Origin of the sequence: Cupriavidus sp. IK-TO18 (assembly GCF_015549295.1) — a bacterium.
GTDB lineage: Bacteria > Pseudomonadota > Gammaproteobacteria > Burkholderiales > Burkholderiaceae > Cupriavidus > Cupriavidus oxalaticus_A.
Map to the genome: position 1 here is coordinate 1 of NZ_JADGMP010000036.1, position 112,905 is coordinate 112,905.

The 112,905-nt window shown below is 67.0% G+C and carries 103 protein-coding genes and 3 pseudogenes (1 of these 106 only partly in view); 61 read left to right on the top strand and 45 right to left on the bottom strand.

Annotation, left to right across the window (positions count from 1 at the left end; translation table 11 throughout):
• Positions 1–99 precede the first annotated feature (99 nt).
• From glnK to IPF36_RS28510, 3 genes are all read right to left on the bottom strand, one after another.
• Positions 100–438 carry a P-II family nitrogen regulator gene (glnK, locus tag IPF36_RS28500; RefSeq protein ID WP_006162803.1) on the bottom strand — a complete coding sequence of 113 codons (339 nt, stop codon included), beginning with the start codon at positions 436–438 and terminating at the stop codon, positions 100–102.
• A gap of 241 nt (positions 439–679) precedes the next feature.
• Positions 680–1,378, bottom strand: coding sequence for a hypothetical protein (locus IPF36_RS28505; protein ID WP_195431648.1), 699 nt, complete (start codon positions 1,376–1,378; stop codon positions 680–682).
• Positions 1,379–1,536: 158 nt separating this feature from the next.
• Complete coding sequence (locus IPF36_RS28510) at positions 1,537–3,585, bottom strand: NAD(+) synthase (protein WP_195431649.1); 2,049 nt, start codon at positions 3,583–3,585, stop codon at positions 1,537–1,539.
• A 205-nt stretch (positions 3,586–3,790) separates the two neighbouring features.
• On the opposite strand from IPF36_RS28510, the gene IPF36_RS28515 reads away from it, so the two are divergent.
• Entirely contained in the window at positions 3,791–5,032 is a 1,242-nt protein-coding gene (locus IPF36_RS28515; RefSeq protein ID WP_135704739.1) for a GNAT family N-acetyltransferase, read from the top strand.
• 13 nt (positions 5,033–5,045) lie between these two features.
• Here the strand turns inward: IPF36_RS28515 and IPF36_RS28520 are convergent, their stop codons facing one another.
• Entirely contained in the window at positions 5,046–5,600 is a 555-nt protein-coding gene (locus IPF36_RS28520) for a cytochrome b (protein WP_195431768.1), read from the bottom strand.
• A gap of 159 nt (positions 5,601–5,759) precedes the next feature.
• On the bottom strand, positions 5,760–6,287 hold the full coding sequence (ppa, locus tag IPF36_RS28525) for an inorganic diphosphatase (RefSeq protein ID WP_029045751.1): 528 nt from the start codon (positions 6,285–6,287) through the stop codon (positions 5,760–5,762).
• A gap of 202 nt (positions 6,288–6,489) precedes the next feature.
• Here ppa and IPF36_RS28530 point away from each other — a divergent pair, with 202 nt between their 5' ends.
• The 5 genes from IPF36_RS28530 to IPF36_RS28550 all read left to right on the top strand — a co-directional run bounded on the left by IPF36_RS28530 (position 6,490) and on the right by IPF36_RS28550 (position 11,437).
• The gene (locus IPF36_RS28530) at positions 6,490–7,926 is read left to right on the top strand and encodes an aldehyde dehydrogenase family protein (protein ID WP_135704737.1); all 1,437 of its coding nucleotides are present in this window, start codon (positions 6,490–6,492) and stop codon (positions 7,924–7,926) included.
• Positions 7,919–8,161 (top strand): hypothetical protein, encoded by a 243-nt coding sequence (locus IPF36_RS28535; RefSeq protein WP_133093973.1) that lies wholly within the window; start codon positions 7,919–7,921, stop codon positions 8,159–8,161. The genes IPF36_RS28530 and IPF36_RS28535 overlap by 8 nt, the downstream gene beginning before the upstream one ends.
• A 63-nt stretch (positions 8,162–8,224) precedes the next feature.
• The gene (locus IPF36_RS28540; RefSeq protein WP_133093972.1) at positions 8,225–8,983 is read left to right on the top strand and encodes an SDR family oxidoreductase; all 759 of its coding nucleotides are present in this window, start codon (positions 8,225–8,227) and stop codon (positions 8,981–8,983) included.
• Between the two features lie 78 nt (positions 8,984–9,061).
• Positions 9,062–10,369, top strand: coding sequence for an MFS transporter (locus tag IPF36_RS28545; RefSeq protein ID WP_133093971.1), 1,308 nt, complete (start codon positions 9,062–9,064; stop codon positions 10,367–10,369).
• Positions 10,370–10,618: 249 nt separating this feature from the next.
• Entirely contained in the window at positions 10,619–11,437 is an 819-nt protein-coding gene (locus tag IPF36_RS28550; RefSeq protein ID WP_135704735.1) for a hypothetical protein, read from the top strand.
• Positions 11,438–11,601: 164 nt separating this feature from the next.
• Here IPF36_RS28550 and IPF36_RS28555 read toward each other — a convergent pair whose 3' ends face one another.
• The 6 genes from IPF36_RS28555 to IPF36_RS28580 all read right to left on the bottom strand — a co-directional run bounded on the left by IPF36_RS28555 (position 11,602) and on the right by IPF36_RS28580 (position 22,114).
• A complete protein-coding gene (locus tag IPF36_RS28555) occupies positions 11,602–17,574 on the bottom strand; it encodes an Hpt domain-containing protein (protein WP_195431650.1) in 5,973 nt (1,990 codons plus the stop codon).
• A gap of 139 nt (positions 17,575–17,713) precedes the next feature.
• Positions 17,714–19,954 (bottom strand): methyl-accepting chemotaxis protein, encoded by a 2,241-nt coding sequence (locus IPF36_RS28560; protein ID WP_195431652.1) that lies wholly within the window; start codon positions 19,952–19,954, stop codon positions 17,714–17,716.
• A gap of 104 nt (positions 19,955–20,058) precedes the next feature.
• Entirely contained in the window at positions 20,059–20,619 is a 561-nt protein-coding gene (locus tag IPF36_RS28565) for a chemotaxis protein CheW (RefSeq protein ID WP_135704730.1), read from the bottom strand.
• Positions 20,620–20,671: 52 nt separating this feature from the next.
• Positions 20,672–21,043 (bottom strand): PleD family two-component system response regulator, encoded by a 372-nt coding sequence (locus IPF36_RS28570; RefSeq protein ID WP_029045760.1) that lies wholly within the window; start codon positions 21,041–21,043, stop codon positions 20,672–20,674.
• Positions 21,044–21,070: 27 nt separating this feature from the next.
• The gene (locus tag IPF36_RS28575) at positions 21,071–21,571 is read right to left on the bottom strand and encodes a response regulator (protein WP_133093966.1); all 501 of its coding nucleotides are present in this window, start codon (positions 21,569–21,571) and stop codon (positions 21,071–21,073) included.
• Positions 21,572–21,943: 372 nt separating this feature from the next.
• Positions 21,944–22,114, bottom strand: a complete 171-nt coding sequence (locus tag IPF36_RS28580; RefSeq protein ID WP_010813017.1) for a rubredoxin — start codon at positions 22,112–22,114, stop codon at positions 21,944–21,946.
• Positions 22,115–22,340: 226 nt separating this feature from the next.
• Between IPF36_RS28580 and hemL the strand changes: the two genes are divergently transcribed.
• The 5 genes from hemL (at position 22,341) to IPF36_RS28605 (ending at position 26,591) form a co-directional block, all read left to right on the top strand.
• A complete protein-coding gene (gene hemL / locus IPF36_RS28585) occupies positions 22,341–23,633 on the top strand; it encodes a glutamate-1-semialdehyde 2,1-aminomutase (protein WP_195431656.1) in 1,293 nt (430 codons plus the stop codon).
• Positions 23,634–23,754: 121 nt separating this feature from the next.
• On the top strand, positions 23,755–24,381 hold the full coding sequence (locus IPF36_RS28590; RefSeq protein ID WP_195431658.1) for a LemA family protein: 627 nt from the start codon (positions 23,755–23,757) through the stop codon (positions 24,379–24,381).
• Positions 24,382–24,391: 10 nt separating this feature from the next.
• Positions 24,392–25,264: a YgcG family protein gene (locus tag IPF36_RS28595; RefSeq protein ID WP_195431660.1), complete on the top strand. Its 873-nt coding sequence runs from the start codon at positions 24,392–24,394 to the stop codon at positions 25,262–25,264.
• Positions 25,265–25,284: 20 nt separating this feature from the next.
• Positions 25,285–25,788 carry a TPM domain-containing protein gene (locus IPF36_RS28600; protein WP_195431661.1) on the top strand — a complete coding sequence of 168 codons (504 nt, stop codon included), beginning with the start codon at positions 25,285–25,287 and terminating at the stop codon, positions 25,786–25,788.
• A gap of 137 nt (positions 25,789–25,925) precedes the next feature.
• Entirely contained in the window at positions 25,926–26,591 is a 666-nt protein-coding gene (locus IPF36_RS28605; protein WP_195431662.1) for an isoprenylcysteine carboxylmethyltransferase family protein, read from the top strand.
• Between the two features lie 24 nt (positions 26,592–26,615).
• Here IPF36_RS28605 and IPF36_RS28610 read toward each other — a convergent pair whose 3' ends face one another.
• Positions 26,616–27,890, bottom strand: a complete 1,275-nt coding sequence (locus IPF36_RS28610; RefSeq protein WP_195431663.1) for a nitrate/nitrite transporter — start codon at positions 27,888–27,890, stop codon at positions 26,616–26,618.
• Between the two features lie 78 nt (positions 27,891–27,968).
• Between IPF36_RS28610 and IPF36_RS28615 the strand changes: the two genes are divergently transcribed.
• The 4 genes from IPF36_RS28615 to IPF36_RS28630 all read left to right on the top strand — a co-directional run bounded on the left by IPF36_RS28615 (position 27,969) and on the right by IPF36_RS28630 (position 31,590).
• Entirely contained in the window at positions 27,969–28,937 is a 969-nt protein-coding gene (locus tag IPF36_RS28615) for a LysR substrate-binding domain-containing protein (protein WP_133093959.1), read from the top strand.
• Positions 28,934–29,254 (top strand): hypothetical protein, encoded by a 321-nt coding sequence (locus IPF36_RS28620; RefSeq protein ID WP_195431664.1) that lies wholly within the window; start codon positions 28,934–28,936, stop codon positions 29,252–29,254. Before IPF36_RS28615 ends, IPF36_RS28620 begins: the two co-directional genes overlap by 4 nt.
• A 758-nt stretch (positions 29,255–30,012) precedes the next feature.
• Positions 30,013–30,189 carry a hypothetical protein gene (locus tag IPF36_RS28625; RefSeq protein WP_165971451.1) on the top strand — a complete coding sequence of 59 codons (177 nt, stop codon included), beginning with the start codon at positions 30,013–30,015 and terminating at the stop codon, positions 30,187–30,189.
• A gap of 24 nt (positions 30,190–30,213) precedes the next feature.
• Positions 30,214–31,590, top strand: coding sequence for a sigma-54 dependent transcriptional regulator (locus IPF36_RS28630; protein WP_195431665.1), 1,377 nt, complete (start codon positions 30,214–30,216; stop codon positions 31,588–31,590).
• A 69-nt stretch (positions 31,591–31,659) separates the two neighbouring features.
• Here the strand turns inward: IPF36_RS28630 and IPF36_RS28635 are convergent.
• Positions 31,660–31,863, bottom strand: a pseudogene (locus IPF36_RS28635) (transposase); the annotation flags it as partial.
• On the opposite strand from IPF36_RS28635, the pseudogene IPF36_RS28640 reads away from it, so the two are divergent.
• Positions 31,861–32,244 (top strand): annotated as a pseudogene (locus IPF36_RS28640) (transposase); the annotation flags it as partial. The pseudogenes IPF36_RS28635 and IPF36_RS28640 sit on opposite strands and share 3 nt — an antisense overlap.
• A gap of 161 nt (positions 32,245–32,405) precedes the next feature.
• On the opposite strand, the gene IPF36_RS28645 reads toward IPF36_RS28640, so the two are convergent.
• On the bottom strand, positions 32,406–33,362 hold the full coding sequence (locus IPF36_RS28645; RefSeq protein WP_368671208.1) for an IS110 family transposase: 957 nt from the start codon (positions 33,360–33,362) through the stop codon (positions 32,406–32,408).
• A gap of 376 nt (positions 33,363–33,738) precedes the next feature.
• Here IPF36_RS28645 and IPF36_RS28650 point away from each other — a divergent pair.
• Positions 33,739–33,948: pseudogene (locus tag IPF36_RS28650) on the top strand (transposase); the annotation flags it as partial.
• A 178-nt stretch (positions 33,949–34,126) separates the two neighbouring features.
• On the opposite strand, the gene IPF36_RS28655 reads toward IPF36_RS28650, so the two are convergent.
• Positions 34,127–35,137 carry a glycosyltransferase family 2 protein gene (locus IPF36_RS28655; protein ID WP_195431666.1) on the bottom strand — a complete coding sequence of 337 codons (1,011 nt, stop codon included), beginning with the start codon at positions 35,135–35,137 and terminating at the stop codon, positions 34,127–34,129.
• 1,161 nt (positions 35,138–36,298) lie between these two features.
• Here IPF36_RS28655 and IPF36_RS28660 point away from each other — a divergent pair.
• The 15 genes from IPF36_RS28660 (at position 36,299) to IPF36_RS28730 (ending at position 49,960) form a co-directional block, all read left to right on the top strand.
• Positions 36,299–36,481, top strand: a complete 183-nt coding sequence (locus IPF36_RS28660; protein WP_195431667.1) for a Flp family type IVb pilin — start codon at positions 36,299–36,301, stop codon at positions 36,479–36,481.
• Between the two features lie 87 nt (positions 36,482–36,568).
• Complete coding sequence (locus IPF36_RS28665; protein ID WP_195431669.1) at positions 36,569–36,751, top strand: Flp family type IVb pilin; 183 nt, start codon at positions 36,569–36,571, stop codon at positions 36,749–36,751.
• A gap of 43 nt (positions 36,752–36,794) precedes the next feature.
• A complete protein-coding gene (locus IPF36_RS28670) occupies positions 36,795–37,325 on the top strand; it encodes a prepilin peptidase (protein WP_195431671.1) in 531 nt (176 codons plus the stop codon).
• 76 nt (positions 37,326–37,401) lie between these two features.
• On the top strand, positions 37,402–38,820 hold the full coding sequence (locus IPF36_RS28675; protein ID WP_195431673.1) for an ATP-binding protein: 1,419 nt from the start codon (positions 37,402–37,404) through the stop codon (positions 38,818–38,820).
• Between the two features lie 48 nt (positions 38,821–38,868).
• Positions 38,869–39,711 (top strand): Flp pilus assembly protein CpaB, encoded by an 843-nt coding sequence (gene cpaB, locus IPF36_RS28680; protein ID WP_195431674.1) that lies wholly within the window; start codon positions 38,869–38,871, stop codon positions 39,709–39,711.
• Positions 39,712–39,777: 66 nt separating this feature from the next.
• A complete protein-coding gene (locus tag IPF36_RS28685; RefSeq protein ID WP_195431676.1) occupies positions 39,778–41,667 on the top strand; it encodes a type II and III secretion system protein family protein in 1,890 nt (629 codons plus the stop codon).
• A gap of 26 nt (positions 41,668–41,693) precedes the next feature.
• Complete coding sequence (locus IPF36_RS28690; RefSeq protein WP_195431677.1) at positions 41,694–42,032, top strand: hypothetical protein; 339 nt, start codon at positions 41,694–41,696, stop codon at positions 42,030–42,032.
• Positions 42,033–42,057: 25 nt separating this feature from the next.
• Positions 42,058–43,320, top strand: a complete 1,263-nt coding sequence (locus tag IPF36_RS28695) for a pilus assembly protein TadG-related protein (protein ID WP_195431678.1) — start codon at positions 42,058–42,060, stop codon at positions 43,318–43,320.
• A gap of 9 nt (positions 43,321–43,329) precedes the next feature.
• Positions 43,330–43,857, top strand: coding sequence for a TadE/TadG family type IV pilus assembly protein (locus tag IPF36_RS28700; RefSeq protein ID WP_195431679.1), 528 nt, complete (start codon positions 43,330–43,332; stop codon positions 43,855–43,857).
• Positions 43,854–44,312: a TadE/TadG family type IV pilus assembly protein gene (locus IPF36_RS28705; protein ID WP_195431680.1), complete on the top strand. Its 459-nt coding sequence runs from the start codon at positions 43,854–43,856 to the stop codon at positions 44,310–44,312. Before IPF36_RS28700 ends, IPF36_RS28705 begins: the two co-directional genes overlap by 4 nt.
• A gap of 22 nt (positions 44,313–44,334) precedes the next feature.
• Positions 44,335–45,531, top strand: coding sequence for an AAA family ATPase (locus IPF36_RS28710; protein WP_195431681.1), 1,197 nt, complete (start codon positions 44,335–44,337; stop codon positions 45,529–45,531).
• A 73-nt stretch (positions 45,532–45,604) separates the two neighbouring features.
• Positions 45,605–46,921 (top strand): CpaF family protein, encoded by a 1,317-nt coding sequence (locus IPF36_RS28715; RefSeq protein WP_255519937.1) that lies wholly within the window; start codon positions 45,605–45,607, stop codon positions 46,919–46,921.
• Between the two features lie 42 nt (positions 46,922–46,963).
• Entirely contained in the window at positions 46,964–47,941 is a 978-nt protein-coding gene (locus IPF36_RS28720; protein WP_195431683.1) for a type II secretion system F family protein, read from the top strand.
• Between the two features lie 47 nt (positions 47,942–47,988).
• A complete protein-coding gene (locus IPF36_RS28725; protein ID WP_195431685.1) occupies positions 47,989–48,960 on the top strand; it encodes a type II secretion system F family protein in 972 nt (323 codons plus the stop codon).
• Between the two features lie 214 nt (positions 48,961–49,174).
• Entirely contained in the window at positions 49,175–49,960 is a 786-nt protein-coding gene (locus IPF36_RS28730; RefSeq protein ID WP_195431686.1) for a metallophosphoesterase, read from the top strand.
• Positions 49,961–50,120: 160 nt separating this feature from the next.
• Here IPF36_RS28730 and IPF36_RS28735 read toward each other — a convergent pair whose 3' ends face one another.
• The gene (locus tag IPF36_RS28735) at positions 50,121–51,350 is read right to left on the bottom strand and encodes a glycosyltransferase family 87 protein (RefSeq protein WP_195431688.1); all 1,230 of its coding nucleotides are present in this window, start codon (positions 51,348–51,350) and stop codon (positions 50,121–50,123) included.
• 255 nt (positions 51,351–51,605) lie between these two features.
• On the opposite strand from IPF36_RS28735, the gene IPF36_RS28740 reads away from it, so the two are divergent.
• On the top strand, positions 51,606–52,838 hold the full coding sequence (locus IPF36_RS28740) for a glycosyltransferase family 87 protein (RefSeq protein WP_195431690.1): 1,233 nt from the start codon (positions 51,606–51,608) through the stop codon (positions 52,836–52,838).
• On the opposite strand, the gene IPF36_RS28745 is transcribed toward IPF36_RS28740, so the two are convergent.
• The 4 genes from IPF36_RS28745 to IPF36_RS28760 form a co-directional block, all read right to left on the bottom strand.
• On the bottom strand, positions 52,824–53,426 hold the full coding sequence (locus IPF36_RS28745; RefSeq protein WP_195431692.1) for a hypothetical protein: 603 nt from the start codon (positions 53,424–53,426) through the stop codon (positions 52,824–52,826). The two genes, IPF36_RS28740 and IPF36_RS28745, sit on opposite strands and share 15 nt — an antisense overlap.
• Positions 53,427–53,575: 149 nt before the next feature.
• Positions 53,576–54,313 (bottom strand): SDR family oxidoreductase, encoded by a 738-nt coding sequence (locus tag IPF36_RS28750; protein ID WP_195431700.1) that lies wholly within the window; start codon positions 54,311–54,313, stop codon positions 53,576–53,578.
• Positions 54,310–55,560, bottom strand: a complete 1,251-nt coding sequence (locus IPF36_RS28755; RefSeq protein ID WP_255519932.1) for an FAD-binding oxidoreductase — start codon at positions 55,558–55,560, stop codon at positions 54,310–54,312. Before IPF36_RS28755 ends, IPF36_RS28750 begins: the two co-directional genes overlap by 4 nt.
• A gap of 76 nt (positions 55,561–55,636) precedes the next feature.
• Entirely contained in the window at positions 55,637–57,061 is a 1,425-nt protein-coding gene (locus IPF36_RS28760) for a UbiA family prenyltransferase (RefSeq protein WP_195431703.1), read from the bottom strand.
• A gap of 389 nt (positions 57,062–57,450) precedes the next feature.
• Between IPF36_RS28760 and IPF36_RS28765 the strand changes: the two genes are divergently transcribed.
• Positions 57,451–57,846 (top strand): GtrA family protein, encoded by a 396-nt coding sequence (locus tag IPF36_RS28765; protein WP_195431704.1) that lies wholly within the window; start codon positions 57,451–57,453, stop codon positions 57,844–57,846.
• A gap of 144 nt (positions 57,847–57,990) precedes the next feature.
• Here the strand turns inward: IPF36_RS28765 and groL are convergent, their stop codons facing one another.
• The 8 genes from groL to IPF36_RS28805 form a co-directional block, all read right to left on the bottom strand.
• Positions 57,991–59,634, bottom strand: coding sequence for a chaperonin GroEL (groL, locus tag IPF36_RS28770; RefSeq protein ID WP_135704684.1), 1,644 nt, complete (start codon positions 59,632–59,634; stop codon positions 57,991–57,993).
• Positions 59,635–59,679: 45 nt separating this feature from the next.
• The gene (gene groES / locus IPF36_RS28775) at positions 59,680–59,970 is read right to left on the bottom strand and encodes a co-chaperone GroES (protein WP_063237002.1); all 291 of its coding nucleotides are present in this window, start codon (positions 59,968–59,970) and stop codon (positions 59,680–59,682) included.
• Positions 59,971–60,397: 427 nt separating this feature from the next.
• A complete protein-coding gene (locus IPF36_RS28780) occupies positions 60,398–61,177 on the bottom strand; it encodes a TorF family putative porin (protein WP_195431705.1) in 780 nt (259 codons plus the stop codon).
• Positions 61,178–61,410: 233 nt separating this feature from the next.
• Positions 61,411–62,034, bottom strand: a complete 624-nt coding sequence (gene kdpC, locus IPF36_RS28785) for a potassium-transporting ATPase subunit KdpC (RefSeq protein WP_195431706.1) — start codon at positions 62,032–62,034, stop codon at positions 61,411–61,413.
• A 27-nt stretch (positions 62,035–62,061) separates the two neighbouring features.
• The gene (gene kdpB / locus IPF36_RS28790; protein WP_195431707.1) at positions 62,062–64,281 is read right to left on the bottom strand and encodes a potassium-transporting ATPase subunit KdpB; all 2,220 of its coding nucleotides are present in this window, start codon (positions 64,279–64,281) and stop codon (positions 62,062–62,064) included.
• A gap of 102 nt (positions 64,282–64,383) precedes the next feature.
• A complete protein-coding gene (gene kdpA, locus IPF36_RS28795; RefSeq protein ID WP_195431708.1) occupies positions 64,384–66,204 on the bottom strand; it encodes a potassium-transporting ATPase subunit KdpA in 1,821 nt (606 codons plus the stop codon).
• Complete coding sequence (kdpF, locus tag IPF36_RS35185) at positions 66,204–66,293, bottom strand: K(+)-transporting ATPase subunit F (protein ID WP_012352274.1); 90 nt, start codon at positions 66,291–66,293, stop codon at positions 66,204–66,206. Before kdpF ends, kdpA begins: the two co-directional genes overlap by 1 nt.
• Complete coding sequence (locus IPF36_RS28805; RefSeq protein WP_195431709.1) at positions 66,293–66,457, bottom strand: hypothetical protein; 165 nt, start codon at positions 66,455–66,457, stop codon at positions 66,293–66,295. Before IPF36_RS28805 ends, kdpF begins: the two co-directional genes overlap by 1 nt.
• A 563-nt stretch (positions 66,458–67,020) precedes the next feature.
• On the opposite strand from IPF36_RS28805, the gene IPF36_RS28810 reads away from it, so the two are divergent.
• Positions 67,021–67,371: a hypothetical protein gene (locus tag IPF36_RS28810; RefSeq protein WP_133093932.1), complete on the top strand. Its 351-nt coding sequence runs from the start codon at positions 67,021–67,023 to the stop codon at positions 67,369–67,371.
• 233 nt (positions 67,372–67,604) lie between these two features.
• Positions 67,605–69,152: a transporter substrate-binding domain-containing protein gene (locus tag IPF36_RS28815; RefSeq protein WP_133093931.1), complete on the top strand. Its 1,548-nt coding sequence runs from the start codon at positions 67,605–67,607 to the stop codon at positions 69,150–69,152.
• Between the two features lie 61 nt (positions 69,153–69,213).
• On the opposite strand, the gene IPF36_RS28820 is transcribed toward IPF36_RS28815, so the two are convergent.
• The 3 genes from IPF36_RS28820 to IPF36_RS28830 form a co-directional block, all read right to left on the bottom strand.
• Positions 69,214–69,501, bottom strand: coding sequence for an ArsR family transcriptional regulator (locus IPF36_RS28820; RefSeq protein ID WP_133093930.1), 288 nt, complete (start codon positions 69,499–69,501; stop codon positions 69,214–69,216).
• 260 nt (positions 69,502–69,761) lie between these two features.
• Positions 69,762–72,026: a xanthine dehydrogenase family protein molybdopterin-binding subunit gene (locus IPF36_RS28825; RefSeq protein WP_135704675.1), complete on the bottom strand. Its 2,265-nt coding sequence runs from the start codon at positions 72,024–72,026 to the stop codon at positions 69,762–69,764.
• A gap of 16 nt (positions 72,027–72,042) precedes the next feature.
• Positions 72,043–72,516, bottom strand: coding sequence for a (2Fe-2S)-binding protein (locus tag IPF36_RS28830; RefSeq protein WP_133093928.1), 474 nt, complete (start codon positions 72,514–72,516; stop codon positions 72,043–72,045).
• Between the two features lie 445 nt (positions 72,517–72,961).
• On the opposite strand from IPF36_RS28830, the gene IPF36_RS28835 reads away from it, so the two are divergent.
• Positions 72,962–74,038, top strand: a complete 1,077-nt coding sequence (locus IPF36_RS28835) for an acyltransferase (protein ID WP_135706215.1) — start codon at positions 72,962–72,964, stop codon at positions 74,036–74,038.
• 18 nt (positions 74,039–74,056) lie between these two features.
• Here IPF36_RS28835 and IPF36_RS28840 read toward each other — a convergent pair whose 3' ends face one another.
• Both IPF36_RS28840 and IPF36_RS28845 read right to left on the bottom strand, forming a co-directional pair.
• Entirely contained in the window at positions 74,057–74,944 is an 888-nt protein-coding gene (locus IPF36_RS28840) for a cytochrome c (protein WP_135704674.1), read from the bottom strand.
• 98 nt (positions 74,945–75,042) lie between these two features.
• Complete coding sequence (locus IPF36_RS28845; RefSeq protein WP_133094225.1) at positions 75,043–75,417, bottom strand: nuclear transport factor 2 family protein; 375 nt, start codon at positions 75,415–75,417, stop codon at positions 75,043–75,045.
• A gap of 365 nt (positions 75,418–75,782) precedes the next feature.
• Between IPF36_RS28845 and IPF36_RS28850 the strand changes: the two genes are divergently transcribed.
• Positions 75,783–79,172, top strand: coding sequence for a diguanylate cyclase (locus IPF36_RS28850; RefSeq protein WP_135704672.1), 3,390 nt, complete (start codon positions 75,783–75,785; stop codon positions 79,170–79,172).
• A gap of 35 nt (positions 79,173–79,207) precedes the next feature.
• On the top strand, positions 79,208–79,924 hold the full coding sequence (hutC, locus tag IPF36_RS28855) for a histidine utilization repressor (RefSeq protein WP_135704670.1): 717 nt from the start codon (positions 79,208–79,210) through the stop codon (positions 79,922–79,924).
• 50 nt (positions 79,925–79,974) lie between these two features.
• Here hutC and IPF36_RS28860 read toward each other — a convergent pair whose 3' ends face one another.
• Both IPF36_RS28860 and IPF36_RS28865 read right to left on the bottom strand, forming a co-directional pair.
• Positions 79,975–80,346, bottom strand: coding sequence for a type II toxin-antitoxin system VapC family toxin (locus IPF36_RS28860; protein WP_135704668.1), 372 nt, complete (start codon positions 80,344–80,346; stop codon positions 79,975–79,977).
• Complete coding sequence (locus tag IPF36_RS28865; protein WP_133093923.1) at positions 80,343–80,540, bottom strand: type II toxin-antitoxin system VapB family antitoxin; 198 nt, start codon at positions 80,538–80,540, stop codon at positions 80,343–80,345. The genes IPF36_RS28860 and IPF36_RS28865 overlap by 4 nt, the downstream gene beginning before the upstream one ends.
• A gap of 260 nt (positions 80,541–80,800) precedes the next feature.
• Here IPF36_RS28865 and hutU point away from each other — a divergent pair, with 260 nt between their 5' ends.
• The 7 genes from hutU (at position 80,801) to IPF36_RS28900 (ending at position 91,405) form a co-directional block, all read left to right on the top strand.
• Positions 80,801–82,483: a urocanate hydratase gene (gene hutU, locus IPF36_RS28870; RefSeq protein WP_135704666.1), complete on the top strand. Its 1,683-nt coding sequence runs from the start codon at positions 80,801–80,803 to the stop codon at positions 82,481–82,483.
• Positions 82,484–82,591: 108 nt separating this feature from the next.
• Positions 82,592–83,890 carry an MFS transporter gene (locus IPF36_RS28875; RefSeq protein ID WP_133093921.1) on the top strand — a complete coding sequence of 433 codons (1,299 nt, stop codon included), beginning with the start codon at positions 82,592–82,594 and terminating at the stop codon, positions 83,888–83,890.
• Complete coding sequence (gene hutG, locus IPF36_RS28880; RefSeq protein WP_135704664.1) at positions 83,887–84,846, top strand: formimidoylglutamase; 960 nt, start codon at positions 83,887–83,889, stop codon at positions 84,844–84,846. The genes IPF36_RS28875 and hutG overlap by 4 nt, the downstream gene beginning before the upstream one ends.
• A 725-nt stretch (positions 84,847–85,571) precedes the next feature.
• Entirely contained in the window at positions 85,572–86,885 is a 1,314-nt protein-coding gene (locus IPF36_RS28885; protein WP_133093919.1) for a dicarboxylate/amino acid:cation symporter, read from the top strand.
• A 191-nt stretch (positions 86,886–87,076) separates the two neighbouring features.
• A complete protein-coding gene (locus tag IPF36_RS28890) occupies positions 87,077–89,020 on the top strand; it encodes an ATP-binding protein (RefSeq protein ID WP_133093918.1) in 1,944 nt (647 codons plus the stop codon).
• The gene (locus tag IPF36_RS28895) at positions 89,010–90,338 is read left to right on the top strand and encodes a sigma-54 dependent transcriptional regulator (RefSeq protein ID WP_135704660.1); all 1,329 of its coding nucleotides are present in this window, start codon (positions 89,010–89,012) and stop codon (positions 90,336–90,338) included. Before IPF36_RS28890 ends, IPF36_RS28895 begins: the two co-directional genes overlap by 11 nt.
• 470 nt (positions 90,339–90,808) lie before the next feature.
• Complete coding sequence (locus tag IPF36_RS28900; RefSeq protein WP_135704658.1) at positions 90,809–91,405, top strand: helix-turn-helix domain-containing protein; 597 nt, start codon at positions 90,809–90,811, stop codon at positions 91,403–91,405.
• A 46-nt stretch (positions 91,406–91,451) separates the two neighbouring features.
• Here the strand turns inward: IPF36_RS28900 and IPF36_RS28905 are convergent, their stop codons facing one another.
• Both IPF36_RS28905 and IPF36_RS28910 read right to left on the bottom strand, forming a co-directional pair.
• Positions 91,452–92,537 (bottom strand): ornithine cyclodeaminase, encoded by a 1,086-nt coding sequence (locus IPF36_RS28905; protein ID WP_135704656.1) that lies wholly within the window; start codon positions 92,535–92,537, stop codon positions 91,452–91,454.
• Between the two features lie 11 nt (positions 92,538–92,548).
• Positions 92,549–93,427, bottom strand: coding sequence for a dimethylarginine dimethylaminohydrolase family protein (locus tag IPF36_RS28910; RefSeq protein WP_135704655.1), 879 nt, complete (start codon positions 93,425–93,427; stop codon positions 92,549–92,551).
• 156 nt (positions 93,428–93,583) lie between these two features.
• Between IPF36_RS28910 and IPF36_RS28915 the strand changes: the two genes are divergently transcribed.
• The 7 genes from IPF36_RS28915 to IPF36_RS28945 all read left to right on the top strand — a co-directional run bounded on the left by IPF36_RS28915 (position 93,584) and on the right by IPF36_RS28945 (position 100,530).
• The gene (locus tag IPF36_RS28915; protein WP_116317273.1) at positions 93,584–94,003 is read left to right on the top strand and encodes an Lrp/AsnC family transcriptional regulator; all 420 of its coding nucleotides are present in this window, start codon (positions 93,584–93,586) and stop codon (positions 94,001–94,003) included.
• Between the two features lie 185 nt (positions 94,004–94,188).
• Positions 94,189–95,328, top strand: a complete 1,140-nt coding sequence (locus IPF36_RS28920; protein ID WP_135704653.1) for an HPP family protein — start codon at positions 94,189–94,191, stop codon at positions 95,326–95,328.
• Between the two features lie 261 nt (positions 95,329–95,589).
• Positions 95,590–96,795 (top strand): AI-2E family transporter, encoded by a 1,206-nt coding sequence (locus tag IPF36_RS28925; protein ID WP_195431710.1) that lies wholly within the window; start codon positions 95,590–95,592, stop codon positions 96,793–96,795.
• 7 nt (positions 96,796–96,802) lie between these two features.
• Positions 96,803–97,498 (top strand): paraquat-inducible protein A, encoded by a 696-nt coding sequence (locus IPF36_RS28930; RefSeq protein ID WP_133093895.1) that lies wholly within the window; start codon positions 96,803–96,805, stop codon positions 97,496–97,498.
• Positions 97,495–98,244 (top strand): paraquat-inducible protein A, encoded by a 750-nt coding sequence (locus IPF36_RS28935; protein WP_133093894.1) that lies wholly within the window; start codon positions 97,495–97,497, stop codon positions 98,242–98,244. Before IPF36_RS28930 ends, IPF36_RS28935 begins: the two co-directional genes overlap by 4 nt.
• Positions 98,231–99,880: an intermembrane transport protein PqiB gene (locus tag IPF36_RS28940; protein ID WP_135704649.1), complete on the top strand. Its 1,650-nt coding sequence runs from the start codon at positions 98,231–98,233 to the stop codon at positions 99,878–99,880. The genes IPF36_RS28935 and IPF36_RS28940 overlap by 14 nt, the downstream gene beginning before the upstream one ends.
• Positions 99,880–100,530, top strand: coding sequence for a membrane integrity-associated transporter subunit PqiC (locus tag IPF36_RS28945; protein ID WP_240745928.1), 651 nt, complete (start codon positions 99,880–99,882; stop codon positions 100,528–100,530). The genes IPF36_RS28940 and IPF36_RS28945 overlap by 1 nt, the downstream gene beginning before the upstream one ends.
• Positions 100,531–100,669: 139 nt before the next feature.
• Here IPF36_RS28945 and IPF36_RS28950 read toward each other — a convergent pair whose 3' ends face one another.
• A complete protein-coding gene (locus IPF36_RS28950) occupies positions 100,670–101,230 on the bottom strand; it encodes a nucleoside 2-deoxyribosyltransferase (protein WP_195431711.1) in 561 nt (186 codons plus the stop codon).
• 170 nt (positions 101,231–101,400) lie between these two features.
• Between IPF36_RS28950 and IPF36_RS28955 the strand changes: the two genes are divergently transcribed.
• The 5 genes from IPF36_RS28955 to IPF36_RS28975 all read left to right on the top strand — a co-directional run bounded on the left by IPF36_RS28955 (position 101,401) and on the right by IPF36_RS28975 (position 105,068).
• Positions 101,401–102,342: a 2-hydroxyacid dehydrogenase gene (locus IPF36_RS28955; RefSeq protein WP_135704645.1), complete on the top strand. Its 942-nt coding sequence runs from the start codon at positions 101,401–101,403 to the stop codon at positions 102,340–102,342.
• Positions 102,343–102,402: 60 nt separating this feature from the next.
• Complete coding sequence (locus tag IPF36_RS28960; protein ID WP_133093890.1) at positions 102,403–102,597, top strand: DUF1059 domain-containing protein; 195 nt, start codon at positions 102,403–102,405, stop codon at positions 102,595–102,597.
• Between the two features lie 215 nt (positions 102,598–102,812).
• Positions 102,813–103,610: a molybdate ABC transporter substrate-binding protein gene (modA, locus tag IPF36_RS28965; RefSeq protein WP_195431712.1), complete on the top strand. Its 798-nt coding sequence runs from the start codon at positions 102,813–102,815 to the stop codon at positions 103,608–103,610.
• A gap of 13 nt (positions 103,611–103,623) precedes the next feature.
• Positions 103,624–104,337: a molybdate ABC transporter permease subunit gene (gene modB / locus IPF36_RS28970; protein WP_135704641.1), complete on the top strand. Its 714-nt coding sequence runs from the start codon at positions 103,624–103,626 to the stop codon at positions 104,335–104,337.
• An 8-nt stretch (positions 104,338–104,345) separates the two neighbouring features.
• Positions 104,346–105,068, top strand: a complete 723-nt coding sequence (locus IPF36_RS28975; RefSeq protein ID WP_133093887.1) for an ATP-binding cassette domain-containing protein — start codon at positions 104,346–104,348, stop codon at positions 105,066–105,068.
• A gap of 22 nt (positions 105,069–105,090) precedes the next feature.
• On the opposite strand, the gene IPF36_RS28980 is transcribed toward IPF36_RS28975, so the two are convergent.
• The 5 genes from IPF36_RS28980 to IPF36_RS29000 form a co-directional block, all read right to left on the bottom strand.
• Entirely contained in the window at positions 105,091–105,885 is a 795-nt protein-coding gene (locus IPF36_RS28980; protein WP_135704639.1) for a TOBE domain-containing protein, read from the bottom strand.
• A gap of 100 nt (positions 105,886–105,985) precedes the next feature.
• Positions 105,986–106,765: an enoyl-ACP reductase FabI gene (gene fabI, locus IPF36_RS28985; protein WP_133093885.1), complete on the bottom strand. Its 780-nt coding sequence runs from the start codon at positions 106,763–106,765 to the stop codon at positions 105,986–105,988.
• A 59-nt stretch (positions 106,766–106,824) separates the two neighbouring features.
• Positions 106,825–107,130, bottom strand: a complete 306-nt coding sequence (locus tag IPF36_RS28990; protein WP_195431713.1) for a hypothetical protein — start codon at positions 107,128–107,130, stop codon at positions 106,825–106,827.
• 266 nt (positions 107,131–107,396) lie between these two features.
• Positions 107,397–108,218 (bottom strand): tyrosine-protein phosphatase, encoded by an 822-nt coding sequence (locus tag IPF36_RS28995; RefSeq protein ID WP_195431715.1) that lies wholly within the window; start codon positions 108,216–108,218, stop codon positions 107,397–107,399.
• Between the two features lie 70 nt (positions 108,219–108,288).
• Positions 108,289–108,534, bottom strand: coding sequence for an RNA-binding protein (locus tag IPF36_RS29000; protein WP_133094218.1), 246 nt, complete (start codon positions 108,532–108,534; stop codon positions 108,289–108,291).
• 534 nt (positions 108,535–109,068) lie between these two features.
• Between IPF36_RS29000 and IPF36_RS29005 the strand changes: the two genes are divergently transcribed.
• The 3 genes from IPF36_RS29005 to IPF36_RS29015 all read left to right on the top strand — a co-directional run bounded on the left by IPF36_RS29005 (position 109,069) and on the right by IPF36_RS29015 (position 112,375).
• A complete protein-coding gene (locus IPF36_RS29005) occupies positions 109,069–110,517 on the top strand; it encodes a DASS family sodium-coupled anion symporter (protein ID WP_240745979.1) in 1,449 nt (482 codons plus the stop codon).
• Between the two features lie 21 nt (positions 110,518–110,538).
• Positions 110,539–111,588: an Ldh family oxidoreductase gene (locus IPF36_RS29010; RefSeq protein WP_195431716.1), complete on the top strand. Its 1,050-nt coding sequence runs from the start codon at positions 110,539–110,541 to the stop codon at positions 111,586–111,588.
• Positions 111,589–111,679: 91 nt separating this feature from the next.
• On the top strand, positions 111,680–112,375 hold the full coding sequence (locus tag IPF36_RS29015) for a transglycosylase domain-containing protein (protein ID WP_133093880.1): 696 nt from the start codon (positions 111,680–111,682) through the stop codon (positions 112,373–112,375).
• Between the two features lie 90 nt (positions 112,376–112,465).
• On the opposite strand, the gene IPF36_RS29020 is transcribed toward IPF36_RS29015, so the two are convergent.
• Positions 112,466–112,690 (bottom strand): formate dehydrogenase subunit delta, encoded by a 225-nt coding sequence (locus IPF36_RS29020; RefSeq protein ID WP_063236919.1) that lies wholly within the window; start codon positions 112,688–112,690, stop codon positions 112,466–112,468.
• Positions 112,687–112,905, bottom strand: the final stretch of a protein-coding gene (gene fdhD / locus IPF36_RS29025; protein WP_135704630.1) for a formate dehydrogenase accessory sulfurtransferase FdhD. 654 nt of this gene lie beyond the right edge of the window; 219 of the gene's 873 nt are visible here — the last part of the coding sequence; the start codon falls outside the window, past its right edge; it ends in the stop codon at positions 112,687–112,689. The genes IPF36_RS29020 and fdhD overlap by 4 nt, the downstream gene beginning before the upstream one ends.

Genomic DNA, 112,905 nt, shown 5'->3' on the forward strand with positions numbered 1-112,905 from the left:
CCCTGCCTAAGCGCTACACCGTCCGGTTCCTCAGAAAGGACCTTAACTGAACGGCATTAGCCCGGTTGGGCGGCTTTCTCGCATTTGCAGCCGGCGCTATCAGACCGCGGCTTCGTCCTGCTCGCCGGTACGAATGCGGATCACGCGTTCGATCTCGGTCACGAAGATCTTGCCGTCGCCGATCTTGCCGGTATGCGCGGCCTTGACGATGGCGTCAAGTACGGTGTCCAGCTGGTTCTCGGCCACCACCACCTCGATCTTGATCTTGGGGAGGAAGTCGACGACGTATTCGGCGCCTCGGTAGAGCTCGGTATGCCCTTTCTGGCGGCCAAATCCCTTCACCTCGGTCACCGTCAGCCCGGTCACGCCGACGTCAGCCAGTGCCTCACGCACCTCGTCGAGCTTGAACGGTTTGATGATGGCGGTAATCTGCTTCATGACTGGCCCCTGGTTATGTTTGTTCACGCGCCTGGCGGCGCACCACCGCGGACGCGGCGCTCTCCGGCTGGCATTTTAACAGCCATTGGCGCCATGCATTCCCCGCAATCCCGCGCCGGGCGCGGCCGGAACGTTCGACAGCGCGCATCGCAGGGCCGCGCGATGCCGCTTGTGCCTGTGGACAACCCTGTGGACAGCCCCCGGGAAATCCTGTGCAGAGCCTGTGCAAACCCTGTGCAAATCACCCGGTCACGCCGTGCTGAGGAAGCGGCGCCGATAGTCCGAAGGCGCCACTCCGACACGACGCAAAAAGGCGCGCCGCAGGTTGTTGGGATCGCCAAGCCGGCCAGGGCAGCCACGCGCTTGAGGGGATGGCGCGAACCTTCATCCGGCGCCTGCTTCCATAGCGTGGGGCCGCCCGCCACCAGCAGCGTGTCGATGTCGTCACTGGCGGTCTCCAGCGTCGCGTCCGGTTCGATGCGCATGCCGCTGGAGGCAGTGAGCATCCCAGGCGCCGGCGCGATGATCTCGAACTGGTACGCATCCGGTTGCCCGGCCTGGCGTGCAAATCCGCCAGCTCGGTATGCCTGCCCGCGCGCTGCAACGCCACCAGCCGGCTGCGCTGGTCACCTATCAGCGCAGCGTCGCCGCCGGCTTCGCGCACCCGGGAGGCAACCCGCTTCAGCAGGAAGCGCTCGCCGATCCACCCCTCCGCGGTTTCCACGGTGGTGTAGGCCAGCACCTCGTATGGTCGCGGCGGCTCGCCCCGCATCCAGATGTCGACGCCGCCGACGTGTTCCCGTGCGCCGCCCTGGCGGTGCCGCAGCAGCGGCTCGCCTTCGTGGCGCCGGATCGGCGCCTGGATGCAGGCCGCGAGACCCACGCAGCACAACAGCAGCAGGGCGGGAACCCTGGCCCGCTTCGTCAAAGTTGGCTTCATCTGATTTCCTCTGCTTCGAATGCAAACGGCGCGCAGTCTAGGCAGGAAATCCGGCGCTGCGTGGCCAGTGGCGGCGAGCGCTTGCCGCCTGACGGCGCTCCCGCAGGAAAATGGCCCGCACAGTGCTGGCCATTTCACTGCTCAGCGACACTGGGGCATCAGTCCGGCACCTTCTCCAGGTCCGCCAGCCACACCGCCGACTCCGAATCGCTCGGCGCGCGCCAGTCGCCGCGCGGCGACAGCGAACCGCCCGACCCCACCTTGGGCGCGTTCGGGATGCAGGACCGCTTGAACTGGCTGGTGCGGAAGAAGCGGTCGAGAAAGATCGCGAGGTTGCGCTTGATCTCTGCTAGCCCGTACTGGTTGCGCGCCACCTCGGGCCCGTACGGCCACACGCCGCGCTCGCGGTCGCCCCAGGCGTGCTGGGCCAGGAAGGCGATCTTGGACGGCGTGAAGCCGAAGCGCAGCGTGTAGTAGAGGTTGAAGTCCTGCAGCTCGTACGGCCCGATGGTGCTTTCGGTCTTCTGCTCCGGGCCATGGTTGCTGTCGCCGGGCACCAGCTCGGGGCTGATGTCGGTATCGAGCACTGCCAGCAGCACGTCCGCCCCACCCTCGCCGATCTGGCCGGTTTCGGCGACCCAGCGCACCAGGTGCGAGATCAGCGTCTTGGGCACGCTGGCGTTGACGTTGTAGTGGGACATGTGGTCGCCCACGCCATAGGTGCACCAGCCCAGCGCCAGCTCGCTCAGGTCGCCGGTGCCGATCACGATCGCGCCCTGGAAATTGGCCAGCCGGAACAGGTGGTTGGTGCGCTCGCCGGCCTGCACGTTCTCGAAGGTCACGTCATAGACCTTCTCGCCGGCGGCGTACGGATGGCCCAGGTCCTTCAGCATGGCCAGGCAGCTGGGACGGATATCGATCTCGGTGGCGCTGCAGCCCACCACCTGCATCAGCTTGCGCGCCTGGTCCAGCGTGCGGTCGCTGGTGGCGAAGCCGGGCATGGTGTAGGCGAGTATATTGGCGCGCGGCAGTCCCAGCCGGTCCATTGCCTTGGCGCAGACCAGCAGCGCGTGCGTCGAATCCAGCCCGCCCGAGACGCCGATCACCACCTTGCTGATCTTGCTGGCCGACAGCCGCTGCACCAGCGCCTGCACCTGGATGTTGTAGACCTCCATGCAGCGCTCGTCGCGCTGGCGCGGATCGGCCGGCACATACGGGAAGCGCGCCACGTTGCGTGCCAGCGGCAGCGACTTCTCGCGCGGCAGGTCGAGCGCGAAGGTGACCACGCGGAACGCTTCCACCTCGGCCTTGTGCCGGCGCACCGAATGGCCGAAGGTGACCTGGTGCATGCGTTCGCGCGACAGGCGCTCGACATCGACGTCGGCGAACAGCAGGTGCGAGTCGTCGGAGAAACGCTCGGATTCGGCCAGCATTTCGCCGTTCTCGTAGATCAATGCCTGCCCGTCCCAGGCCAGGTCGGTGGACGACTCGCCCTTGCCGGCCGAGGTGTACAGGTACGCCGCCAGGCAGCGCGCCGACTGCTGCGACACCAGCTGGTGCCGGTAGCCCGATTTGCCGATCACGATATTCGATGCCGACAGGTTCACCAGCACGGTTGCGCCCGCCATCGCGGCGAACGACGACGGCGGCACCGGCACCCACACGTCTTCGCAGATCTCGGCATGGAAGCGGAAGAACGGCAGCCCTTCGATATCGAACAGCAGCCCGGCGCCGAACGGCACGTCCTGGCCCAGCAGCCGCACGCTGTCGACCGTGGCGCAGTCGGCCGCGCTGAACTGGCGCCCTTCATAGAATTCCCAGTAGTTGGGCAGGAACGACTTTGGCACCACGCCCTGCACACGGCCCGCGGCCACCACCACGGCGCAGTTGAACAGCTGGTGCTGCACGCGCAGCGGCATGCCCACCACCATCGCCAGCGGCAGCTTGCGCGAAGCTTCGACGATGGTGCCGAGCGCCGCCTCGCACGCATCGAGCAGCGTGCGCTGGTGGAACAGGTCGTCGCAGGTGTAGGCCGACAGGCCCAGCTCGGGGAACGCGGCCAGCACCGCGCCGCGCTGCGCAGCCTGCGTGGCCAGCGCCAGCGTCTCGCGCGCATTGAAAGCCGGATCGGCCACGCGGCAGACCGGCACGCCGACCGCCACGCGGGCAAAGCCGTGGGAATAGAGGTTGAAAAACGGAGTCTTCATTTCGGGCCCTGGGGTATGGCAGGCATGGGGCGGGTCATCCGCGCCTGAACCTGGGGGTGACGCATATCCGCCATTCTACGTCGCTACCCGGGGGCGCGCCGCCCGTGCCTTGCCGCAGCGCCTGCACGCCGTTTCCGGTAGACTCGAGCCGCGCCATGCGCCGTCGCGCGCGGCAATCCCGTCTCCACCCCTTCAGCTACAGCCCATGCAGTCGGATTCCGGCGACACGGCGGCCACAGGCAGCCGCGCAGACGACCAGAAGGTCCACCAAGCGGACATTTCGGACTACCAGACGCGCATCGTCTCCGACCTGGCCGAGATCGACCCGGCCGCCTGGGACGCGCTGCTGGCGCGCCAGCCCGAACCCACGCCGTTCCTGCGCCACGCTTTCCTGCATGCGTTGCATGCCAGCGGCAGCGCATGCGCCGAGACCGGCTGGCATCCGCGCTTCCTGACGTTGTGGGCGGGCGACCGGCTGGCCGCGGCAATGCCGCTCTATGCCAAGGCGCATTCGTACGGCGAGTACGTGTTCGACTGGGCCTGGGCCGATGCGTATGCCCGCCACAACATCGAGTACTACCCCAAGTGGCTGTCGGCGATACCGTTCACGCCGGTGCGCGGCGCGCGGCTGCTCGCTGAAGATGCGCAGGCCCGCCGGCTGCTGCTGGAGGTGGCGCTCGCGCTGGCGGCGGAAAGCGGCATGTCGTCGCTGCATGTTCTTTTTCCCGACGAGGCCGAAGCCGGGCTGATGCAGCAGGCCGGCATGCTGATGCGGCACGGCGTGCAGTTCCACTGGACCAATGGCGGCGAAGGTGGCAGCAAGCCCTACGCCAGTTTCGACGACTTCCTCGCCACGCTGTCACAGAAGAAGCGCAAGAACATCCGCGCCGAACGGCGCCAGGTGGCGCAGGCCGGCATCACCTTCCGCCACCTGCGCGGCCACGAGATCGATGAAGAGGCCTGGCGCTTCTTCAACCGCTGCTACCGCCAGACCTATCGCGAGCACCATTCCACGCCCTACCTGAACCTGGACTTCTTCCGGCGCATCGGCGCGGCGATGCCGCAGCACCTGCTGCTGGTGGTGGCCGAGCGCGCGGGCCAGCCGATCGCCTCGTCGCTGCTGGTGTACGACGATGCGCCGCAGGTCAGCACGCTGTACGGCCGCTACTGGGGCGCGCTCGAATACCACCCCTGCCTGCACTTCGAGACCGCGTACTACCAGCCGCTGGAGTTCTGCATCGCCCACGGCATCCGCACCTTCGAAGGCGGCGCGCAGGGCGAGCACAAGATGGCGCGCGGCTTCCTGCCGGTGGCGACGCGCTCGGCGCACTGGCTGGCGCATCCCGACTTTGCCGATGCCGTGGAGCGCTTCCTCGCGCGCGAGCGCCACGGCATCGACGCTTACCTGGACGAACTGGGCGAACGCAATCCCTTTGCCCGTTCCTGAGCCGCCGTGGCGCTCAGCGCCACATGCGCCGCAGCGTGTTGTCGCCCAGCATGTAGTGGTGGAACAGCGAAGCCATCGCATGCAGCCCGATGACGAGGTAGAACGCGGTCCCCAGCGTTTCGTGGACGGCCTTGACCGTGTCCTTCAGCGCGGGGTCCGCCGCCACCAGCGCGGGCACTTCGATCCCCAGCGAAGGCAGCGCCAGCAGGTGCCCGCCGGCATTCATCGCCAGCAGTCCCAGCAGCGGCTGCGCCAGGATGAACAGGTACAGCACCCAGTGCATGGCTTCTCCCGCCAGATGCATCCAGCGCGGGCCGGGTTCCGGCGCCGGTGCGCCGCGCACCAGCCGCCACAGCAGCCGCGGCACCGCCAGAACCAGCACCAGCGCCCCGGCCCATTCATGGATGTCCATGGCCAGCACGCGCGCCGGCGTGCCCTTGTCGAAGTTGCCCTTCAGTTCGATGGCCGCATACGCCAGCGCCACCAGCACGAACACCGCCCAATGGAAGCACACCGCGAGCCGGTCATAGCGGCGCGATGGCGACAACACTTCCGGCAGGCCCTGCATCGGCTTGATGCCCTGAGTAGCGCGGTTCATGGTGGGTTCTCCTTCCTGGTTGACACGGACCGAGCGTAGCGCAAGCGGCACGGACGAGTCCTAACCGCCATCAAGCGACGGGCAACAAAAAACCCCGCCGCGGCGGGGTTTCTTCAGCGACGGTTCAGCTTACTTCTTGTAGTTGGCCACGCCGTCGGTGATTTCCTTGTGGGCTTCCTCGATGCCGGCCCAGCCTTCGACCTTGACCCACTTGCCGGCTTCCAGTGCCTTGTAGTGCTCAAAGAAGTGCTTGATCTGGTCCAGCAGGTTTTGCGGCACGTCCGACAGGCCCTTCATGTAGGCGGTGGCGGGCGACAGCTTGTCCACCGGCACGGCGACCAGCTTGGCGTCCACGCCCGACTCGTCGGTCATCTTCAGCATGCCGAGTGCACGGCAGCGCACCACGGCGCCGGCCAGGATCGGGAACGGGGACAGCACCAGCACGTCCACCGGGTCGCCGTCGCCCGACAGGGTCTGCGGAATGTAGCCGTAGTTGGCCGGATAGCGCATGCCGGTGCCGATGAAGCGGTCCACGAACAGCAGGCCGGTTTCCTTGTCTGCCTCGTACTTCACCGGATCGCTCTGGGCCGAGATCTCGATGATGACGTTGAAATCGTTGGGGATGTCCTTGCCCGGGGTGACGAGGTTGAAGCTCATGCGGTTCTCCAGATGCCTGCGCTGTGTTGTCGGATGGCGGGCATTATAACGGCTCGCGCCTGACCGGTTGCTGACAAGCCAGGCCCGTTCTGACTTCCCTGCCCGCTGCAACGCGTTGCAGCGACGCCCGCGTGCGCGATAATGGCGCATTCTTCAGCCGACACTGAATAGCCGCAGCCTTCGTGCTGCCCCGGAGCCACCCATGCATGCCCAGCACTTTGTTGCCAACCGCCTGATCGCGCCGGACAACGGCCTGCGCATCAAGGTGTTCGACCCGTCCAACGGCGAGCCCTTCGCCGAGATCGCCCGCGGCAACGCCACCGACGTCAACGTTGCGGTCCACGCCGCGCGCCAGGCCGCCGAGGGCGCCTGGGGCCAGATGGCCCCGGCCGAGCGCGTGCGCCTGCTCAACCGCGTCGCCGTGGCGCTGATCGCGCATGAAGAGGAACTGGCCGCGCTGGAAGCGCGCGATACCGGCAAGCCGCTGCGCCAGGCCCGCGCGGACGCCCGCGCGGTGGCGCGCTACTTCGAGTTCTACGCCGGCGCGGTCGACAAGCTGCACGGCCAGACCATCCCCTACAACCCCGGCTACACCGTGCTGACGGTGCGCGAGCCGCACGGCGTGACCGGCCACATCATCCCGTGGAACTACCCGCTGCAGATCTTCGGCCGCAGCGTGGGCGCGGCGCTGGCTGCCGGCAATGCCTGCGTGGTCAAGCCGGCCGAGGACGCCTGCCTGTCGCTGCTGCGCGTGGCCGAGATCGCCGCCGAGGCCGGCCTGCCCGAAGGCGCACTCAATATCATCACCGGCTACGGCCACGAAGCCGGCGCCGCGCTGGCGCGCCATCCCGGCATCCACCACATCTCGTTCACCGGCTCGCCGCAGACCGGCAAGCTGGTGTCGCAGCTGGCCGCCGAGAACCACGTGCCGGTCACGCTGGAACTGGGCGGCAAGTCGCCGCAGATCGTGTTTGCCGATGCCGACATCGATGCGCTGGTGCCGGTGGTGGTCAACGGCATCGTGCAGAACGCCGGCCAGACCTGCTCGGCCGGCAGCCGCCTGCTGGTGGAGCGCCCGGTCTATAACGCGCTGCTCGACCGCATTGCCTCGGTGTTCGAGTCGCTGCGCGTGGGCCCGGCCGAACTCGACCTCGAATGCGGCCCGCTGATCAGCCGCAAGCAGCAGCAGCGCGTGTGGGACTTCGTCTCCGACGCGCAGCACGCCGGCGTGGCGGTGATGGCGCAGGGCCAGATCGTGGCCGAGGCGCCCGAGGCCGGCTACTACCAGGTGCCGATGCTGTTCCGCGATGTGCCGCCCGCGCATCGGCTGGCACAGGAAGAAGTGTTCGGCCCGCTGCTGGCGGCCATGCCCTTCGACACCGAGGCCGAAGCCATCGCGCTGGCCAACGGCACGCCCTACGGCCTGGTCGCCGGCGTCTGGACCCGCGACGGCGGACGCCAGCTGCGCCTGGCGCACAAGCTGCGCGCGGGCCAGGTCTTTATCAACAACTACGGTGCCGGCGGCGGCGTTGAGCTGCCCTTCGGCGGCAGCGGCCAGTCCGGCTACGGCCGCGAAAAGGGCTTCGAGGCGCTGTACGGATTCACCACACTGAAAACCATCGCCATCCAACATGGGTAACATCAACTTCCTTTCCGTCGCATTTGCCATCTTCTTTTTCTGGATGGCGTGGCACGTGCGGAACAAGCGCGCCACCAATCCCTCCGGCATGCCGCGGCTGCAGGTGTTCAAGCGCAAGTGGGGCGATGTGGTGGGCGACCGCGTGCACTGGTGCCTGTATGTGGCGCTGCCGTTTTTGCTGGCGGTGATGATGGTCGCGAATGCGTTGCGCGGGCGGGGGCCGTTTTCGCATTGATATCGCCGCACTGAACGATTCCCCGCACCGATCACCGAAAATCACAACACAAGGAGACAAGCGATGAGACTGGCCAACAAGGTAGCGATCGTCACCGGCGGCGGTTCCGGCTTCGGCGAAGGCATCGCCCATACCTTCGCCCGCGAGGGCGCCAGCGTGCTGGTGGCCGACCTGCGCGAAGACGGCGCCGAGCGCGTGGCCGCGGCGATCCGCGAGGCCGGCGGCCAGGCGCGCGCGGTGCGCGCCGACGTCTCGCGCGGCGACGATACCGAGGCCATGCGCGAGGCCGCGCTGGCCGCCTTCGGCGACGTGCATATCGTCGTCAACAACGCCGGCACCACCCATCGCAACAAGCCCATCCTCGACGTCACCGAGGATGAGTTCGACCGCGTCTATGCGGTCAACGTCAAAAGCATCTACTGGTCGGCGCGCGCCTTCATCCCGCACTTCCGCCAGCGCGGCGGCGGCGTGTTCGTCAATATCGCCTCCACCGCCGGCATCCGCCCGCGGCCTGGGCTGGTCTGGTACAACGGCAGCAAGGGCGCGGTCATCACCGCCAGCAAGGCCATGGCGGCCGAGCTGGGCAAGGACAATATCCGCGTCAACTGCGTCAACCCGGTGATCGGCGCCACCGCGCTGCTTGAAGAATTCATGGGCATGCCCGACACGCCCGAGAACCGCGCGAAGTTCCTCGCCACCATCCCGATGGGGCGCATGTCGACGCCGCAGGACGTGGCCAATGCCTGCCTCTACCTGGCTTCCGACGAAGCCGCCTTCATCACCGGCACCTGCATCGAAGTCGACGGCGGGCGCTGCGTCTGAGCCCTGCTTCACCGGCATTTCCTTGTCGTAACACCGCTGTACCGCGTCGCAAGAACGCAAACATCCTCAGGAGACGGCATGACAACGACCGCAGTAACCCCCGGCGTCGGCGACGCCGCCTTTGAAGATGCCACCTACCGCAAGGTGAGCTGGCGCCTGGTGCCTTTCCTGCTGCTGTGCTACGTGGTGGCCTACCTGGACCGGGTCAACGTCGGCTTCGCCAAGCTGCAGATGCTCAACGACCTGAAATTCAGCGAGACGATCTACGGGCTGGGCGCAGGCATCTTCTTTATCGGCTACTTCCTGTTCGAAGTGCCCAGCAACGTGATCCTGCACAAGGTGGGCGCGCGCATCTGGATCGCGCGCATCATGATCACCTGGGGCGCGATCTCGGCGGCGATGATGTTCGTCACCACGCCGACCATGTTCTACGTGCTGCGCTTCCTGCTTGGCATTGCCGAGGCCGGCTTCTTCCCCGGCATCATCCTGTACCTGACCTACTGGTACCCGGCCAACCGGCGCGGGCGCACCACCACCTTCTTCATGACCGCGATCGCGCTGTCGGGCGTGATCGGCGGCCCGCTGTCGGGGTGGATCATGCAGTCGTTCGACGGCCACAACGGCTGGTCGGGCTGGCAGTGGATGTTCCTGCTGGAAGGCGTGCCGTCGATCCTGGTGGGGCTGTGGGTGCTGGCCTACCTGGATGACCGCATCGCGCACGCCAAGTGGCTGACAGGCGAGGAAAAGGCGCTGCTCGAGCGCAACATCGCCGCTGAAGACGCGCACAAGGAAGACCCGCCGATCCGCACCGTGATGTTCAGCCCGCGCGTCTGGCTGATGAGCGCGATCTACTTCTGCTTCGTCATGGGCCTGTACGGCGTCAGCTTCTGGCTGCCGACCATCATCAAGCAGACCGGCGTGAAGAGCGCGCTCGACATCGGCCTGCTGACCGCGATCCCGTATGGCTGCGCGGTGATCGGCATGGTGCTGGTGGCGCACAGCGCCGACCGCAGCGGCGAACGGCGCTGGCATATCGCAATCCCGGCGCTGCTCGGCGCGTTCGGCCTGCTGCTGTCGGTGCATTGGGCCACCGATACCACGCTGGCCATGTTCGCGCTGACGCTGGCCACCATCGGCATCCTGACCACGTTGCCGCTGTTCTGGAGCCTGCCCACGTCGTTCCTGGCCGGCACCGGCGCGGCCGCGGGCATTGCGCTGATCAACTCGCTGGGCAACCTCGCCGGCTTTCTCAGCCCGTATGCGGTGGGCTGGCTCAAGGACCTGACCAGGAGCACGGACTCCGGCATGTACCTGCTGGCCGCGTGCCTGGTGGTAGGCGCGGCGCTGACGCTGTCGGTCCCGGCCCGGCTGGTGAGCCGCAGGTAAGCAAGCGCGTCGCGGGTAGCCTGCAACGGCGCTTTCCGGCAAGGAAAGCGCCGTTTTTTCATGGGATCTGCGCAAGTGCCTGGCGCGGCGCTCGTGCGGCGACAATGCGCCATCCGCTGACGCCGATGTAGGACCACACCCGGCAGTGTGGTCCCGGCTTGCGCCCTAGCATGGAAAGGAAGACACCCGGAGTGATCCACACGGGGTCCTCCGGGCATGTGAATCCTTAAGATTGCCAAGGAGGCCACGATGCCGCACCTGCCCCCGTTTGCCCCTACCCAGTCACTGAAGCGCGTCGAAGCGCGGCTCGCACGCCGCACTCGCGTCAAGCGCCTTGTGATCGCGCTAAGCGCCGGCGTGGTCGCGCTGCTGGCCCTTGTCCCGGCGGCCAGCCATGCCCAGGCACCCGTGGTCGAAGCCGCGCCCGCATCCGCCACGCCTGCGCCAGCTCCGGCAGCTACTGCTCCGGCACCGGCTGCTCCGGCAGCGACCGCCCCTGCCCCGGCTGGTGCCATCGCGCCAACGCCGGGCGTGAGCCCGCCCGCGACGCAGCAGCCCACCACCATGCCGCCGCCAGTGGCCCAGCCTGCGCCGCCGGCACCGGCACCGGGTACTGCAGCCCCGCCGCCAACGGCCTCGCCGGCACCGGCACCGGGCGGCGCCGCACCTGCCGTGCCCGCTCCGCCGCCGACCGCGGCCCAGCCACGCCCGCCGCTGACCACGCCGCCGCCTCCGCCGCCACGGGACGCCATGGTGCAGCGTACCGCGGGACCGGTGACCTATATCTGCGGCGGCGTCGCCGAGGACGAGCAGGTCGCGCTGCAACGGCTGGCACGCAACTTCAACATGAGCCTGCTGTTTACCCAGGGCGATCGCGGCGAGTACCTGTCCGATGTCGACGTGAAGCTGATGCGCGGCAACAAGGAAGTGGCGAGCTTTGTCGCCGACGGGCCGCGCTGCCTGCTGAGGGCGCCGAGCGGCACGTACAGCGTGCGGGCGACTTACCAGGGCCGTACCAAGACGGCCACGGTGAGCACCGGCGGGCGCAACAACCAGATGCGCTGGTAGGTTTCAGGGTGGCAGCGCCGCGACGCGGCGTTGTTGGAGGAGAGGAACAGCGCGGCGTCTTGCGATGCCGCGCTTTTTCTTTTGGCGGGATGCTTTTTGCCGAATGCCTTACGCAAACTGACGGTGGTCTCCCTCTCCCGCAAGCGGGAGAAGGGAGCAAACACTCAGGCGGGCGGCCCCTCGCCCAGCATCTGCGCCACCGATGCCGCCGTCCCCGCAGCGCGCGCGCCCAGCAGGCGCTGCAGCGTGGCCAGCAGGTGGTCTTCGTTATACGGCTTGCCGAGGTAGACGTTGACGCCGATCTCCTCCGCATAGCGGCGATGCTTGTCCGCCGTGCGCGAGGTGATCATCACCAGCGGCATGTGCGCGGTACGCGAGTCGGACCGCACGTTACGGGTCAGGTCAAAGCCGTCCATGTTCGGCATCTCGATGTCCACCAGCATCGCATCCGGCATCACGTCCTGCAGCTGCTTGAGCGCATCCACGCCGTCGCGCGCCAGCACCACCTGGTAGCCGGCGCGGCCGAGCAGACGCTGGGTCGCCTTGCGCACGGTCAGCGAATCGTCAACCACCATCACCGTGGGCTGCAGCGCCAGGCCCCGCACCGGCGCGGCGCTGCCGTCGCCGGCCAGTTCGGCGACCGCGCCCAGCGGCCCGGCCACCGGTTGCGCCAACTGCGGCGCCAACTCCGGCGCGGACTCCGCGGGAACCACCTGCTGCGGCGCGGGCTGGCCGCGCTCGCGCAGCAGCCGCTGCGCCAGCACCACCGGGTTGTAGATCAGCACGATCTCGCCGTCGCCGAGCGTGGTCGCGCCGGCAATGCCTTCCAGCCGCGCCAGCTGCGGCCCGATGTGCTTGACCACCACTTCGCGGTTGCCGACCACCTCGTCCACGTGCACGGCGACACGTTCGGCGCCGCTGCGCACCAGCACCACCGGCGAGTACTTGCGGCCGGCTGCCACGCCGTTGCCCTCTTCCAGCAGCGCGCCGAAATAGAAGAACGGCACCTCGGCGCCGGCCACGGCGAAGCGTCCCTGGTTGTAGGCCTCCACCAGCGCCGGCGCGCGCAGCTGCTGCACCTGGTCGATCATGCCGCTGGGTACGGCATAGCGCCGCGCGCCCAGCGAGAACACCAGCACCTGCGTGATGGCCGTGGTCAGCGGCAGGTGCACGGTGAAGGTGGTGCCCTGCCCGGCCTTCGAGGCCAGCGTGATGCGGCCGCCCAGCGCCACGGTCTCGGCGCGCACCACGTCCATGCCGACGCCGCGCCCGGCCAGCTCGGAAACCGTGTCCGCCGTGGAAAAGCCGGGGGTGAAGATCATCTCGGTCAGGCGTGCCTCGCCGGCGTCGTCGTCCGGCGCGAGCAGGCGGCGCTCGACCGCGCGCGCACGGATGCGCGCCAGGTCCAGCCCGTTGCCGTCGTCGACGAAGTGCAGCACCACTTCGTTGCCTTCCTGCTGCACCTCGAGCGTCAGCGCGCCCGTGGCGGGCTTGGCGGCGGCGCGGCGTTGCGGCGCGGGCTCGATCCCGTGCACCACCGCGTTGCGGATCAGGTGTTCGATCGGGCCGGCCATGCGGTCCAGCACGGAGCGGTCGATCTCCACCGTGCCGCCCTTGATCAGCAGCCGCACTTCCTTGCCGGTCTCCGCGGCGGCCTGGCGCGCCACGCGGTACAGGCGCTCGGCCAGCGCGTCGAACTGCACCATGCGCGCCTGCATCAGGCTGCGCTGCAGCCCGCGCGTCAGCCGCGCCTGTGCGGCCAGGTCGCCGGCGGCGCGGTCGAAGCCGCGCTGCAGGTTCTGCTCGACGGTGGCCACGTCGTTGACCGATTCGGCCATCATCCGCGTCAGTTCCTGGAAGCGGGTGAAGCGGTCGAACTCGAGCGGGTCGAACTCCTGCTTGTGCTGCGCGTCGGCGATGCGCGACGCCATCTGCGATTCGGCCTGGATCTCGATCTCGCGCAACTGGCCGCGCAGGCGCGCCACGTTGTCGTTGAGTTCGCCCAGGTAGGTGCGCATCGCGTCGAGTTCGCTGTCGAGCCGCGCGCGCGTCGCGCCGACTTCACCCGCCTCGTTGATCAGCGTATCGAGCGCGCGCGCCTGCACGCGCACCAGCGCACGCTGCGGCTCGGCGGCCGGCGTGGGCCCGGTGGGCGGCATCGGCACCATCACGTCCGCGGGCCCGGGCATGACCGGCAGCATGGAGCCCGCACCGGCAACGTCGGCGGCAGGATCCAGGGCCGCTTCAGGGTGCGCTTCGGCAGCGGGTTCCGCCTCATCCTGCGGCGACACGCTGAGGCCGTTGATCACATCGGGGTCGTCGACGGGCAGCAGGCGTCCGGCCTGCAGCGCTTCGGCGTGCGCGAGGATGCGGTCGTACCAGGCGTAGAGGCGCGCGAACAGCTGCGGCCCGGCGCCCTGCCCGGCCTGCGCGCGCAGGCTGGCATCGAGCAGCGTCTCCATCTCGTGCGCGGCCTGGCCCAGCGCCATCGCGCCCGCCATGCGCGCACTGCCCTTGAGCGTATGCAACGCGCGCAGCACCAGTCCGCCGTGGCGCGTGTCCGCCGGCGCCGCTTCCCAGGTGCGCACCAGCTTGCCGAGTTCGGGCAGCGTGCCCTGGGCTTCCTCGAGGAATATCTGGACCAGCGCCGGGTCAGGCGCGGCGTCAGACGCGCGGGCCGCAGCGTCGCCGGCCGCCACCGCGACCGGCGGCCGGTGCGAAGTCGGCAGCGCGATCACCACGGCATCATGCTGCGCAGGCGGCGCGGGCTGGGCCGGCGCAGGCGCGGGCTCAGCCACCAGCGGCACTTCGTCGTCCCCGTGCGGCGGCTGGCCATAAAGCTGCGCCATGTCATCCACCGGCGCGGACGCTGCGGGCACGGCCACGCGCGGGCGCAGCAAGGCGCGTTCGCCGAATTCCACCAGGCTGCGGCGCAGGCCGGCGTCGGCTTGCGGCCACACGCCGGCGGCAAACTGGTGCAGCATGCCGCGCAGCCGTTCAACCGCCTGCTCCAGCAGGCGGAAGTCGCCCGGATGCATCGCCACCGGGTGCGAGCCCAGCTGCAGCAGCAGTCCTTCCAGCGCTTCGGCGATCTCGCGCACCGGCTCCAGCCCCACGGTCGAGGCACTGCCCTGCAGCGTGTGCGCCACGCGCAGCGCCAGTTCGCTCGGGCACGGATGGTCCTCGTGGCGCCATTCGGAGACATCGGTGGCGAACTGGCGCAGCAGGTCGTCGGCCTCTTGCAGGTAGACGTTGTAGAGCGCCAGGCCGATGCGCACCGGGCCGATGACCTTGTAGTTGTCCTCGTCGCTGGACAAGCCGCCGGCCAGGCGGAACGGAATGACGTTGTCGTCGTCGGCGGGCGTGTCCTGCGGTGCCGCCGCGCCCGGCTGGCTGTCGTCCGCGGACGCTGCGCGCGGAGCTCCTTCGGGGATGGAGGGCTCGGCTGGCACCGCCTCGTCGGCCGTCGCCAGGCCGCCGTCGCGCACCGCCTCGGCGGTCGCCACCAGCGGCGCGATGTCGTGCGCCGCAGCTGCATCGCGGTGCAGCTGTGCCACCCACACCGAGAGCTCGGCGTGCGCGCGGCGCAGCAGCGACAGCAGCGCCGGCGCCGGCGCGCGCGCCTCGGCGATCCACAGGTTCATCACCTGCTCCACCGCCCAGGCGGCTTCGCCGTAGCGATGCAGCCCGACCATGCGGCTCGAGCCCTTGAGCGTATGGAAGGCGCGCCGCACGCGGCTGAGCGTGTCGGCATCGCCCAAGGCATCGACACCTGCGTTGAGGTCGCCGGCAATACCGCCCAGTACCTCGTCGGCTTCGTTCAGGAAGATGTCGAGCAGCTCGGCATCGACCGCCGCGCTGTCGCCGGCGGCGGGCAGGGCCGGCTCTGCGGCAGCGGCAGGCAGGGGCGCGGGTTCGGGTTCGCCCGCGGCATCTGCCAGCGCCAGCATCAGGCGGCCGGCGGCATCGTCGCTGCCAGCCAGCCAGGCATTGCATTGGGTGGTGGCATCGGCGGCGCGGCGCCGCAGCGGCGCATTGTCGTCGATCGCGGCCTGGTCTGCCAGTGCCTGCAGCGCGGCACGCAGCCGCTGCACCTGCGGTGCGTCGGGCATGGGGCCGGCGTGCAGCGCTTCGGCCGCGGCGTCGCGCGCGGCAGCGAGCGGATGCTGGAAAGCGCGCCCGTCATCGGCGGCTGCGACTTCGGCGGGGATGTCTTGACGGCGGGCGCGGCCGAATTCAAGCGCATCGGCAAAGGCATGGACGGTGCCCAGCTCTGCCGCCACGGCGGCGAGCAGTTCGGTGCGCAAGGCGGCATCGGAAGCGTGGGAGGCATCGCCAACCGCGGCCAGCCGCTCATTGACAGCCTGCACCGCAGCCATGGCCCTGCCCGCGTCGCCGGTCAGCGCGGCCGGTAGCGCCGGCGACGCCTGCAGCCGCTCCAGCGTGTTGCCCAGCGCCGCGAACGCCTGGCGCGCATCGCGCAGGTGGCCGGCGCCGTCGGCACGCGCGGCGTTGCGGTCATAGCTGTCCAGCCACGATTCGCCGCTGTCGAGGTGCGCGCGCAGCTGCGCCACGGCCTCGCCGCGCAGCGCCTGCGCGCGCGCATCGTCGACCATGCTGGCCAGCCACGCCGGCGCGCCCACGGCGGGATCCGACAGCGACTGGTGCAGGCAGTCGGCCAGTGCCTCGCACTGCGCGGCAAAGCGCGCCGCGGCGGGATGGGCGGATTGTCCGTGCACGCGCCACGGCAAGGCGAGCGCACGCGCCAGGAACAACGCGATGCCGGTGGCGCCCAGCGCTGCGGCACGGCTACGCTCCCAGTCGGGCCCCGCGGCCGACACCGCCGCCTGCGACAGGCAGCGCTGCAGCGGCGGCTGTCCCAGCGGCTGCGCGGCTTCGGCGAGCGCCGCCAGCGCGGTTTCCCAGCCGGCCTGGTCGCCGGCAGCGGCCTGCTCCAGCCCCGCGGCGGCCTGCTGCAGGTTGCGCGTATCGATCGGGTCGAGCCAGCCGTAGTAGCGCAGCCGGAAGTCGGCATCGGCCACCGCGTGCGCGGCGTCGAGCCGGAAGGCCGCCAGCGTACGGGCGATGACGCTGCGCGCGGCAGCCGCGCCATCGGCCTGGACCGCGTCTGCGGCAGCCGTTTTCGCCAGCCCCGTGCACACCAGCAGGAACACGGCATCGTTCAGCAGCGCCTGCGGCACGCGCACATGCCCTTGCTGGTACTGGCGCAGCAGCAGGTTGGCACGCCCGGCAAAGCGCTTGGCCAGCAGGTCGGACGGCAGCAGTCCATATGCAAGCGCGCGGAACACCAGCCCCAGCACATGCCACACGTCGCGGTCCGGGTGGTCGGCGGCGCGGCGCGGCTCCTGCTCGTTGGCGCGCACTTCATCCAGCGCCGCATGCAGTGGCAGCCAGGCCTCGCGCAGCAGGGCCGGGTCCTGGCACGCGGCGGGCAGGCGCATGGCCTTCAGCAGCGTGGCCTCGAACTGCTGGCGCGCGCGCGTGATGGCGGCGGGGCTGCGCGCCGGCAGCAGCATGCCGGGCAGCATCTGCAGCTCGTCGAGCCACAGGTCGGCCGGATGCACGCGCTCCTCGCGCAGTTGCGCCAGCACGCCGGCGTAGGGCTGGAACAGCCGCAGCGGGGCCTCGTCGTCGCCGGCCATCAGGTCGTCGACATATTCGGCCAGTGCCTGCACGCCGGCGCGGAACACCGCCAGCGCCTGCGCATCGGCGGCAAGCTGGCCGGCATCGATGGCCTCGAGCAGGCGCCGCAGCGCCTGGCAGTACGGATCGGTGCCGCGCAGTCCGACGATATGCACCGCCCCGGCCGCCTGGTGCAGGTGCTGGCCGGCGAGCCGCAGCGAGGTGGTATCGCGCGCGCCCAGCGCCTCGGGCGCCTGGCGGATTTCATCGACGTAGTGGCCCAGCTCCGCGGCCGCGTCTTCGAGCGCGCCGCGCAGGCTCGGCGCGAGCCACGCCAACCCGGACAGGTCGCGCGCCGCGCCGCCGGCGTCGGCCGGCGCGGCAGTGGTGGCCGATGCGGGCAGCGGCGCCGCTTCCGGTTCGGGCATGGCGGGCGCCGGCAGCGATGCGTTGGCATCGGCCGCTTCGCTCGGGAGGGGAAAATTCATGGACATGACGGCTTCCAGTGCGGCGCCGCCAGGGCGGCCGCGGGCGGCCCGCCGCGGCGGCAGGCAGGCGCTGGGTTGGCTTGTTGGCAGGCGTGGCGGCAGTTGCCGCGCTGCGCGGAAGCAGTCGCAGGCGTCATCCGGCCACTCAGGCGATCTTGAAGCGCGACACCGAGTTGCGCAGTTCCTCGGACAGCAGCGTCAGCTGGCGCACGGATTGCGCGGTCTGGCGCGTGCCGCTGGTGGTCTGCTCGGTAACCTGCAGGATGCGTTCGATATGGCGCGCCACCGTGGTGGCAAGGTCGGCCTCGTGCGAGGTGGACTGCGAGATCTGCTCGATCAGCTCCGCCAGCTGGCGCGACACGCGGCCGATCTCGACCAGCGCCGCGCCGGCGTTGTCCGACAGGCGCGCGCCTTCGACCACGCCCTGCGTGCTGCGCTCCATGGCGTGCACGGCGTCCTGGGTATCGGTCTGAATGGTGCGGATCAGCGCGCCGATCTGCTTGGTGGCCTCGCCGGAGCGTTCGGCCAGCCGCTGCACTTCCTCGGCCACCACCGAGAAGCCGCGCCCGGCTTCGCCGGCCGAGGCGGCCTGGATGGCGGCGTTCAGTGCCAGCACGTTGGTCTGCTCGGTAATGTCGGAAATCAGCTCGACGATTTCACCGATCTCCTGCGACGATTCGCCCAGGCGCTTGATCCGCTTGGAGGTTTCCTGAATCTGCTCGCGGATGTCGTTCATGCCGGAGATGGCGTTCTGCACCGCCTGCTGGCCCTGCTCGGCCGCGGTCAGCGAGGCGCGCGCCACATTGGCCGACTCGGCCGCGCCGCGCGACACCTGCGTGATGCGGTCGGCCATCTCCACCACCGATTCGCCGGTCTGGCGGATCTGGCGCGACTGCTCCTCGGTGGTCGACAGCAGCTGGGTCGAGGTGGCCTGCACCTGCCCCGACGCCTGCGTCACCTCGCCCGCGGTCTGCTGCACCCGGCCGACCAGCTCGCGCAGTTCTTCCACGGTGTAGTTGACCGAGTCGGCGATGGCACCGGTGATGTCCTCGGTCACCGTGGCCTGCCGCGTCAGGTCGCCGTCGGCGATATCCTGCAGCTCGTTCATCAGTTGCAGAATGGCCTTCTGGGTGTTGTCGTTGTTGCGCTTTTCATCGAGGCGGCGCGCTTCGGCCTCGCGTTCGCGCGCCTCGGCTTCGAGGGCGCGCATGCGCGAATCGCGCAGGTACAGCGCGGCCAGGCCGACCAGGCACAGCAGCGTCAGCAACGCCGACACCACGGTCGCGCCCAGCGTCACCGGGCGCATGCGCGCCGACTCCGCATAGGCGCGCTGCAAGGCCGACAGCTCGCCGCGCAGCGCCTCGTTGTCGTTGAAGATCTGCTGCTGCGCGCGCTTGGCGGCGATCAGGCCGGGCAGGTTCTGCAGAATGGTCTGGGTGGTCTTCTGCACCGCGTCGAAACGCTGCGACAGCTGCTTCAGGTAGCCGCGCGTCTCTTCGTCGGTGGCGGCATTCAGGCGCAGCGCTTCGCTGCCGTTCATCAGGCCGTCGAGCGTCTCGCGGAAGGTGTTGGTGTCCTTGCCGAGCAGGAACGCGGTCTCGGGGTTGACGCCTTCGCCGGCCAGGAACTCGTTCAGGTTCTTGCCCAGGCGCTGCGTCAGCATCACCAGCTGCGCGGACGCCGCCACCTCGCGCGCATTGGCGCCGGACTGCAGCTTGATCGCGGCCACCTGCTCGGCGGCTTCCAGCAGTTCGGGGTTCGACGCGTTGAAGACCTGCAGGGTCTGGCCGATCGTTGTCAGCACAGGCCGCTGGGCCAGCACGTCGGCCGCGCTCTTCTCCGAGCGCTTCCACGACGTCATCGCGGTTTCCAGCAGCGGCGCGGCATCGCCCGTGGTGGCGCGCACGTGTTTCTCGTCGCTGCCGTCCTGCAGCGCCTTCAGGTCCTTCGCCAGCGTCTCCTTGGACTCGCGCAGCTGCGTAAAGGCCTGCGCATTGCCCAGCAGCGCCACCGGCACCGCCTTGCCCAGGCGCTGCGAGTGCATCAGCATGTCGCCGGCGATCTCGATCTGCGCCGCGGCATTGTTGGCGATGCGGTTATCCAGGTACACCGAGCCCAGCAGCGCCACCAGCGACACCACCACGCCCACGGTCAGCACCCGCTGCTGCGACGAGAACGGCATGCGGCCCATCCACGCCGACACGTGCTCCAGCGGCGTGGCGCCAAGCCCGGCGGGTGCGGCCGACGCGGCAGGTGTGGCAGATGCAGGTTCCGCGGGCGCGGCTTCCCGGCCGCCGGCATAGGCCATGTCCGGCCCGCCGCCAAGGGCGGCGGCGGCGTCGGCTGCCGGCGTACGCCGGCCCAGGCTGAATTTCTTGAAACCCATGGCACCCTCTTCCGTTCTATTCGTTGTTGTGCCCGGCGGCTCGTGCCGGGTGCGCCAGGCCGGGGCCAGCGCTTGTTTCTTGCCTGCTCGCGGCGCTGCGCGCCTCAGGCCGCGCTGCGGCCCACCTGCAGGAACGCCGGCGCGTCCAGCAGCGCGCGCACGTTGAGCACCTGCCAGTCGCGCCCGTCGCGGTCGGCAAAGCGCTGGCCCTCCCAGGCCGGCACCTCATCCAGTCCCTGCGCCGCCTCCTCGTGCGGCAGCCCCAGTTCCGTGGCATGGCGCAAGCCGGCCACGCGCGTGGCCAGGATCGCGCAGGCGCGCTCCACCTGGCGCGACAGCACCACCAGCTTGCTGCCGGGCTGCACCGGCGTGGGCGCGCCGCCGCAGAACAGGCTGAAATCGATCACGCCAAGCAGGCTGCCGCGCGCATTGACCAGGCCGCTGTACCACGGCTGCGTCAGCGGCACGCGGCTGGGCGGGCGCATGTCGAGCACCTCGCCGGTCTCCGCCAGCGGCAGCAGCCAGTGGCGCGCGCCGATCTGCAGCGCCAGGTAGCTGTCTGCGGCGGGCAGGGTGCGCGCCTCGCGCAGGCGCCGGGCCAGCATGGCCTGGTAGTCCTGCAGGCGGGTGTGGCGGGCGCGTAGGTCTTGGCGTGGCGCGTTCATGTGGCGGTCCCCGGTACTGGTGGTGGCATCCCGTACGGCCGGCGCTGGCGGCTCAGTGCGCCAGCGCGGCGATCTTGCCCAGCAGTTCCTCGCCGTCGACCGGCTTGACGATGTAGTCCGACGCGCCCTGGCGCATGCCCCAGATGCGGTCGGTGTCCAGGCCCTTGCTGGTGCACATGATCACGGGGATGTCCTTGAAGCGGTCGTCGCGCTTGATCGCGCGGGTCGCCTGGTAGCCGTTCTGGCCGGGCATCACCACGTCCATGAGGATCAGGTCGAAGCTTTCCGATTCCAGGCGCGCGAAGGCCTGGTCGCTGTTGCCGGCGACCGAGACCTTGAAGCCGCGCTTGCCGAGCAGGTCGGACATGAACAGCGCTTCGGTCGGAGAGTCGTCGACGATCAGGATCTTGTTGATGGCAGTCATGAGGTTTCCTTCGGTTCGTTCACGCCGTCAGCATGCCGGCAAGGCCTTTTCCGCCACGTCGGCGCGGACCGGCAGGCAGGCCTGCACGGCCTGCAGCAACGCCTCGCGGGTGAACGGCTTGGCTAGATGGTCATGCGCCCCCACCAGCCGGCCGCGCGAGCGGTCGAACACGCCGTCGCGCGACGACAGCATGATCACGGGGATGGCGTGGAAGCGCGGGCTTTTCTTGATCAGGGAGCAGGTCTGGTATCCGTCCAGCCGGGGCATCAGGATGTCGCAGAAAACCAGGTCCGGATGCAGCTCGCCGACCTTGGCCAGCGCCTCGAAGCCGTCCTCGGCCAGCATGACCTGGTATCCCGCCTGCGACAGGAAGATTTCCGCCGTGCGGCGGATGGTGCTGGAATCGTCGATGACCAGCACCTTGCGGCGCGCGTGCGCCTGGGTGTCCGGCATTGGTACGCCAGGCGCCGCAATGCTGGCGCCGGCGGCATTGACCCGCTGGTTTTCTTCTGTATGAGCGACCCGCATGTTGTTCCCGCGACCGGCCACGCCCTGCGGCGCGCCGGCAAGCACTAGAGAACACCCGTGCGGAGCAGCGCGACCCATGCGCGCCCCGACGGACCCCCGAAAAATGATTCTGCTTCCCTTCAAGGCCGGGCCAGACCCGGCAGTGGCGGTGCGTGGAACCCGCACCTGCCTGCCGTCTTCCCCACCAATGGCGGATGGACGGCCACATAATTTGCAACAGAGTGTGACAAGACGCCGGGGGGCCGTCAATCCGGAGCGGCGGGCCCTTGACGGCGTTCTGTCGTATCGGCGCGACGCGCGTGGCCAGTGTGGCGGCTTTCTATGAAGCTTCGATGGCGCACAAGCTGGCGTCGTGCCGGGCGGCTGCCAGCGTCAGATGGCCACCATCTCGAAATCTTCCTTGCGCGCACCGCATTCCGGGCAGGTCCAGTTGATGGGCACGTCTTCCCACCGGGTACCGGGGGCGATGCCGTCTTCCGGCGCGCCTGCGGCTTCGTCGTAGATCCAGCCGCAGATCAGGCACATCCAAGTCTTGTATTCCATAACAGGCTCTGGCCACTCTCCATTAAAATCCAGCGCAGATGGTACCGAAACCGTGCCGCCCGCGCCAGCCGGCGACCGCCAGAATCGTGCCAGTTCCGCCGTGTTCGCGCATGTTAGCGCCGGATTGGCAGTCAATTGCCGTGACATTCCACGGTATTGCCTGCATGTCGACGAGACGCCGGCCGCGCCGCCACGTTCCCAGCAGTCCTTGATCCCACTCAACGCCATGTCCCGTAACCAGCAGCTCTTCGACCGCGCCCAGCAGACCATTCCTGGCGGCGTCAACTCCCCCGTGCGTGCCTTCCGCTCGGTGGGCGGCACGCCGCGCTTCATCACGCGCGCCGAAGGAGCCTATATGTGGGATGCCGATGGCCAGCGCTATATCGACTACATCGGCTCCTGGGGTCCGATGATCGTCGGCCACGCCCACCCCGAGGTGGTGCGCGCGGTGCAGGAGACCGCGGCCCACAGCTTCTCGTTCGGCGCCCCGACCGAGGCCGAGATCGCCATGGCCGAGGAAATCTGCAAGCTGGTGCCGTCGATCGAGCAGGTGCGGCTGGTGTCTTCCGGCACCGAGGCGACCATGAGCGCGCTGCGGCTGGCGCGCGGGTTTACCGGCCGCGACCTGATCATCAAGTTCGAGGGCTGCTACCACGGCCATGCCGACAGCCTGCTGGTCAAGGCCGGCTCGGGCCTGCTGACCTTTGCCGACACCACGCAGAACGCCCCCTCCTCGGCTGGCGTGCCGGCCGACGTCACGCGCCACACCATGGTGCTGGAGTACAACAACGTCGAGCAGCTGGAGCAGGCCTTCGCCAAGCACGCCGGCGAGATCGCCGCGGTGATCGTCGAGCCGGTGGCCGGCAACATGAACCTGGTGCGCGCCAGCGACGCCTTCCTGAAGGCTATGCGCGAACTGTGCAGCCGCGACGGCGCGGTGCTGATCTTCGACGAAGTGATGACCGGCTTCCGCGTGGCGCTGGGCGGCGCCCAGGCCCACTACGGCATCCGCCCGGACATGACCTGCCTGGGCAAGGTGATCGGCGGCGGCATGCCGGCGGCAGCCTTCGGCGGGCGGCGCGACATCATGGCCAAGCTGGCGCCGCTGGGCGGCGTCTACCAGGCCGGCACGCTGTCGGGCAATCCGCTGGCGGTGGCCGCCGGCCTGACCACGCTGAAGCTGATCCAGGCGCCCGGCTTCTACGACCGGCTGGCCGCGCAGACCCGCAAGCTGGCCGACGGCCTGGCCGAAGCCGCGCAGGCAGCCGGCGTGCCGTTCGCCGCGGACGCCATCGGCGGCATGTTCGGCCTGTATTTCCGCGAAGACGTGCCGGGCAGCTTCGCCGAGGTGACCAAGAGCGACACCGCGCGCTTCAATCGCTTCTTCCATGCCATGCTGGACAACGGCGTCTACCTGGCGCCGTCGGCGTTCGAGGCCGGCTTTGTCTCGGCGCAGCACGACGACGCCATCCTGGGCGCCACCTTCGATGCCGCGCGCAAGGCGTTCGCGGCGGCCTGAGGCCATGCCGGCGGGCGACGTGCCGGGGCGTCGCCTGGGCCGTCGCCTGGCAGATGGGCGGTGCGCTACACTTGGGACTCGCCAGGCCATGCCTGCCATGCCTAACCTGCGGAGTCCCACGATGCGCGCCTCTTCCTCCCTGTCCTCGCAGCTGCGCTCGCCGCTGTCCGTGCTGCGCTGGCTGCTGCTGGCGGCCATGGCCAGCCTGCTGACCGCCTGCGGCTACAACGACTTCCAGGCCAAGGACGAGGCGGTCAAGGCGGCCTGGGGCGAGGTCATCAACCAGTACCAGCGCCGTGCCGACCTGATCCCCAACCTGGTCAACACCGTCAAGGGCTACGCCACGCACGAGCGCGAGACGCTCGAAGCGGTGACCAAGGCGCGCGCGGCCGCGACCAGCATCCAGGTCTCGCCCGAGACCCTGAACGACCCGGAAGCGTTCAAGCGCTTCCAGCAGGCGCAGGGCGAACTGTCCAGCGCGCTGTCGCGCCTGCTGGCGGTGTCCGAGAACTACCCTCAACTGAAGGCCGACGCCTCCTTCCGCGACCTGCAGTCGCAGCTGGAAGGCACCGAGAACCGCATCACCGTGGCGCGCCAGCGCTACATCGCCGCGGTCCAGGACTTCAACGTCCTGGCGCGCAGCTTCCCCACCAACCTGACCGCGATGATCTTCAAGTACCCGGTCAAGCCGTCGTTCACGGTGGACAACGAGAAGGCCATCTCGACGCCGCCGGCAGTCAAGTTCTGAGGCGGCGGCCATGGGCCTGACCACCGGCCGCTCGCAGCAGCCGTCCTCCTGGCGCACCGGCCTGGCCGCGCTGCTGCTGTGGCTGGCGGCATGGCTGTGCGCGCCGGCGCTGGCGGCCGACGGCTTCGTGCCGGTGCCGCCGCTGACCCAGCGCGTCACCGACCTGACCGGCACGCTCAGCTCGCAGCAGCGCACCGCGCTGGAAAACGTACTCGCCGAATACGAGCAGCAGCGCGGCAGCCAGATCTTCGTGCTGATGGTACCGACCACCGAGCCCGAGCCCATCGACGCCTACAGCATCCGCGTGGCCGACGCCTGGCGCGCCGGGCGCAAGGGCATCGACGACGGCGTGATCGTGCTGATCGCCAAGGACAACCCGCCCGGGCTGCGCAAGATGCGGCTGGAGGTCGGCCGCGGCGTGCAGGGGTCGCTGACCGATGCCATGTCCAAGCGCATCCTGCAGGACGTGATGGCGCCGCATTTCCGCCAGAACGATTTCTATGGCGGGCTGGCGGCCGGCATCTCCGCCATCCAGGCCACCATCGACAAGGAAGGCCTGGCCGGGCCGCAGCCGCGCAAGGCGCAGCAATCCTCGGCGCTGGCGGACTGGCTGCCGGTGCTGTTCCCGCTGGCGATTATCCTGTTTTTCTTTATCGGCGCCATGCGGCGCTCGCGCGGGCCGCAGATCGTCACCACCCGGCGTGGCCGTGACGTGATCGCCGGCGGGCTGGGCGGGCTGGGCGGCTACGGCATGGGGCAGGACTGGGGACGGCGCGGCGGCGGCTTCGGAGGAGGTTTCGGCGGCGGTGGCGGCGGCGGTGGAGGCTTCAGCGGCGGAGGCGGCGGCGGCTTCGATGGCGGCGGCGCGTCCGGCAACTGGTGACACAAGGAGGAGCGACGACCATGCCCCATCTCCGACGTGCCCTGCATCATTTCGCCACCACCGCCGGCACCGCCCGCAAGCACTTCCCGGCCGAGGCCCAGCAGCAGCTCCATGCGGCCGTGCATGCCGGCGAGTCACGCCATCGCGGCGAGATCCGCGTGGTCATCGAGGCCAGCCTGCCGCTGGGCCACGCCTGGGCCGGCGTGACCCCGCGCGAGCGCGCCCGCTTCCTGTTCGGCGCGCTTGAAGTCTGGAATACCGCCGACCATACCGGCGTGCTGCTCTATATCAACCTGGCCGACCACGCCGTCGAGCTGCTGGCCGACCGCGGCATCGACGCCAGCGTAGGGCCGGCGGTCTGGCGCGAACTGTGCGACGAACTGGCGCACGGGCTGAAGCAGGACCTGTCGGTGACGCCGGTGCTGGTGACGGTGGCGCGCATCCATGAGCTGCTGGCCAGCCATTTCCCGTCGGATGGGGGGCACAACCCCAATGAGCTGGACGACCGGCCGATCGTGATCTAGCGGATTCCCCTGCGCAAGCGTTCACGGGTGAAACATCCTTTTGCCCGATATGGCGACCCGGGGCCATGCCATTACGCTTGGTGGACAAGCAAGCATCACGGCGGGGCGAAGATTCCGCTGGATAGACGGGGGAAACCATGTCAGAAATCCTGGCGGCAAACGATCGGCCCAACGCGGCAGCCAAGTTGAACCTTCGGGAAGTACTGCTGGAGGTGATACTCAGATGTTCCACCGCCCTCATGCTGTGCCTATTCGCCTATTCGGCGATACGGCAGTGGCTGGCCGATCCATCACGCGTCACTCTGCTGTTGCTGGTGATTGCAAGCTGCCTGACGATCGGCCTGTCCCTCTTCGTCCGGGTGCCGAAAAAGCGGGACTGGAATCCGATCACCGTCCTGTGCTCGTTGGGGGCTTCTTACTATTTCCTTGGCATCAAGCTGGCACCTGGGCAACACCTGGCGCCGGAAATAGTGGGCGCGTGCCTGCAGCTTGTCGGGATTTCATGGCAGATCTACGCCAAGCTGACGCTGCGCTTCTCGTTCGGGATACTGCCTGCCAACCGCGGGATCGTATCGCACGGGGCTTACCGGTTCGTGCGGCACCCGATCTACCTTGGCTACCTCATCGCTGATGTGGGCTTCCTGCTCACAAACTTCGGCCTGCAGAATTTGTTAGTCTACACCGGCCTGTATGCGCTTCAGGCTGTGCGGATCAACCGGGAAGAGGCGCTACTGTCCAACGATCCCGAATATCGGCAGTATCGCGAGAAAGTCCGTTTTCGCGCCGTTCCAGGCATTTACTGATCAGTGTGTTCACCCGCGAAGGTTTCAGCGAAAACCAGCAGCCACCGGCGCGCGCCGCGCGCCCATCAGGTACCACACCGCCGCCAGCACCTGCAGGACCACCAGCCCCCCCCACGCCGTCATGTGCGCCGCCTTCGGGTAGTGACCGCCGCTGGACGGCCACAGGTCCAGAACAAATCCCACACCGACCTGGCACGCAAAGGTCGACAGGAACACCGTCAGCGTCAGCGCCGTGGTGGCCCGCCCGATCAGGGCGTCGGGGAAGCTGCGCGCCAGCACCGCGTAGGTCAGGATGCCGCTGGAGCCGAACACGCCGTAGGCGGCCCACAGCAGCACGGGCGGCAGCGGCACCTGCGCCATCAGCAACGCCTGCACCACGATAAAGCCGGTCATGCCGATGCCGGCAAACGCATAAAGGCTGACGCCGATGCGCTCCAGGTGGCGCGCCGCCCAGCCCGAACCGACGCAGCCCGCCATCATTGCAAAGCCGATCACCGAGACCAGCCGCGCACTGGTGGCCGGATCGAAGCCCGGCACATCGCGCAGGAAGGCACCGACCCACAGCGTCTGCACCGCCAGGAACACGCCCTGGTTCAGCAGCGTCAGCGGCACCACGCGCCAGAAGCGCTCGCTGACCACGATCTGGCGCGTGCCGCGCAGCTGCTCGCGCAGGCTTTCCTTGCCGGCGCGCGGCTTGTCGGGAACGACGAACCACAGCAGCGCCGCCATCGCCAGCGACACAACCGCCAGCCCGGCGCTGACCATGCGCCAGTCCGTCAGCGACAGCAGCCACGACAGCGGAGTGCCGACCAGCACCGCGCCGAACCCGCCGATCGCCATCACCACGCCGTTGAGCAACGGCATGCGCGACAGCGGGAACCACATCGACAGCGCCTGGATGGCGGCGCCAAGGCACACCGATACGCCCACGCCAATCAGCAGCCGGCCGGCGGCCAGCCCCGCCATGCCCGGCGCCAGCGCGAACACCAGCGAGCCGGCAACGGCCACCAGCAGCATCGTCGCCTCGGTGCGGCGCGGGCCGAAACGGTCCAGCAGGATGCCGGCGGGCAGCTGGGCACAGGCAAAGCCAAGGAAATAGAAGCTGGTGAGCAAACCCAGGTCGCCGGCATTGAGCCCCAGTTCGCGCGTCAGGTGCGGCGCGAAGCCCAGGTTGACCCCGCGGAACACATAGGACACCAGGAAGCCCAGCGAGAACACGGCCAGCACGCGCCAGCGCGCGTGGGCTTGTTCCGTTGGCGCCGGGACGGAAGACAAAGCGGATGAAGTGGTAGTCGTCATGGCCCGCATTGTCGTCCCCATTCCGGTGCAAGGCCAACGAAACATACCCGCGGCGATTGTGAGTAGAATTTGACGGCCATGTCCAGATCCCCCGGCAAACCCGCCCATCGCCCCGTCCACCTGCCCCCACTGCAAGCGCTGCGTGCGCTGGAGGCGGCCACGCGCCACCGCAGCTTCTCGCGCGCGGCCGAAGAGCTGGCGCTGACGCACAGCGCCATCAGCCACCATATCCGCGGGCTGGAAGCCAGCCTGGGCACCAAGCTGTTCCAGCGCAGCGGCAGCCAGATGACGCCGACCAGCGCTGGCGCGCGGCTGGCCGAACAGGTGCGCGCCGCGCTCGACAGCATCGAAAGCGCGCTGCGCGAGGCCGGCAACAGCGCCGCGCCGCCGGTGGTACGGCTGCAGGTCAGCGTGATGGAGGACCTGGCCAATGCCTGGCTGATCCGGCGGCTGCCCAGCCTGCATGCACAGGTGCCGTCGCTGGACCTGCATTTGCGGCTGCACGCCGAGATCAGCCCGCCCGACCCGTACAGCGTCGACGTCGGCATCTGGCACCAGCGCGTGGACCTGCCCGGCTTCGAGTGCCACAACCTGATCGAGGACCACGTCATCGCCGTAGCCAGCCCGGCGCTGCTGGCGCGCTACCCCGGCTTCACGCTGGCCGACGTGCCGCGCCTGCCGATGCTGCGCTTTGCGCTGCGCCCATGGCGCGACTGGCTGGAAGCTGCCGGCCTGCCGGGTGACGAGCCCGAGCGCGGCCCGATCTTCCAGGATGCGGGGCTGATGCTGCAGTCGGCCGTGGCCGGACTGGGCCTTGCCACCGCGCGCGCGCAGCTGGCGCATGACTACTTGTCCAGCGGCCAACTGGTGCAGATCGGCTCGACCCGGATCCCATCCAGCCTGCACTACTGGGTCACCTGGCGCGAAGGCAACCCGCGGGAAAAGGCGATCCATGCCTTCCACGCCTGGCTTCAGGAGCAGGTGCGCGGCGATGCCATGCAAACGCATGCCACCGTCGGCGGGCAACGCCAGCAGTTTCAATCATGAAATTGTTTCGTACGTCGAAGTTGACAATACGAATCATTTTCGATAACGCCAGGCAATTCAAAGGCTGGCCGGCGATCGCGGCGCCGGGGGCGGTGTTTCTGAACGCGACCTTCGACTCCCGCGAAAACCGCCTGAGTTTCATCAATGCAACCGATTTGTCAGCCGTGCCAGCGCGCAGGAATCTCCCGCGCCACCCATCCAAAAAGATGAGGCCGGGCCTTCGGCGTCATCCGCAAAACCATGCAAATGCTTGTCATCGGCCGTCCCAGGAGGCCTCCAGCACGGTTACGCCCGGCTGTAAAGCGCTAAAAGGTTGAGCCAGGCGAAGCCTGGCACACCGGTTCCGCTTAAAAAGGCTTCATCCCGTTGTAAAGGAAATGCAACTCCGGCGATCGGGCCGCCGCGTGCATCATCGGAGCCATGGCGCCCGAACCTCCAAAATGCCGCCTCCCCTCTTTCGGATGGCCGCGAATCCCTCCAGGTAGACCTTTCGGCACTCCATTTCGTAAAACTGTGACGTATACCTGACGTCGACAACCTCACTCATGCTGCATTGCACCATGAACCAGGCCGGGGATGTATCAGGATCGGAACGTTTTCTCACGCCACGGCGGCGGCCGGAACTCCCACTTTTTACGTTTCTCTTTTCGAATCAATGACTTGTGCCGCACTGGCACGTTCGTCGCACTTATGTCCCCGCGAACAGAAGCCCGACACAGGGGAAGTCTGAAACGGAAGCGGCAAACATACTGGCATGCGTTCGCCGAAGGTCAGTTTCAGAACGATCCTCGTATCCCAGGACGGGGCGTCGGGCTGGTGCTGTAAGCGTTGGGCCACGCCGCAGGGACTGGCTCGCACCGGCGGGTCGTTGCAGAGGCCGCCGACAAGATTAGAGGGAGGTCTTTCAGGACACGGGCCGCGCGCTTGCGCGTGGGCCGTGCAACCTGGAAGAACCCTGCCAGCCCGGACCACCGGGCGGCGAAAACGGGATCGCGGACGCACGGCTTGCCGGCGCGTCTGGAAAGAATGGGGTGCTGACCGGCCTGCCATGCAGGCGCTGCGAGACACCGCTGCCGTGACCGATGCCATCGACATCGGCGCGGCAGCGGCGGACTACGCGGCGCATCGGCGGGACGGCAAGAACAGAATTCGGGGAGGACGCCGGTTCGAGGCATCGATGATGCAGCGACGGCGCAGGCCTTATGGCCACCGAATCCGGTGCGTGGCAACCGCCGCCGCCGGTTTCGTCTGATAAGAAGAAATCCGGGGAAATCGTATGAGCGCGTATGCCAACCGCCCGCTGCTGTACCTGTCGCAGCATCACGACGCCATGCTCTGCAGGGTCCTGTCGCAACGGGGCTGGAAGCTCAGTTTCGCGTCAAACCTGCAGGAACTGCATGCGCTGGCCCACACCTCCCAGCCGGCCGCCGCGCTGCTCGACGTGCACAGCGGCTTCAGCGATGCCGAGCTGGAATCGTTCGAACCGTGGCTGGCCCAACCGCAATTCGGCTGGATCGGCATCGTCGCCAGCCGCGAGGCGCTGAGCGAAGCGGCACGCCGCCTGCTCGGGCTCTACTTCGTCGACTACTACACCTCCCCGTTCGAGTCCGCCGACCTGGCTCACTCGCTCGGCCATGCGCAGGGCATGGCGCAGATGCGGCCCGCCGTGCAGCGCGCGGCGGCCAGCTCGCGCCCGGACGGCATGATCGGGACCTGTTCCGCCATGCAAACGCTGTTCCGCGGCATCGAGAAGGTCTCGCGCTGGGACACCCCGGTACTGATCTCGGGCGAGTCCGGCACCGGCAAGGAACTCGCCGCGCAGGCCATCCACCATGCCAGCGAACGCGCGCAAAAGCCCTTCGTTGCCGTCAACTGTGCCGCCATCCCGCCCACGCTGCTGATGTCGGAACTGTTCGGCTACGAGCGCGGCGCCTTCACTGGCGCCACCAAGCGCAAGCCGGGGCGCATCGAGATGGCACAGGGCGGCACGCTGTTCCTCGATGAAATCGGCGACATGCCGCTGGAAAGCCAGACCAGCCTGCTGCGCTTCCTGGAGACCGGACGCATCGAGCGCCTCGGCGGCACCGAATCCATCGAAGTCGACGTGCGCATCATCTCCGCAACCCACGTCGACCTCGACGCCGCCATCGCCGCCGAACGCTTCCGCGGCGACCTCTACCACCGCCTGTGCGTGCTGCGGGTACGCCAGCCGCCGCTGCGCGAACGCGGCAGCGACATCATGCTGATCGCCGAGCACGTGCTCGACGGCGTGCGCAAGCAATCGCCGGCCCGCATCCGCGGCTTCTCGCCGACCGCGCTGCGCGCGATCCAGCAGCACAACTGGCCCGGCAACGTGCGCGAGCTGATCAACCGCATCCGGCATGCGGCGGCGATGTGCGAGGACGGCGTGATCCAGCCGGCGGACCTGGAACTGGCGACGCCTGTGGAAGAACGGCCGAAGACGCTGGCGGCGATCCGCGAGGAAGCGGAACAGCATGCGATCGTCGAGGCGCTGCAGCGTAATCATGAGCGGCTGATTGACGTGGCGGCGGAACTGGGGATTTCGCGGGTGACGTTGTTCCGGCTGATGCGGGATTACAAGCTGCAGGTGAGGAAGGGGGATATGGGGATGGTGTGTGTGCAGGGAAGTTGAGGCGGGAGGCCGCCCAGGCCAGCCGCACCATCACTCTCGACATTGCTGGCGGGGTCGATCGCGATTCCGCCAGAACTTGGCGCCTTCGGTGGTCTCGATCCACAGACCCAGGATGTCGCGGGTGCCGTCCGGCAGCACGCCCAAGGCCAGGTAGACGGCCTTGTTGCGCACCACGCCGTCCTCGCGCATCTTGACCCGCAGCGCGTCGAAGAACACCACCGGGTACATCACCTCCAGCGGACGGCCCTGCCAGGCGGTGACTTCGTCCAGAAGGTGTTCAATGATCTGAAGACCCGCGGCACCCAGGACATCCTGATCGCGGTCACCGATGGCCTCAAGGGCATGGAACAGGCTCTGAACGCGGTGTTCCCCCAAACGACGCTGCAGACCTGCATCGTGCATCTGATCCGGAACAGCCTGGAGTACGCCAGTTGGAAGGAGCGCCGGGCCGTGGCGGCGGCGCTCAAGCCTGTGTACACGGCCCCCAGCGTGGAGGCTGCGTTGGCCGAGCTGGAGGCCTTCGAGCAAGGGCAATGGGGTAAGGACTACCCTCCGATCGCCGCGTCCTGGCGTCGCGCCTGGGATCAGGTGATCCCATTCTTTGCGTTCCCGCCGGCGATTCGCAAGATCATCTACACGACGGATGAAATTGACAAGCGCCCGCGTTCTTCCACTCCTTTACGGCGTCCGTATTGGCGACCACGGAGCGCGTACCGCACTTGCCTGCGGCCGCGCTTGCTTCCAGCGCGAGAACAGGCGTTGGTAAGCCTGCTCGGCTTGCTCGCCGACTGCACGCTCCAAATCCCGGACGGACTTCAGATTGTAGGCCGCGGCAGAACCCTTGCGGCTACCGCAGCGCGCAGGAGGCATGCCTGCAATTCCAACTCACGGGTCTTTCGCGCTGTCAGCGCTGGGCGATCCCACGCGAAGGATTCGTTACGCGTGAGCACGTGCCAGACGATTATTGCCAGCTTGCGCGCGGTGGCAACAGCCGCGATCTGCTGACCACGATGATCCCGGATGCGCAAGAAGAAGGCACGAATGGGGCCGGCCGTTTGCGCTGCTGCCCAGGCAGCCTCGACTAGCATGGCACGCGCGTAGGAGCGTTCGCGCTTGCTGATGTGTCCGTGCTTTGCTGGTTGCAAGCCGGATTGGTAGACCGAAGGATTGAGGCCAAAGTAGCTGACCAGTTTCTCCGGCGATCGAAAGCGAGCAATATCGCCGATGGCTGAGAGCAAGCCGATCGCAATGGTGGTGTTGATGCCGGTGATGGTCAGGAGCTTGCACAGCCTGTCGTCCTGAATAGCGGATTGGGCCAGGATGCGCTCGACCTCCTGTAAATTCTCTGCCAGCCGGTCCAGCTCGTGCAACCGCTGGTCGATCCCGATGCGTTCATCCGTGGGTAGCTGCTGCAGGCTCAGCCAGGCTCGCCCTTTCTTGCCAAACAGGTCTGTCGCGGGACACCGCTCGATGAGATGTGCGGCAAGGACAGCGTGAATCTCATTCTTGAGCCGGGTCCGCTGCCGCACGATCTGGGCTCGGCGCGACACCTGCCGTCGCATTGCTTGCGTAGCCTCGTCTGGAATCCAAACCTCGGGCAGGAAGCCGCTCGCGTAGAGTTGCGCGAGGATCGCCGCATCGATCTTATCGGTCTTCACGCGCGCTTCCGCAATCAGACGGACTTGCAGCGGGTTGGCGACGATGACTCTGGCAACATGACCTCTCAATACATTCGCAATAGCGATCGTATTGCCGGTCGCCTCGAGTACCACGTGGTCGTCAGGCTTTAGCCTGGCAGCAAAGCGTGCAGCTCATCGCGTCGCAGTCCGACGCGCCCGCCGGCGCGTAGCAGGCCGTTGTCCAGATAGGCAATCTCAGCCACCGATCGCGATACATCCAGTCCTATCACTCGCATTGGCGTCTCCCATGGGAAACATCACAAATGGGAGCCGGTGGGACAGCACGACAACTACGGATTCGCGCTCGCAGCGCAACCGGGCGGGTCGCAGGCGCGGCCAACTACTAACACGAGCTCGCAGCTCAACGTATATGAACGGCCTGCCCACCCGAAGTGCTCCCCGGTGCCCCTGTCCCATACACCAAGTTACTCGGTGAGGACGAGGGGCACCGGTTCCTATCATGCCGGTTACCAACGCGATCGAGAGCCTCAACGCCCAACTGCGCAAGATCATCAAGACACGGGGCCACTTCCCCAGCGATGAGGCGGCGACCAAGCTCCTGTGGCTGGCCCTACGCAACATCACCGGGAAGTGGGGCAGTTCAACGCATGACTGGAAGGCCGCCATGAACCAGTTTGCGATCCTCTATGAGGAACGCTTCACCCATCCGCATCGTTGAGATAACGCTGGCTCACCGGCTAAGTTGACGGTGAGCCCAGCTGCCCTGAACACAAAAACGCTGACAGCCCCCGCCAGCAATGTGCCATTCATGCGTTACCAGCTTGGGGCCCGGCACGCTTCCCTGCCAATAAGAGGCGGCCGCAACGCTGGGCGGCCGCCCCCTGCACAGTCATCTGTCAGCTGCGCTTGCCGGCCACCAGTGAAATGATTTTGCCGTCCCCACCTGCGCGGCGCTGCGGACGGCGCGTATGGTATCGGCGCTTGACCAGGTAAATCGGCCTGCCTTTCGATTCCTCATAGATGCGCCCGATATATTGGCCAACAAGGCCAAGGCCAATCAGCTGCACTCCGCTGAAAAACAGCAGCAGCGCAATCACCGGCGCATGGCTGGGCACGTCCCCGTCTCCCATCGCACTACGTGCGACGATGGACAGGCCGTAGCAGATCGAAACCAGCGCGATGCACGAGCCAAGGTACATCCAGCCACGCAACGGAGCCGAACCAAAGCTCGCGATATCGGCCAGCGCAGCTCTCCACCGCCCGCCTCCCCGCTCGTTCGATGCGCCTTCACGGCCCCGATCGCGCTGATACGGCACGAGCACGGTACTGAAGCCCACCCAGGTGAACAGGCCCTTCATGAAACGGTGCGTTTCGGGAAGCTGCTTGAGGGCATTCACCACCGCACGATCCATCAGACGGAATTCACCGACATTGCGGGGAATCTTCACGCCCGACAGTGCGTTGTGCAAGCAGTCGCAAAAGGCTCCGGCCAATCGCTTCACGTACGAGCCATCACCGGGGCCCGTGCATTGGGCAAGCACTACCTCCGCGCCTTGTCGCCAGCACTGGACCAGCGTCGGGATCAGCTCGGGCGGATCACGCAGGTCCGCATCGAACGGAATCACGGCGTCCCCGAGTGCCTCGTCCATGCCCGCAGTCAGGGCTGCCTCCTTGCCAAAGCAGCGCGTCAGCTCGATCACGCGAATCCTGCCATCACGGCGCGCGGCTTCGACAAGTCTGGGCAGCGTATCGTCCGTACTACCATCGTTGATGCAGACGATCTCGAACTGCGTGGCGTGCAGGGATTCCAGGATCGGCAACACGCGCGCAAGGAAGGCATCGATCGCCGCGCCGTTGTTCTGGAACGGCACCACTAACGACAGGAGCTGGGTTTCATAGTTGGACATGACCTGGATCCTCCGATGCTCACAACAACTGCATCAGGGGGCGTGCGCGTGTGCAACCACACCGGCTGTCGATACGAACATCTTCCCCCGAACTTCTTTCTAGTCTTGTGCGGCGTCACCTTGATGTGCATAGCGGGCGCGCAACTGTTCTTCCTCGCCCAGTCTTGTCGCGCACAGAACGGAAAGCAAGGCGCGCGGGCGTCGGTAACGCATGGATAGGCGTCCCGGGCGGCGCCGGGGTTAGCAACGTTTCAGCCGTGAATCATGCGGCCTGCCTGCCCGGCAAGCCGCGCCAATACGGAGGTTGCAAGGAATCGGCCGGGTATTGCAAGGCATGCCAGGTGCGCCACGGAAGACGTCGACGTTTCTATCCGGAAACGCTGGCCCGCTGGTACGGCTTCCTCATCCATCAGGCGGCACAGTTCGCGCCGCAGTCGGCGAACCCCGTAATGCCCCAGCCAAGCGCTGTATGTATCGCTCTCATCCAAACCTGCCAAATCATGCTTTTGGTTGAAGCGCCTGCCTTGGTTTGAAAGTCGGCGCGCGCCAGCGCGCCCTGGGCCCTCATCCGTTAGTTGGCTCATCCGAAATGGCCTGTGCGGCTTGCGTTTCCCGCCGGCAACGAAGCGCGGTGAAATCACCGCATACGGTGCCGATGGCTTGCCACCGTTTCACCCCTGCTTCCCGGAAAGCCTTACGGCACAAGGGTTGCGCGTTAGCTGGCGCGCCGCTTGCCTATGTCCTGGCACCGGCACCGCCACAAAGGCGAATGCCGAGATGCCGGAGCAACTGGCCGGCATCAGAACCAAAAAGATACGGGGAACCTTGAGATGCCTGCCGCACGCCATTTCGCGCTGACGCACCGGAACGCTTATAACGCCGCATCCGCCCGCATGGGCGGCAGCGTGCCGTTCCGTTGCATGACACGCGCAGGCCATGCACACCACGTAGCGCGCTGCATGCACGCCTCGGCCGAACGCCGGCTGGAGGCGCGCAGCCCGCAGGGCATGTGCGGCGCTCCGGGCCGCTGGCCCTTCCATGCATGTGCCATCTGCGCTCCGCCGTGCTCCCATAATTCCCGGCACTGATAACCAGCGCCGGCATTGCGTTACCGCAGTTATGTAGTCCTGTAGTGCTTGATCCCAATCCAAGGAGTTAGCCATGCAAAAGTTGACCACTATGTTCAAGCAATTCATCCGTGATGAAGAAGGCGTTACCGCCATCGAGTACGGCCTTATTGCTGCGCTGATTGCCGTTGCAATCATTGTGACGGTTAAAGCCGTCGGCACGGACCTGAACGCTGTGTTCACGAAGGTCAGCACTGAGCTGAAAGCTGCTACCTAAGTAGCGTGCGCCCGCATGGCTACCATTCGCACCTGGCCATGCGGGCAATGCTGCCATCTCTTCCCATTGGATCAACAGGAAGCCCAGATGCCCAAGCTCCGAACCTCTTGGAAGGCCCTTCTTTATCAAGACGGCGGCGTCTCTTCCATCGAATACGCACTGCTCGGCTCCCTGATCGCAATGGCCATCATTGGTACTGTCGTTACGCTGGGCGACGCCGTGCAGTCGCTGTACCAGATGATTGCCGACAGTATGCACCGAAGCGTTTGACAAGGCTTGCTCTGGCCTAGCCAACCTCCAACCCCCGAACATCATGCAAGCTGCTGCCCTCGCCCCGTTTGTCGCACCGGTCACGATTGGTATCGTGCTAAGCGCCGCAGCCATCGACCTGGCACGGCGACGCATCCCCAACTGGCTGACTTTCGGCGCCTGGATCGCCGCGCTGCCAGTGCAGATGGTCATTCACGGTTTCGCGGGAGGCTCGCTGGCATGGCTGTATGGCTGGCTGGTGGGCCTGACCCTGTTTCTGCCCTTCTACCTGCTGCGCGGTATGGCCGCCGGCGACGTCAAGCTGCTGGCAGCCGTGGGCGCCTGGCTTGGCGCGGCCATGGTTGTAAACGTCGCGCTTGCGACCTGCGTGATAGGTGGCGTGTGGGCGCTGGTACAGCTTCTCGTCACCAGGCAGACGCTTGTGACCCTATCGCGAGTGAGCTACATGCTCAGCGTAGCGGTTCAACGTCGTGCGAGGCCGGTGCAGTCTGAAGCCGAAGCATCCGCTGGCTCGATACCCTACGGCGTCGCCATCGCCGTAGGCACGATTGTCATGCTTTTTGCCGGCACCTGAGAACCAACCGGACAGAGCAGCCATAACGACGCGCCTTGAAGAACTAGAGCACACAGATCAGAAACCGGGGATGGCAATGAACGAGTACCAAGACACGGGTCACGCCACGCAGCACCTCGAACCCGTCGCGACAGTCAGAAATACTCAGCCCGACCATGGCGCGGTGCCTCTGGCCCCCTGGCACGTCCTGCCGCGCACCATCGCCGACACCGGGCTGGAAGTGGCACTGTTGCTGAGCCTGCTGATGAAGGCCGCCTACCTGCACCGCACCGTCACACTGGCCGTGCTGACCGACACGCTGAAGCTGCCCGGCACCGTGGTCAACGAAGTCGCCTCGGTCGCCGTCCGTGAGCGCCTGCTGGAAATCGCCCACCGCGGCGCCAGCGACCTCGACGTTCGCTTCCGGCTGACGGACGCCGGATATGCCCGCGCGGCCGAAGCCTCGGCGCGCTGCAGCTACATCGGCGCCGCGCCGGTCACGCTGGACGCTTATGTCCAGGCGGTGAAGCGCCACTCGGTCGGCCAGGCATCGGTGACCAAGGCCGACGTCACCGCAGCCTTCCATGATCTGGTGATCCCGGTCCACCTGCTGGATGCCATCGGTATGTCGCTGAATACCTGCCGAGCCCTGATGATCTACGGGCCCGCCGGCAGCGGCAAGACCTACCTGGCGCAGCGCCTCGGGATGCTGCTGCCGGGCGCGGTGCCGGTGCCGCACGCCATAACCGTGGCCGGCGAGATCATCCAGGTATTCGACCCGCTGGTCCATGTGCCCTGCGATGACAGCGAAGGCTCGCTGGCACGCCGTTCGCTGGACCGCCGCTGGGTCCTCTGCCACCGCCCGGTGGTGCTGTCCGGCGGCGAACTGACGCTGTCCATGATGGACCTGCGCCACGACCCCGTCGCCGGCTTCTACCAGGCGCCGCCGCACATGAAGGCGAACAACGGCATCTACATCATCGACGACCTGGGCCGCCAGTTGGTTGGCGTCACCGACCTGCTGAACCGTTGGATCGTGCCGCTGGACCGCAACATTGACATGTTCACGCTGCAGACGGGCGTGCGCTTCTCGGTGCCATTCGACGTCTGGCCGGTGTTCTCGAGCAACCTTGAACCGTCCGCGCTCGGCGACGATGCCTTCCTGCGCCGGCTCGGCAGCAAGCTCTATGTCGGTGCGCTGTCCGTGGACGACTATCGCGAGGTGTACCAGCGCACTGCCGCCGAATACGGACTGGCCAGCAGTGAAGCCGTGTTCGACTTCCTTATCGACAGCCTGCACTACGCCAGCGATACGCCGCTGTTCGCCTGCATCCCGCGAGACCTGCTGCGCCTGGTGGCCTCCGGCGTGCACTACCACGGCGCCGCGCCGCAAGTCACAGAGGAAGGCCTGGTGGCGGCCTGGCAAGGCTACTACGGGCTGCGCACCTCGCCCGAAGGCATGCCACAGGCCGGCGGCGCCCGCCGCTGGTCAGACAACCACCGCGCCGCGAGCTGAACGGTAGCACCGACACGGAAACCATTGGGAATACTGGGGAGAGTCATCATGAAGAACATGCGCGCAATCCTGATGCTGCTGATTGCCCTGGTCGCCGGCGTGGCGGCAGTGGTGTCGGCGTCGCGATGGCTGGTGCAGCAGTCATCCAGCTCGGTCAGGCAAGTGGTGGTCGCCGCCAACGACCTGAACCTCGGGCAACCGCTCAACGGCAGCCAACTGCAGCTGGTCAGTTGGCCGGCGGGCAGCGTCCCGCCTGGCGCGTTCCAGGACGTGAAGGCTCTGGAGGGCCGTGTGGTCCGCACCAGCCTCCAGCGCGGCGAGCCGGTTCTCGACGGCAAACTGGCGCCGATCGGCACCAAGGGCGGACTGTCCGCGGTCATCAACGACGGCAAGCGCGCGATCACGGTTCGCGTCAATGACGTGGTGGGTGTTGCAGGCTTTGCGCTGCCAGGCAACTACGTCGACGTGATCGTCAACACCAATGAAGAAGCGCGCAACGCGCAGAACAGCAACATCTCCAAAATCGTGCTGGAGAAAATCCTGGTGCTGGCGGTAGCGCAACAGGTCAGCCGTGACGACACCCAGCCCAAGGTGGTGAATGCCGTCACGCTCGAAGTGACGCCCGAGCAAGCCGAGAAGCTCGACGTGGCCCGCAGTGTCGGCACGCTGTCGCTGGTGCTGCGCAACCAGATGGATGTCGCTGACATCAACACCGGCGGCGCCACCAAGGGCACGCTGCTGGGCAAGACGCCCGAAGCGCCGCCCGCCAAGGTCGTGACCCAGACCGCCACGCGCACCGTGGTGAAGACCCGAACGGTGGCAGCGCAGCCCGCACGTGGCAACTGCATCGGTGTGCTGGCAGGCATGCAGGGCGGCGTCGAGTGCTTCTGACCACGCCTCGTACGACGTTCAACGAATCCTGATCTGCATCACAGCTTCTCCGGGGGGAGATTCAAAATGAACCAGAAAAGATCCGACGCCGCAGGCGGCACCCGCATCCTGGTGTTTGCCGCCATCCTCTTCACTCCGCTGGCCGCCGCGGCGCAAGCCGCCATGGAGGCGGGCATCGTGACCAAGGCCACTGCACCAGCCGCGGCCAAGGCACCCGCGGCACCGATGCAGATGACCATCAGCATGACGCCAGGCGCCCCGACCACGGTGGCGCAGGGCTCGGCGCCTGCGCCCGCACCGGCTGCCGACGCGCGCGGCCCCAACTGCGTCGGCGCGATCCGCAGCGAATCCAGCGTGATGGTGCCGGTCGGCAAGTCGCAGCTGATCTCGCTGCAAGAGCCCGTGCGCAACCGCACGCTGGGCAATCCCAATGTCGTGCAGGCGACCATGGTCTCGCCCCAGACGCTCTACGTACTGGGCCGCAGCGTAGGCACCACCAACATGATCGTGCAAGGCCGCAGCGGCGCCTGCACCATCATCAACGTCGTGGTCAATGCCGATGCCGGCGGCCTGCAGACGTCGTTGGGGCAGCTCTTGCCCGGCGAGCCTGGCATCCGCGTGATGACCGCTGCCGATAACCTCGTGCTGACCGGCAGCGTCACCAATGCGCAGTCCGCCCAGCAGGCCATGGACATCGCCCAGGCGTATGCCAACGCGGCCCAAGGCACCGACGGCAAGAACGGGGACAAGAAGGGCGGCGTGCTTAACATGCTGTCCGTCGACAGCCCGCAGCAGGTGATGCTGGAAGTCAAGGTCGCCGAAGTGTCGAAGACGCTGCTGAACCAGCTAGGTTCCGCGGTCAACCTGCAGGGCGGCTTTGGCTCCTGGACGGGTGGTGTCGTGACGTCGCTGCTGACCGGCGCTTCGGGCGCAATATTCGGCAGCAAGGCCAACAACCTGCCGTTCGAATTCGCCGTCGACGCGCAGAAGAACGACAGCCTCGTCAAGATCCTGGCCGAGCCCAACCTGGTCACCATCAGCGGCCAGGAAGCGAGCTTCCTCGCCGGTGGCAAGATCTACATCCCGGTGGCGCAGGCCAACGTGCTGAACGGGGCCGGCACCGTCACGCTGCAGGAAGAAGAATTCGGCGTGGGGCTGAAGTTCACGCCGACCGTGCTGGCGAACGGCCGCATTCACCTGAAGGTCTCGCCGGAAGTGTCCGAACTGTCGCCCACGGGTGCCACCATCCGCGGCGGCACGCTAGCGGGTCAGACTATCCTGCCGGTCATCACCACCCGCCGCGCTTCCACCACTGTTCAGATGCGCGATGGCGAGAGCTTTGCCATCGGCGGACTGCTGACCGACAGCGCGCGCGGCTCGCTCAAGGCACTGCCGGGTGCGGGCGAGGTGCCGGTGCTGGGCACGCTGTTCCGCAGCACGCAGTACCAGCAGGACCTGACCGAACTGGTGTTCGTCATCACGCCGCGCCTGGTCAAGCCGATGCAGACGAACAACTACCCGCTGCCGACCGACAGTTTCTCCACGCCTAACCCGCTGTCGCTGTACTTCATGGGCAATATGGAAGGCCAGGGCAAGCCTGCGCCGCAGCCCGCACCGGTCCCGTCGCAGCCCGCCGCGCCGGCCCCCGCGCCTGTCACGCCGCCGTCGGCGCCACGCGGCGAAGGCACTGCCACATCGCTCTCGATGGTGCCGACCGGCCGTCCACTGGATCCGCCGGCAACTGCGGGGTCGCCAGAAGCGCAGGCAGCTGCGACCTCGATGCCCCGCACCGCAGACGCGCCACAACCGGCGGGTCCAGCTGCCCGCAATATCGCCGCCGCACCAACTGCCGAGGACACCGCCGCGCGCATCGCCCGCATCGAAGCCACCGCCGCGCGTCTGGCCCAGGCACGAGCCGCCGGCACCGCCACGCGCACCGCCGCGGGCGGCAACTGAACCGCTGCGCACACAGGAGAACGATCATGAGCAAGCAACTCAACCTTTCGCGCGGCGCCACCACGCTGGTACTCGGCAGCCTGGCCTGCATCACGCTGTCGGCCTGCATGACCTCCACGCCGGTGTGGGACGGCCAGCGCGGCGTGGCACTCGCCACGGTCACGCAGATGCAGATCATCAATCCCGATGCGCCTGCGGGGCTGCCCACCATCACGGGCACCGACGGCAAGACCGCGGTGGCGGCAATGAGGAACTTCGACCGTTCGCTGGCCAACGGCACGCAAGGCGGCACGCCCTCCATGACGATCGACTTCGGCGCCGGCGGCTACGGCGGCGTGGGCATGTCAGGTGGCGGGTCCCGCTGATCTGCGCAAACCACGGAGAGCCGATATGTCACGCCCTACCACCTACCGAGGCCGTCGGACGACCTGGCGCAAGCGGCAGCGTGGCGCGATCGCCATCATCGTCGGGCTGTCGCTGGCCGTCCTGATTGGCTTCGTCGGGCTGGCGCTCGACCTGGGCAAGCTCTATGTGACCAAGAGCGAGCTGCAGAACGGCGTCGATGCCTGCGCGCTGGCCGCCGCGCGCGATGTCACGGGGGCCACGCCGTTGCTCGTGTCGGAGGCGGCTGGCCTCGCCATCGGCACGAGCAACGCTGCCATGTTCCAGAACGAGGCAGTGAAAATGGTCAAGGATCTCAATGTCTCGTACAGCGACACGCCTGACGGTACCTACTACACCAAGGACAAGGTGCCCTACGCACTGGACAAGGTGAAGTACGTCAAATGCACCGCCGAGCGCACGGATATTGCCCACTGGTTCATCCAGATCCTTAACCTGCTGCCCGGCATCGACATCCAGCCCAGTACCGTTAACGCAATGGCCGTGGCCACCACCACCAGTTCGCAGACAGCCTGCGCAATCCCGGTCTATGTCTGCACGCCGCCAACGGCCAATCCGCCAAAGACCGCGTACAACAAGGGCGACTGGATCGCGTCCAAGGTCGATCCGAAGGATCCGTACGGCCCTGGCAGCTTTGGCTGGGCTGACCTGTCGCCTCCGGGGGGTGGTGCTTCCGAGCTGGCGGGCTTGCTTGCCGGAAGCGGACAGTGCGACCTGCCGGCAGTGGGTTCAAAAGTTGGTGAACCAGGCGAAATCTCGGCGCTGATTGCGGCGTGGAATACCCGCTTCGGCATTTATACCGGCTCTTACAAGGGGCCGGGTGATGGGGCGCCGGACTTTACCGGCTATGCCTACGACGTCACCACATGGAATCCGCCGAACGGCGGCAACGCCTACGCTGATTTCATTCAGAAGCGAAGTGCCAACGCGCCATACCAGACGGACGCAAATAGCGGCTTGACTACCAAGGGCACGGAATCGACACAGGCGGTGCACAAGGCCGGCGCTGACCGCAGGCTGGTACACGTGCCGATGGTGGATTGCACCGAATTCGCCTCTACCAAGCTGGCACAGGTGGTCTCCTGGAACTGCATGCTGATGGTGCAGCCAATGCAGGAGCCCAGCGTAAAGGATGTGGTTTACCTCGAATACCTGGGCAATTCGAAGGACTCCACCAGTCCCTGCGCGACTCAGGGTGTGCCCGGGTCCGATACGGGTTCAGGCCCGCGTGTGCCGGTGCTGGTTCAATAGGAGCAAATCATGGAGCGATGCAGGCAGCGCAGGGGCGACCGGCACGATCGGCACCATCGGCGCGGGGTGGTCGCGGTGGAATTCGCACTGGTCCTGGTACCGTTACTTCTGCTGGTGAGCGGGGTGGCGGAGTACGGCCGCGCCATCTACCAATACAACGCCCTGACCAAGGCCACGCGCGACGCCGCACGCTTCCTGTCGCAGTATGCGCCGAGCGAGCCCAACTATCCGCTGGCGCAGGCAAAGTGCATGGCCGTCTATGGCAAGACCGTCTGCGAAGGCGAGGTGCTGGTGAAAGGCCTCAGCACCTCGATGGTGGTCGTCTGTGACCGTGTCGACGCGAGCGGGTGTGGCGGCAAGCAATTCGCCAATGTCCCCATCTACGAGGGCGGCGACAGCTCAGGCGTTCAGGCCGGCACCATCAACCTGGTCGAAGTGAAGATATCGGGTTACTCATATTCGCCAATCCAGGCCTACATCCCGGTGGGAAACCTGGCGTTCTCCGATATCGCAACAGTGATGAGGCAAGTGCTATGACTCCGCATTGTGTCACCCGCCTGCGTCTGCACCAGGCCGGCGCCACCGCGATCGAGTTTGCCCTGGTTGCCAGCATCTTCTTCATGCTGCTGATAGGCATTGCCGAATTCTCGCGCGTGCTGTTTTACTGGAACACTGCAGGCGAGGCGACCCGGCTGGGCGCACGCATCGCCGCGGTGTGCGACGCCAAAGACGCGACCATCAAGGACAGGATGACCAATCTGATGCCCAAGCTGCAGGCCACCAATATCCAGATCGGGTACGAACCCAGCGGCTGCGACGCGGACGCCGATGTCGCCCGCAACACGTGCCGCTCGGTCACTGTCAGTGTCTCCAACGTCTCGGTCGAGACTTTCATTCCGGTCGTGCCGATCACGCTGGCGATGCCTTCATTCTCGACCACGCTGCCACGGGAAAGCCTGAATTCCTCAACCGGCGGCAAGATCTGCAATTAGCACGCATAACCAGGAGCACACCATGCTCAGAATTCTGATCGTTTCCGAGGATGCTGAAAGGTTGGGCGAGCTTTCGCGTATGGCGGACGCCTGTGGAACCTTCCAGATCATGCGGCTGCAGGATACTCCCGCGGCGCTGCGCACGCATGGCAGCCACCTGCGCAGCGCGGATGCGCTCATCCTCGACCAGGACTTCCGCGGCAGCACGCAGACGCTCGGCATCGAAGCCTTGCGCCAGCAGCATCCCGACCTGCCCTGCATCCTGGTGACAACGGCGCAACAGCCGGATGTCCTGATCCGGGCACTGCGTGCCGGGGTGCGCGATATCCTGCCGTGGCCGCTCGACAAGGGCCAGCTGAGCGAAGCGCTCGGGCGGCTGGAGGCAATCCACGTGCCCAGGGAGCGTAACGAAGCGCGCGTGATCTCCCTGGTTTCATGCAAGGGCGGCGCCGGCACCAGCTTCATCGCCGGCAATCTGGCCTACGCGCTGAGCGCCGGCGAGCGCAAGCGGGTACTCCTGATCGACCTGAACACCCAGTTCAGCGACACCGCATTCCTGGTCAGCGACAAGACTCCGCCAGCGACCTTGACGGACGTGTGCTCGCAACTGGAGCGCATGGACGATACCTTTCTCGATGCCTGCATGACCCGCGTCGACGAGGGCTTCGATATCCTGGCCGGCGCGATCGACCCGATCAAGGCCAACGAGGTCCGCAAGGACAGGATCGACCATGTCCTGTCCGTGGTCAGCCCGCGCTACGATTTCATCCTGATCGACGTCGGACAGCCGGTCACCCCACTGTCGCTTGCGGCCTTCGACCGCAGCCACAGCATCTGCGTGACTGTGCAGCCCAGCATCCCCTATGTCCGCACCGGCAAGCGCCTGCTGGATATCCTGCGCGCGCTGCACTACCCCGATGACAAGATCCGCATCCTGCTGAACCGTCAGGGCCGCCGCGACGAAGTGCCACGTGCCAAGCTGGAGGAAGTCTTCGGCATGAAGGTTTTCCACGTGTTGCCCGATGATCCTGCCGTGGTGGATGAATCGATCGGTCACGGCGTTCCCGTCCTCAAGGAACAGAAGCGCAGCGCCATCTCCAAGTCGCTGCTGTCTCTCGGCGCCACGCTGTCCGCGGGCACTGGTACCGAACGGCAGGCGCAGCCGGCCAGGCCGTCTCTGGCAAGGCTCTTCCTGCGCCCGAAGTCGAGCGCCGCCTGAACCGCAACACGAACCGGAGTCCATCATGTCGATCCGCGAACAGCTTTCCCTGCCAGAGAACCCACCGCTGCAAATGAACGGCCATGCTGCGCCCACCCGCGGCCATGGCACCACGCAGGCCTACCGGAATTTCAAGAAAATCGTTCACGACGCGGTGCTGGACCGGGTCGAACTCGAGCGGCTCGCGCGCTACCCACTGGAGCAGGTGAAGACGGAGATCGGCGTGCTGATCGACGCCATCATCGATGAAGAGCGCATCCTGATCAATGACACGGAACGCCGCCAGATGACGTCGGACATCTATGACGAGATGTTCGGCTTCGGCCCGCTCGAGCCGCTGCTGCAGGATCCGACTGTGTCCGACATCCTGGTCAACACGGCCAAGCAGACCTATGTCGAGCGGCGCGGCAAGCTGGAACTCACCGACATCGGCTTCTACGACGACGCCCACCTGATGAAGGTCATCGAGAAGATCGTGTCGCGCGTGGGGCGCCGCATCGACGAGACCAGCCCGATGGTCGATGCGCGCCTGCCCGATGGTTCGCGCGTCAACGCCATCATCCCGCCATCGGCGATCGACGGACCGCTGCTGTCGATCCGGCGCTTCGCAGTTAATCCTCTGCAGGTTTCCGACCTCGTGAACCTGAGGAGCCTGACCCCGCCGATGGCCCAGATGCTGCAGGCGCTGGCGCATGCCAAGGTCAACGTGCTGGTCTCTGGCGGCACCGGCAGCGGCAAGACCACGCTGCTGAACATCCTGTCCGGCTTCATCCCCGAGGACGAGCGCGTAGTCACCATCGAGGACGCGGCCGAACTGCAGTTGCGCCAGCCTCATGTGCTGCGCCTCGAAACCCGCCCACCGAACATCGAAGGCAAGGGCGAGATAACCCAGCGCTCGCTGGTGCGCAATGCACTGCGCATGCGCCCGGACCGCATCATCCTGGGCGAAGTACGCGGCGGCGAGGCGCTGGACATGCTCAACGCGATGAACACTGGCCATGAGGGCTCGCTGACCACCATCCATGCCAATACCCCGCGCGACGCGCTGACGCGCCTTGAGAACATGGTCAGCATGGCAGGCCTGACCATGCCGGCCAAGGCGATTCGCCAGCAGATCTCTTCAGCCATCACGGTGATCGTCCAGGCCGCACGCATGACCGACGGCCGACGCAAGATCATCAGCATCGCGGAGATCACCGGCATGGAAGGCGAAATCATCAACATGCAGGAGATCTTCACCTTCCAGCGCTCCGGCGTAGACAAGGACGGCACCGTGCGCGGCCATTTCCGCGCCACCGGGGTGTACCCCAAGTTTGCCGAGCGGCTGCGCGTGTTCGGCGTGGGCTTGCCCGACGAAACCTACGATCCGGCGCATCGCTATGAAGTGTGATCCGCGCCACGGACGCGGCACATTCTCTCGGGGGAGACACATATGAGCACGATCTTCTATGCCTTCGGCATCCTGCTGTTCGTGGCGGTGGTGCTCTGCATCGAAGGCATCTATCTCTGGTGGAGCAATTATCACGGTCCCGCCGCCAAGCGTATCGAGGCGCGGCTGCGTGCATTATCCGCAGGCGGGCATGTCAGTGCCGAACGCCTGTCGATCCTTAAGAAGCGCCTGCTCAGCGATTCACCGCGGATGCAGCAATGGCTGATGCGGATGCCGCGTATCGGCACGCTGGACCGCTGGCTGGAGCAATCCGGCAGTTCCTGGTCGGTATCGCAGCTGCTGGGCTACTGCGCGCTTGTGATGCTCTGCACGGTGGCACTGATCCCGCTGGTGCCGATGCCGGCACCGGTGGTGCTGGCCATTGCCGCGGTGGCCGGGTTGCTGCCCGTGCTGCACGTGATGCACCTCCGGGTCAAGCGGATCAAGCAAATGGAAAAGCAACTCCCGGACGCGGTCGACATGATCAGCCGCTCCCTGCGCGCCGGCCACTCGTTCAGCGGTGCGCTGGGCATAGTCGGCCAGGAAATCAAGGCGCCGATCGGCCCTGAGTTCCGCACCACGTTCGAGGAGATCAACTACGGCGTGGCGCTGGACGAAGCCATGACCAACCTAGCGATCCGGGTGCCGGTGGCCGACCTGCGCTACTTTGTCATCGCCGTGCTGATCCAGCGCGAAAGCGGCGGCAATCTTGCCGAGATTCTCGACACCATCGCCAACATGGTGCGCGAACGCCTGAAGCTGTTCGACAAGATTCGCGTGCTTTCGGCTGAAGGGCGCCTGTCCGCATGGATCCTGGGCCTGCTCCCGTTCGCGACCGCCGGCATGATCATGGTGGTCAACCCGGACTTCATGAAGGTGCTGTGGGAAGACCCGCTCGGCTTGCGCATGATCGGCGGCGCGCTGGTGTCGATGGTGTTCGGCGTGCTGTGGATGCGCAAGATCATCCACATCCACGTGTGAGACAACAACAAGCCGCGGCAGCGCAGCGGTCTTGAGGGGAGTCAATCATGCAGGGCATCATCGAGGGTATTCCCGCCGAGCAGTTGGTCGTGCTCGCGCTGGTCTTCGTGGCGGCATTCGGCACAGTACTTGCCGTGATGTACGCGTTCTCACCAAACCGCATGCACGGGCGCGTCGAGCAACTCACCGGCCAGGCAGGCACGCCCTCCGCTCCCGGCGCGCAGCAGGCCTGGATCGAGAGACTGGTGCGCTGGGCACAACCGGTGTCGCGGCTGTCCTTGCCCAAGGAAGGATGGGAAAATTCACAGTTGCGCGTGCGCTTCACCAACGCTGGCTGGCGCAGCGCTAGTGCAGCACCGCTGTACTTTGGCGCCAAGACCGTGCTGGCGGTGGTGCTGCCAATGACCGGGCTGCTGGCGCTGAATGGCAATCGGGCGGTCGACGACCAGTACACGATGTTCGCCCTGCTCGCGCTGCTGGGTGCGGTCGGCTACTACCTGCCCAACATCGTGCTGGCACGCAAGGTTGCCGAACGCCAGCGCACGGTATTCGAGGAATTCCCCGACGTCATCGACCTGCTGACCGTGTGCGTGGAAGCTGGACTCGGCCTGGACGCCGCGCTGATGCGGGTCGCCGACGAACTCGCGCTGCGCTGCCCGGTGATGGCCGACGAACTGCAGCTGATGCTGCTCGAGCTGCGCTCCGGGTTCTCCAAGGAGAAGGCGCTCTCCAACCTCTCGCTGCGCACCGGCGTGGAGGATGTGGACAAGTTTGCCTCGATGCTGATCCAGGCCGACCGCTTCGGCACCAGCCTCGGCGAGTCGCTGCGCGTACTGTCAGACATGCTGCGCACCAAACGCCGCATGCTGGCCGAGGAACAAGCAGCCAAGATCGCCCTCAAGCTGCTGTTCCCGCTGATTTTCACCATCTTCCCCTCGTTGCTGCTGGTCCTGCTGGGACCGGCATTCATCCAGATCTATCGCGTCCTGTTGCCGACCATGACGGGACAGGGAGGATAAGACTCTCGGGTAACCCTGAACGGTTCCCCCGGCTGTCTCCCGGTGCAACGCCGGCCAGACAGTCCCTTGCCCGGACCTGGTTCCGGGCTTTTTTGCTTTGGTGGCGGGTGTGCGGGCCGGGGACTTGACCGCGGCGCCAGGGTTCTGAAGAATGCCACCACTGCCTGCCGCCGCCGCGGCGGATGCAGCCAGACCCAATCGCCCCGGAGTCCCCATGAAACTGCGCATCCTGAGCGACCTGCATATCGAGCACAACATGCCGCAGCAAGTGCCCGGCTGCGATGCCGACATCGTGGTGTTGGCCGGCGACATCGCCAACGGCCGCGACGGCATCGACTGGGCCGCGCGCACGTTCGCGCAACCCGTGATCTATGTGCCCGGCAACCACGAGTATTACGAGAGCAATTTCGATGCGGTCGACTGGCAGATGGCCGAAGCCGCGGCGGAGCATCCCGGCATGCACTTGCTCAACAGCGCCGTTGCTGAATTCGATGGCACCAGTGGCCGCGTAAGGATCCTGGGCACGACCTGGTGGACGGATTACACGCTGTTCGGCGTTGACCGGCGCGAAGATTCGATGCAGGCCTGCGCGGGCGTGATGCTGGATCACCGCCTGATCGAACTCGACGGCACCGACGGCAAGGCCCGCCGTTTCACGCCGGAAGACGCGCTAACGCGCCACGAGGCCGCTTCGGCCTGGCTGGCTGCGCAGCTGGCGCTGCCGTTCGAGGGCAAGACCGTGGTCGTCACCCATCACGGCCCTGACCTGGGCAGTCTTGACCCGCGTTACTCGCATGACCTGGTATCCGGCGGGTTCCTGTCACGCCGGCCCGACCTGGTGGCGCAGGCGGACCTGTGGATCCATGGCCATACCCATACCAGTTTCGACTACTGCATCGACGATTCGCGCGTGGTGTGCAATCCGCGGGGTTATGTCAGCCGGCGCACGGGCGAGCTGGAAAACCAGTGCTTCGACTGGTGCTGCGTGGTAGAGGTCTGACGGGGGAGCCGGTCTCCTTCGCACTTCCGCCTTTAGCCGTGCTGACGGGATCGCCGTATCCGGCAATCACGGCGCAAACGGAACCTAGCGCCAGCGGCTTACCTGAACCCGGAACGAGTCGAGGGGGTACTGGCAAGCAGCATAGCGGCGGACGCGGCCACTACCTTGACACATGCCGGGTGGTTGGGCTGACCGAAGCGGCTACACCTTGTGCAAGGGTCGACAGCCGCGCCCGGCACAAGAGAAAAGCCAGCATTGTCAAGACTACTAGTGGGCCCATCTGAACCGACAGGATGCTGGCGCCAACTTCGCAAACCAGTGGTGAAAACCAAGCAACCACAAGCAGTTCCCGCTCGCCGCGAAGCCACCCCCGTCGCAGGCCATGAACGCCCATCCACGCAATAGGCAGGGCCAGCCAGGTGAGGTCATAGTCGAACATATGCGGGCTGACCAGCAGACTTGCCAAGATCAGCACCGACGCTCGCAAGCACAATGGCTGGGGCTTGCGCCACACAAGCACCACAGCCAACATGGCCAGAACGGCCACCGCAAAGTGAATACCATTGGCAAGCGATGCCCCTGCTCCCAGCAGGCGAGCGGCGCCAAATACGGTCGGCATCTTTACCAGGGGCAACGCACCCTCCGTGGCTAGCTGCCGGGCTATGCCAATGCTATGCACGAAGCCGGACGCCGTATCGACGCCGAGCACCAGCAGGCTGGCGATGAAAAGGCAGAGCGCGGTGGCGGCAGCTGCAAACATCGCCTTCCATGCGCGCGTGCAAAGCAGCGCTACAGGAAACAAGATGGCCAGGTGAGGCTTGATCGCCAGCAAACCGATACAGATGCCGGCCACAACTGGGCGCCGCTCCAGCAACATTAGCCCGCAGCCTGCCAGTGTTGCCGTCAGAAATGCGTTTTGCCCGTTGAAAGCAGTCAGAATCGTCGGGGGAAATGCAATGATCAGCAGACCAATTCGATGGGGCCTGGCAATACGCGCGAGCATCACGACATAGCCGACCAGCGTGCTCAGGGTGAAAACGGCATAGGAAAGCAGGTACGGGAGTACCGCTAGCGGCAGGACCGCCAGGAGGAAAGTCGGAGGATAAAACCAGTGGAACCATGCCCGCACCCGTACCAGCCCGGGATCAACACTCTGCAGAACAGGAAACAGTTGGTTGATATCATAGGCATCGGCAGCACGCCCCTCCAGCGCTAGGTGCGAAGCGCCCCAGAATACACGGAAGTCATTGGCAAAGGCCATGCTGGGCTCGTAGCCGGGCGCATCGCGATACAGATACAGCAAAATGCAGACCCCGACAAGCTGTGCTAGTAGCATCGCCGCCGGGTAGATATGCAGACGCTTAGAAGTCAACCAGTGTCCCGCCTTCATTTCAGCCCCCTATTTTGGCTTGCACGCTGAGGAGTGCTGCAGCTTCATCTCTGCGTTTCAGTGCACGCAAGCTATTGGCTCCGTCAAATACGGATCCTATACTTGAATGCGCATTAAAAAAATAGCGCCGCGGGCCTGCACCTTCTGTGAGTTGCCACGCCTTGCGTACCGCCTCGAATGGCGCACCAGCATTCCGGCAATCTCTAATGCCCGCTCACGGCAATCCGGAATACGAGGTCAAAAGGGGAACATCGCATGGGTCGTCCCGAACATTGGCTGAACCGCCAGCGGCTGGTCGCGTATTCGCGCATCGTACTGGCTCTCATCCTGCTAGCCATCGTGGTGCTGTGTTTCCGGGCGAAGGGTCTTGTGGATCCGAACGGGAAGCCGCTCGGCTATGACTTCATCACGTTCTGGGCAGCCTCGCGCATGGCACTGGACGGCGATCCCCAGCACGCCTACAACGTGGCGCGACTGTTCCAGGCCGAACAGGCGGCGGTACCCGGGGTTCGGGCCATGTACGCCTGGTTCTATCCGCCGTCGTTCTACCTGTTGATCCTCCCCCTTGCCCTGCTGCCATACCTGGTGGCCTATTTCGCGTTCCTGCTGACAACGCTCGCTGCCTACGTAGCCGTATTCCGGCGCATTGCGCAGGGCCGTGAAGCCTTATGGGGCCTGGCCGGTTTTTGCGGAGCATGGGTCAATATCCTCCATGGACAGAATGCCTTTCTGACTTCCGCGCTGGCAGCCGCAGCCCTGCTCTGCCTGGAGCGTCGGCCAGTGCTTTCCGGTATTTTCATCGGATTGCTTGCCATCAAGCCGCATCTGGCGGTGCTGTTCCCGGTGGCACTCTTGGCGACCGGTTCCTGGACCACCTTCTTTGTTGCAGGCGCGGTTGCCTTGCTCCTGATGGCGGCCGGGACTGCCGTCCTTGGTACCGCCACCCTGTCGGCATTTCTTGGCAGCCTGCCCGTCGCGCAAGCTGCGCTGGAAGCCGGCGCGCTACCGTGGATCAAGATGCCGACTGTCTTTGCCATGCTGAGGTTGTCGAACGTTCCAGTGCCTGCCGCCTGGGTTGCGCAGGCCGTCGCCGCAAGCGCCGCCGCCATTGCCGTCTGGATTGTGTGGCGCAATACCCGCATACTGGCGCTACGAGCTTCTATTCTGATGACAGCCACGTTCCTTGTCAGCCCGTACGCCTACGACTACGACCTTGCCGGCCTCGCCTTCCCTATTGCCTGGATTGTGGTCGACGGCATCCGCCGCGGCTGGCTCCGCGGCGAGCGCGAAGTCTTGCTGGCCGCGTGGCTCTTACCACTGCTGATGGCGCCACTGGTGGCCGCAACGTCGATTCAAGCAGGCCCGATCGTCCTGGTTGGCATGCTTTCTCTAATACTGCGGCGGTTGATGCTCTCACGTAAAACCACGGCTGGTGCCGAGGCCGACTGTACTTCGGGCAAGCCCGCACCAGCATTACCTATCAGGTAGGCTGGCACGAAGCGGCGTGCCAGGGTCCGATTGCACTGCGCCCGCACACCATGCTTCCCGAAAGAAGGCCCAGCAAATCAGGCAGACTGCGCCAAAATAGATGCCGCCACCGAGCGCTAGCACCAAGCCTGAGCTGCGGATGCTCGATAACGGGACATCAATTGGCACGAGGAGCAGACAGGCTGCCAGCGAAAGTGTTTTGCCCCATGGACGCTCGATCAAAGCGGGCAGAAGTAAGAGCGTGTAATGAAACCAAGCAAGTGGTGATGCAAGAATTGCCACTACCAAGCCTAGCTTGCTTGCCATGAACACATCAAGCCGCCGCCTCGCCACCCAGATCGCGAGGAAAGCAAGCAGCGCTGCGGCAACACCAGTTCCAAGTTCTTCGCACGCAAGCCTAGCGAAATACCCCCGAACTGACACGTCAGTAGTGATAATCTCGGCATGCCGGTCTCCAGCGATGGCGACAAGCCGATTGAGCTGGTGTGACGCTGCCCAGCCGGACGACCAGTAAGAGCCAAACACACGCAGCCGATCTTCAGACTGAGTATCGAACGACAGCGATGTACTGACGGCGAATAGCACCACGAAAACTATGCCGGCTCTGATCAAGAGTTGACGAGTCAACAATGGCCGGCCTGTCATAGCAAACTGCCATGAATCGGGAATGAGGTTCCGCGCTCATGCGAAGACGTCGCCATAGTCACAACCCATATTTGAAATGGCAAGCTTGCATATCAGAACGCCAGCCGCCTGAACACTACATCCGGCAGCCACCGGATCACGATCATGATGGCCCGCCAGAATCCAGGCACATAGGCTTCGGCGACGCCCGCATCGATTGCACGCACGATCGCCTTGCCAACATACTCAGGCTGGACCCACAGCGGGCCCTTGCGAAATCTGTTGGTCATCGGCGTATCAACCAGTCCCGGCTTGATCGTCACCACCGCCACTCCGCACTTGGCCATCCGTTGCCGCAGTCCCGACATAAAAGCCGTCACCAGCGCCTTGGCGCTGCCGTACACGTAATTGCTCTGGCGGCCTCGCTCGCCGGCCACTGAAGAGATGACAGCAATGGTTCCTTCACGTCGGTGCTCCATGCGGTTGGCAATGTGCGTCAGCAAAGCGACGACGGACAGTGCATTGGTCTGGATCTCCGCCAGCGCCAGCGATACCGATTGCTCACAGGTACGCTGGTCAGACAAGGTGCCGTGACAGATCAGCACCGTGTCCACGCTACCCATTGCAGCCTCGGCCTCGTCCAGCATGGATTCATGCGCGGAAGCGTCGTTGGCATCCATGACCCTCGAGGCAACGCTGGCACTACCGCGTACGCGTAAGTCTTCGGCGATGGCCTGCAGTCGGCCCACATTGCGCCCGACAAGGAAGAGTTGGTCGCCGCGTTCCGCGAAACGGCGCGCAGCCGCCTCGGCGATGGCTGAGGTTGCTCCGATGACCAAGATTCTTTTCATGTGTCCTCCATGACCCGCCTCCAGAAGCTGGATGAGAAGCCGGGATCGATATACGGGCTGAAGCGTTGCCATTGCGGGAACCCGGCACGAAACACCGCGCCGGGCATGCGCCCATCCTTGGCTGGATAGAGACGTCCCCGGACACTCATCACTACTGAGTCAAGGCAGGCGAAAAGGCGATGCAGGGAGCCACCCCGATTTGGGAAGTCCAGCGCAAGCGTGGTACCGGGTTGAGGAAATGACAACATCCCTGGTGAAGCCCTCTCGCCGAACTGCTTCAGCACCGCCAGAAAGGAAGCCATGCCACTGTCTGCAATCAGCCTAAGCAGTTCGGCGATGGCGTCGCGCCCTCCGCCATTATCTGGCACCACGCACTGGTATTGATAGAACCCTCTGGGCCCATATATGCGATTCCAGTGCAGCACATGATCTAGCGGATAGAAATACGACTCGCAATGCCCGGTTGTAATGACGGGCACCTTTCCAGCGCGATGGAAGTACAGGCTGTTGAACGCCCGCACTGACAATGTGTTCACCAGCGAGAGCGGCGGTGTGAAACCTACCACCGCCGGGCCTCGCTCATGCCAAGCGCCATCGTGGTGAAATCCGGCCGGTGCGTGATCGGCTCGGGTAAAAATGCCCCGCCCTATCCGACGGCCCGGCCCTGAACAATCCAGCCACGCCACTGTGTATTCGTGGCCTGAGCCGGCGTCGCTCAGCCTGAAGAAGTCGTCGAGATGCTCGAAGCGTTCGGCTTCCGAGACGATCCATGGATTCTCGATGCGGCGCAACTGGATCTCGGCCCAGAGGATCAGACCGGTCAAACCTAGCCCGCCGATGGTCGCGGAGAACCAGTCGGGATTCTCGTCCTCCGAGCAAAGCCTCTTGTCGCCGTCCGAACGGCGAAGCATGAAGCGGCGCACGTGGCAACCGAACGTGCCTTGATTGTGGTGGTTCTTCCCATGTACGTCATTGGCAATCGCCCCGCCGACGGTCACGAAGCGCGTTCCCGGCGTTACGGGCAGAAACCAGCCACGCGGAACCATCAATCGGGAGATATCGGCGAGAAGCACGCCGCTTTCACAGCGGAGGATGCCACTGCCGGGGTCGAAGGCAATGAAGCGATCAAGCCGGCGGGTGGAAAGCAACGCGCCGTTCGTATTTAGGCAACTGTCTCCATAGCTACGGCCGTTTCCGAATGGCAGGTAGGAATCAGCGAAGTCTGGCAACGGCGGCAGATTCTCCATGCGCCATTGCAGCGGCAGCAACGCGCAGTCAGATCGGACCGCCCTGCCCCAGGAATACATCGGCTGCCGTACCATGTCACGTAGCGAAGTACACGGTTAATGCCCCGCACAAGCCGACCGCGAGACTCGTTTTGTCCTTCAGCGCGAACACGACCGGATCGTCATGCATCATGCCGCGGTGGGCCAATATCCACATACGGCTAATCCAGTACAGCAGCAACATGCAAAGTACCCAAATGATCTGCGGACGTCGATACAGCATCTCAACGGCGGGACTGTTGATGTAGAGCGCAAGCACCGCGACACTGAGGTAGCCTGCGGCCGTCCCGAGGTTCTCGACAATTGCGAGGTCGTCCAGCTTATAACCCCGCCCCGCTGCCTCAAGCCGGCCTTCGCGCTGCATGACCTTCAATTCGGAGTATCGCTTCACGAGCGCCAGGCTGAAAAAGAGCGCCAGCGAGAGCATCAGCAGCCAGAATGACAGTGGTACACCTACCGCCATGGCGCCAGCGACGATCCGAATCGTGTAGAGCGTGGCCAGGACTGCGACGTCGGCCACCACCAGCCGCTTGAGCACGGTGGAATAAGCTAGCGTCAGTGCATAGTACGCGCACAACACGCTCTTGAATGCCCATGGCAGTGGCCAAGCGGCAGCCGACGCGCCAACAAGCAGCAAGGGGGCCAGGCAAATCCCTGCAAGCAACGACAACTGCCCTGAGGCGAAGGGCCGGCGGGACTTGCCGGGATGCTGGCGGTCCGCTTCAACGTCCAGCATGTCATTGAGCACATAGACCGACGACGCACACAGGCTGAATGCCACGAATGCCAGCAGGGCCGCACCCAGCGCTCCCGGCTCACCAAGCCTGTGTGCCGCCGCCAACGGCACCAGCAGCAGGATATTCTTTACCCATTGATGTGGGCGCAGCGTTTTCACGATGGCATGCATCGCATGCCCCTCGGGGGCGAACGTCTTATAAACATGCGTGACGGCACGGGCCCGGGCTTCCAGGCCCTTGCTTGCATTTACAACCACACCACCCCGGCTGACTGACCACACAGCCAGATCCACGCGGTGGTTGCCGCAATAGTCAAACGCCCTGTCCCCGAATTTCTGCGTCAATGAATGGGCTTTCTGGTGTCCCCTGAGATTGTGGCTATCGCTGCTGGCCAAAATCCCATCGAATAAATTGAGATGGTCCGCGACGGCCTGTGCCAGGCGATGATTGGCGGCCGTACAAAGCCAGAGCGGACGCCCGCACCGCTTCTGCTCCCTGAGCCAGGCGACCAGTTCGCGGTGGAACGGCAACGCAGCATGATTCAGCCGCGCTCGGCGAGCGATCTGGGCCTTGAGGTACGCCTTGCCCCGACATAGCCAACAGGGCATCAGAAGGAGATAGAGCGGGTTTTGCCTGAGCAGCGCAATGCACGACTCAAGCAGCAGATCCCCGGGAATCAACGTCCCGTCCAAGTCCACGCAAAGCGGAATCCTCGGCTTGCCCATACCTTCTCCCCGGCAGACTCTGAAGGCAGGGCAAACTGGCAAAGCCACAAGTACGCGGTGTTGTTTCCCCATGAAGGCGCTTCCGGGATACGGCCCGGGGTCTTCGCTACTTCGGAGAAATCCTGCGCCTGGCCTAACCGCCAACCGGGATGCCCACCCTCAATCGCCCGTCAAACAATCAGTTTTGATTTTTTTGGGGCGCCGGCCATACCTTGCCTGTTCTTACTCGGGCAATGAAGTACTTGCTTAGGGCCGGTACCTGAACTGGATTCTAGGCTGCGAGGCAGAGCGGACAATCCGCCAAACGCACTAATGCAGTGACCTCATTGACTGGCTGGATGGTGCGAGTTCAGACTCCGTTATCCACTCTATGGGTGATGTAACAGGCTATGCAGCTGGCAATTACCTATGCACTTCTTGCGCTCATCGCTACCGCGGCAAATATAGGTGTCCAGGACATTCTCGTCCGCAGCTATACAGGGCCGTTCCAGATATTACTTTCGGTGATAGCAGGGACTGGGGTGGGACTGCTCCTGAAATACGTCCTCGACAAGCGCTTCATCTTTCGGTTTCGCGCTCGCGACGTAGGCCACGACGGGCGGACCTTTATCGTGTATACCGGGACCGGACTGGCAACTACCCTTGTGTTCTGGGCATTTGAATTCGGCTTCGACTATATGTTTGACACCCGGGAGATGCGCTACCTCGGCGCGGTCATCGGCCTCGCCATTGGCTACGCGGTGAAATTCAGGCTGGACAGGCAGTACACATTCCACCCGGACTGAGCCGAGCCACCGGCTACGGCCGTTCGCAAGCCGGGGGCGTCGGATGCCGCGGCAAGAAACAAAAACCCCCGCGGGCTTTCACCCGCGGGGGTTTTCGTTCAGACAGCCTGCCGGCCATGACAGCCAGCAGTCAGTCGGCACAAATTACATCATGCCTTCCATGCCGCCCATGCCGCCCATGCCGCCCGGCATTGCCGGAGCCGACTCTTCCTTCGGCGTTTCGGCCACGGCGCAGTCGGTGGTCAGCATCAGCGAAGCCACCGAAGCGGCGTTCTGCAGCGCGGTGCGGGTGACCTTGGTCGGGTCCAGCACGCCCATTTCGACCAGGTCGCCGTACTCGCCCGAAGCCGCGTTGTAGCCGTAGTTGCCCTTGCCTTCGATGACCTTGGCAACGACGACCGAAGCTTCTTCACCAGCGTTCAGCACGATCTGGCGCAGTGGCTCTTCCATGGCGCGCAGCACGATCTTGATACCGGCGTTCTGGTCGGCGTTGTCGCCGGTCAGTGCCGAGATCGCAGCGCGGGCGCGCAGCAGGGCCACACCGCCGCCGGGGACGATGCCTTCTTCCACCGCAGCGCGGGTGGCGTGCAGGGCGTCTTCCACGCGGGCCTTCTTTTCCTTCATTTCGACTTCGGTGGCAGCGCCAACCTTGATCACGGCAACACCGCCGGCCAGCTTGGCCACGCGCTCTTGCAGCTTTTCACGGTCGTAGTCCGAGGTCGCTTCTTCGATCTGGGCGCGGATTTGCTTCACGCGGCCTTCGATCGCAGCGGCGTCGCCGGCGCCATCGATGATGATGGTGTTTTCCTTGCCGATCTCGATGCGCTTGGCTTGGCCCAGGTCGTTCAGGGTAGCCTTTTCCAGCGTCAGGCCGATTTCTTCGGCGATGACGGTGCCGCCGGTCAGGATGGCGATGTCTTCCAGCATGGCCTTGCGGCGGTCGCCGAAGCCCGGGGCCTTGACGGCGGCGGTCTTCAGGATGCCACGGATGTTGTTGACCACCAGGGTCGCCAGGGCTTCGCCCTCGACGTCTTCAGCGATGATCAGCAGCGGGCGGCCAGCCTTGGCCACTTGCTCCAGCACCGGCAGCAGGTCGCGGATGTTCGAAACCTTCTTGTCGAACAGCAGCACGAACGGGCTGTCCAGCTGGACAACTTGCTTTTCCGGGTTGTTGATGAAGTACGGCGACAGGTAGCCGCGGTCGAACTGCATGCCTTCCACGACTTCCAGTTCGTCGGCCAGCGACTTGCCGTCTTCGACGGTGATCACGCCTTCCTTGCCGACCTTGTCCATGGCTTCGGCGATGCGCTCACCGATCGAGGTGTCGCTGTTGGCCGAGATGGCGCCAACCTGGGCGATTTCCTTGCTGGTGGTGGTGGGCTTGCTGACCTTCTTCAGCTCTTCCACGGCGGCGGCAACAGCCTTGTCGATGCCGCGCTTCAGGTCCATCGGGTTCATGCCGGCGGCAACGAACTTCATGCCTTCGCGCACGATCGACTGGGCCAGCACGGTAGCGGTGGTGGTACCGTCACCGGCGTTGTCGCTGGTCTTGGAAGCCACTTCCTTGACCATCTGGGCGCCCATGTTCTGCAGCTTGTCCTTCAGCTCGATTTCCTTGGCCACGGACACGCCGTCCTTGGTCACGGTCGGGCCGCCGAAGCTGCGCTCCAGCACCACATTGCGGCCCTTCGGGCCCAGGGTCACTTTAACGGCGTTGGCGAGGATGTTCACGCCTTCGACCATCTTGGCACGTGCGGCGTCGCCGAACACTACGTCTTTAGCTGCCATTCTTGAAATCTCCTGAAATCTGTACGGGTGGCGGTCAGTTGGTGATTACTTGTTCACCACGGCCATGATGTCTTCTTCGCGCATGACCAGCAGTTCCTGGCCTTCCACCTTCACGCCCTGGCCGGCATACTTGCCGAACAGCACGCGGTCGCCAACCTTGACGTCGAGGGCGATGTTGTTGCCCTTGTCATCCTTCTTGCCGGGACCGACTGCCAGCACTTCGCCTTGATCGGGCTTCTCGGCAGCGTTGTCGGGAATCACGATACCGGACGCGGTCTTGGTTTCGTTGTCCAGACGCTTCACGATCACGCGGTCGTGCAGAGGACGCAGGTTCATACGGACTCCTAGATACAAAAGTGAGTGTTTAATCACAATCGGCCGGCTACCGAGGCGACGGCCGTCTGATATTTTCAGGTGTCGCAAGGGGCACAGAATGCTGTTAGCACTCACCCCCGACGAGTGCTAATTATAGGGACGGGGTATGGCCATTTCAAGACAGCGGCCAAATGGGGGTTTTCCCGGACGGAGGGAATTTGAGGTGGGAGCGGCGGGAACGGCGTGTCTCAACAGTCCCGGGGGCAACGGGTGGCAAGCCTTCAGGCCGTCAGGTGCTTGTCCCGTGCCATGGAAAGCGGAGGGAGGACAGCCATGGCTTCCTCCAGCCTCTGAACCAGCGCGGAACTTGCTGGGCGCAACGGCAGGCGGTAGATCAGGCCGACGCATTAAATCGATATCAAGAACCGGCGGCGCCGGCAAGGCGCGCTCAGAACGTCTTGGTCAGGGAAGCCCATGCGGTGCCACGGCCCATGTAGCGGCCCTTGGCATTGGTGTACACCGCCTTGTCGGCATTGGTGTCGATGTAGGCCACAGCCAGCGCGAGTCCGTTGCCCAAGTCCTTGGTCAGGCCGAGCTTCCAGTCCACGTACGAGGCATTGGCGACCTGCACCTTCTGGTAACCCACGTGGGCGTTCAGCGTGAGGTCCCAGACATCAAGCGGCACGTTGGCGGTCAGGTCTGCATACCAGCTGTGCTTGCTGTCGGCGAAGCCAAAGAGATTGGTCGGCGCGTACGAGTACTTGAGCGTCACGGGACCGTAGCCCAGGGCCGCGTACACCTCGGTGGTGTATGGGCGCGTGTAGCCGGCCGGATAGTCGCCCGGGTAGTAGTACTGCAGCACGCCGACATCGTAGGTCCAGTCGCCAGCGAACGTATTCTTGTAGCCCCCGTAGAAATCCATCTCGATCGGGGCCGACACCTCGGCATTGCTGTCGCCCAGCCAGCTGATGCTCGAGTTCCAGTTGCCGAGGTAGAAGCCGCTCGCATGGCTGTAGTCGAACCCGCCCTGGATCGCCGGCCGGCGGTTCGTCTGCATCAGCCCGCGGTAGCGGTAGTCGGTAGCCACCGTGACGTTAGTCGTGAAGGTATGCGGGGATGCCTCGGCGTCAGGCTGGGATTGCGCCATGGCGGGCATGGCAGCGAAGACGAGAACGGAAGTTGCGGAACAGGCGAGCAGTGCGGCCGCGGTATGGCGCAGGTCAGTCATTGTTGATGTGACGAGAGTTGATGGAATCCCCCGTTGCCGGGAGCCTCGCCACGATATGGGCTGACGCGTAAAAACGGCATCAAAAGCCGCAGTGCCCGTGTACAGATCCAGTAAAGGTGCCGGGATCCCGCGCAGGCGAGCCAGTGCCGCCGCGCACCTGCGCGGCATCGTCGTTGCACACAGGCGGGACGATCCCGCACGCAGCGAAATCGTCCCGCATCACCGGCACCGTGCTACTGCCGTGCGATGACATCCAATGCAAGGTTCAGCTTCAGGACATTGACGCCTGGATCGCCCAGCACCGGCAGTAGCGGCACGTCCGTGTTGGCGGCAACCAGTTGCTTCACCTGTTCAGTCGGTATCCCCCTGGCGCGCGCGACGCGCGCCACCTGGTATTCGGCGGCCGCAGGGCTGATGTGCGGGTCGAGCCCGCTGCCGGATGCCGTGACCAGGTCCACGGGCACCGGCGCCTGGTTGTCCGGATCCACGGCGCGCAGTGCGTCGAGGCGCGCGCGTGCGGCATCGGTCAACGCCGGGTTGGTAGGACCGAGGTTCGAACCGACCGAAGCCGCTGCGTTATACGGCATCGGCGCCGTGGCCGACAGCCGGCCCCAGAAGTACTTCGGGTCGGAGAACGGCTGGCCGATCAGTTCCGAGCCAAGCGTGCTGCCATCCTTTCCGATCAGCGAGCCGCCGGCCTGATGCGGGAACACGGCCCTGGCGATTGCCGTGATCACGCCGGGATACAGCAGGCCGGTCACCAGCGACAGGCCGACGAACACCACCAGCATTGGCCGCAACAGGCCGCCCTGCACCGGAGCCGGCAACGGCTGCCGGGATTGCACTTGCGTATTCATGAATGCTCCGAATCGTTGGAGAGAAAATCAGACCCAGCCGAACAGGGCCAGGATCATGTCGATCAGCTTGATGCCGGCAAACGGCACCAGGATGCCGCCAACACCGTAGATCAGCAGGTTGCGGCGCAGCAGTACCGCGGCGCCCAGCGGCCGGTAGACCACGCCCTTGAGCGCCAGCGGAATCAGCACGACGATGATCAGCGCGTTGAAGATCACCGCCGACATGATGGCCGACGCCGGCGTGGCCAGCCCCATCACATTAAGCAGGTTGAGCTGCGGATACGTGGTGGCAAACGCCGCGGGAATGATCGCGAAATACTTGGCGATGTCGTTGGCCACGCTGAAGGTCGTCAGCGAGCCGCGCGTCATCAGCATCTGCTTGCCGATCTCGACGATCTCGATCAGCTTGGTCGGGTTGCTGTCCAGGTCCACCATGTTGCCGGCTTCCTTGGCCGCCTGCGTGCCGCTGTTCATCGCCACGGCCACGTCGGCCTGGGCGAGTGCGGGAGCGTCGTTGGTGCCGTCGCCGGTCATCGCGACGAGCCGCCCTTCGGCCTGGTACTGGCGGATCAGCTTGAGCTTGGCCTCCGGCGTGGCTTCGGCCAGGAAGTCGTCGACGCCTGCTTCCGCCGCGATCGAAGCCGCGGTCAGCCGGTTGTCGCCGGTGATCATCACGGTCTTGATGCCCATTTTGCGCAGCTCGCCGAAGCGCTCGCGGATGCCGGTCTTGACGATGTCCTTCAGTTCGATCACGCCCAGCACGCGCACCGAATCGCCGTTGGCGTCGGCAACCACCAGCGGCGTGCTGCCGGCGCGCGCAACCTCGTCGACCGCCTGCAACACCGCGTCTGGGAACTTGCCGGCGCGTTCCGTGACGTACCGGCGCACGGCATCGGCGGCGCCCTTGCGCACGTGGCGTTCGCCGCCGCCGTCGCGCAGGTCCACGCCGCTCATGCGCGTCTGCGCGCTGAATGGCACGAATTCCGGCTTCAGGCTTGCCATCGCCGGCGCGGCCAGCCCGGGCAGCTGGCGTGCCAGTGTGATGATGCTGCGCCCTTCCGGCGTTTCGTCGGCCAGCGACGACAGCCACGCCGCTTCCGCGAGCTGCAATGGCGATACGCCGGGCGCCGGGATAAAGCGCGAGGCCTGGCGGTTGCCATGGGTGATGGTGCCGGTCTTGTCGAGCAGCAGTACGTCCACGTCGCCGGCGGCTTCCACCGCGCGGCCCGAAGTGGCGATCACGTTCGCTTCCATCATCCGGCTCATGCCGGCCACGCCGATCGCGGAAAGCAGCCCGCCGATCGTGGTCGGGATCAGGCACACCAGCAGCGCCACCAGCACGGTGATCGTCACCGGCACGCCCGCCTTGGCCACCAGCACGCTGTAGAGCGAGAACGGCTGCAGCGTGGCCGTGGCCAGCAGCAGGACAACGGTCAACCCGACCAGCAGGATCGTCAGGGCCAGCTCGTTCGGCGTCTTCTGCCGCTTGGCGCCCTCGACCATCGTGATCATGCGGTCGATGAAGCTTTCGCCCGGATTGGTCGTGATGCGCACCACGATCCAGTCGGACAGCACGCGCGTACCTCCGGTCACCGACGAAAAGTCGCCGCCAGACTCGCGGATCACCGGCGCCGATTCGCCGGTGATGGCGCTTTCGTCGACCGAGGCCACGCCGTCGATCACTTCGCCGTCGCCGGGGATCATCTCGCCAGCCTCGACCAGCACTACATCGCCGCGTCGAAGCGCGGTCGCGGGGCGCGCTTCGGTGGCGCTTCCGCGTTTGCCGTCCTTCAGCACGCGTGCGGTCACCGTGGTCTTCAGCCCACGCAGCGCCTCGGCCTGTTGCTTGCTGCGGCCCTCGGCGAGCGCCTCGGCAAAGTTCGCGAACAGCACCGTGAACCACAGCCACACCGATACCGCCAGGATGAAGCCGGCGGATTCGCCGCCCGCTGCCGGCGCCGCCACTGCCTTCAGGAACAGGATGGTCGTCAGGATGCTGCCGGCGTAGACCACGAACATCACCGGGTTGCGCAGCTGGTCGCGCGGCGACAGCTTGCTGAAGGCCGCGATCAGCGCGGGCTTCACCAGCTCCGGCGCGAACATGCTGCGCGCGGGCGGGCGATGATGGTGGGAACCGTGTTGCCGGTCTGACACCGGTGCGCTCTTCACCTGGGGCGTGTTGGAGGACGATGCGCCGGTCCTGTTGGCGCTGCCCTTGGCCACTGGGGCCGTCGATTCATGTTGCATGGTTTCTCCGCAATCCGCTAGAGACAGCGGCACCTGCATTGGCCGGGCCATGCAGGGGCTGAACTGGTGGCAATGCTCGCTATGTCTTCGTCAGTGATCGATCTACTTGGCTGCCGTTGCCGTCACCGCGCCCTGCAGTTGCGCGGCGACTGGACCCAGCGCCAGCGCCGGGACATAGGTCAGCGCGCCGACCAGCAGTACCGTGCCCACCAGCAGCACGACAAACAGCGGGCCGTGCGTCGGCATGGTGCCGCCGCTGGGCGGGATACGCTTCTTGGCCGCCAGCGAGCCGGCCAGCGCCAGGACGGGGATGATGATCCAGAACCTGCCGAACCACATCGCCGCGGCCAACAGCGTGTTGTAGAACGGCGTGTTGGCGGAGAGGCCCGCAAAGGCGCTGCCGTTGTTGTTGGCCGCCGACGAGAGCGCGTACAGGATCTCCGAGAAGCCGTGCGTGCCGGGGTTGAACACACCCGCGCGTCCCGCCTCGGCCATCACCGCCACCGACGTGCCGAGCAGCACCAGCAGCGGCGTGACCAGGATCGCCACGGCCACCATCTTCATCTCATAGGTTTCGATCTTCTTGCCGAGATACTCCGGCGTGCGGCCGATCATCAGCCCGGCGATGAACACCGCCAGCACGGCGTAGACCAGCATGCCGTACAGGCCCGAGCCAACGCCGCCGAACACGACTTCGCCCAGTTGCATCAGCAGCATTGGCACCAGCCCGCCGATGGCGGTGAAGGAGTCATGCATGGCATTGACCGCGCCGCAGGATGCCGCGGTCGTGATGGTGGCGAACAAGGCCGAGGCAGCGATGCCGAAGCGTGTTTCCTTGCCTTCCATATTGCCGCCGGCCTGCAACAGCGAACTGGCATGGTCGAGCGGCAGACCCGACAACGCGGGATTGGCCATCTGCTCTGAGATCGCCGCAACGCAAGCCATCGCCACGAAGAGGACCGTCATGGAGCCCAGCACGGCCACGCCCTGCCGCCTGTCCCCAACCATCTCGCCGAAGGTGAAGCACAGTGCCGCCGGGATCAGGAAGATCGCCAGCATCTCGATGAGGTTGGCCAGGGCATTCGGGTTCTCGAACGGATGCGCCGAGTTGGCATTGAAGAAGCCGCCGCCGTTGGTGCCGAGCATCTTGATGGCTTCCTGCGAGGCCACCGGACCCATTGCCAACGTCTGCTTGTCGGTCTTCAGGTCTTCCGTCACCGGCATGCCTTGCGCATCGAGCACCGGCTGCCCGGCCGCGTCGACCTTCGGCTGGCTGTATTCGACTGGCGTGACCAGGCTCACTTCCTTGTAGGCATCGAAGTTCTGGATCACGCCCTGGCTGACCAGCGCCAGCGCGATCACCGTCGCGATCGGCGCCAGCACGTACAGCGTGACCCGGGTCATGTCGACCCAGAAATTGCCGATGGTGGCGGCGCTCTGGCGCGCAAAGCCGCGAATCAGCGCGAACACCACGGCGATGCCGGTGGCCGCGGACAGGAAGTTCTGCACGGTGAGCGCGAGCATCTGCGCCAGGTAGCCCATGGTCGACTCGCCGGCATAGCCTTGCCAGTTCGTATTGCTGACAAAGCTGATGGCCGTGTTGAAGGCCGAGTCCGGCGTGACCGCGCCAAAACCTTGCGGGTTCAGCGGCAGCATGCCTTGCACGCGCTGCAGCGCATAGACTGCCACCACCCCAAGCAGGTTGAACGCCAGGACGGCGATGGTGTACTGCTTCCACCCCATCCCGGACTCGGCACGCACGCCGCCCAGGCGATACACCAGCCGTTCCAGCGGACGGCCCCAGGCGGTCAGCGAATAATTGCCGTCCTCGACAGCGCGCCGGATATAGCGTCCGAGAAAAGGCGCGCATGCCAGCAGGACGGCGAGATAGAGGACCAGCAGGCCCACGAATTGGGAGGACATCAGAATTTCTCCGGCCGGAACAACGCAATGAGGAGGTAGACAAAAATGGCAACGGCCAGTGCGCCGCTCAACAGATCCGTCCAGCTCATCACAGCCCCCTGTCCGTTGCGCTGTTCTTGCCCAGCACCTGGTGGTGCGAGCCGGCATGTTCGCCGTCCGCGGAAGACTTCGGTGCAAGCACAGCGCAAAGCCCCAGCAGGGCCGCGCTCAGCACTGCAAAGCAGATCAATACGATCAAGTAGATCCCGTCCATGACAAAGCACCTTTGAATGGTTTCGGCTTGCAGCTTAGCGACGGGGTCGTAAAAACCGGGTAGAAAGGTGACGGGTGCGTGTAAAGAACGCATAAAGATTCGTTCGGCCGCGATGGCAACGAAATCGCCTGGCACGCCTACCGTGCCCTTGCGTTGTGCTCGGACTCGATGCACGGGACCAACCCCGGTTGTTTGCGGACCTTGGCGCGCTTGCCGCCCGCTCACTGCTGGCGGCGGCCCTTGCGCCCGCCGCCGCCGCGGTCTCGCCCAGTCGCACCATCAATTCGACGAACGCGCGCAGGTGCAGCGGCTTGTCGGCATCGCGCGGCGCTGCAAAGTGGCGTCCGGCGCTCTCCATCCGGCGTTTGTTGCGGCCAGGCATCAACGCGGCCGTGTAGGAGTAACGCCGGCTCCGCATCAGCGCGCGCCCGACAGCGCAATACGGCCCCGCTGCCTAGACTGAGGGCTACCGCTGCACTGCCGCCACGGTGGCGACGCGCGGTCCCAGCCGCGCCGGGCCCCTCCACTGCCGGCGCGTCCGACAACAACTCTGGAGGTTTTCCATGGATCCGAAACAGCCCGCTCGCCTTCCCAAGATCGTCGGCGCGATTGCCGCCGGCCTGGCAGGCCTCAGCTGTGCCACCGTTTTCGCCCAGACCACGGCCGCGCCCGCGGCACCCCCGGCCGGCGCGCAAGGCGTGCCGCCCGGCATGACCCAGATCGAGCCGCCCAAGGACCCGCTGGTCGAGCGCCGCGAGGCACGCAAGCGCGCCTCCGACGAATACAAGGCGAAGAAGAAGGCCGCCAAGGGCGAGTACAAGGAAGAAGTCGGCGAGGCCAAGCAGGAGCGCAAGGTCGAGAACAAGGCCGCGGACGCCGCGGCCCGCCAGGAAATGGCAGCGCCCAAGCAATAGCGCGATCACGCAAGCCGCGAATGAGATCGATGGCCGGCGCAAGCCGGCCATCTTCTTTCCTGTCTCAACGCGTTCCTACTACTCTGCCCATGTCTGCGCTTCCTGCAGGCTGCGTACTGCCTCCCCGCTCTCGAGTCGCGCGCTTGCAAGTCCACGCTTGCAAGTCCATATTCCGCGCCTAGACTCCATATGGGCAAACCGCGCGCTTGCTTGCGCGGCTTGCAATCCCCGCCATGTCCGCTGTCCGCCCTTCCCGCTGGTTGGCAGGCCTGCTTGTGTCCGGCCTGATGGGCGCGTTCAGTCTTTGCGGACCTGCTGCCGTAGCCCAGCAAAAACCGCCATCGCAGAATCCGCCAGCCGCTGCGTCGGCCCCTGCCGCTACCGCTGCGACAGGCCAGGCAGCTCCCGCGAAGCCGCGCGGACTGAGCCTTGCCAACAAACCCCGTACCGGCGACTTCGACGTGATGCTCAAGAGCCGCGTCATCCGCGTACTGGTGCCATACAGCCGCACGCTTTACTTCAGCGACAAGGGCCGCGAGCGCGGGCTGACCGCGGAGCTGGTGCGTGACTTCGAGCGCTATCTGAACAAGAAGTACGCCGACCAGCTCGGCAAGCGCCCGCTGACCATCATCATCATCCCGACCACGCGCGACCGGCTGCTGCCCGACCTGATGGCGGGGCTTGGCGATATCGCCGCCGGCAACCTGACCGAAACCGAGAGCAGGCTGAAGCAGGTGGACTTCACCGCGCCGCGCGACCGCAAGCCGGTGCGCGAGCTGGTGGTCACCGGGCCGAAGGCGCCGCCGTTGCAGCGCCTCGACGACCTCGCGGGAAAGACCGTGCACGTGCGGCGCGCCAGCAGCTACTTTGAAAGCCTGACCGTGCTGAACGACGGCCTGCGCCACGCCGGCAAGGCGCCGATAAAACTGGTCATGCTGCCCGATGCGCTCGAAGACGAAGACGCGCTCGAGATGCTCAACGCGGGCGTGCTGCAGATCCTGGTGGTCGATGACTGGAAGGCCGCGATGTGGGCGCAGATCCTGCCGAACATCAAGGTACGCGAAGACCTGGCCGTGCGCGAAGGCGGCTATACCGGCTGGGCCTTCCGCAAGAACAGCCCGCAGCTGCGGCAGGCGATCGAAGACTTCTACGTCAATTTCGTCAAGAAACAGGGCGGTGCGGAGTACCGGCTCAAGCAGACCATGCTGCGCATCAAGCAGATCAAGAACAACACCGACGATGCGGAGTACAAGCGCTTCCAGCAGACCATCGCCTTCTTCGAGAAGTACGGCAAGGACTATGGCTTCGACCCGCTGATGCTGGCCGCGCAGGGCTTCCAGGAATCACAGCTGAACCAGGAGGCGCGCAGCCATGTCGGCGCGGTCGGCATCATGCAGATCATGCCGGCCACCGGCAAGGAGCTGAATGTCGGCAATATCCGCATGGCCGAGGCCAACGTCCACGCCGGCGCCAAGTACATGGACCGGCTGATGACGAAGTACTTCCCCGACGCGCATTTCTCGGAAGCGAACCGGCCGCTGTTCGCCTTTGCCAGCTATAACGCCGGGCCGGGCAATATCGCGAAGATGCGCAAGGAAGCGGCGGCGCGGGGACTGGATCCCGACAAGTGGTTCAACAATGTCGAGATCGTGGTGGCGGAGAAGATCGGCATCGAGACCACCACCTATGTGCGCAATATCTTCAAGTACTACGCAGCGTACCGGCTCATGCAGGACATGCAGGCGGCGCGCGATCGGGCGGTCAAGCAGATCCAGAAATAGCGGCTGGCGCGTCCCGCCAGCCGTGGCGGTCCGCGCGGCGCCCGATGCGCTTTGTGCCTGCTTAGTCAGCCAGCCCGCTGGCGTCGATGTAGCCGAGCGCTTCGGTCACGGCGCGCCGCGCCTTGAGCACGTAGCAGACCTTGCGTTCCTGGATCGACAGCGCCAGCACCTCGGCCTGCACCAGTTCCTGGAACAGGTGGCCGGCGCGCGCCAGGCTGACCTGCGCGATGTGGGCCAGGTCGGCCGCGGGCAGCCCGTTCTCGCCCGCATCGAGCAGCGCGCGGCACACGCGGGCCCGCGCGGGCTCCGTCATCAGGGCAAGGGTTAGGGTACTTTCCTGGGTCTCCATGGCCACACCTCGAACGTCCGGCGCGCCGGCCCGGTGCTGCCCGGGACGGCCGCCGCCAGTAGGCAGGGGGGCAGCGGGGCAGCCGGACGGCGCAGTGTCTCCACTTTCTACGCGGCCCGGCGCGCAAACGCAATAGGGTGCAGCCATGCCGGCGCAAACACTGGTGCGGTTACAACAAACGCACCCGCCAGCCGCGTTCGGGGGATGCGCCGGCGCGGCGCCCGGTGCAGGGCGCCACGCCACCCCTTGCGTCAGGCCGGTCAGGCCAGCACGAACGGCAATTGCCGCTGCCGCTTGCCGGTCAGCCGGAACAGCGCATTCGCCACCGCGGGCGCGATCGGCGGCACGCCCGGCTCGCCCAGGCCCGTGGGGTTGTCCTGCGACGGCACGAAGAACACCTCCACCACCGGCGCGTCGGTGATGCGCGGCGGCGGGAAGTCGGTGAAGTTGCTGTTCTTCACGGCGCCATTCTCGATCTCGATGGCAAACCCCGGCTTCGTCATCGCCAGCCCGAACACGCAGCCGCCCTGGATCTGGGCCTCGGCCGACAGCGGGTTGACCACGCGGTTGGCATGCACGCCGGCGGTCACGCGGTGCACGCGCGGCTCGCCCTTCACCAGCGACACGTCGACCACATAGGCCACCACGGTGCTGAACGACTCGTGCACCGCCACGCCCCACGCGTGCCCCTTCGGCAGCTTGCGCTTGCCGTAGCCGGACTTGTCCACCGCCAGCTGCAGCGCGGCACGGTGGCGCGCGTGCTTTTTCTCGTCGAGGCGCGCCAGCCGGAACGCCACCGGGTCCTGCTTCGCCGCGGCGGCGATTTCGTCGGCCAGCGTTTCCTTGACGAAGGCGGTATGCGTGTTGCCGACCGAGCGCCACCACAGCACCGGCACATCCACCTGCGGGTGATGCACCGACATCTGCAGCGGCAGGTCGTAGTCGTTCTCGACGATGCCCTCGGTCATGGTCGCGTCGACGCCGTTCTTGACCATGAACGGTTCGAACGGCGTGCCCTTCAGGATCGACTGCCCGACCACGGTGTGCTGCCAGCCCACCACCTTGCCCTGCGCATCGAAGCCGATGCGCGCGCGGTGCAGGTGCAGCGGACGGTAGTAGCCGCCGCGGATATCGTCCTCGCGGCTCCACATCACCTTGAGCGGCTCGGTGTGTCCCGCGGCCACCCAGGCCTTGAGCACGTTGGCCGCTTCGACGAGGTAGTCGGAAGTCGGCACCGCGCGCCGGCCGAAGCCGCCGCCGGCCATCATGGTATTGAGCACGACCTTGTCGGGCGACAGGGCGAGCGTGCGCGCGATCGCGGCCTGGTCGACGGTCTGGAACTGCGATCCCACCCACACCTTGACCGCCTGCAGCTTGCCGCCCTGCACGTCGGGCTGCAGCGTGCAGTTGAGCGGCTCCATCGGCGCGTGCGCGAGGTAGGGGAAGCGGAAGTCGGCTTCGATCTTGCGCGCGGCACTGTTGATGGCCGCACCAATATCACCCTCGCCCGCGCGCGCCACCGTGCCCGGCTGCGCGGCCAGCCTGGCGTACTCTTCGAACAGCGCCTGCGACGAGACTCTGGAGCCCGCGTCTTCCCACTGGACCTCCAGCGCATCGCGGCCCATCCTGGCCGGCCAGTAGCCGCTGCCGATCACCGCCACGCCGGTGCCGCCGCGGTCCACCGGCACCTGCATCACGCCATGCACGCCCTGCACCGCGCGCGCCTTGTCGGCGTTGAACGACTTCACCTTGCCGCCGAAGCGCGGCGGGCGCGCGACCACGGCCACCACCATCTTGTCGAGCCTGGTGTCGATGCCGAACGGCGTGGTCGCCGCCATCTTGCCGCGCGCGTCCAGCCGCGGCGTGGGCTTGCCGACGATGCGGAACTGCGCCGGGTCCTTCAGCGTGACCCGCTGCGGCACGGGCAGCTCCATCGCGGCGTGCGCCAGGTCGCCGAAGGTGGCGCGGTGGCTGCCTGAGGTCAGCACGCCCTGCTCGACCTTGATGCCGGCCGGATCGACCTGCCACTTCTGCGCGGCGGCAGTCACCAGCATGGCGCGGGCGCGCGCGCCCAGCTCGCGGTACTGCTGGAACGAATGGTTAAGCGCGGTCGAGCCGCCGGTCATCTGCATGCCGAAGGCAGGATCCTTGTACGCGTCGCCCGCGGGTGCCAGCGTTGCGCGCACGTTGCGCCAGTCGGCATCCAGTTCTTCGGCCAGCGCCATTGGCAGCGCGGTATGCACGCCCTGGCCGAATTCGAGCCGGTTCACGGCCACCGTGACGGTGTTGTCGGGCGCGATGATCAGGAACGCCTGCGGCGCCGGTGCCCTGGACCTGCCCGCGTCCTGTGCCTGTGCCTGCGCCAGCGGGGCCACGCCCAGCGCCAGCCCGCCGCCGGCCAGGCCGGTGAGTTTCAGGAAACCGCGTCGGGTGAGCGTGGCTATGCCACCGCCTTGCGCTGCGCCGCAGTTGTCGCCCTGGCCACCCTGGCCGCCGGCCAGTGCTTCAATGCCTCGGATTCGCATGATCGGCTCCTCGTGTTCAGGCCAACGACGCCAGCGCGCGCGCGGCGTCCTTGATCGCCGCGCGGATGCGCTGGTACGTGCCGCAGCGGCACAGGTTGCCGGCCATGGCCTGGTCGATATCGGCGTCGGTGGGGCGCGGCTTGCTGCGCAGCAGGCCGATGGCGCTCATCACCTGCCCGTTCTGGCAGTAGCCGCATTGCGCGACATCGTGCCTGATCCACGCGTCGAGCACGGCGCGGCCGACGCGGTCGGTGTCCACGCCTTCGATGGTGGTAATGCTGGCGCCCGCGGCGGCGGAAACCGGCGTCACGCAGCTGCGCGTCGCCTGGCCGTTGACATGCACGGTGCAGGCGCCGCACGCGGCCACGCCGCAGCCGAACTTGGTGCCGGTCATGTCGAGGTTGTCACGCAGCGCCCACAGCAGCGGCGTGGACGGATCCACGTCGACCGTGCGGGTCTTGCCGTTGACGTTGATGTCGAGGGTGGTCATGGGGGACACTCCTTGGGTACGTTTGCCCACTGGTCATGGCGTGTGCCCGGGCCCGCACGCGGCCCGCGCCAGCAGGGGCCGGCGCAGGGCGAACGCGTGGGGATGCGGGGGCACTGCCCGTGCGCGCGGCGTTGCGCACGGGACAAGTGAGGATAGTGCAATTCCGGTCACCTTGCCGGAGGCCGTGCGCCGGGCTCGGCGCAAACGCGCGTTTTGTCGGGCTTTGCACGAACTTTGTGCATCCTGCCGCGGTCCCTCATGGATTCATCGCTTGCGGATTCCTGCCGCTGAAACAGTGCCGTCGACTATTCCAGAACGCCATCATCCGGTGGCGGGTACGCCAGCACCGCCACGCGCCGTGCAGCCCGCGGCGCGCCCGTGCGGCGCCGAAGCTCCCGCCACGTCCCGCAGCGCTCCTGCCGTCTCTCCTGCCGTCTCTCCTTCCATCGCCCCTTCCATCGCCCGGCTGGACAGCATCCAGGCGCTGCGCGGCCTGGCCGCGGCCTTCGTGGTCGTCTACCACTCCGGCCTGGCGCTGGGCGGCGCCGACGCACCCGTGCTGGACTGGCTGACCGCCAACGTGATCAAGCGCGGCCATGTCGGCGTCGATGTGTTCTTCGTCATCAGCGGCTTCATCATTGCCTGGGTCGCGGTGCTGGCGCGGCCGCGCCCGGAGCGTCCGTTCAGCTTCCTGGTGCGGCGCGCGTTCCGGCTGGCGCCGCCGTACTGGGCCATGTCGGTGCTGCACGCGCTGCTGCTCAACCCGGTGACGCCGGCGCTGTTCGCCGCGTCGCTGGCATTCCTGCCCACCACCACCGCGCATGCGCCCTACTACGGCTATCCGGCGCTGTATGTGGGCTGGTCGCTCAACTACGAGATCGCGTTCTACGCCGCGTTCGCGCTCGGGCTGCTGCTGGCCGGGCGGCGCGCGCTGTGGGTGGTGCTGGCACTGTTCGCGCTGGTGACGCTGGTGCTGCCGTGGTGGCGCTTCGGCACGCTGGTCGCCGATCCCGCGCAGGGCTATCCGTTCGCATCTCCATGGCTGGCGATGGCGAGCAATCCGCTGGTGCTGGAATTCCTGCTCGGCTGCCTGCTCGCGTGGGCCTATGCGCGCTGGCGCCACCTGCTGACGCCGTCGATCGCGCTGGCGATGCTGGCCACCGGCTGCGCGGCGTTCGCGCTGTCGCTGCCGCTGGTCGGCCCGGACTTCAGCCTGGCCGGCCGCGGCCTGCCCGCGGCGCTGCTGCTGGCGGGCGCGGTCGCGGCGGAGCATACCGGCATGCTGCGCGTGCCGCGCGCGCTGGTGTGGCTGGGCGAGCTGTCATACGCGCTCTACCTGGTGCATCCCACGGTGATCGAAGGCGTCAAGCGATTGATGCCCGAACTGACGCCCGACCAGACCGGCCTGCAGCTGCTGCGCTTTGCCATCGACGCCGGGCTGGCGCTGGGCCTGGCGCTGCTGCTGCACCGCTGGGTGGAGCTGCCGGGCATCGCCGCCGGGCGCAGGCTGGCAAGGCAATGAAGCGCGGCAAGCCCGGCCTTAGCGCCGGGGCATGTCGGCGAGGAACAGGTACAGCGCGGTCAGCTCGGTATCGTTCATGCGCCCGAACGAGTCAAACGGCATCACGCGGCTGATCTGCGAGCCGTCGGGCCGCTTGCCGCTGCGCATCATCTCGATAAAGGCCCCAGCCTGGCCATAGCGCGACATGGCGCCGCCCGAGACCGGGCGCAGGTCGGCCGCCGGCGGCCAGTCGGGCGGCGCGCCGGGGATCTTGCCGCCGCTGAAATCGTGTCCGTGGCAGCCCAGGCAGGCATTGGCCACATAGCTGCCGTACTTCGCCGTGGGCGCCGGCACCTGCGCCGGCTGCACCGGCAGGCTGTGGTCGATCTTGGAAGCCGCGTCCCGCACCATGCCCACGCCGTACAGCGCCCGCACCAGCCACGGCAGGTTGACCTCGGCAGGCGCGCCCATGCCTGGCGGCAGGCTGCGCAGGTAGGCCACCAGCGCACTGAGGTCTTCGTCGCTGAGGCGGTTGTAGTCCTCGCTCGGCATGATCAGCAGCGGCCGGCCCGATGGCGCCACGCCATGGCGCACGCTGCGCACCCAGTCCTCGGCGCGGTACGCCGCGATGGCGGGGTTGCCGCGGGTCAGGTCGGGCGCACGCACGCGCAGGCCGTTGGGATCGTCGAACACCTGCTTGCCGCCGGCGCCGGCGCCGTGGCATTCCATGCAGCCGCGCGATTCATAGAGGTATTTGCCGTGGGCGATGGCGGCGGCGTCGTCGCGCAAGGCCAGCGGCGCAACCTGCACCGCCACGGTCCGCGACGCCTTGCGCTCGCCGACCCAGACCGCGGCGTAGGCCGCCACTGCCACGGCGGCGGCCACGCCGGCCAGCCCCCACGCCGCCACTCGCAGAACACGCGCCATCTTCGCTCCCCTGTCCGCCGCACTGGATGCAACAGCTTGCAGCCAGCGGGCAGGGGGCTGTCGGTGGGGCAGGCCACACAGGCACGCGCTTGCCGCGTTCAGGCCAGGCCGGCGGGGGCGCGGTCGATAAAGCCGGTCATGCGCGCCAGCCGGCCGTCGGCGCCGACGGTGGCGAAATCGGTGCCGACCACCAGCGCCGGCTCGCTCGCGGGGCCGAGCTCCCAGGTAAAGCGCAGGTGCTCGCCGTGCGCGTCGACGGGGCTGACGCGGGTGAAGCGGAAACCGGGAAACCTGCCCTGCACCGCCGCGATCATGGCATCGATGCCGGCATGGCCGTCGCCGCGCATCAGCGGATCGACATAGCTGGCCGATTCGGTCCACGCCAGCGCGATCAGCTCGCGGCGGCGCGCGGGGTCGGTTTCGTTCCAGGCGGCAAGGTAGCGGTCGGCGAGGCTGGCGGGATCGGCGGGCATGGCGGCAGCGGTGGACTGCGAGGACGGGACGGCAGCTGACATGGTGTTCTCCTGTGCTGGTTGGGTTTCCGGTCGGCCCGGCTGGCAGGCCATGGCTGCATGATGGATGCCGCCGCGCCGCGCCGCGATTACCCGCGAGGTCATCGCCGGACTGACTCCGCCACCCCGCCCCCGCCCCGCTGCCCTACCAAAAAATCGGCGCGAACACCAGTGGCAACAACGCCCACGGCAGCCCGCTGTCCGGCTTTTGCTCGGGTACCCATCCCCGTTACAGTTGCCGCTACGCTGGGCGGCAGTCCGTCCGCGCGCCTTGCCCCGATCGATTTGCACCGCCCTTTGCTCCGCCCTTTGCACCGCACCCGTCCATGACGCCCGATACGGCCCCGCCGCGCCACCAGGCCGCCACTGTCCATTCCGCCGCGCCGCGCCGCTGGCAGCCGCTGCTGCTCGCCGCTGCCGGCTATTTCGCCCTGGCGGCGGCGGGCCTGTGGCTGGCGCGGCTGCCGGGCAACGTGGCCGCGGTATGGCTGCCCAACGCCTTCGCGCTGGGGCTGCTGCTGCACCGCCCGCGCCGCGAGACGCCGTGGCTGCTGGCCGGCATGCTGGGCGCGAACCTGCTGGCCAACCATGCCGCCGGCGACAGCGCCGCGAGCGCGCTGATGCTGGCCGGCGCCAACCTGGCCGAGATCCTGTGCGCCACCGGCCTGCTGCGGCTGCTCGACCGGCACGCCGGGCTGGTCCGCCACGGGCCGCTGGCATCGTTCGCGGTGATGCTGGCGGTCGCAGGCATCGTCGCGCCGGCGCTGGGCGCCACTGCCGGCGCCGCAGCCATTGTCAAACTGCACGGCACGCCCTTTGCGTCGGTGTGGTGGACCTGGTGGCAGGCCAGCGCGCTGGGCATGGCGCTGCTGCTGCCGATGATGCTGTCGATGACACCGGCGCGCGTGCGCACCGCCTTCGCGCGGCCAGTGCTGGTGCCGCAGGCCGGCCTGCTGGCGCTGTGCCTGGCGATCGGCGCGCTCGCGCAATGGCAGGGCCACGACCCGTTTGCCGCGATGTCGCTGCCGCTGGTGCTGGTGGCGCTGGCGGGCAACCCGTTCGCCACCGCGCTGCTGACGCTGGTGGCGACGCTGTCGCTGCAGGCGCTGATGCTGGTCGGGCACGGCCATGAAGCGGTGCCGCTGTCGGCCGCGGTGATCATGGTGTTCCCGGTCTGCATCGCCTACCTGACCGAACAGAACCGCCATGGCCGCGCCAGCCTGCGCGGCAGCGAGAAGCGCTTCCGCCAGGCCATGGAGCATTCGGCGATCGGCATGGCGCTGGTTGGCATGGACGGCCGCTGGGAGATCGTCAACCGCGCCATGACCGAGCTGCTCGGCTACAGCGGCGAGGAATTGCGCGCCATCACCTTCCAGCAGGTGACCCACCCCGACGACCTGAGCGACGACCTGCGCCAGGCGGCGCTGCTGGTGGACGGCAAGATCGAGTCCTACCGCATGGAGAAGCGCTACCGCCACAAGGATGGCCAGTACCGCTGGGCGCTGCTGGCGGTCTCTCTGGTGCGCGACGAAGACACCGGCGCGCCGCTGCACTACATCGCCCAGGTGGAAGACATCCATGCGCGCAAGCTGGTGCAGGAAGAGCTGGAACGGCTGTCGCGCCGCATCCAGCTGGCGGTGGAAGCCGGCGGTGTCGGCATCTGGGAATGGGACTTCGGCAGTACCGCCATCACCTGGGATGCGCGCATGCATGCGCTGCACGGCACCGATCCCGCGCAGGGCACGCCGCAGGCCGAGCAGTGGATCGCCATGCTGCACCCCGAAGACGTCAGCCGCGTCAGCACCGAGATGCGCCAGGCCATTCGCGGCGCCGCGCCGTTCGACACCGAATACCGGATCCTGCGTCCCGGCGGCGCGGTGCGCCATGTGCGCGCCATGGCCACGGTCACGCGCGGCGCCGACGGCATCGCGCACGCACTGGTCGGCACCAACTGGGACATCACCGAGCAGCGCCGCCTGACCGAGGCGCTGTTCGAAGAGAAAGAGCGACTGCATATCACGCTGCGTTCGATCGGCGACGCGGTGATCTGCACCGACGCCAATATGCACGTCACCTTCATGAACCCGATCGCCGAGCAGCTGACCGGCTGGACCATGTGCAGCGCCGGCGGATTGCCGCTGGAGCAGGTCTTCCGCATCGTCGACGAAGCCAGCGGCGACCCGATCCCCAGCCCGGTCGAATCGTGCCTGCGTACGCTGACGCCTGCCTACCTGCAGGACGGCGCGGTGCTGCAGAGCCTGACCGGAGAACGCCACGACGTACAGGACTCCGCCGCGCCGGTGCTGACCGCCGCCGGCGAGGTGCTGGGCGCGGTGCTGGTGTTCCAGGACATCACCACCGCGCGCGCGCTGCAGCGCGAGCTGGCGCGCTCGGCCATGCACGACGCGCTCACCGGCCTGCCCAACCGCACCTGGTTCGAAAAGCGCCTGCGCGAGGCCTGCGACGCCGCGCGGCTGCATGGCCACCGCGCCGCGCTGTGCTTCATCGACCTGGACCGCTTCAAGATCGTCAACGACACCGCCGGCCACGGCGCCGGCGACGTGCTGCTGCGCGAGCTGGGCTACCTGATCCGCAACCACGTGCGCCCCGACGACCTGCTGGCGCGCCTCGGTGGCGACGAGTTCGCGCTGCTGCTCAAGGACTGCACCGTGGACCAGGCCGAGCAGGTCTGCCAGGGCGTGATCGACGCGATCCGCGGCCGCCGCTTCCCGTGGGAAGGTCGGGTCTATGACGTCGGCGCCAGCATCGGCATCGCCGCGATCGACCTCGACGTGCCGCCCGTCAGCGAATTGATGAGCCGCGCCGACGTTGCCTGCTACGCCGCCAAGGCCGCCGGCCGCAGCCGGGTCTCGGTCTACCGGCGCGACGAGAGCGACGCGCGCCGCCACCATCGCGAACTGGAAGTCGCCGCGGGCATCCACTCGGCGCTCGAAGCCAACCGCTTCCGCCTGTTCGCGCAGGAGATCCGCGCGCTGCAGCCTGCCGGCGCGGGCCGCGGCGAATCCCGCCACATCGAGATCCTGGTGCGCATGGTCGACGAGAGCGGGGACATGATCCTGCCCGGCGCCTTCATTCCCGCCGCCGAGCGCTACGACCTGATGGGCCATGTCGACCGCTGGGTCATCCACAACGTGCTGCACGGCTACGGCGAGCGGCTGCGTGCGGTGCCGGGGCTGTCGGTGTCGATCAACCTGTCGGCCAACTCGCTGGGCGAGCCGTTCCTGCTGCCCTTCCTGCATGCCGAGCTGGACGCCAGCGCGCTGCCCGCCAGCCGCATCCGGCTGGAGATCACCGAGACGGCGCTGATCAACAACATGGCGGCGGCCAACCGGCTGGTGTCGGAGATGAAGCGCGCGGGCTGCACCGTGTCGCTCGACGACTTTGGCTCGGGGCTGTCGTCGTTTGCCTACCTGAAGCAGTTCCCGGTCGATTTCCTGAAGATCGACGGCAGCTTTATCCGCCAGCTGGCGGACAACGCCGTCGACCGCGAGATCGTCAGCTCGATCAACGACATCGGCCACCGGCTCGGCGTGAAGACCGTGGCGGAGTGGGTGGAGGATGAGCGCACGCTCGAAGCGCTGCGCGCGATCGGCGTCGACTTCGCGCAGGGCTATGCGATCGGGCGGCCGACGCCGCTCGATGCGTTCCTGCAGGCGTGCGGGCCGCGCGGCGTCGAACAACGCCAGGGGGCGTGATACATTCGGCGGCTGTCGCCACCCGGGGGAAACCGTTGCCGCTCGAATCCACGCCGGCGCCGCTCTATGCGCGCGTCAAGCAACACATCAGCAGCAGGATTGCTGACGGCAGCTGGCCGCCTCACCATCGGGTGCCCTCCGAGGCCGAGCTGGTCGAAGCGCTGGGCGTCAGCCGCATGACCGTGCATCGGGCGCTGCGGGAACTGACGGCGGAGGGGATGCTGGTGCGGCTGCAGGGGGTTGGGACCTTTGTTGCGGAGCCCAAGCTGCGGACCGCGCTTTATGCGGTCAACAATATTGCGGATGACATTGCTGCTCGGGGGCATCGGCATCATGCGCGGGTGGTCAGCGTACAGGAGGAACGCGCCGGCGCGGCGCAGGCTGCTGCGCTGGATGTGCCGCTGGAGCAGCGCGTGTTTCACTCGGTCATCGTGCACTACGAAGACGATGTCGCGATCCAGCTGGAAGACCGCTACGTCAATGCCGCCGTCGCGCCGGATTACCTGGAGCAGGACTTCTCGCGCGAAACGCCCTACCAATACCTGACGCGCGTCGCGCCGCTGACCGAAGGTGAGCACGTGGTGGAGGCGGTGCTGGCGCATCCGGAGGAATGCGGGTTGCTGGACATCGACAAGGGTGAGCCGTGTTTGCTGATCCGTAGACGGACATGGTCGGCGGGGCGGGTTGTGACGTCGGTCAGGCTGGTGCATCCGGGGTCGTTGCACCGGTTGGAAGGTCGGTTCACTTCATAGCCCGGCCCCGCGATCCGCATCCTGTCCTGAGAGTTTCGGCGCAGCGCAGGCTAATGCGCAGGCCGCGCGGCCAGCCCCAAACGCTCGGCGAGCGCGAGCAGGCGACGATCCCGCGTCCATAGCGCACTGCCGGGCGTCAATCGGGTGGCGGCCAGCAGATGCGCATCCACGTAGCCAATCCCTATCCCGTAAAGCTTCTGGTCATCGATCATCCGGTCGACTTCGTCGTCCGTCGCCACGACGGCGCCTGGCAAATCACGCAAAGCGCCCAGCACCTCGTCCCGCTGCCGCAGGCTACCCAGCGCGATCTCGCCGATCACAAACGGATGCACCAGGACCCGGCTGGCGTCGAGCAAAGCCGCTAGTGCCGCGTCGCCGGTACGCAGATGGTCGATCCATACCGAAGTGTCGACCAGGATCATGCCGGCTCCGGGCGGCGGCGCGGCGCGGATTCCAGGTCGGGCTCGGTACCGCCGAGACGGCTTAGGCGCCGCGCGCTTTCGCGCTCGATCAGTGCCCGTAGCGCTTCGCGCACGAGCGAGGATTTTTCTGACAGGCCCGTCAGGGCCTGGGCCTTGCGCAGCAAATCATCGTCCAGGGCAAGCGTGGTACGCATGGAAACCTCCGTTAAGCATCTTGCATCTATTTTAGCATCAATCAATGCCTGAATTCGTGCCCGCCAGCGTCAGCTTCTTACGAAGGCTCGCCGGCAACATCACATGGCATTAGCCCGGCAGCCGAAGTTCCACATTGGCTCATCTACGGGATAACCCCGATTCATCCGTACCTGTATATACAAGAATATACATGCCTATGCGTCGCAATAAAAAGCGACACCCAAAGGCAAAGCACAGAGACACCGAAGGAGCCGTCCAAATGACCACCACCCGCTTCCGCGACACCGAAATCCGCGCCCCGCACGGCACCAAGCTCACCGCCAAGAGCTGGCTGACCGAAGCGCCCCTGCGCATGCTGATGAACAACCTCGACCCCGAGGTCGCGGAGAATCCAAAGGAACTGGTGGTCTACGGCGGCATCGGCCGCGCCGCCCGCAACTGGGAATGCTATGACCGCATCGTCGAAGCCCTGACCCGCCTGGAAGACGACCAGACCCTGCTGGTCCAGTCCGGCAAGCCGGTCGGCGTGTTCCAGACCCACCGCGACGCCCCCCGTGTGCTGATCGCCAACTCCAACCTGGTCCCCCACTGGGCCAACTGGGAACACTTCAACGAACTCGACGCCAAAGGCCTGGCCATGTACGGCCAGATGACCGCCGGCAGCTGGATCTACATCGGCAGCCAGGGCATCGTGCAGGGCACGTATGAAACCTTTGTCGAAGCCGGCCGCCAGCACTACAACGGCGAGCTGAAGGGCCGCTGGGTGCTGACCGCGGGCCTGGGCGGCATGGGCGGCGCGCAGCCGCTGGCCGCGACGCTGGCCGGCGCCTGCTCGCTCAATATCGAATGCCAGCAGAGCCGCATCGATTTCCGCCTGAAGACCCGCTACGTCGACGAGCAGGCCACCGACCTGGACGACGCGCTGGCCCGCATCGACCGCTACACCTCGCAGGGCAAGGCGATCTCGATCGCGCTGTGCGCCAATGCCGCCGAAGTGCTGCCCGAACTGGTGCGCCGCGGCGTGCGCCCCGATATGGTCACCGACCAGACCAGCGCGCACGACCCGCTCAACGGCTACCTGCCCGCCGGCTGGACCTGGGACGAATACCGCGAGCGCGCGCAGCGCGAGCCGGCCGTTGTGGTGAAGGCCGCCAAGGCCTCGATGGCCGCGCATGTGCAGGCCATGCTGGATTTCCAGAAGCTGGGCGTGCCGACCTTCGACTATGGCAACAACATCCGCCAGATGGCCAAGGAAGAAGGCGTGGCGAACGCCTTCGACTTCCCCGGCTTCGTGCCCGCGTACATCCGCCCGCTGTTCTGCCGCGGTATCGGCCCGTTCCGCTGGGCCGCGCTGTCGGGCGATCCGCAGGACATCTACAAGACCGACGCCAAGGTCAAGGAACTGATCCCCGATGACGAGCACCTGCACCGCTGGCTCGACATGGCGCGCGAGCGCATCAGCTTCCAGGGCCTGCCGGCGCGGATCTGCTGGGTCGGCCTGGGCCTGCGCGCCAAGCTGGGCCTGGCGTTCAACGAGATGGTCCGCAGCGGCGAGCTGTCGGCGCCGGTCGTGATCGGCCGCGACCACCTGGACTCGGGCTCGGTCGCCAGCCCGAATCGCGAGACCGAGGCCATGCAGGACGGCTCGGACGCCGTGTCCGACTGGCCGCTGCTGAACGCGCTGCTGAACACCGCCAGCGGCGCCACCTGGGTGTCGCTGCACCACGGCGGCGGCGTGGGCATGGGCTTCTCGCAGCATTCCGGCGTGGTGATCGTGTGCGACGGCACCGATGAAGCCGCCGCGCGCATCGCCCGCGTGCTGCACAACGACCCCGCCACCGGCGTGATGCGCCATGCCGACGCCGGCTACCAGATCGCTGTCGACTGCGCCCGCGAGCAGGGGCTGGACCTGCCGATGCTGCGTAACGAATCGCGCGGCTGATCCCGGCCGACAGGCCACTACAGGCCACTACAGGCCACCAAGAGCCGTCTTACCGGCCGGGGCGCCACGCGCGCATCCGGCCGTCGCCATACCCTTCACGGAGACACCATGTCCATCGACACCACCGCCGGCGTGGCGGTCGCGGCGCCGCAGCCGCCGCTGTCGCGCACGCGTGCCATTGCCGCCATCACCATCGGCAACGGCCTCGAGTTCTACGATTTCGTGGTCTACAGCTTCTTTGCCACGCTGATCGGCCGGCTCTACTTCCCTGTCGACAATCCCACCGGCCAGTTGCTGATGTCGTTCGCCACCTTTGGCGTCGGCTTCCTGATGCGACCGCTCGGCGGCCTGCTGATCGGCATGTACGCCGACCGCGCCGGCCGCAAGCCGGCTGTCGCGCTGACGCTGTGGCTGATGGGCCTGAGCTCGCTGATCTTCGTGGTCACGCCGCCGTACGCGCAGATCGGCATCCTCGCGCCGATCATGGTGGTGATCGCGCGGCTGGTGCAGGGCTTCGCCATCGGCGGCGAGATGGGCGCCTCCACCGCGCTGCTGCTCGAATACGCCGACGACCGCACGCGCGGCTTCTATACCGCCTGGCAGCCGTTCAGCCAGGGCCTGGCAGCGCTGCTGGGCGCGATCACCGGCCTGGTGCTGAGCAACGTGCTGGCACCGGCCGACCTTGAAGCGTGGGGCTGGCGCCTGGCCTTCCTGATCGGCATTCTGGTGATCCCGGTCGGCCTGCTGATCCGCCGCCGGCTGGAAGAAACCGCCGCGCCCGCGCGCCACGGCGAGCACGCCGCGCAATGGCCGCTGCTGCGCCGGCATGGGCGCGAGGTGATTGCCAGCATCCTGCTGATGATCGGCCTGGCCTCGTCCACCTACATCGTCGTCTACTACATCAGCAACTACGCCGTGAGCGTGCTGAAGATGCCGCTGTCGCTGAGCATCTGGGCCGCGTGCATCGCGGCGCTGGTGCAGGTGGCGCTGTCGCCGTTCGCCGGCCGGCTGGCCGACCGCATCGGCCGCAAGGCCGTGGTGCTGTGGTCGCGCGTGGCGCTGCTGGTGATGGTCTACCCCGCGTTCGTGCTGATCAATGCCGAGCCGTCGCTGGCGCGCCTGCTGCTGGTGGTGGGCTGCCTGTCGGTGCCGATGTCGATGACCGCGCCGGCGTCGATGGTGCTGGTCAGCGAGGTGCTGCCGCAGCGCCTGCGCGCCACCGGCCTGTCGATCGCCTATTGCGTGGCGATCGCGATCTTCGGCGGCTTCGCGCAGTATTTCTCGACCCGGCTGATCCAGATCACCGGTGACGCAAATGCCCCGGCGCTGTACGTGATCGGCTGCGGCCTGGTTTCGCTGATCGGCCTGGCGATGGTGCCCGAAACCCTGGGACGCCGCCTCAAATGAGCGGCCTGGCCGAACTCGTGCAGGCCGGCGACACGGTCTGGCGCGGCCGGCGCGATGCCGGCGAGGCGGGCGATACCCGCCGCCTGTTCGAAATCGTCGCCGGCCGTCACACTCCGCGCACGCCTGGCGTGCCGGTGCTGCTGGGCTTCTGCTGCGATGCCGGCGTGCTGCGCAACCAGGGCCGCCCCGGCGCCGCCGGCGGCCCGCGCGAGATCCGCCGCGCGCTGGCGGGCGTGCCGGCCCATGGCATCGGCCGCCTGATCGACGGCGGCGACATCCATTGCGAAGGCGATGCGCTGGAAGACGCGCAGCGGCGGCTGGGCCAGGCCGTCGCCGCCGAGCTGGCGGTGGGCGCCTGGCCGCTGGTGCTTGGCGGCGGCCACGAGGTGGCCTGGGGCACCTGGCAGGGCCTGCGCACGCACCTGGACGCGCACGGCGACCGCGGCCGCGTGCTGGTGGTCAACCTGGACGCGCACTTCGACCTGCGCGGCAGCCGGCCCGCCAGCTCGGGCACGCCCTTCGACCAGATCGCCATCGACTGCCAGCGCCGCGGCCTGCGCTTCGACTACGCCTGCCTGGGCGTGAGCCGGCTCGGCAATACGGCCGCGCTGTTCGCGCGCGCCAGCACGCTAGGGGTGCGGTATGTGGAGGATGTGGACCTGCAGGAGCGCCACCTCGACGCACGGCTGGCCGCGCTGGATGAATGGGTGGCGGAGGCCGACCATGTCTACCTGACGATCGACCTCGACGTGCTGCCCGCCGCGGTGATGCCCGCCGTGTCGGCACCGGCGGCCTACGGCGTGCCCTTGCCGGTGGTCGAAGCCATCGCCACGCGGCTGCGCGACAGCGGCAAACTGCGCGTGGCGGATATCGCGGAATTCAATCCGCTGTATGACCGGGATGGGTGTGGGGCGCGGGTGGCGGCAAGGTTGTGCTATCGGTTATTGGGCGGCTGAAACGCGCCCAACAAAACATCGAGCTGGCCTGAGCAAGGTGCACCCATACCGCCCGAACTAGCCTAAGCAAGGTGCACCCAAGCCGCTCGAACCAGCCTGAACAAGGTGTTCTCCCTCTCCCCTCATGGGGAGAGGGTTGGAGAGGGGTGGGCTAGCTAGGTACCACATCAAGCAAGGCCTCGGTTTTAACCCACAGGCCTCAGCCTTTGACCCTCCTGCCCTCTCCCCCAACCTCTCTTCCGCAAGCGGGAGAGGGCAGCAAACCGGCGGCAATTCAAACCCCTTCCGCCCCTCCAAATCCTCGGGTTTACACCTACATCACCGTTCGGATTCCCGAACACCACTCCGCGCCGCCCATCCGGATCTCCGAATCGTGCGCCGGAGTCACTTCAATTTCTCCTTTGAATTCAACGGGTTGCACAACCCGAAAGACCCCTCTCACCTGGCACGCCGCGTGCAATATAGGCCGCCGCTAACAGCGCCCAGACAGGTCGGCCGGCACGTTTCCCAGCGCGCCGGCCCCGCCAAAAAACAAAGGAGGAAACACATGACTGACCCCGCCTTGCCCACCCCCCCTCTCGCCGCCCCGGCGACCCGCTGGCACCTGTTGCCGCGCTGAAAAAAACCGCATGGCCGGTGCGGCGCCCTCAAAAGCCCTCCAGCCATCCCGCAATACCGACGTCCGACCCTGTCCGCGGGGAACGGACGCACAGGCCTGATCCACGATGAAACTGAATCGACTGCCCACCCTGATCTTCATTGCGATGCTGCTAGGCGTGCTGGCCGGCACCGCCGCGCACAACATGGCGCCGGACGCCGACACCGCCAAATCGATTGCGAACCACCTGTCCATCCTGACCGACATCTTCCTGCGGATGATCAAGATGATCATCGCGCCGCTGGTGTTCGCCACGCTGGTGACCGGCATCGCCAGCATGGGCGACGGCCGCGCCGTTGGCCGCATCGGCACGAAGGCGATGATGTGGTTCATCGGCGCCTCGGTCACCTCGCTGCTGCTGGGGCTGGTGATGGCCAACGTGCTGCACCCCGGCCACGGCATGAACCTGCCGCTGCCGGCCGCGGACGCCACCTCGAACCTGAAGACCGGCGCCCTGAACCTGCGCGACTTCATCGCCCACATGTTCCCCAAGAGCTTCGCCGAGGCGATGGCGCACAACGAGATCCTGCAGATCGTGGTGTTCTCGCTGTTCTTCGGCTTTGCGCTGGGTACCGTCAAGGACGGCGTGGGCAAGCCGGTGCTGCAAGGCATCGAGGGCTTGGCCGACGTGATGCTGAAGGTCACCAACTACGTGATGGCGTTCGCGCCGGTGGGCGTGTTCGGCGCAATCGCGGCGGTGATCACCGCGCAGGGCCTGGGCGTGCTGGTCGTGTACGCGAAGCTGATTGGCAGCCTGTACCTGGCGCTGGCGCTGCTGTGGGTGGCGCTGATCGCCGGCGGCTACTACTTCCTGGGCCGTGACGTGTTCCGCCTGCTCAAGCAGATGCGCGCGCCGCTGATGATCGGCTTCGCCACCGCCAGCAGCGAGTCGGCCTACCCGAAGGTGATCGACCAGCTGACCCGTTTCGGCGTCAAGGAGCGCATCACCAACTTCGTGCTGCCGCTGGGCTATTCGTTCAACCTGGACGGCTCGATCATGTACACCTCGTTCGCCGCGCTGTTCGTGGCCCAGGTGTATGGCATCGAGCTGTCGCTCTCCCAGCAGATCACCATGCTGCTGGTCCTGCTTGTCACCAGCAAGGGCATCGCCGGCGTGCCGCGCGCCTCGCTGGTGGTGGTCGCCGCCGTGCTGCCGATGTTCGGCCTGCCGGAGGCCGGCATCCTGCTGGTGCTCGGCATCGACCACGTACTCGACATGGGTCGCACCGTGACCAATGTGCTCGGCAATGCCATTGCCACCGCCGTCGTCGCCAAAAGCGAAGGCGCCATCGGCGCGCCGGTACTGTCCGACGAGGATGAACCCGTCGTCGCGGATACCACCACCAGCCTGGCATCGGTCCAGGCCGTGGCGGGCAAGTAATACAGCCTGCCAGGCGTGCCAGGGCCCGGTTGCCGACAAGGCAACCGGGCCTTTTTGCATCCATGACGCGGGCACGGTAGCGCCGGTGTGGTAAAAGTAGGCACCCGCGCCGCCCTGGTCTCCGAAAAGACTGCCATGGATCACTGTCCCGCCGGCGCGGCCGCTTCGCCCTTGCCTGACCAGACTTCCTGATGACCGGCCCGCTCCACCCTCCCGGCGACACTCCGCACGCGCCCGCCGCCACACCCGCCACGCCCTCGCGCCTGCCCCACGTCCTGCGCGGCGCCGCGCCGCTGCTGGCGTTGCTGGCGCTGGCCGTGCTGATCGGGCTGGCCGGCGCGCTCGGCTACCGCTACAGCTACGACAACGCGCTGGCGCGCCAGGCCGAGCGCGGCCAGGTGCAGCTGCGCCTGTACACGCAGGCGCTGGAAAGCGAGCTGGCGCACTACGACTACGTGCCCGGCCTGCTGTCGCTGGACGAACGCATCTCCGGACTGCTGCTGCGCCCGGACGACGCCGCGCGCGTGGCCCGCGCCAACGAATACCTGACTTCTCTCAATGCCCGTGCCGGCACGCGCGTGGTCTATGTGCTGGACGCCCACGGCAGGGTACTGGCCACCAGCAACTGGCAGCGCCCCGACAGCTACCTGGGAGAGGACCTCAGCTTCCGCCCCTACTTCCAGGCCGCCATGGAGGGCCAGCTCGGCCGCTTCTACGGGGTCGGCACCACGCGCAGCGAGTCGGGCTACTACCTGTCCGCGCCGCTGGGCGAGCGCGACAACCCGGCCGGTGTGGCGGTGGTCAAGATCGGGCTGGAGCCGCTGGAGAACCGCTGGCAGGGCGCCGACAGCCAGATGCTGCTGAGCGACGAGAACGGCGTGGTGATCCTGGCCTCGGACCCGTCATGGAAGCTGGCCGCGCTGCGCCCGCTGTCGGACGAGGCGCGCCAGCGGCTGTCGCGCAGCCTGCAGTACAACCGCGCGCCACTGCCGCAGCTGCCGCTGGAATCGGTGCGCAAGCTTGCCAACCAAAACGGCGGCAGCAGCGACGAACTGGTGCGCCTGCGCCGCGGTCCGCCGATGCTGGCGCAGCATGCCGCGCTGCCCGGCACCGACTGGCAGCTGACGCTGCTGACCAATACCTCGCAGGCGCGCGTGGCGGCGCTCAACAGCGCCGCGCTGGCGGGCGTACTGACTGCCTTCGTGCTGCTGCTGGGCGCGGCCTGGAACGTGCGCCGGCGCATCGTCAACGAGCGCCTGGCCGCGCGCGCCGCGCTGGAAGCGGCCAACAGCGAGCTGGAGCGCAAGGTGGCCGAGCGCACCGCCGACCTGTCCGCCGCCAACCACCGGCTGCAGGCCGAGGTGACCGAGCGCATCCGCGCCGAGACCGTGCTGCGCCAGGCGCAGGACGGCCTGCTGCAGGCCGGCAAGCTGGCCGCGGTGGGCCAGATGTCGACCGGCATCGCGCACGAGCTGAACCAGCCCCTGGCGGCGCTGCGCACGCTGTCCGGCAACACCGGCAAGTTCCTCGAGCGCGGCGACTATGCCACCGTGCGCACCAACCTCGACACCATCATCGGGCTGGTCGAGCGCATGGGCCGCATCACCGGCGCGCTCAAGTCGTTCGCGCGCAAGTCGGGCAACGGCCGCAACCAGGCCCGGCTGGGCGAGGCGGTGGACAATGCGCTGTTCCTGCTGCAGACGCGCGTGGACGCCGTGCAGCCCGAGCTGCAGCGCGACATCGATCCCGAACTGGCCGTGGTCTGCGACCCCAACCGGCTCGAACAGGTGCTGGTCAACCTGCTCGGCAACGCGCTCGACGCGGTCATCGGCCGGCCCGCGCCGCGCATCGCGCTGCATGCGCACGTGGGCGGCGGCATGGTCCACCTGACCGTGCGCGACAACGGCGCGGGGCTGTCCGAGGAAGCCTTCGCGCGGCTGTTCGAGCCGTTCTTCACTACCAAGCCCGCCGGGCAGGGGCTGGGGCTGGGCCTGACGCTGTCGGCCGGCATCCTCAACGAAAACGGCGGCAGCCTGTCCGCCGCCAACCACCCCGACGGCGGTGCCTGCTTCACGCTGGTGCTGCCGCTGGCGCCGCACGAGGCCAGGCCACAGGATTCCACGCATGCCGGCTGAACTGACCGTACTGATCGTCGAGGACGATGCCGACGTGCGCCTGGGCTGCGAGCAGGCGCTGCGCCTCGAAGGGCTGGCCACGCGCGGCGTGGGCAGCGCCGAGGCGGCGCTGCGCGAGGTCGGCCCCGGCTATGCCGGCGTGGTGGTCAGCGACATCCGCCTGCCCGGCATGGACGGCATGGCACTGCTGGCGCAGCTGCGCGAACGCGACCCCGCGCTGCCGGTGATCATGATCACCGGCCACGGCGACGTGGGCCTGGCGGTGCAGGCGATGAAGCAAGGCGCCTACGACTTCCTGGAAAAGCCGTTCTCGCCCGAGCAGCTGGTCGACGCCACCCGCCGCGCGCTGGAGCAGCGCCGGCTCGCGCTGGAAGTGTCAGAACTGCGCGAACGCCTGGCCGGACGCGAAAAACTCGAAACCCGCCTGATCGGCCATTCACAGGCGGTCGAGCGCTTGCGCCGGCTCATCGCCGACCTCGCCGGCACCGACGCCAACGTGCTGATCCACGGCGAGACCGGCACCGGCAAGGAGCTGGTGGCGCGCTGCCTGCACGAGGCCAGCCAGCGCCATGCGCGCCACTTCGTCGCCATCAATTGCGGCGGCCTGCCCGAACAGCTGTTCGAAAGCGAGATCTTCGGCCATGAAGCGGGCTCGTTCACCGGCGCCGCGCGCCGCCGCATCGGCAAAATCGAGCACGCCGAAGGCGGCACGCTGTTTCTCGACGAGATCGAGAGCATGCCGATGCCGCTGCAGATCAAGCTGCTGCGCGTGCTGCAGGAACGCGTGGTCGAGCGGCTCGGCTCGAACCAGCCGGTGCCGGTCAACGCGCGCGTGGTGGCGGCGACCAAGGCCGACCTGCGCGCGCTGTCCGATGCCGGCCAGTTCCGCGCCGACCTGTACTACCGCCTGAACGTGATCACGCTGGAGCTGCCGCCGCTGCGCGAGCGGCGCGAAGACGTGCCGGCGCTGTTCGAGCATTTCGTCGCGCAGGCGGCGCTGCGCTTCGAGCGCGAGGCCGTGCCCGCCAGCGCGGCCGAACTGGCGGCGCTGGTGGCCTACCCCTGGCCGGGCAATGTGCGCGAGCTGCGCAACCTGGCCGAGCGCCATGTCCTCGGGCTGGGCTGCAATCCTGGCCAGGGCACCGCCGCCCCGGAAGCGCTGCCGCTGGCGCAGGCGGTCGACCAGTTCGAGCGCGCGCTGATCGCCGATGCCATGCGCCGGCACGACGGCAACCTCAGCCGCGCCAGCGAGGCGCTTGGCGTGGCCAAGACCACGCTGTTCGACAAGGTTCGCAAGCACGGCCTGCAAGACCGGTAGCGGCCGGCCGCGCAGGCAATACATCATGTTGTGACATATATGTGCTTTGCAGCGGCCGCTGAATTCAGCGGCCGCTGCAAAGACGGCAGCAGCGTGGGGAACCACCCGGGCAGCACGGTGTCTGCCAGTTACTGGCTCTCGCGTCCCGTGGAGCGGCACAGTCTTCAGTGTGCGTTGAAAAACAAAAGTGCGATGAATTTGTAGTTTTTTCTTACTGATTGCCTGGTCTTTGCGGCATATTATGGGCTTCCGGCAAATCCGGAACCGGGACATGCAAAGCCATCAACTGCGGGCAGTCTGCGGGAAATGACAAAAACATCAAATCGACGATAAATAATCGTCCGACCAGCGGGGGAGCGGGTCAGGACACAGGGTCAGTCAACCATTGGCAGTAACAATACGCGGTGCAGGTGCCTGGCATCGCGCGCGCCTGGCCGGCGCGACCTGCCTTCAGGACTACGGGTGATTGGATGAAACTGGATCCGGCACTGGCTGAAAAGCCTTACTACAGCACGCGTACAGCGGCAAAACTGCTCAATGTCTCGCTGGGCACTGTCCAGAAGATGGTAGAGCGCGGCGAACTGGGAGCCTGGAAGACCAACGGCGGCCACCGGCGCATCCACAAGGAAACCGTGCATCGCCTGCTGGCGACGCGCATCGGGCCCGAAACCGCGGCGCCCCATGGCCTGGACCTGGTGGTGTTCCACCCCAACCACCAGGAAGCGCAGCGCATCCACGGCCAGCTGGGCAAGTGGGGGCTGCCGCTCAAGAGCCTGGTGGTCGACGACGTGCTCGACACCGTGATCACCTCGGTCAGCGCGCATCCGCGCGTGGTGCTGTACTACGTCGACGAACTGAACGACGCCGAGTCGGCCACCATCGAGAAGCTGCAGAATTTCTTTGCCAGCCAGCATGTGATCTTTGCTGTCATCACCAACCGCCAGGCCTATGACGGCGTGGCCGACGCGCTGCAGCACTGGGGCATCATGGTGTTCCTGAAGACGCCATCGCTGGAAGAGGTCAAGGGCTTCCTGCGCGCCCAGCTGATGATGGGCCGCGCCGGCTGAGTCGAGCGCTCCCCCTGAACGCTCAACCCAGGGGAGCGCATCGCGCTCAGGCCAGCGACGCCAGCCTCTGCGGCTCCAGCCCGGCCTCGCGCCCTTCGGCCTGCGCCATCATCCAGCCATAGAGATTGCGCGGGTCCGGCGGCATCGCCACCAGTTCCACCGCCCTGCCCGCCCGCCGGGCATGCGCGGCGGCATAGAGCCAGCGCAGCGCGGCGTAGTCTTCCAGCGCAAACCCCACGGAATCGAACACCGTCACTTCGTCGGCCGCGGCCCGGCCCGGCGCGGCGCCGGCCAGCACCTGCCACAGCTCGGTCACTGACGAGTCGGCGGGCAGCTGCTGGATCTCGCCTTCGATGCGCGTCTGTGGTTCGTACTCCACCACGATGCGCGCCTGGCGCAGGATGTCGGCATGCAGCTCGGTCTTGCCGGGGCAGTCGCCGCCAACCGCATTCAGGTGCATGCCCGGGCGCACCTGCGCCGGCGTGAGGATGGTGGCGCGGGTCTTGTCGGCGGTCACGGTGGACACGATGTCGGCGCCGGCCAGCGCGGCCGGCACCGACTCCGCGGCGCGGATCACCAGCCCCGGCACGCCGGCAAGGTTGCGCATCAGCCGTGCCGTGGCGGCTGGGTCGATGTCGTAGGCGGCAATCTCGCGCACGCCCAGCATGGCGTGGAAGGCAAGCACCTGAAACTCGGCCTGCGCGCCGTTGCCGATCAGCGCCATGGTGCGCGCGCCCGGCCGCGCCATCGCCTGCGCCGCCAGCGCCGAGGTGGCGGCGGTGCGCAGCGCGGTGGCCAGCGTCAGGTCGGCCAGCATCAGCGGGAACCCGGTTTCCACTTCGGCCAGCAGGCCGCACGCCATTACGGTCGGCATGCCATGCTGCGCGTTGCGCGGATGGCCGTTGACGTACTTGAACGCGTACTGGATGCCGTCGCTCACCGGCATCAGCTCGATCACGCCGCGCGCAGAATGGCTGGCCAGGCGGGCGGACTTGTCGAAGGCATCCCAGCGCAGGAAGTCCTGGCGGACATGGTCGGCCATCTGCACGATGGCGGGCTGCACGCCGACCGCGGCCACCAGCCTGGCCACGTCGTTGGCGTCGAGGAACAGCGAACGGGCGGTCTCTTTCATGATTGGCTCCATCATGCCGCGGCCGCGGCGATCCCCGGCCCGCTGCTGCGGTCGAGCCGCAGCGTCATGCAATAGGCGCCGCCGCCGGAGAGCATGAAGGGAGTCAGGTCGACCTCATGCAGCTGGTAGCCGCGCCGGCCCAGTTCGGTGCGCAGGTGCGGCGTGGTGCGGGTCATCACCACCTGGTCGTCCAGGTTGACGGCATTGACGCTGAAGTGGCGCAGGTCGTCGGCGCTGGCCTCGATGCGAAGGCGCGCCGGCAGCCGCGCGCGCAGCTCGCGCAGCGATGCTTCGCTGAATGCCGGCGGGTAATAGAGGATCTCGCCGCCGGACAGCGGGCAGAAGCATACGTCGAGGTGGTAGCTCTGTTCGGTGGCCAGTTCCAGCGCCACGACTTCCTGGCCGAAGAATTCCGACACGGCAGTGGCCGCCTCATGCGACGAGCGCGGCCCGAAACCGGCCCAGAAATGGCCGCGGCCGGCATCCCAGATGCAGTCCCCCGCGCCCTCCTGGAAGCAGCCTTCGGGCAGCAGCGCCACTTCATCGAGCAGGCCGCGCTCGCGCAGTGCGCCGAAGATTTGCGCGAACGGCGCTTCTTCGCCGCGGCGCTGCGGGTAGCGGAAGCGCGCCAGCAGTGCGCGGCCGTCGAGCACCACGGCGGCATTTGCCGGGAAAACCATGTCGGGCAGGCCGGGGGCGCCCGCGGCCACTTCCACCGCGAAGCCGGCCCGGCCCAGCGCCGTGCGCAGCGCGTCGAAGGACTGGATGGCGTCGCGGTGCATGCCGCGCGGGTCGCGCGCCCAGGCGTCGGGGTCCATCCACGGATTGATGCTGTACGACACGTCGTAGAAGGTCGGCTCGACAAGCAGGATCGTGGGGGTCTGGATCACGGCGGCTCCTTTTTTGGGGTTCTGGAAAGAATTCAGTCGATTGCATTCTGGTGCAGGCTGGTGTTAACTAATAGCCAGCAAGATGTGCAATTTGTGCGTTGCATCGAGCAAAACGCCAGACTTCATTGGCAAATCGCCAGAACACCTCTCAAGCCCATGGACGCGACCGATCAACAGCTGCTCTCCCTGCTGCGCGACAACGCGCGCACGCCGGTCACCGCGCTGGCGCAGGCGCTGCGCGTGTCGCGCGCGACCGTGCAGAACCGGATCGACAAGCTGGAGAAGGAAGGACTGATCGTCGGCTATACCGTGCGCCTGCGGCCCGAGGCCGAGGCGCATCGGATCCGCGCGTGGATGACGATCGCGGTGGAGGGCAACAAGGCGCGCACGGTGCTGCAGGCGCTGCGGGGCGAGCCCAATGTGCAGGCGCTGCATACCACCAACGGGCGCTGGGACATCATTGCGGAATTGCGCGCGGATACGCTGGAGGCATTTGACCGGACGCTGGACCGGATAAGGTTGATCGAGGGGATCAGTGCGACGGAGACGAGTATTTTGCTGTCGACTTATAAGTAGCGCCGCAGGTTTGCGTGCTACCAGCTGTGCAAGGCCTGGCGCAGGGCACGACATGGGGCGACTCCATGTTGCTCTTGTGCGGTGCATCACGCCCCAACACAGGGATGCGCTGCACCAAAGGCGGCCAAATATATCACCGCGTGATATATTACGTGCACCATTCCCAAGCCGCCCCCAGTCCAAGAATGCCAACTGCCCCCGCTGTCGCCTCGCTGGCGCAAAATACACGTGCATGGCTGCGCACTTTTGTGCCGCTGCCGGTCGCTGCCAACCGCCATGAGCGCATCAAGAGTTGCTTTGGCGCGCTGCTAGGCCTGTTCATCACCGAATGGATCAGCCACCAGACGCTGGGCGGATTCAATCCCTGGTTCGTCGCGCCGATGGGCGCCTCGGCGGTCCTGCTGTTCGCGGTGCCGTCTTCGCCACTGGCGCAGCCGTGGTCGGTCATCGGCGGCAACCTGTTTGCGGCGCTGGTGGGCGTGGCCTGCGCGCGCTGGATTCCGGACCCGGGCCTTGCCGCGGCGATAGCGGTGGCCGTGGCGATTGCCGTGATGTTCCAGTTTCGCTGCGTGCACCCGCCCAGCGGCGCCGTGGCCGTCACGGCGGTATTCGGCGGGCCGGCGGTCAGTGCACTCGGTTTCGGCTTCGTGGTGGTGCCGGTGCTGTTCAACTCGATGCTGCTGCTGCTGATGGCGCTGGCCTTCAACAACCTGTCGCGGCGGCGCTACCCGCACCGCCCCCCCGAGCCCGCGGTGCAGCATGGCACCAAGGACGTGCCGCCAACGCAGCGCGTTGGCTTTACCCGTGCCGACCTTGACGCGGCCCTGCAGGCGCGCGGCGAATTCCTCGATATCGAAGAAGACGACCTGGAAGCCATCCTGGTGGCGGCGCAGCTGCACGCGTACCGGCGCCACTTCGGCAACGTGCTGTGCGGCGAGATCATGTCGCGCGACGTCATCCTGGTGCGGCCCGAGCAGCCTGCGCACGAGGCCGGCCACCTGCTGTCGCGGCACCGCGTCAAGGCGCTGCCGGTGGTCGATGCGAACAACCGCCTCGAGGGCATCATCACGCAGAGTGACTTCTTCGCCGCGCAGCGTGATACCGGCGCGCGCCGGCTGGCCGGCACCGTGCGCGACCTGATGACGCGCGCCGTGGTCACCGCGCGCCCCGACCAGCCGATGGTGGAGCTGGCCCGAGCCTTCTCCGACGGCGGCCTGCACCATGCGCCGGTGATCGACGACAAGCACCGCGTGGTCGGCATGGTGACGCAATCCGACCTGGTTGCCGCGCTGCTCAAGAGCGGCGTGATGGCGGTGCCGGGCTGAGGCTGGCCCTTTCCCCCGGTGCCGGCCATGCCCGGCGCCTTCTAGCTCCGTTTCCGCCTCCCCGCGTTGACGCCACGGCCCGCCGCGCTGTTCAACGTCACAAAGCTATGGCACTGTGGATGCGTCCGGGCATGCTGCGCCGGCGCACCGCGGTGGTGGCGCCTGAAGCACCCTTCCAGCGCCCCTTTGGCATCGCCCGCCCCGGCGTAGGCTATATTTACGCCGTTTCCGTCACACCGGCGGGCCCAGGGAGAGCCATCGATGAGTTCCGGTCAGTTAATCGAGAAGATTGCTGCAGTCTTTGCGCTGATCGTGTTGATCGGCGGCTCGCTGCTGGTGCTCGCACCGTTCACCACGGCGCTGCTGTGGGGCGCAATCCTGGCCTACAGCTCGTGGTACCCGTACACGGTGCTGTCGCGCTGGCTCGGCAACCGGCGCAGCCTGTCGGCGCTGATCTGCGTGCTGCTGGCCACGGTGATCGTGCTGGGCCCGTTCGTCTACGCTGGCGCCAGCTTTTCGGCGCACGTCGACGACCTGTCGGCGCTGGTCAACCGCTATATGGAACAGGGCATCCCGCAGCTGCCCGAATGGCTGAGCAGCCTGCCCTATGTCGGCACTTACCTGCAAAGCTCGTGGAACAGCATCATCAACGCCGACTCCGAGATGGTGGCCAACCTGCGCAAGCTGATCGCGCCGGTCGGGCATGTGCTGCTCGGCGCCGGCCTGTCGATCGGCGCGGGGCTGGGGCAGCTGGCGCTGTCGATCATCCTGGCATTCTTCTTCTATACCGGCGGCGAGTTCGCCATCGCGTGGCTGCGCGCGGGCATGCGCCGCATTGCCGGCGAGCGCGCCGACCACCTGCTGGAACTGGCCGGCAGCACGGTCAAGGGCGTGGTCTACGGCGTGCTCGGCACGGCCTTTATCCAGGCGGTGCTGGCCGCCATCGGGCTGTGGATCGCCGGCGTGCCGGGCGCGGCCATCCTCGGCTTCGTCACCTTCTTCCTGTCGGTGGTGCCGGTGGGCCCGCCGCTGGTGTGGCTGCCGGCGGCGCTGTGGCTATACCACACCGGGTCCACCGGCTGGGCCATCTTCCTGGTGATCTGGGGCGTGGGCGTGGTCAGCATGGCCGACAACATCGTCAAGCCGCTGCTGATCAGCAAGGGCACCGGCATGCCGCTGATCTGGATCATGCTGGGCGTGCTGGGCGGCGCGCTGGCGTTCGGCTTCCTGGGAGTGTTCATCGGCCCGACGCTGCTGGCGGTGGCGTATGCGCTGCTGCGCGACTGGACCATCGGCTCGCAGGAGGAGCTGAAGCAGGATCTCGCGCGCGACCTGAAGCCGGGCGGCGCGCCGGCGGTGTCCGCGGCGACGCACCCCGCCGCGGCGGCCCCGGCGGCTCCGGCAGTCCCCGCCGTGGTCGACAATCCCGACGTGCCGCCGGCGACCACCGGCAAGCACCCCGGCTGAACGGCTGATGGCAGGTCCAGACAACGCCCCCGCACCCGCCTTGCCCGATACCTCGCCCGCCGCGCTGCACCGGCTGGTGGCGTGCGAATACTGCGATGCGGTCTACGAGCGCACCCCGATCTCGCCCGGCGAGCGCGCGCTGTGCCTGCGCTGCGGCGGCGAGCTGTACCGCGAGAGCCGCCGCCATTACCGGCGCCTGCTGCCGCTGGTGGTCACCGCGCTGATCCTGTTCCTGGTTTCCAACGCCTACCCCATCGTCGAGATGGACCTCAAGGGGGTGCGCACGCAAACCACGCTGCTGGGCGCGGTGCACGCGCTGTATGAAGACCACATGGCGCTGGTGGCGGCGCTGGTGTTCGCCACCACCATATTGTTCCCGCTGTCCGAGCTGCTGATGATGATCTACCTGCTGGTGCCGATGGCGCAGCACCGCATGCCCCTGGGCTTCGACCGCATCGTGCGCGGCATCCGCCAGACGCGGCCATGGGGCATGATCGAGGTCTTCATGATCGGCGTGCTGGTCACGCTTGTGAAGCTGTCCACGATGGCGCGCGTGCTGCCCGGCATCGCGCTGTGGTCGTTCTCCGCGCTGGTGATCGTGCTGGCGGCGATGCTGTCGTTCGACCCGCGCGACCTGTGGCGCTACCTGGAGACGCCGGACGATGAGGGCGCGACAGGCGGGTCCGGCGAGGGCGGCCAATGACGAACGCGCTCCCGCCACAACCGCCACGGCCTTCGCGCCCCGACCGCCTGGCGCACCCGCGCCGGCTCGCGCGCGAAGTGGTGGCCGAACTCACCGACGACGACGAACGCACGCCGCTGCCGCAGGTGCCCACCGCCGGCCGCCTGGGCCTGCTCTCCTGCCACGCCTGCGACCTGGTCAGCCCGCGCACGCTGGAAGGCGAGCCCTGCCCGCGCTGCGGCGCCACGCTGCACCACCGCAAGCCGGACAGCCTGGCACGCACCTGGGCCTTCCTGCTGGCTGCCTTTATCCTGTACATCCCGGCCAACATGCTGCCGGTGATGGTCACACAGTCGATCCTCGGCACCCAGCGGGACACCATCCTGTCCGGCGTGATCTACCTGTGGCTGTCCGGCTCGCACATGCTGGCGGTGCTGGTGCTGATCGCCAGCATCATCGTGCCGCTGCTGAAGATGCTGATCCTTACCTTCCTGCTGCTGTCGGTGCATTTCCGCGCGACCTGGCGCATCCGGCAGCAGACCCGGCTGTACGGGCTGGTGGAAGTGATCGGCCGCTGGTCGATGCTCGATATTTTCGTGGTGGCGCTGCTGGCCTCGCTGGTGCGGGCCGGGGCGCTGGCCACCATCATCCCGGGCGGCGGCGCGCTGGCCTTCGGCGCGGTCGTGGTGCTGACCATGCTGGCCTCGCTCAGTTTCGATCCGCGCCTGCTGTGGGATTCGCTGGAAGACGACAATGCCCGACACTGAACAACATCCGCCTGATCCCGCCGCCCCGCCCGGCCCTCCCGGCCTGCCGCGGCCCGAGCGCCGGCGCCGCGCGCGCTGGCTGCCATCGCTGGTGTGGCTGATCCCGATCGTCGCGGCGGTCGTCGGCGTGTCGCTGCTGGTGCACACGCTGGCCTCGCGCGGGCCGGAGATCACCGTCAGCTTCCGCACCGCCGAGGGCCTGACGCCGGGCAAGACCGCGGTGCGCTACAAGGACGTCGATATCGGCCTGGTCAAGTCGGTGCGGCTCGCGCGCGACCGTTCGCATGTGATCGCGTCGATCGACCTGACCAAGGACGCCGAAAACTTCGCCGTGGCTGACACGCGCTTCTGGGTGGTGCGCCCGCGCTTCGCCGCCAGCGGCGTGTCGGGGCTGGAGACGCTGCTGTCCGGCGCCTATATCGGTGTCGATGCCGGCAAGTCCGGCGAGACCACACACGAATTCAAGGGACTGGAAGTGCCGCCGGTGGTGACCACCGACGCATCCGGCAAGCAGTTCGTGCTGCGCGCCTCCGAGCTGGGCTCGCTCGACATCGGTTCGCCGGTCTACTACCGCCGCGTGCTGGTAGGCCAGGTGGTGGCCTACCAGCTGGAGCCCAACGGGCGCGACATCACGCTGAGGGTGTTCGTCAACAAGCCCTATGACAAGCTGGTCACCGCCGATACGCGCTTCTGGCATGCCAGCGGCGTCGACCTCAAGCTCGATGCCGGCGGCCTCAAGCTGTCGACGCAATCACTGGTGACGGTGCTGCTGGGCGGCGTTGCGTTCCAGGCGCCGGAGCGTACCACCGCCACCGATGCCGCCGCGGAAAACACGCAATTCCTGCTGGCCGCCGACCAGTCCGAGGCGATGAAGGAGCCCGAGGAACTGGCGCCGACGCTGGCCGTGCTCAACTTCGACCAGTCCGTGCGCGGCCTGTCGCCGGGCGCGCCGGTGGACTTCCGCGGCGTGATCGTGGGCCAGGTGCGCTCGATCGGCATCGAATACCAGCGCGACAAGAAGGCCTTCCGCATGCCGGTGGTGGTCGAGCTGTACCCGTCGCGCATGGGCTTCCGCGAACGCGACGTGGAAGACCGCGCGCGCGCCCGGCAGATCATCGAGGGCCTGCTCAAGCGCGGCATGCGTGCGCAGCTGCGCACCGGCAACCTGCTGACAGGCCAGCTGTATGTGGCGCTCGACTTCTTCCCGAAGGCGCCGCCCGCCAAGGTCGACCTGGATGCGCCGATCCCCGAGTTCGCCACCACGCCGGGCACCTTCGACCAGCTGCAGGCGCAGGTCGGCGATATCGTCAACCGCATCGACAAGATCCCGTTCGACCAGATCGGCCAGGACCTGCGCACCACGGTGGCAAGCCTGAACAAGACGCTCAACACCGCCGACCAGCTGGTGCAGCAGCTCAACGGCGACGTCGCGCCGCAGGTGCTGGCGGCGCTGCAGGACGCGCGCAAGACGCTGACCGCGGCCAACGGCACGCTGGCGTCGGATGCGCCGCTGCAGCAGGACACGCGCCGCATGCTGCAGGAACTGACGCGCACCGCCACGTCGCTGCGCACGTTGACCGATTACCTCGAACGCCATCCCGAAGCGCTGCTGCGCGGCAAGCTGGAGAAAGACTGATGAAGCGCCATCCCCCAACCTCCGCACCTGCCGCCGTGCTTGCCCGCTGCGCCATTGCCGGCGCCATTGCCAGCACACTGGGCGCCGCCGTGCTGGCCGGTTGCGCCTCGCCGGAGCCGCGCTACTACACGCTGGCCCAGGGGCCTGCAGGCGTCGCCACGCTGCCGGCGGCGACGCCGGCGCCGTCGACCAGCACGCTGTGGCTGGAAGTCGCGCCGGTACGCGTGCCGGAGCGCCTCAACCGGCCGCAGCTGGTGGTGCGCGACGGCGGCAATGACGCCAGCCTGCGCCTGCTCGACCTGGCGCGCTGGTCGTCGCCGCTGCCGGATGAGTTGCGCGATGCGCTGTCACAGCGCCTGCAGGCCACGCTGGGCGCGGTCGATACCTACCAGCAGGGGCTGTCGGACGTGCAGCCGCTGTATCGGATCACGACGGAAGTACTGCGGCTCGACGCGGATGTCGGACAGCGCGCCGGCGCCACGATCAACTGGACCGTGCGGCGGTTGCCGGACGGCAAGGTGGTCAGCGGCCGCACGCAGGCGGAGTTGTCCGCGCCCGGCGAGGTCGATGGCGTGGTGGCGGCTTACCGGGAGATCGTGGCAAGCACGGCGAAGGATATTGCGGCAGGGGTGGAGGCGCTAAGGCGATAAACCGAACGCGACGGAGCTTGCCGGAAGGAAGGTGCGCCCAAGCCGCGAGATCTGGCCTAAGCAAGGTGTTCTCCCTCTCCCCTCAGCGTCCCCTCAGCGGGAGAGCAAGGGAAGCAAACCAGCGGTAGAAAAAACGCCCTCAGTCATCCCCCCACACCGCGGCATCCCGCTCGCGCCGCGCAGCCGCCTCCGCAGCGCGCCGGTGGATGGCCTCGGCCATCGCCGCCAGGCATTCCGCCGCCCCGCCCCGCACCAGCCTCACCGGGCACGCCAGCATCAGGTTCACGGGCAAGCCGAAATCCTCCACCACAAACCCGCGTGCATCCAGCGGCCGGCCTTCCGCGTCGGTCACCACCGTGGCGCGATCGCGCACCGTTCCCAGGTCCGCGCTGTAGCCCCATACCGGCTTCTGCAGCGCCACCGCAAACCCCACCTCGAAGGCCGTGCCCGAGTCCGGCTCGCCCGGCCCGCGGAAATCGTCGAGGTTGGCCATCACCATGTCCGCGCGGCGCAGCAGCGCGATATTCGCGTCATAGATCCAGCGCGCCGCGTCTGGCGCCGACAGGCCTGCCGGCGCCGCCTTGTCGAGTGGATAGAGCCCGGTGAAGCCATGCGCCGCGCACAGCGACTTGAGTTGCTCGCCCCAGGCGATGGCGTCCTTGCGGAAGACGTCGAAGCCGGCCAGGTAGATGGTTTTCATGGCGGTGTGTTCTTCAGGAAAGAAACGGGATGCCGCAGCATAACCTGCCGCCGCACGAACATCGCACAAAGTTGCTCGCGCGCCGGGGCGGCAGCGGCTGTGTGGTGGCCGGCACGACGCGGGGGCTTGCGCTACCATCTCTGCTCCCTCCGCCGCTACCGCTCCCCCTCATGTCCGCCTCCCAGATCCTCCAGGTCGGCCCGCTCGCGCCCCAGACCAATGCCACGCTCCAGCAACAGTACGGCGCCATCGCGCTGTGGCAGCAGGGCGATGCGCTGGCGTGGGCGCGCGAGCATGGCCAGCAAGTGCGCGTGGTGGTGACCTCGGCGCGCCATGGCTGCAGCGCCGCGCTGATCGACGCGCTGCCGGCGCTGCAGGCCATCGTCAGCTTCGGCGTGGGCTACGACTCGATCGCACTGGATGCCGCCCGCGCGCGCGGCATCCAGGTCAGCAACACGCCCGACGTGCTCAACGACTGCGTCGCCGACCTGGCTTTCGGGCTGCTGCTCGACGCGGCGCGCGGCATCGCCCACGGCGACCGCTTCGTCCGGGCCGGGCGCTGGCCGCAGGGAGGCTTTCCGTTGACGACGCGGGTCTCGGGCAAAAAGCTCGGCATCCTCGGGCTGGGCCGCATCGGCGAGATCGTGGCGCGGCGCGCGCAGGGCTTCGACATGGAGATCGCCTACAACAACCGCCGCCCGCGCGACGGCGCGCCATGGCGCTTCGAGGCCGACCTGAAGGCGCTGGCCGCGTGGTCCGACTTCCTGGTGGTGACCTGCGTGGGCGGCCCGGAAACCGCCGGGCTGGTGTCGCGCGAGATCATCGACGCGCTCGGGCCCAGGGGCATCCTCATCAATGTCTCGCGCGGCAGCGTGATCGACGAAGACGCGCTGGTGGCGGCGCTGGCCGAAGGACGCCTGGGCGGCGCCGGCCTCGATGTGTTCCGCGACGAGCCCAACGTGCCGGCCGCGCTGCAGGCGCTCGACAACGTCGTGCTCGCGCCGCACATGGCCAGCGGCACGCACGAGACCCGCGCCGCGATGACCGCGCTGACGCTGCAGAATCTCGATGCGTTCCTGGCCGATGGCAAGGTGCTGACGCCGGTGCTGTAGTGGCCGGTCCCCCTGCCTATACTGGATACGCCGGCCGCGCGGCCGGTGACAGGAGGCACCATGGGACGCAAGTTTATCGATTGCCGCGAATACCCGAGCGACATCGGCTGCACGGTTGCGATGAGCGCCGACACTGAAGACGAACTGCTCGAAGCCGCGGTCCAGCACGCGGTCGCGGTGCACCAGCACCAGGACACCCCTGAGCTGCGCGCTCAGTTGAAGTCCTTGTTCAAGGAAGGCAACCCGCCGGCCTGAAGCCGGACAAGCTGGCGCCGCAACGGCGCCAGCCCTGGCACTTCCTCGCCGCGGGGCTCATTCGCAGATCCTGATACCGCACTTGCGGCTGCCGGAATACCCATGCCGGTGGTCATGGCGCATCATTGACGCACCGCTATATACGGACGTATATTGCGCCTGACAGTCCACCCATCCCAGCGCCAGCTTTTCTGGCCGCTTCGCCGAGGATTCCCATGTCCGCGTTCCGCTCCGCCCGCACCGGGCGCCGCTCCGTTCTTGCCGGCGCCGTCGGTGCCATGCTGGCCGCCGTGGCGCTGGCCCTGCCCGCCGGGCCGGCTTTCGGCGCCGACCTGGTGGTGTCCGCCGCGGCCAGCCTGACCAACGCCTTCAGGTCGCTGGCCGAGTCGTACGAGCGCGCCCATCCCGGAACCAAGGTGGTACTGAACTTCGGTGCGTCCGACGTGCTGATGCAGCAGATCGTCAAGGGCGCGCCGGCCGATGTGTTCGCCTCGGCCGACCAGGAAGCGATGAACAAGGCCGAGACCGAGAAGGTGATTGCTCATGCCACGCGCCGCAATTTCGCCGCCAACGAGGTGGTGCTGATCGTGCCATCGGACAGCAAGCTGAACATCGGCTCGCTGCAGGACCTGAGGCGGCCGGAAGTGAAGCGCATCGCCTATGGCAACCCGGCCTCGGTGCCGGTCGGCCGCTACACCCGCGGCGCGCTGGAAGCCGCCGGGTTGTGGGACGCGGTCGCCGCCAAGGGTGTGCCGGCGCAGAACGTACGCCAGAGCCTGGACTACGTAGCGCGCGGCGAGGTCGAGGCCGGCTTCGTCTTTGCCACCGACGCCACCGTGATGCCGGACAAGGTCAAGGTCGCCGTGCGCGTGCCGAGCCGCACCCCGGTGACCTACCCCATCGCCATCACCAGCCAGACCCGCCAGCAGAAGGAAGCGGCGCAGTTCGTCGACTTCGTGGCGTCGCCGCAAGGCCAGGCGATCCTGTCGCGCTACGGCTTCCAGAAGCCCTGATTTCCGCCACGCCATGGATGCCGTCTGGGTCCCGCTGCTGTTGTCGCTGAAGGTCGCGGGCTGGGCCACGGCGCTGAACGCCGTGCTCGGCGTCGGCGCGGCGTATGCGCTGGCGCGCTGGCGCTCGCCGCTGCGCGACGTGGTCGACGCGGTGCTGACGCTGCCGCTGGTGCTGCCGCCGACCGTGCTCGGCTACTACCTGCTGGTGCTGGTGGGCCGGCGCGGCGTGTTTGGCGAGTGGCTGTCCAGCCTCGGCATCGAGCTGGTCTTCACCTGGCACGGCGCGGTGCTGGCCTCGACCATCGTCGCCTTCCCGCTGGTGCTCAAGTCGGCCCGCGCCGCCTTCGAAGGGGTCGATCATCAACTGGAAAACGCCGCGCGCGTGCTGGGTGTTTCCGAATCCGGCATCTTCTTCCGCGTGACGCTGCCGCTGGCGGCGCGCGGCATCATCGCCGGCGTGCTGCTGGCCTTTGCGCGCGCGCTGGGCGAGTTCGGCGCCACGCTGATGATCGCCGGCAACCTGCCCGGGCGCACGCAGACGCTGTCGGTGGCGATCTACGAGGCCGTGCAGGCCGGCGACGACAACACCGCCAACCTGCTGGTGCTGGTGACCTCGGTCACCTGCGTGCTGCTGCTGGTGGTCGCCGGCCGGCTGGTGCCCGCTGCGGCGCGCAATCCCGCCGAAGTGTATGAACGCCGGCGCCTGCGCCCGCGTGCCGCGCGCTGAGGAACGCCATGGGCATGCATGTCAGCATCCGCAAGCAGATGGTGTCGGCCGACCGTCAGTTTTCGCTTGATATCGATTTCGACTCCGACAGCCGCCGCATCGCGCTGTTCGGGCCGTCCGGCGCCGGCAAGAGCCTGACGCTGCGCGCCATCGCCGGGCTGCTCGCGCCCGACAGCGGCCGCATCGAGCTGAACGGGCGCACGCTGTTCGACAGCGAAGCGGGCATCGACGTCCGCCCGCAGGAACGCCGCGTGGCCTACCTGTTCCAGGAATACGCGCTGTTCCCGCACCTGACCGTGGGCCAGAACGTCGCCTTCGGGCTGGCGCGCGGCTGGCGCAACCCGCGCCGCGGCGCGATCCCGCCGGAAGCGCGGCGCTGGATCGATGCCTTCGGGCTGGACGAGATCGTCGGCAACTATCCCGCCGAGATCTCCGGCGGGCAAAAGCAGCGCGTGGCGCTGGCGCGCGCGCTGGTGGCGCAGCCCGATATCGTGCTGCTCGACGAACCGTTCTCGGCGCTCGATCCCGCCCTGCGCGCCCGCATGCGCGCCGAGTTGCGCACGCTGCAGGCAAGCCTGGAAGTGCCGATGCTGGTGATCTCGCACGATCCCGCCGATGTCGAAGCGCTGGGCGACCATGTGCTCGAGATCCGCGAAGGCCGCATCTTCGGCAGCGGCGACAGCCGCCACCATGCGCCGGTCTACGCGCCGGTGTCGGCGCGCGTGGCCTGAGCGCGCAACAGGCCTTTCTGCATTACCCCACCACCCCCAGGATCACGCTGGACGCCTTGAACACCGCCACCGCCGGCACACCCGCCGCCAGGCCCAGCGTCTCGACGCTGCCATTGGTAACGATCGCGGCGATCGTGCCGCCGCCGTCCAGTTCGATCACCACCTCCGCATTGACCGCGCCCGGCATCACGCGCGACACCACGCCCGGCAGCTGGTTGCGCGCCGACAGCCGCACGCCCGGATCGGGCAACCCAACCAGCACCGAAGACGCCTTGATCAGCGCGAACGCTTCCACGCCCGCAGCCAGCCCCAGCGTCTCGACGCTTTCATGCGTGATCGTCGCCACGATCTGCTGGCCGCCCGGCAGCGCCAGCACCACCTCGTCGTTGACCGCGCCGCCACGCACGCTGGCGACGCGGCCGAACAGCTTGTTGCGCGCGCTGGTCTTGATCATCATTCGCCTCATCAGGTGGATATCGTCGGCAGCGCCCTCGCCGAGGCGCGACAGCTGCGCGACAAAGCGCCGGTGTTCGTCCTCGAGCGCGCGGTAGGTGTGGATCAGTTGCTCGCCCCGCGCCGTCAGGCGCGTGCCGCCGCCGCCCTTGCCGCCGGCGGCACGCACCACCAGCGCTTCGCCGGCGCTGTTGTTCATCAGGTCGATGGCGTCCCACGCAGCCTTGTAGCTGATGCCGACCGCACGCGCGGCGGCGGTGATCGAGCCGTGCTCGCCGATGGCGGCGAGCAGCGCGATGCGGTCCTTGCCGCCCCAGTCCTGCGAGCCGGAGCGGAACCAGATGGCTCCCTGGAGTTCAAGCATGAGTAGCCGGCACCGCGAACCGGTGCCGTGACAGAGTGGCAAACGCGGCTATGGTAATCCCAATCCCGTTTCCAGGATCAGCACCTGCACGCCCGCTCCGCTACGCCATGATGTGCACGCCGCCATCGACGTACACCGTATTGCCCGAAATCCGCCGCGCGTACGGCGTGGCCAGGTACGCCGTGGCAAAGCCCACGTCCATGATGTCGACCACCTCGCCCAGCGGGGCGCGCCCAGCGGCATCGGCCAGCATCTGGTCGAAGTCCTTCAGCCCAGACGCTGCGCGCGTCTTCAGCGGCCCGGGCGAGATCGCATGCACGCGGATGCCCTGTGGCCCCAGTTCATGCGCCAGGTAGCGGCAGCTGGCTTCCAGCGCGGCCTTGACCGGCCCCATCAGGTCATAGTTGGGGACCACGCGGTTGGCGCCTTCATAGCTCATCGCGAACAGCGTGCCGCCGTTGTGCATCAGCGGCGCGGCCAGCCGTGCCATGCGGATGAACGAATGGCACGAGACGTCCATGGCGCGCGCGAAGCCTTCCGCGGAGGAGTTGAGCAGCCCGCCCTGCAGGTCTTCCTTCGGCGCGAAGGCGATCGAGTGGACCACCGCATCGAGCCCGCCCCATACCGCTTCGATGCGCGCGAACAGCGCGCGCATCTGCTCGTGGTCTTCCACGTTCAGCGGCATCAGGATCGGCGCCTGCACGGCCTCGGCCAGCGGCGCGACGTGCGGATATGCCTTGTCGTTCAGGTACGTCATGGCGATCTGCGCGCCGAGCTCGTGGAAGGCCCTGGCGCAGCCCCACGCGATCGAGCCGTCATTGGCGACGCCGGCCACCAGCACACGGGAACCGGCGAGCGGCGGGTTGGATAAGTTGACCATCGATGCCTCCGGGGGAAGACTTCAAGCTGGACTGGGTGGAATAGGATGACTGAAGCGGATCACTCCGCGCACGGGTCAGCTGCCAGGCCGCGGCGCGGCCTTGCGCTGCGCCGAAGCACGCGAAGCCGGCTTGCCTGTGCTGTCGGCAGCCTGGGGCGCCGCGTGACGATCTGCGCCGACACGGCCTTCTCCAGCGTCAGGAAGGGATTGTCCGCGAGCAGCAGCACGTAACGCTGCCAAACATCGGCGAGGTCTTCCAGCGCCGGCTGGCCCGACGCTGCGAATGGATTGGCGCCATCGTCGGATGGATGCGTGGCGGTGCCGGTGTCTTGCTCGGGCGGAACGGCGGCTATGCGTGCGGTCATTCCACTTCCCCCAGTTGGCGCCGCTTGCGGGCGTTGCGCGCTGGCGGCGCAGGCCGGAGTGGCGCATGTTGCACTGCAACCAGGATTAAGCCTAGCAGCCGGCGCTGCCCGCCGCAAGGCGCCGGAGGTGTGGCGATGGCTACGCCTGCCGGCGCCAATTCCACCTGTCATCCTGCAGTCCGAATCGTCGCCTATGCGGCCCGGCGCACTTACGCGATGCAGTATTCCTGACACCGGGCGCAACCGCTGCGGGCCGTTCCGGCGCGTCAGTCTTCGAGGTAGTGCGCGCGCAGCCGCGCGACGTCGACGCCGAGCGCGTCGGCCAGGTAGTTGTCGACGCTGCCCCAGCCCTGCTCGATCGCCTGCAGCGAGGCATCGAGATAGCTGGCACGGACCTCGAGCAGCGGCATCATGGCCTCGGCGCTCACGCCCAGCCGCGCCATTCGCGCCAGCGCGGTCTCGTTGAAGCGGGCATTGCGCTGGTTCGATTCCAGGTAGTTGGCGAGGATGTCGTCCTGCGCCACGCCCAGCGCCGACAGCAGCAGCAACGAGGCAAAGCCGGTGCGGTCCTTGCCCGCGGTGCAGTGGAACAGCAGCGTCTTGCCCTCCTGCGCGGTCTGCATGAAGCCGCCGAAGGCGTCGCGGTAGCGCACCGGGAAATCGCGGTAGACCTCGAGCATGAAGCCGTCGATCTGCGCCGGCGTGCTGGCGCGCAGGCGCGGCATCAGCACGTCCATTGCCATGCTGCCATCGAGCACCGGCACCGCCACCCAGTTGAAGCGCGCACCGAAGCCGGCCTCGTCCGGCGACTTCTCGGCGGGGGAGCGGAAATCGACCACCATGTCGAGGCCGAGCGCATGCAGCCGGTCCAGGTCGGCCGCGCTGGCCAGCGCCGGGTTGCCGCTGCGATACAGCCGGCCGCTGCGCACGCGGCGTCCGGACGCGCCGCGCAGGCCGCCGAGGTCGCGGGCATTGCTGATGGTGTCGAATGCCAGCCCGGCGTCGCCGATCATGCCGTCCAATGCCGCCGGCCCGGGCGACACGACCGTGTGGGCATGCGGAAATGCCCGGCGGAACCACTTGTTCATTATTGCTCCCTGACTGTTCTTATCGATGCGGACCCGGCAGCCGTCAGTGGCTGAGGTCGGGCGCCCAACCTCAGCGGCCGCGGTACGCCGGCACATACCAGCGCAGGTGGGAGCCGGCGATATAGCGCCGGTCCAGCCGCGCCACCAGCTTCCACACCGCCAGCGCGCCGGCGTCGATATCGACCCAGGCCCACGGGCGCTTCGGGTCGCCGGCGTCGACCAGCTCGACCGAGCGGATGCTGGCGTATTGCGCCAGTGCCTTGCGCAGCGCCGCTGCGCTGAGTCCTGCCTTCAGTCCGCGCACCAAAACCTTCATCATCGGCTCCAATTATTTCAGATCACCCTGACGCATGCATCACCTGGCTGGCCGGGTGTGGCGACGCGTCCGCCGCATCAGCCGCCAGGCCTTGTGGCGCCTGCCTTTACAGATGGGATCACGAATCCGCCGCAGGATTTCGTCGTCCGAAGCAAAACTTGATCTGAATCATTGTCGGCGCAATAAGGCCCAATGAGGCGCTTTGGAGCCTCGACATCACCCCTACCGGCTCGGACAATTCCTATCATGTCGAACGCAACGGCCAGGCCAGAAGCCCGGCCGCCGGAGCAAGCCCGACGCGGATGCCGCCTCGCGACCGACAATGCCACCGCCGGTGCAGTTGGCGGCTTGTGCACCGATCGCCAGCACGCCGTGTCGAGGTATTCGACGAGGATCATCAACACAAGGATGACGGCGATGCCCGATACCTCTCACGCTTCACCTGCCTCCCCGGCCTCCCCGGCCTCCCCGGCCACCCCCACTCCGCCCACGGCGCCCCCGACCGCTGCAACCGCCAGCGCCACCGCGCCCAGGATGACGCTGCACTGGGGCCTGTTCGTCGCCGTCGCGGTGCTGCTCGGCGTACTCGCGATCCCGCAGCCCGAAGGCCTGACCATTGCCGGCCAGCGCATGCTGGCCATCCTTGCCTTCGCCATCGTGGTGTGGATCACCGAGGCGGTCTCGTACGAGGCCAGCGCGATCATGATCACCTCGCTGATGGCGGGCCTGATCGGCTTCGCGCCAACGGTCAACGACCCCAGCGTGCAATACGGCACCTCCCGCGCGCTGGGCATGGCGCTGGCCGGCTTCTCCAACACCGCGCTGGCGCTGGTGGCCGCCGCGCTGTTCATCTCCGCGGCCATGACCGTGACCGGGCTGGACCGGCGCATCGCGCTGGTGACGCTGTCGGCGATCGGCACCAGCACGCGCCGCATCCTGGTCGGCACGATCGCCGTCACCATCGCGCTGAGCCTGGTGGTGCCCAGCGCCACCGCGCGCAGCGCCTGCGTGGTGCCGATCATGATGGGCGTGATCGCCGCGTTCGGCGTCGACAAGAAGTCCAATATCGCCGCCGGCATCATGATCACGGTGGCGCAGGCGACCAGCATCTGGAACGTCGGCATCCAGACCGCCGCCGCGCAGAACCTGCTGACGGTGGGCTTCATGGACAAGCTGCTGGGCGAGCGCATCACCTGGCTGCAATGGCTGATCGCCGGCGCGCCGTGGGCGATCGTCATGTCGGTGGTGCTGTACTTCCTGGTGCGCTGGCTGCTGCCGCCCGAGACCGACGCCATTCCCGGCGGCAAGGAAGCGGTGCAGCGCGAGCTGTCCGGACTGGGCCCGATGACCGGCCCGCAGAAGCGCCTGGCCGCGGTGTCGATCGGCCTGCTGCTGTTCTGGGCCACCGAAGGCAAGCTGCACAGCTTCGACACCGCCACGGTGACCTTTGTCGGGCTGGTGATCCTGATGCTGCCGCGCATCGGCGTGATGGACTGGAAGACCATGCAGCAGCGCACGCCGTGGGGCACGCTGATCGTGTTCGGCGTCGGCATCAGCCTTGGCACCGCGCTGCTGTCCACCAAGGCCGGCCAGTGGCTGGGCGAGTTCGTGGTGACGCATTCGGGCCTGGCCACGCAGGGCGCGGTGATGGTGTTCGCGATCCTGGCGGCGTTCCTGATCCTGATCCACCTGGGCTTTGCCAGCGCCACCGCGCTGACCGCGGCGCTGCTGCCGATCCTGATCTCGGTGCTGCAGACCCTGCCCGGCGACATCAACCGCGTCGGCCTGACCATGCTGCTGGGCTTTACCGTGAGCTTCGGCTTTATCCTGCCGATCAACGCCCCGCAGAACATGGTGTGCCTGGGCACCGAGACCTTCAACGGCCGCCAGTTCGCGCGCATCGGCATCCCGGTCACCATCGTCGGTTATGGCCTGATGCTGCTGTTTGCGGCCACCTACTGGCGCTGGCTGGGCTGGGTGTAAGAGGCCATGAAGGAGGCCACGATGAGACTTTCCCTGGATTCCGCCCGCCGTTTCGCGCGCGACCTGCTGGTGGCGCAGTCGGTACCCGAAGACATCGCCGACGACGTCGCCGAGCACCTGGTCGAAGCCGACCGCTGCGGCTACGCCAGCCACGGCATCTCGATCCTGCCCAACTACCGCAAGGCCATCGAGACCGACAACGTCAACCGCGAAGGCCGCGCCACCTGCGCGCTGGACCGGGGCTCGCTGATGGTGTTCGACGGCCATCGCGGCTTCGGCCAGCACGTGGGCAAGACCGTGATGCAGGCGGCCATCGGGCGCGTGCGCGAGCACGGCCATTGCATCGTCACGCTGCGCCATTCGCACCACCTCGGCCGCATGGGGCACTACGGCGAGCTGGTGGCGGCGGCCGGCTTCGTGCTGCTGAGCTTCACCAACGTAACCAACCGCCCGCCGGTGGTGGCACCGTACGGCGGCCGCGTCGCGCGCCTGACCACCAACCCGCTGTGTTTCGCCGGCCCCATGCCGAACGGCCGCCCGCCGATCGTGGTCGACATGGCCACCAGCGCGATCGCCATCAACAAGGCGCGCGTGCTGGCGGAGAAAGGCGAAGCCGCGCCGGAGAACAGCATCATCGATGCCGAAGGCAATCCCACCACCGACGCCTCGACCATGTTCGGCGAGGATCCCGGCGCGCTGCTGCCGTTCGGCCTGCACAAGGGCTATGCGCTGGGCGTGGTGGCGGAACTGCTGGCGGGCGTGCTGTCGGGCGGCGGCACCATCCAGCCGGAAAACCCGCGCGGCGGCGTGGCCACCAACAATATGTTCGCGGTGCTGGTCAATCCCGAACTGGACCTCGGCCTGAGCTGGGAAAGCGCCGAGGTGGAGGCCTTCGTCAAATACCTGCACGACACGCCGACGGCCCCGGGCTTCGACCGGGTGCAGTATCCCGGCGAGTTCGAGGCGGCCAACCGCGAGCGTGCGGCCGATGCCCTCGACATCAATCCCGCGATCTGGCGCAACCTGGAACAGCTGGCGCAGGCGGTAGGCGTGCCGGTGCCGAAGGGCTGACCGCCGCGGTGCTGCCAGCCGCCGGCCATAGGTACGGCAAGGGACAGCAGGAACTCGCCCCCCGCCGCCCGCGGCTGGCACAATACGCGGCATGAAAAGCCTCTGGTCCGCCTTCGTCAGGCTGCTGGTGCTCGCCGTGGTCGGCGGCGCGCTGCTTGCCACCGTTGCCATCCTCGCCCTCCAGCGGCAATTGCCGTCGCTCGACGCGCTGGCGGATTTTCGCCGCAGCGCTGACTATGTCCCGCTGTCGCGCTATCCGCGCGGGCTGATCGACGCCGTGGTGGCGATCGAGGACGAGCGCTTCTACGTGCATGACGGCATCGACTACGTCGGCGTGATCCGCGCGGGCGTCGCCAACCTGTCCGACGACCTGTCGCAGGGCGCGTCGACCATCACCATGCAGGTGGCGCGCAACTTCTACCTGTCGCGCGACAAGACCTATACGCGCAAGCTGTACGAGGTGCTGCTGTCGTACCGGATCGAGGACGCGCTGAGCAAGGACGAAATCCTCGAGCTGTACCTGAACAAGATCTATCTCGGCCAGGGCGCGTATGGCTTCGCCGATGCGGCGCAGACCTATTTCGGCAAGCCGCTGGCGCAACTGTCGCTGGCCGAATCCGCGATGCTGGCCGGCCTGCCCAAGGCTCCCTCGGCGAACAACCCGGTCGCCAACCCTCGCCGGGCGCGGCAGCGGCAGGTCTATATCCTGCGGCGCATGCTGGAGCTGGGCAGGATTTCGCATCCCGAATATGACGGTGCCTTGCTGGAGCCCTTGCGCCTGAAGTGATGCCTGACGGGCGGGAAGAAGCTCAAGGTCTATGCAGACGTCGACAGCGCATTCACGCAGAACTTTGCGGCCCGTCTGCGGCAAGCAACCCTATTCCAGCACGCTCCGGTGCCGCGCCAGCGCCTCCTGCACGATCGCATCCAGCCCCACGCCGGATTCGCCGTCGACGTGTCCCAGCAACGCCCTGCGCATGCGCGGTTCCCAGAAGCGCTTGATATGCCCGGCGATATCGGAAACCGCCTCCTCGCGATCGGGCATCGCCTCGAAGAAGCTGCCGATCTGGTTGGCCATGGTGATCAGGTTCTCGACGTTCATACGAGGCTCGCTTCGTGTTGCAGGCCGTGTTGCAGGCGTTGTGGATGGGCATAGACCACGTGCGCGCCGGCGCGCACGAACCCGGCCAGCGTGATATTGGTCTGCTCCGCCAGCCGCACCGCCAGCGCCGTCGGCGCCGACACTGCCGCCAGTACGCCGGCGCCGATGGCGGCGGTCTTGAGCACCATTTCATAGCTGGCGCGGCTGGTGACCAG

Excerpts from the sequence above, each read along its gene's own strand:
- IPF36_RS28520 (WP_195431768.1), bottom strand. The coding sequence starts at position 5,600 with ATGCAGGGCCTGCCGGAAGTGTTGTCGCCATCGCGCCGCTATGACCGG.
- IPF36_RS28755 (WP_255519932.1), bottom strand. The coding sequence starts at position 55,560 with ATGGAGAATCTGCCGCCGTTGCCAGACTTCGCTGATTCCTACCTGCCA.
- IPF36_RS28675 (WP_195431673.1), top strand. The coding sequence starts at position 37,402 with ATGAACGAGTACCAAGACACGGGTCACGCCACGCAGCACCTCGAACCC.
- IPF36_RS28895 (WP_135704660.1), top strand. The coding sequence starts at position 89,010 with ATGCCGGCTGAACTGACCGTACTGATCGTCGAGGACGATGCCGACGTG.
- fabI (WP_133093885.1), bottom strand. The coding sequence starts at position 106,765 with ATGGTCAACTTATCCAACCCGCCGCTCGCCGGTTCCCGTGTGCTGGTG.
- IPF36_RS28860 (WP_135704668.1), bottom strand. The coding sequence starts at position 80,346 with ATGATCCTGGTCGACACTTCGGTATGGATCGACCATCTGCGTACCGGC.
- IPF36_RS28890 (WP_133093918.1), top strand. The coding sequence starts at position 87,077 with ATGACCGGCCCGCTCCACCCTCCCGGCGACACTCCGCACGCGCCCGCC.
- IPF36_RS28780 (WP_195431705.1), bottom strand. The coding sequence starts at position 61,177 with ATGACTGACCTGCGCCATACCGCGGCCGCACTGCTCGCCTGTTCCGCA.
- hutU (WP_135704666.1), top strand. The coding sequence starts at position 80,801 with ATGACCACCACCCGCTTCCGCGACACCGAAATCCGCGCCCCGCACGGC.
- IPF36_RS28665 (WP_195431669.1), top strand. The coding sequence starts at position 36,569 with ATGCCCAAGCTCCGAACCTCTTGGAAGGCCCTTCTTTATCAAGACGGC.
- IPF36_RS28610 (WP_195431663.1), bottom strand. The coding sequence starts at position 27,890 with ATGACGACTACCACTTCATCCGCTTTGTCTTCCGTCCCGGCGCCAACG.
- IPF36_RS28505 (WP_195431648.1), bottom strand. The coding sequence starts at position 1,378 with ATGAAGCCAACTTTGACGAAGCGGGCCAGGGTTCCCGCCCTGCTGCTG.
- IPF36_RS28565 (WP_135704730.1), bottom strand. The coding sequence starts at position 20,619 with ATGAACGCGCCACGCCAAGACCTACGCGCCCGCCACACCCGCCTGCAG.
- IPF36_RS28690 (WP_195431677.1), top strand. The coding sequence starts at position 41,694 with ATGAGCAAGCAACTCAACCTTTCGCGCGGCGCCACCACGCTGGTACTC.
- IPF36_RS28990 (WP_195431713.1), bottom strand. The coding sequence starts at position 107,130 with ATGACCGCACGCATAGCCGCCGTTCCGCCCGAGCAAGACACCGGCACC.
- IPF36_RS28955 (WP_135704645.1), top strand. The coding sequence starts at position 101,401 with ATGTCCGCCTCCCAGATCCTCCAGGTCGGCCCGCTCGCGCCCCAGACC.
- IPF36_RS29015 (WP_133093880.1), top strand. The coding sequence starts at position 111,680 with ATGAAAAGCCTCTGGTCCGCCTTCGTCAGGCTGCTGGTGCTCGCCGTG.
- modA (WP_195431712.1), top strand. The coding sequence starts at position 102,813 with ATGTCCGCGTTCCGCTCCGCCCGCACCGGGCGCCGCTCCGTTCTTGCC.
- IPF36_RS28925 (WP_195431710.1), top strand. The coding sequence starts at position 95,590 with ATGAGTTCCGGTCAGTTAATCGAGAAGATTGCTGCAGTCTTTGCGCTG.
- IPF36_RS28735 (WP_195431688.1), bottom strand. The coding sequence starts at position 51,350 with ATGAAGGCGGGACACTGGTTGACTTCTAAGCGTCTGCATATCTACCCG.
- IPF36_RS29005 (WP_240745979.1), top strand. The coding sequence starts at position 109,069 with ATGACGCTGCACTGGGGCCTGTTCGTCGCCGTCGCGGTGCTGCTCGGC.
- IPF36_RS28945 (WP_240745928.1), top strand. The coding sequence starts at position 99,880 with ATGAAGCGCCATCCCCCAACCTCCGCACCTGCCGCCGTGCTTGCCCGC.
- ppa (WP_029045751.1), bottom strand. The coding sequence starts at position 6,287 with ATGAGCTTCAACCTCGTCACCCCGGGCAAGGACATCCCCAACGATTTC.
- IPF36_RS28765 (WP_195431704.1), top strand. The coding sequence starts at position 57,451 with ATGCAGCTGGCAATTACCTATGCACTTCTTGCGCTCATCGCTACCGCG.
- IPF36_RS28700 (WP_195431679.1), top strand. The coding sequence starts at position 43,330 with ATGGAGCGATGCAGGCAGCGCAGGGGCGACCGGCACGATCGGCACCAT.
- kdpA (WP_195431708.1), bottom strand. The coding sequence starts at position 66,204 with ATGTCCTCCCAATTCGTGGGCCTGCTGGTCCTCTATCTCGCCGTCCTG.
- IPF36_RS28960 (WP_133093890.1), top strand. The coding sequence starts at position 102,403 with ATGGGACGCAAGTTTATCGATTGCCGCGAATACCCGAGCGACATCGGC.
- IPF36_RS28540 (WP_133093972.1), top strand. The coding sequence starts at position 8,225 with ATGAGACTGGCCAACAAGGTAGCGATCGTCACCGGCGGCGGTTCCGGC.
- IPF36_RS28850 (WP_135704672.1), top strand. The coding sequence starts at position 75,783 with ATGACGCCCGATACGGCCCCGCCGCGCCACCAGGCCGCCACTGTCCAT.
- kdpF (WP_012352274.1), bottom strand. The coding sequence starts at position 66,293 with ATGAGCTGGACGGATCTGTTGAGCGGCGCACTGGCCGTTGCCATTTTT.
- IPF36_RS28940 (WP_135704649.1), top strand. The coding sequence starts at position 98,231 with ATGCCCGACACTGAACAACATCCGCCTGATCCCGCCGCCCCGCCCGGC.
- IPF36_RS28705 (WP_195431680.1), top strand. The coding sequence starts at position 43,854 with ATGACTCCGCATTGTGTCACCCGCCTGCGTCTGCACCAGGCCGGCGCC.
- IPF36_RS28725 (WP_195431685.1), top strand. The coding sequence starts at position 47,989 with ATGCAGGGCATCATCGAGGGTATTCCCGCCGAGCAGTTGGTCGTGCTC.
- IPF36_RS28845 (WP_133094225.1), bottom strand. The coding sequence starts at position 75,417 with ATGCCCGCCGATCCCGCCAGCCTCGCCGACCGCTACCTTGCCGCCTGG.
- IPF36_RS28760 (WP_195431703.1), bottom strand. The coding sequence starts at position 57,061 with ATGGGCAAGCCGAGGATTCCGCTTTGCGTGGACTTGGACGGGACGTTG.
- kdpB (WP_195431707.1), bottom strand. The coding sequence starts at position 64,281 with ATGCAACATGAATCGACGGCCCCAGTGGCCAAGGGCAGCGCCAACAGG.
- IPF36_RS28695 (WP_195431678.1), top strand. The coding sequence starts at position 42,058 with ATGTCACGCCCTACCACCTACCGAGGCCGTCGGACGACCTGGCGCAAG.
- IPF36_RS28660 (WP_195431667.1), top strand. The coding sequence starts at position 36,299 with ATGCAAAAGTTGACCACTATGTTCAAGCAATTCATCCGTGATGAAGAA.
- IPF36_RS28620 (WP_195431664.1), top strand. The coding sequence starts at position 28,934 with ATGAAATTGTTTCGTACGTCGAAGTTGACAATACGAATCATTTTCGAT.
- IPF36_RS28920 (WP_135704653.1), top strand. The coding sequence starts at position 94,189 with ATGCCAACTGCCCCCGCTGTCGCCTCGCTGGCGCAAAATACACGTGCA.
- IPF36_RS28750 (WP_195431700.1), bottom strand. The coding sequence starts at position 54,313 with ATGAAAAGAATCTTGGTCATCGGAGCAACCTCAGCCATCGCCGAGGCG.
- IPF36_RS29000 (WP_133094218.1), bottom strand. The coding sequence starts at position 108,534 with ATGAAGGTTTTGGTGCGCGGACTGAAGGCAGGACTCAGCGCAGCGGCG.
- IPF36_RS28805 (WP_195431709.1), bottom strand. The coding sequence starts at position 66,457 with ATGGACGGGATCTACTTGATCGTATTGATCTGCTTTGCAGTGCTGAGC.
- IPF36_RS28950 (WP_195431711.1), bottom strand. The coding sequence starts at position 101,230 with ATGAAAACCATCTACCTGGCCGGCTTCGACGTCTTCCGCAAGGACGCC.
- IPF36_RS28875 (WP_133093921.1), top strand. The coding sequence starts at position 82,592 with ATGTCCATCGACACCACCGCCGGCGTGGCGGTCGCGGCGCCGCAGCCG.
- IPF36_RS28515 (WP_135704739.1), top strand. The coding sequence starts at position 3,791 with ATGCAGTCGGATTCCGGCGACACGGCGGCCACAGGCAGCCGCGCAGAC.
- IPF36_RS28710 (WP_195431681.1), top strand. The coding sequence starts at position 44,335 with ATGCTCAGAATTCTGATCGTTTCCGAGGATGCTGAAAGGTTGGGCGAG.
- IPF36_RS28885 (WP_133093919.1), top strand. The coding sequence starts at position 85,572 with ATGAAACTGAATCGACTGCCCACCCTGATCTTCATTGCGATGCTGCTA.
- IPF36_RS28900 (WP_135704658.1), top strand. The coding sequence starts at position 90,809 with ATGAAACTGGATCCGGCACTGGCTGAAAAGCCTTACTACAGCACGCGT.
- groL (WP_135704684.1), bottom strand. The coding sequence starts at position 59,634 with ATGGCAGCTAAAGACGTAGTGTTCGGCGACGCCGCACGTGCCAAGATG.
- cpaB (WP_195431674.1), top strand. The coding sequence starts at position 38,869 with ATGAAGAACATGCGCGCAATCCTGATGCTGCTGATTGCCCTGGTCGCC.
- IPF36_RS28825 (WP_135704675.1), bottom strand. The coding sequence starts at position 72,026 with ATGCGAATCCGAGGCATTGAAGCACTGGCCGGCGGCCAGGGTGGCCAG.
- hemL (WP_195431656.1), top strand. The coding sequence starts at position 22,341 with ATGTCCCGTAACCAGCAGCTCTTCGACCGCGCCCAGCAGACCATTCCT.
- IPF36_RS28550 (WP_135704735.1), top strand. The coding sequence starts at position 10,619 with ATGCCGCACCTGCCCCCGTTTGCCCCTACCCAGTCACTGAAGCGCGTC.
- hutG (WP_135704664.1), top strand. The coding sequence starts at position 83,887 with ATGAGCGGCCTGGCCGAACTCGTGCAGGCCGGCGACACGGTCTGGCGC.
- IPF36_RS28715 (WP_255519937.1), top strand. The coding sequence starts at position 45,605 with ATGAACGGCCATGCTGCGCCCACCCGCGGCCATGGCACCACGCAGGCC.
- IPF36_RS28615 (WP_133093959.1), top strand. The coding sequence starts at position 27,969 with ATGTCCAGATCCCCCGGCAAACCCGCCCATCGCCCCGTCCACCTGCCC.
- IPF36_RS29020 (WP_063236919.1), bottom strand. The coding sequence starts at position 112,690 with ATGAACGTCGAGAACCTGATCACCATGGCCAACCAGATCGGCAGCTTC.
- IPF36_RS28730 (WP_195431686.1), top strand. The coding sequence starts at position 49,175 with ATGAAACTGCGCATCCTGAGCGACCTGCATATCGAGCACAACATGCCG.
- IPF36_RS28580 (WP_010813017.1), bottom strand. The coding sequence starts at position 22,114 with ATGGAATACAAGACTTGGATGTGCCTGATCTGCGGCTGGATCTACGAC.
- IPF36_RS28975 (WP_133093887.1), top strand. The coding sequence starts at position 104,346 with ATGGGCATGCATGTCAGCATCCGCAAGCAGATGGTGTCGGCCGACCGT.
- IPF36_RS28630 (WP_195431665.1), top strand. The coding sequence starts at position 30,214 with ATGAGCGCGTATGCCAACCGCCCGCTGCTGTACCTGTCGCAGCATCAC.
- IPF36_RS28905 (WP_135704656.1), bottom strand. The coding sequence starts at position 92,537 with ATGAAAGAGACCGCCCGTTCGCTGTTCCTCGACGCCAACGACGTGGCC.
- IPF36_RS28510 (WP_195431649.1), bottom strand. The coding sequence starts at position 3,585 with ATGAAGACTCCGTTTTTCAACCTCTATTCCCACGGCTTTGCCCGCGTG.
- IPF36_RS28930 (WP_133093895.1), top strand. The coding sequence starts at position 96,803 with ATGGCAGGTCCAGACAACGCCCCCGCACCCGCCTTGCCCGATACCTCG.
- IPF36_RS28740 (WP_195431690.1), top strand. The coding sequence starts at position 51,606 with ATGGGTCGTCCCGAACATTGGCTGAACCGCCAGCGGCTGGTCGCGTAT.
- groES (WP_063237002.1), bottom strand. The coding sequence starts at position 59,970 with ATGAACCTGCGTCCTCTGCACGACCGCGTGATCGTGAAGCGTCTGGAC.
- IPF36_RS28605 (WP_195431662.1), top strand. The coding sequence starts at position 25,926 with ATGTCAGAAATCCTGGCGGCAAACGATCGGCCCAACGCGGCAGCCAAG.
- IPF36_RS28595 (WP_195431660.1), top strand. The coding sequence starts at position 24,392 with ATGGGCCTGACCACCGGCCGCTCGCAGCAGCCGTCCTCCTGGCGCACC.
- IPF36_RS28820 (WP_133093930.1), bottom strand. The coding sequence starts at position 69,501 with ATGGAGACCCAGGAAAGTACCCTAACCCTTGCCCTGATGACGGAGCCC.
- IPF36_RS28830 (WP_133093928.1), bottom strand. The coding sequence starts at position 72,516 with ATGACCACCCTCGACATCAACGTCAACGGCAAGACCCGCACGGTCGAC.
- IPF36_RS28815 (WP_133093931.1), top strand. The coding sequence starts at position 67,605 with ATGTCCGCTGTCCGCCCTTCCCGCTGGTTGGCAGGCCTGCTTGTGTCC.
- IPF36_RS29010 (WP_195431716.1), top strand. The coding sequence starts at position 110,539 with ATGAGACTTTCCCTGGATTCCGCCCGCCGTTTCGCGCGCGACCTGCTG.
- IPF36_RS28570 (WP_029045760.1), bottom strand. The coding sequence starts at position 21,043 with ATGACTGCCATCAACAAGATCCTGATCGTCGACGACTCTCCGACCGAA.
- IPF36_RS28590 (WP_195431658.1), top strand. The coding sequence starts at position 23,755 with ATGCGCGCCTCTTCCTCCCTGTCCTCGCAGCTGCGCTCGCCGCTGTCC.
- IPF36_RS28545 (WP_133093971.1), top strand. The coding sequence starts at position 9,062 with ATGACAACGACCGCAGTAACCCCCGGCGTCGGCGACGCCGCCTTTGAA.
- IPF36_RS28995 (WP_195431715.1), bottom strand. The coding sequence starts at position 108,218 with ATGAACAAGTGGTTCCGCCGGGCATTTCCGCATGCCCACACGGTCGTG.
- IPF36_RS28575 (WP_133093966.1), bottom strand. The coding sequence starts at position 21,571 with ATGCGGGTCGCTCATACAGAAGAAAACCAGCGGGTCAATGCCGCCGGC.
- IPF36_RS28840 (WP_135704674.1), bottom strand. The coding sequence starts at position 74,944 with ATGGCGCGTGTTCTGCGAGTGGCGGCGTGGGGGCTGGCCGGCGTGGCC.
- IPF36_RS28935 (WP_133093894.1), top strand. The coding sequence starts at position 97,495 with ATGACGAACGCGCTCCCGCCACAACCGCCACGGCCTTCGCGCCCCGAC.
- IPF36_RS28810 (WP_133093932.1), top strand. The coding sequence starts at position 67,021 with ATGGATCCGAAACAGCCCGCTCGCCTTCCCAAGATCGTCGGCGCGATT.
- IPF36_RS28600 (WP_195431661.1), top strand. The coding sequence starts at position 25,285 with ATGCCCCATCTCCGACGTGCCCTGCATCATTTCGCCACCACCGCCGGC.
- IPF36_RS28560 (WP_195431652.1), bottom strand. The coding sequence starts at position 19,954 with ATGGGTTTCAAGAAATTCAGCCTGGGCCGGCGTACGCCGGCAGCCGAC.
- IPF36_RS28980 (WP_135704639.1), bottom strand. The coding sequence starts at position 105,885 with ATGCTTGAACTCCAGGGAGCCATCTGGTTCCGCTCCGGCTCGCAGGAC.
- modB (WP_135704641.1), top strand. The coding sequence starts at position 103,624 with ATGGATGCCGTCTGGGTCCCGCTGCTGTTGTCGCTGAAGGTCGCGGGC.
- glnK (WP_006162803.1), bottom strand. The coding sequence starts at position 438 with ATGAAGCAGATTACCGCCATCATCAAACCGTTCAAGCTCGACGAGGTG.
- IPF36_RS28670 (WP_195431671.1), top strand. The coding sequence starts at position 36,795 with ATGCAAGCTGCTGCCCTCGCCCCGTTTGTCGCACCGGTCACGATTGGT.
- IPF36_RS28685 (WP_195431676.1), top strand. The coding sequence starts at position 39,778 with ATGAACCAGAAAAGATCCGACGCCGCAGGCGGCACCCGCATCCTGGTG.
- IPF36_RS28535 (WP_133093973.1), top strand. The coding sequence starts at position 7,919 with ATGGGTAACATCAACTTCCTTTCCGTCGCATTTGCCATCTTCTTTTTC.
- kdpC (WP_195431706.1), bottom strand. The coding sequence starts at position 62,034 with ATGAATACGCAAGTGCAATCCCGGCAGCCGTTGCCGGCTCCGGTGCAG.
- IPF36_RS28555 (WP_195431650.1), bottom strand. The coding sequence starts at position 17,574 with ATGTCCATGAATTTTCCCCTCCCGAGCGAAGCGGCCGATGCCAACGCA.
- IPF36_RS28655 (WP_195431666.1), bottom strand. The coding sequence starts at position 35,137 with ATGTCCAACTATGAAACCCAGCTCCTGTCGTTAGTGGTGCCGTTCCAG.
- IPF36_RS28530 (WP_135704737.1), top strand. The coding sequence starts at position 6,490 with ATGCATGCCCAGCACTTTGTTGCCAACCGCCTGATCGCGCCGGACAAC.
- IPF36_RS28865 (WP_133093923.1), bottom strand. The coding sequence starts at position 80,540 with ATGCGTACCACGCTTGCCCTGGACGATGATTTGCTGCGCAAGGCCCAG.
- IPF36_RS28720 (WP_195431683.1), top strand. The coding sequence starts at position 46,964 with ATGAGCACGATCTTCTATGCCTTCGGCATCCTGCTGTTCGTGGCGGTG.
- IPF36_RS28915 (WP_116317273.1), top strand. The coding sequence starts at position 93,584 with ATGGACGCGACCGATCAACAGCTGCTCTCCCTGCTGCGCGACAACGCG.